This is a genomic window from Pseudomonas sp. yb_5, from assembly GCF_043103865.1.
Classification (GTDB): Bacteria; Pseudomonadota; Gammaproteobacteria; order Pseudomonadales; family Pseudomonadaceae; genus Aquipseudomonas; species Aquipseudomonas putida_Y.
Genome location: NZ_JBICKE010000084.1, coordinates 1 through 112,805 on the forward strand (window position 1 = coordinate 1; position 112,805 = coordinate 112,805).

Consider the following 112,805-nt stretch of genomic DNA (forward strand, 5'->3'; position numbering starts at 1 on the left):
GCAGCCATGGTAGGGGCGGGTTTACCCGCGAAGAGGCCGATACAGGTTTACATCATCGCGAGGCGAGCGCCGCGTAGCTGTTCATCAGGTTGCGGTAGTTGGGAATACGCTGCGACAGCAGGTTGCCCAGCCCTTCGATGTCGTTGCGCCAGTCGCGGTGCAGTTCGCAGGCCACCGAGAACCAGTTCATCATCTGCGCACCCGCCTGGGTCATGCGCACCCAAGCCGCTTGTTGCACGGTTTCGTTGAAGGTACCCGAGGCATCGGTCACCACGAACACTTCAAAACCTTCCGCCAGCGCCGACAGGGTCGGGAAAGCCACGCACACATCGGTCACCACACCGGCGATGATCAGTTGCTTGCGGCCCGTGGCCTTGATTGCCTTGACGAAGTCTTCGTTGTCCCAGGCGTTGATCTGGCCCGGACGGGCAATGTACGGCGCATCCGGGAACATTTCTTTCAGCTCGGGCACTAGCGGGCCATTCGGGCCTTGCTCGAAGCTGGTGGTGAGGATGGTCGGCAGGCCAAAGAACTTGGCCAGGTCGCCCAAGGCCAGCACGTTGTTCTTGAATTCGTTGGGCGAAAAATCCTGCACCAGCGAGATCAGACCGGTCTGGTGGTCGACCAGCAGCACCACGGCGTCGTCTTTGTTCAGGCGCTTGTAATCGGGTTGGCTCATGGGGTGACTCCTTGGGTTGGGATAACGGGCCGGCACTGCCCGCAGGGGTTATACCGGTGGATAGCATTGGCTTAAGAAAGTGTCTGCGCCTGCCGCCAGGCCTTGGGTGGCTGGCCGACCAGGCGGCTGAAAGCACGGGTGAAATGGGCCTGGTCACAAAAGCCGCATTCCAGGCTCACGTGGGTGATAGGCGCCTCGGTTGCAAGCAAGCGCTTGGCCTTTTCCATGCGCGCCAGCAGGCGCCAGGCCTGCGGCGAAAGGCCGGTGTTGACTTTGAACGCGCGGGAAAAATGGCTGCGGGTAAGGTTGCATACCGCGGCGATCTCGATGATCGACAACGGGCTATGCAACATCAGCTCCTTGGCCCGGCGCAGCCGCGCGGGCGTGAGTGCGCCGGGGGTTTGCAGCGGCGCTTCGGGCGTCCCAGGGTACATGGCGACTCTCCTGTTCAATGCAGAAAGTCTCGCCCCCGGCACATGACGAAGTCCTGAGCCAAACCTGAATTATTGTTAATTGTGCGCTGCTGGCCCTGAGCGTTTTGCCGATACCTTAAGATGCGTTTCGTATTCAGCTTCTGGCCGCTACCCGCGGCCGGCATTCAAGGCGAAAGAGGTATGCAGGAAAAACCCGCACACCGCACCGTGGCCATGGTGCTGTTCAACGATGTGCTACTGCTGGATGTCACCGGCCCCATGGATGCATTCGCCATCGCCAACCGGTTCTTGCCAGCAGAACGGCAATATCGGCTGCTGACCTTGGCCGAGGGACAAGCGGTGGTACGCGGCTCATGCGGCCTGAAGGTAGTGGCAGACCGGCGCCTGGAAGACTTGCCGGAGGCCGTCGACCTGTTGCTGGTCCCGGGCGGCCCAGGGGCTTATGCCGTCGCCTTGCCAGGGATCGAGCGCTGGCTACCCAAGGCCGTGCGCCAGGCCAAACGCTTCGGTGCCATCTGCACCGGGGTGTTCCTGCTGGGTCGGGCCGGGTTACTCAATGGCTATCGCTGCACCACCCACTGGAATTACGTGGAGCGCCTGGCACAGGCGTTTCCCGAGGCCAAGGTGGAGACCGAGCAGATTTATGTGATGGACCGCTGCCTGATCACCTCGGGCGGTATCACTGCAGGGATCGACCTGGCACTGGCGGTGGTTGCCGAGGACCATGGCAAGGCGCTGGCCCTGGAAGTGGCCAAGGTGCTGCTGGTTGCCCGTCATCGTCAGGGCGGGCAGACACCTTACGGACCGTTGCTGGCTGCGGTTCCACGCGATGACTCGCCGATTGCCCGGGTACAGGCCTATATAGTCGACCACATCGAGCAGGCATTCACCGTGCAGAAAATGGCCGAACTGGTGGCCATGAGCGGGCGCAACTTTGCCCGAACGTTTCTGCGCGAGGTGGGAATGACGCCGCTGCAGTACCTGCAGAATGCGCGCATCGACAGCGCGCGCAAGCTGCTCGAAGGCAGCGACCTGCCGTTAAAGGTTGTGGCAGCGCAGTGCGGGTTTGGCAGCGACCGGCATTTGCGCAAGGTATTCTGTGAGCGGATTGGCATGACGCCGGCGCAGTATCGGGCACAGTTTGGTGGGGGATGAGCGCGGGCCACTCCCACAACTGACCGCAGCCACCGTCTCTTTTTTCAGGACAATGTTTCTTCCCGACATCAGATTGTCTAATGCCAGCCCAGCCTCCAGAATCGTCGGCCAACCTGTAATAACGCTGCCCCGGCAGCTCATGGAGTAAGAGCCAATGCCACACGAAGGCAGCCTTCTGCAAACTGCAGTGATCTTCCTGCTTGCCGCCGTCCTCGCCGTCCCCCTGGCCAAGCGCTTGCAACTGGGTGCCATGCTCGGCTACCTGCTCGCCGGTGTGGTCATCGGCCCGCAAGCACTTGGCCTGGTCCACGACACAGAAAGGGTGGCGCACATTTCCGAACTGGGCGTGGTCTTGCTGCTGTTCATCATCGGCCTGGAGCTGTCGCCCAAACGCTTGTGGCTGATGCGCAAGTCGGTGTTCGGTGTTGGCACTGCCCAAGTGCTGCTGACCGGCGCGGTTATCGGCGCCATCGCCCTGTTCGGCTTCAGCCAGACGCTGCCCGCGGCCATCGTGCTCGGTCTGGGCCTGGCGCTTTCGTCAACCGCCCTTGGCCTGCAGAGCCTGGCAGAGAACAAACAGCTCAATGCCCCGCACGGCCGTCTGGCGTTCGCCATCCTGTTGTTCCAGGACATCGCCGCGATCCCGCTGATCGCCTTGGTACCACTGCTGGCCGCCACTGGCCCGGACACCAGCAGTGGCGACAGCCTGGAGAATGGGCTGAAGGTATTCGCCAGCATCGCCGTGGTCATCATCGGCGGCCGCTACCTGTTGCGCCCGCTGTTCCGCACCGTGGCTCGCACCGGCCTGCCGGAAGTGTCCACTGCCACCGCACTGCTGGTGGTGATCGGCACCGCCTGGCTCATGGAACAAGCCGGTATTTCCATGGCCCTGGGCGCCTTCCTCGCCGGCCTGCTGCTGGCAGACTCGGAATACCGCCACGAGCTGGAATCACAGATCGAACCCTTCAAGGGCCTGCTGCTGGGGCTGTTCTTCATCAGTGTCGGGATGGGTGCAAACCTGCACCTGCTGCTGGAGATGCCGCTGGTGGTGCTGGGCCTGACCCTGTTGCTGGTGGCCGTGAAGCTGGTGCTGCTGGTCGGCACCGGTCGCCTGGCCGGCGGCCTGAGCGGCGCCAGCGCGCTGCAACTGGGCATGGTGCTGGCCGCCGGCGGCGAGTTCGCCTTCGTGGTGTTCAAGCTGGGCAAGGACCAGGGCCTGTTCGATACCCAGACCTACGACCTGCTGCTGATGACCATTACCCTGTCGATGGCCATCACCCCACTGCTCATGATTGGCTGCGCCCACGCCCTCAAACGTGCGCAGCCAGTGCGTGAAGTGCCCGAACATTACAAGGCCATCGACGCCGGCACACCGCGGGTGGTAATCGCCGGCATGGGCCGCATGGGCCAGATCGTCGCGCGTATCCTGCGGGCACAGAAGATCCCGTTCGTTGCCCTGGAAACCTCGGTGGATGCCATCGAGATGACCCGTATGTTCGAGCAGGTGCCGGTGTTCTACGGTAACCCGCTGCGCCCCGAGGTACTGCATGCGGCCAAGGTGGGTGAGGCGGAGTACTTCATCATCACCATCGATGACCCGGAAGCCGCCATTCGTAGCGCTGAACGGGTAAAACGCCTGTACCCGCACCTGAAAGTGCTGGCCCGGGCGCGTAACCGCCAGCACGTGCACAAACTGGCGGATGTGGGCGCCGAACCGATTCGCGAGACATACCACTCCAGCCTGGAAATGGCCCGCCGGGCACTGGTGGGGTTGGGCCTGAGCGATGAACAGGCGGCGGACCGCATTGCACGGTTCACCCAGCATGACGAAGAGGTGCTGGAGGCCCAGGGGCAGGTACGTGATGACCGGGCCAAGGTGATGCAGACGGGCAAGGAGGCGCGGGTGGAGCTGGAACGGTTGTTTGAATCGGATGCGGATTGAGGCCTTTTGGCGCATGCCTTGAGGGTTGTAGTGCCTGTGAGATCGAGCGCCGCCCGCGCGGCGCTTCGCGGGTAAACCCGCTCCTACGTCTGTTTCGGGCCAGTTATTCCTGTGGGACGCGCACGCGAGCCCCCTGGCGCACGCCTCGATATCGCGTCGTACAAACAAGGCGGTCGCGCGCGCCTGGCACAGGAGGGACTGGCCAGAAACAAACGTAGGAGCGGGTTTACCCGCGAAGCGCCGCGCGGGCGGCGCTCGATCTCATGGGCGCCCAAAAACTATCGCCAGGCACCTGGAAGCCATCCTGCAATTTCCTGACGATCACCTCGCCGCCATGACGCGAACACACAAAAGCCATCACAAAATCGTCTAATTCTCAGCTGGGTCCTACTTCCCCGCGAACCATTTCCTACGTTCACGCCAATCCCAAGGAATTATCCTACGCATCGTGTCGACGCCCATCTGATTGTCCGGGGAAGGCCTGCTCTCTAGGCTGACCGGGTCGCTGTCGGTTCAGCGATCGGGTGTGGAAACCCGGATGTGATGAAGGGCTGCCGTTATGGCAGTTGTGCGCGTGAGGCCGTTTGGCCTACCGGCTTGCCTTCTCACCGGTTTTCCACCCCGCGCACAACTGCCGCCTTCTGCGTGGAAACGGGTGGTTGCAGTTCAATCCTGGAGAAGGAATTGCCATGAAAAGAATCGTCCCCGATCCACCCCTCCCCAACACCACACAACGCTCTTTCAGCCGCTGCGATGCCGGCCATCCCCCATTGTTCACCGTAAACCCCGGCGTTTCCGCCCACGATGCCCTGGTGCATGTCGCCCAATACCTGCGCGGTGCCTACGACTGTGGCTACAAAGCCTTGGAGCATCTGGATGACACAGGCAAGAGCCTGTTCTGGAGCAACCTGAACGCACTCGAAATGGCAGAAGGTTTGGTTGAGGCATTGCTGGATGGGATTGAGTCACAGCCAATAAGTTGAAGTGATTTACATCAGCCCTGAGCAGGCTGCAATGACTAGCCTGCTCTGCCCAAATGCCGGAAATACCCTACACGACGCGTCACCCTCCATCTGATTGTTAGGGGCCCCCCTTCGCCATAGGCTCACCTGGCCGCCGCCACATCAGCGACTGTTCCCAGTCAGGTATTTCATTGAGCCCCAACAGCCCAGCCGCAAAAAATGCCGAAAAGAAAGGCCAGAACTCCTGGCTGGACGAACAATTACCCGACCTCAGAACACTTGCGCGTGAACTACGCGCCCAGGCTATCGAAGAACTAGCGCCTGCTGATTCGCATGACGCTGCAGTCGAGGTTGCTGCACTGCATCTGGGCTTGGACAGCAAAAACGTTGAGGTAGTCAGCATCAGCAGCCCACTGGGCGACATCCGGATTCAGCGCAGCTGTATCTACCACATCGTCGAGAAGAGACAGGACGCCCGGGAACGCTATGTAAAGGTAGCGCTGGATACGTTAATCGGACCATTTGAGGTATGGCAGGTCGCTTACACCAATGACACTTTCAGGCTGGCCTTCATCGGCGTCTACGAAACCAGGCGCCAGATGCTGGTAATCGTGCCCCTCGACAACGGCAAAACGCTGTGGAATTTCATGCAGTGCGATGCAAAAGCACTGAACAAACATCGCCACGGGCTGCTGCTCTACAAGCGGTACAATTTTCTGCCAAGAAAAGAAAAGGGCCACTGTCACCAGTGGCCCTGTATTTGCGCTTGATATTCATATACACACCCTCAAGCAGGGGTGTGGAGGTCTCACCCGACGCTGATGATTCAGCCATCGACGGGGTTCCTACGCCAGCTTTTACCGCTGAATGGCAGCTGGTTTCGCGCTCAGTTCAAACGCTAACAACACTCTACGATCAAGTCAACGGTAGCCCCAAGGGGAGGCTACCCATCAGGTTACTTAGTGTTACTTACCCGCAGTCAGCGCGTTATAGCTGGTCATCAGGTTGCGATAATCCGGAATGTGGTTGGAGCATAGTGCAGCCAACCCTTCGACATCGTTGCGCCAATCGCGGTGCAGCTCGCAGGCCACGCCGAACCAGGTCATCAGTTGGGCGCCCGCCTGGCTCATGCGGTCATGGGCAGCATCGCGGGTCATTTCGTTGAAAGTGCCGGAAGCATCAGTCACCACGAACACGTCAAACTCTTCTTCCAGGGCAGACAGGGCCGGGAAAGCTACGCACACTTCAGTCACAACGCCGGCGATGATCAGTTGCTTCTTGCCAGTGGCTTTCACGGCCTTGACGAAGTCTTCGTTGTCCCAGGCGTTGATCTGGCCAGGGCGGGCAATGTACGGCGCATCCGGGAACAGGGCTTTCAGTTCCGGCACCAGCGGGCCGTTGGGGCCTTGCTCGAAGCTGGTGGTGAGGATGGTCGGCAGGTTGAAGAACTTGGCCAGGTCAGCCAGCGCCAGCACGTTGTTCTTGAACTTGTCCGGCTCGATATCGCGCACCAGGGACAGCAGGCCAGCCTGGTGGTCGACCAGCAGTACGGCAGCGTCGTCTTTGTTCAGGCGGTTGTAGGTGAATTTGCTCATGGTCTGTGCTCCTAAGGGTTATGAATTTTTCAGCAATCCGGGGTGTTTCGCGTTGATGGGCACAGATTAAAATCATCACCTTTGCGGCGGTAGTTAGCAGAATCTGGCTTTAGCGTTCTGATTTATGAACGATGGATTTGTCGGGGGCTGTGCCGGCCTCTTCGCGGCTAAAGCCGCTCCTACACGGACCGCATAACCCTGTAGGAGCGGCTTCAGCCGCGAAGAGGCCGGCAAAGGCAACCAAATACCCGGAGACCGATCATTGGAAGACCTCAACTCCCTCTACTACTTCACCCAGGTCGTCGAACATGGCGGCTTCGCCCCGGCCGGCCGGGCGCTGGACATGCCCAAGTCAAAACTCAGCCGGCGAATCGCCGACCTTGAAGACCGTCTGGGCGTGCGGCTGCTGAACCGCACCAGCCGCCACTGCTCGCTGACCGAGATCGGCCAGGCCTACTACAACCGTTGTCTGGCCATGCGTGTGGAGGCAGAGGGCGCGGCGGAAATCATCGAGCGCAACCGCAGCGAACCGCGCGGGCTGGTGCGCATCAGTTGCCCGACCACCCTGCTCAACTCCTGGGTCGGGCCGATGCTGACCCGCTACATGCTCAAGTACCCGCAGGTGGAGCTGTTCATCGAAAGTACCAACCGCCGTGTCGACCTGTTGCACGAGGGCTTCGATATTGCTCTGCGGGTGCGCTTTCCGCCGCTGGAGAACACTGACATGGTGATGAAGGTGCTGAGCAACAGCACCCAGTGCCTGGTCGGCCAGCCTCAATACCTGGCGCAACTGCCCAAAGGGTTTGACCCACAGCTGCTGGGCACACTACCCAGCGTGCATTGGGGCAGCGCACAGCGCGAGTACCAGTGGGAACTGTTCCAGGGTGAGGACAACAGCCGCAGCATCGTCATCCCGCATACGCCACGTATGGTGACTGATGACCTGTTTGCCTTGCGCCACTTCGTGGTAGCTGGAGTGGGGATTGCGCACTTGCCGCGGGTGGCGGTGCGTGAGGACCTGGCGGCGGGACGTCTGGTTGAGCTGATTCCGGACTGGCACCCGCGCTGCGGTATCGTGCATGCAATCTTCCCATCGCGGCGTGGGTTGCTGCCGTCGGTGCGGGCGCTGATCGACCATCTGGCTGAGGAATTTGCCATCAGCGACATGGCTTGAGGTCCCGACTGGCTGAGCCGGCCTCTTCGCGGGCATGCCCGCTCCCACTGGTATTTGCACAAGGCTCGGGGCCGGTGGTGGCCCTGTAGGAGCGGCTTTAGCCGCGAAAGGGCCGGTACAGGCAATGCAAATCCCCACCCAGCACACCCTTACAAGACCTTGGGTCTACTCTTCTTCCACACTCCCGGATCATCCCCCGGAGCCCCTCATGATCCGCGCCACTCACGGACCAGGCCGCGCCCTGCTCGCCACCCTCGCCCTCTGGCCGGCGCTCAGCCAGGCCGATGAACCCGGCTGGTCGCTGCTCAGCCGCAACTATTTCCTGCACAGTGACTTCCGCTCGCCCTCCGGCAGTGGCCAGAACTACCGCCAGGAATGGGCCCAAGGCTTCATCGGCGAGGTGCGTTCCGGTTTCACCGAAGGCACTGTCGGCGTCGGCATCGATGCCCATGGCTTTCTTGGCCTCAAGCTCGACGGCGGCCGCGGCCATGCCGGCACCGGCCTGCTGCCACGCAACAGCGATGGCCGCGCCGAATCCGAGTACTCCAGCGCCGGGGCCGCGCTCAAACTGCAGCTAGGCAACACCCGGTTGCGCTATGGCGAGATGATGGTGGAAACCCCGGTGTTCGACACCGGTGACAAACGCCTGCATCCGGAATACGCCACCGGCTGGCTGGTGGAAAACACCGACCTGCCCGACTGGCGCCTGCAGGCCGGGCGTTTCACTGCCTTCAACAACCAGGACAACAGTTCCACCCACGACGACTTCAGCGGCTACGGCGCCAGCACCCACAACCGGGCCATCAGCCTGGCCGGTGCCACCTTCGCGCCCAACGGGCCGTTCGGCGCCGCACTGTATGCCGGGCAGCTGGAAAACACCTGGCGCCAGGCCTACCTCAACCTGATCCTGGCCGAGGGCAACTGGCGCCTGGACGGCAACCTGTACAAAACCCGCGACACCGGCAACGCCAGCGCAGGGGCGATCGACACCCTCGCCTACAGCCTGCTGGCCAAGTACAGCTTCGGCGCCCAGGCGCTGAGCCTGGCCTACCAGAAGGTCGAGGGCAACACGCCTTTCGACTTTGTCGGCGGCGACTCGATCTACCTGGCCAACGCGATCAAGTACGCCGACTTCAACGGCCCTGGCGAGAACTCGTGGCAACTGCGCTACGACCTGAACTTCGCCACCCTCGGTGTACCTGGCCTGAGCCTGATGGGCCGCTATGTCATCGGCCGCGGCATCAACGGCAGCCATGCGCCTGCGGGCGGCATCTATGTGAACCAGTACGGCGACGGCGGCAAGCACTGGGAGCGCGACATCGACCTGAAATACGTGGTGCAGTCAGGGGCTGCCAAGGACCTGAGCCTGTCGTTCTCCCACGTCAGCCACCGCGCCAACCAGGCCCAGGCGGGCGGTGATATCGACCGCATCTACCTGATCATCGAATACCCACTCAAAGGCAGCTTCTGACATGAGTACATCCCCTTCAGGTGCCTGGAGCCCGTTGCGTAACACCACCTTCCGCATGCTGTGGGTCGCCACCATCGCCTCCAACATCGGCACCTGGATGCACGAGGTGGGCGCAGGCTGGCTGATGACCACGCTGTCGGCCAGCCCGCTGCACGTGGCGTTGATCCAGGTAGCCGGCTCGCTGCCGATGTTCTTCCTGGCCCTGCCGGCCGGCGCAGCGGCGGACATCGTCGACAAACGCCGCTACCTGTTGCTGGTGCAGCTGTGGATGTCTTGCGTAGCGGTGGTGCTGGCGGCCCTGACCTTGCTCGGGATGATGAACGTCACCTTGCTGCTGGTGCTGACCCTGGCACTGGGCATTGGAACAGCGCTGATGATGCCGGCGTGGAGCGCACTGACACCGGAACTGGTGGGCAAGGAGGACCTGGCCAACGCGGTGGCGCTCTCCAGTGTCGGCATCAACGTGTCACGGGCCATCGGCCCGGCACTGGCAGGGGTGGTGGTGAGCATGGTCGGCCCGTGGCTGACCTTTGCCCTGAATGCCATCTCGTTCGCTGGCGTGATCCTGGTGCTGTTCCTGTGGAAGCGCGAAGTGAAGGAACCACTGCTGCCGGCTGAGCGCTTCGTTGGCGCCATGCGCACCGGGTTGCGCTTTGCCCGCAGTGCCAAGCCTTTGCAGGCCGTGTTGCTACGCGCGTTGGCGTTCTTTTTCTGCGCCAGCGCCGGCACTTCGCTGCTGCCACTGATCGTGCGTGGCGAGATGCACGGCACTGCAGCGGACTTCGGCCTGCTGCTGGCGGCCATCGGTATTGGCGCAGTGGCGGGCGCCACCTTGCTGCCGCGCCTGCGTGAGCGCATCAGCCGTGACCGCCTGGTGTTACTGGCCAGCCTGCTGTATGCCCTGTTCCTGCTGGCCCTGGCGTTGGTGCGCAATTTCTATGCGCTGCTGCCCGCGATGCTGCTCAGCGGCGCGGCGTGGATCGCGGTGCTGTCCAACCTGCAAGTGGCTGCGCAGACTTCGGTGCCAGCCTGGGTAAGGGCGCGGGCTTTGTCGGTATACATTCTGATCTTCTTCGGCGCCATGGCCTGTGGCGGCCTGCTGTGGGGCACGCTGGCCAGCCATGCAACGATCACCTTCAGCCTGCTGCTGGCCGCAGGCGGCCTGGCGCTGGGTACCTTGCTGACCTGCAAGGTGACGCTGCCGGAAACCGAGGCAGAGGAGCTGACGCCGTCGCTGCATTGGCCGGTGCCGGTGCTGAGCGATGACATGGACAAGGAAGTCGGACCGGTGATGGTCACCGTCGAGTACCACATCGCCCCCACCAAAGCCGAGGCCTTCCAGCAGGCGGCGCGAGAGCTGGAAGCGATGCGCAAGCGCAATGGCGCATTGTCGTGGGGGTTGATGCGGGACAGTGCTGATCCGGCGCTGTGGCTGGAGTTCTTCTTCGAGGAATCATGGCTGGAGCATCTGCGGCATCACCATCGGGTGACCCGTGGCGAACTGAAGATCGAGGCGCGGGTCAGGATGCTGCAGACCGATGGGGTTGAGGTGCGGATTCGGCATCTATTGGCTGGTGGGGAGCATAAGGCACACCATTGATGCCGGCCCTTACGGCCCATTCGCGGGTGAACCCGCTCCTACACATGATCTGCGGTAAACACACACCGGACGTTGGAAACAGGCCGTTGTAGGAGCGGGTTTACCCGCGAAAGGGCCGGCACTGAAGACACAAGAAAGGGGCCAGTTATTGGCCCCCGTTCGTCACATCAGCTCAGCTTAGAAAGCGAAGCACGAACAGCCCAGCGCCCCCCAGAAGCCCTGGAAGTCATTTACCGGCACGCTCGAATGCCGCGCCTTTTCGTGGCTGTGCGCATGCACACCACAAGGCCCGCTGCACTGGTGCACGGTGGCTGCCAACGATGGCGTACCGACGCGCCAGTGCCCCGGCACCTTGGTCACCGGCGACCACTCGGGCAGCACCGGCACCTGCGGCGGGCCAAGCTTGTCGAACTCACCAGCACCGTACACCACCTTGCCATCAACGATGGTCAACACTGATTCGATACCCTTGATCGCTTCCTCATCGACACTGAAGAAGTCCAGCGACAACGCGGCCAGGTCAGCCAGCTGGCCCACCTTGATCTGGCCTTTCTTGCCTTGCTCGCTGGAAAACCAGGCGCTGCCCTGGGTGAACAGTTGCAGCGCGGTGTCACGGCTCAGACCTTCCGGGTACAGCTCCATGCCACCGACCGTCTTGCCACTGACCAGCCAGTACAGTGAAGTCCATGGGTTGTAGCTGGACACCCGAGTGGCGTCGGTACCCGCGCCCACCGGCACGCCCATCTCGAGCATGCGCTTGATCGGCGGGGTCTGCTCGGCGGCCTTGGCGCCGTAGCGGTCGACGAAGTATTCACCTTGGAAGGCCATGCGGTCCTGGATGGCAATACCACCGCCCAGCGCACGCACGCGTTCGATGTTATGCGGGGTGATGGTTTCGGCGTGGTCGAAGAACCAGGGCAGGCCGTTGAATGGAATGTCACGGTTGACCTTCTCGAACACGTCGAGCATGCGCGTGATCGATTCGTTGTAGGTGGCGTGCAGGCGAAATGGCCAGCGCTGCTCGACCAAGTGGCGCACCACCGGCTCCAGCTCTTCTTCCATGGTTTGCGGCAGGTCTGGGCGCGGCTCGAGGAAGTCTTCGAAGTCGGCGGCAGAGAACACCAGCATTTCGCCAGCGCCATTGTGGCGCAAGAAGTCGGTACCGCTGTGCAGCTTGACGCTGGAGGTCCACTTCTTGAAATCGTCGAGTTCTTCCTTGGGCTTCTGGGTGAACAGGTTGTAGGCGATGCGTACGGTCAATTGATCGTTGTCGGCCAGCTCCTGGATCACGGAGTAGTCGTCGGGGAAGTTCTGGTAGCCGCCGCCGGCGTCGATGGCGCTGGTCAGGCCCAGCCGGTTGAGCTCACGCATGAACTGGCGAGTGGAGTTGACCTGATACTCCAGCGGCAGCTTAGGCCCCTTGGCCAGCGTAGCGTAGAGAATCATCGCGTTCGGGCGGGCGATCAGCATGCCGGTCGGGTTGCCGAACTTGTCGCGCTGGATCTCGCCACCCGGCGGGTTCGGTGTGTCCTTGGTGTAGCCAACGGCCTTGAGTGCGGCGCGGTTGAGCAACGCGCGGTCGTACAGGTGCAGCAGGAACACCGGGGTGTCGGGTGCGGCCTGGTTGATTTCTTCAAGGGTGGGCATGCGCTTTTCGGCGAACTGGAATTCGTTCCAGCCACCGACCACGCGCACCCACTGCGGGGTGGGCGTGCGCGCCGCCTGGTCCTTGAGCATGCGCAGGGCATCGGCCACCGACGGTACCCCTTCCCAACGCAGCTCGAGGTTGTAGTTCAGACCGCCACGGATCAGGTGCAGGTGCGAGTCATTGAGACCCGGGATCACCGTGCGTTGCTTGAGGTCGATGATCTGCGTGGCGGCACCCTTGTGGGCCATGGCCTCGGCGTCGCTGCCCACGGCGATGAAACGGCCGTCCTTGATGGCGACAGCAGTCGCGGTGGGCTTTTCGCGGTCAACGGTGTGCAGTTTGCCGTTGAACAGAATCAGGTCGGCGGTCATGGAACCTCCTTGCGTGGATGCGTGAGCGGAACCGGCTTGGCCGGTAAAAGGCAATGCGGACCAGAGTGCGCCGGCGGCACCGAGCACAGTGCTGGTGGCGAGGAACTGGCGACGGGTCTTGTCGTTGCGATCCTGGGACATGGGCTTCTCCGACTAGGGGCCGGCAGGGGGACTGCGAAGCATGCCGGTTGATGCAAGGCCTGGGCTTGAATGGATGTGCGGTGGGTTGAAGAAGGTTAGCCCTGGTCAAGCTTTTTGCTGCCTGGGCCGGCCTCTTCGCGGGTAAACCCGCTCCTATGTCTGTAGGAGCGGGTTTACCCGCGAATGTTTCCCACAATTACCGCTGAAGGAACGCCAGCAAGTCCTCATTCAGCTGCTGCGCATGAGTGACTGCAAAACCGTGCGGCGCCCCGGCATACACCTTCAGCTCGGCGCCGCGAATCAGCTCCGCCGCCTGCTTGCCGGTGGTCTCGAACGGCACGATCTGGTCGTCATCGCCATGGATCACCAACGTCGGCACATCGACCTTGGCCATGTCCGGACGGAAATCGGTCTCCGAGAAGGCCGTCACACAGTCCAGGGTGCCTTTGATTGACGCCATCAGCGCAATGTTCAGGGTCTGCGTCTGCACACCCTGGGACACCTGCTGCCCATGGTTCAGGCCGTAGAACGGCGTGGCGAAATCGGCGATGAACTGCGCGCGGTCTGCACGCAGGCCGGCCTGGATGCCCTCGAACACCGACAGGTCGACACCGTCAGGATTATCGTCACGCTTGCCGAACACTGGCGTCACCGCGCCCAGCAACACCAGCCCGGCCACCCGCTCGCTGCCGTGGCGGGCGATGTAGCGGCTGACATCACCGCCCCCCATCGAGAAGCCCACCAGGGTGACGTCGCGCAGGTCGAGGTGTTCGATCAGCTGGGCAATGTCATCGGCGAAGGTGTCGTAGTCGTAACCGCTCCACGGCTGGCTCGAGCGCCCGAAACCCCGGCGGTCGAAGGCGATGGCGCGGTAACCGCGGCTGGCCAGGAACTCCATCTGCGAATCCCACATGTCGGCGTCCAGCGGCCAGCCGTGGCTGAACAGCACAGGCTTGCCGCTGCCCCAGTCCTTGAAGTAGATCGAAGTGCCATCGCGGGCAACGAACGTGCTCATAGCGGTATCTCCTTGAAAGTTTCCAGGTGAAGGCGTCGGCTCAGCCGCGCAGCCAGTTGGCGCAGCGGCGGGTTACCCAAGGCATGATGTAGAACACCACGGGCAGGATGACGAACAGGTTGACGATCAGGTTGCCGGTGATCACGCCGCCCAACTGCGGGAAGCGTGCAAACAGCGGCGCCAGCAGTTGCGGGATGACCATGGTCATCGGGCAGATCACCAGGTAGGTCAGCAGTGCCTGCTTCCAACGCGGCGGTTGCAACGCCGGGGTGCCCGGCGAGCTATCAAGCACCTTGTGTTGCAGGCATACGGTCACCACTTCGCGGTTGTCATGGAGTGCGGTGTTCATCGGCGTTCCTTGGGATGAGCTTGCCCGCATTCACTCTGCAACGGCGAACGGGCGGTGGATTGGATGGGTGTGCTGCCCTGCGCGGGCACCGACTCACGGCGCCCGGGGCGGGTCGGCTTACTTGCCGGCGTTGAACGCGTTGTAGCTGGTCATCAGGTTGCGGTAGTCCGGGATGTGGTTGGAGCACAGCGCGGCCAGGCCTTCGATGTCGTTGCGCCAGTCGCGGTGCAGCTCACAGGCCACGCCGAACCATGTCATCAGTTGCGCACCGGCACGACTCATGCGGTCATGGGCAGCGTCGCGGGTCATGGCGTTGAAGGTGCCGGAGGCATCGGTCACCACGAACACGTCGAACGCTTCTTCCAAGGCGGCCAGCGCCGGGAAGGCTACGCACACTTCGGTTACCACGCCGGCAATGATCAGCTGCTTCTTGCCGGTAGCCTTCACCGCCTTGACGAAGTCTTCGTTGTCCCAGGCGTTGATCTGGCCAGGGCGGGCAATGTACGGAGCGTCCGGGAACAGGGCTTTCAGCTCCGGTACCAGTGGGCCGTTGGGGCCTTGCTCGAAGCTGGTGGTGAGAATGGTCGGCAGGTTGAAGAACTTGGCCAGGTCGGCCAGGGCCAGCACGTTGTTCTTGAACGCGTCCGGCTCGATGTCGCGCACCAGCGACAACAGACCAGCCTGGTGATCGACCAGCAGCACAGCGGCGTCGTCTTTGTTCAGGCGGTTGTATTTGAAGTTGGTCATGGTCGTTGCTCCTAAGGTTTTGATGTTCAGTCAGCTGGGTGTTTCGCGTTGATGGGAGAAGATTAAAACCATCACCTTTGGAGCGGTAGATAGCGGTTTTTGGCTTTAGCGTTCTGTTTTAGGAACGATGAAGAACGTAATGGGTTGACTGGCCGAATTCCACACGCTGACCCACTGCGTGCTGTAACGGATCGACAAGGAGCAGATGAAGAGTTGTTTGCAGCAGCGTGAAGAGCTGCCGACGGCGTGAGCAAGTTGCAGCGGTTCGGCGACAGAGCCGGGAGTCGTTGTCGCTGCAGAAGCCGGCTTCAATCAAGATGGGCGGCTTCCATGATTGGTCGCACACGTGAGCCTGTGCTGGCTTCTTCGCGGGTAACCCCGCTCACATGTTCACCACAGACCTCTCAGGCGGTAAACAGGCGCAACTGTCTTGCTCAAAATTTGAACAACCTGCGCAGTCGCCTGTAGGAGCGGGTTTACCCGCGAAGACGGTAGCGGCGGCAACGGTGATCGGCCTTTGGAAATTGGCCAGCAGGTCCGGCCCTTTCGCGGGTGAACCCGCTTCTACACAATGGCCTGCGCCGGGCCACCGATGTGTGCCCCCCGCTCCGCGCGTAGGAGCGGGTTCACCCACGAAGAGGCCAGCAGCTACAACACAACCCTCAGGCACTGACCCGCGTGGTACAGCGAGAACCCGGACTCATAGAACGCCGTACGCAGCGAAGGCGCGCTCACGCCGCTCATCGGCGAGAACGGAATGGGCAGGCTGTCCGCCTCGCCCTTGAGCAGGAACTCAGCAAACGCACGCCCGATCACGGTGCCGGTTGTGTTACCCCGCCCGTTGTACCCGGTTACCGCCACCAGCCCCGGCGCCGGCTCGAACAGGCGCATCAGGTGGTCGGGGGTGAAGTCGATGCAGCCGGTCCAGTGCATTTCCCACTCGACCTTGCCCAGCTCCGGGTAATAGTGGCTCTGGATGCGGTCAGCCCAGCTACGCACGAACCAGGCTGGCTTGTTGTCTACCCGGCCCAGGCTGCCGAGCAGCAGGCGGCCCTGGTCGTCGCGGCGGATGCTGCTGAGTACGGTGCGGGTGTCCCACGAACCTTGGCCATGTGGCAGCACCTTGTAGGCTGCAGCGCCCTGCAGCGGTTTGGAGGCTACCTGATAGTAGTAACCACGGAAAAACTGCTTCTGCAGGTTGCTCCAGTCGCCTTCGGTGTAGGCGCCGGTGGAAATCACCACCTTTTCGGCGCGCACAGCGCCACGCGCAGTCTTCACCCGCCAGCCATCCCCCTCACGCTCCAGGCCTTCGACCGAAGACTGCTGGAAAATCCTGCCGCCCAGGCGCGCCACGGCGGCCGCCAGGCCCTGGGTGTAGCCCATGGGGTTGATAGTGCCGGCGCGGCGATCAAGCAGCGCAGCGGAAATCTTGTCGGTACCGCAGTATTCCTGGCACTGGGCGCCAGTCAGCAGCTCGACGTCGGCACCTCGGCGGCGCCATTGTTCGTGACGCGCTTCGAGGTCGGCGATGCCGGTGGCGTTGTGCGCCATGTGCAGCGTGCCTTTGTGCTGGGCCTGGCAATCGATGCCGAGGCGCTCGATCATGGCGAACACTTCAGCCGGGGCTTCGCCAAGCACCTTGTTCAGGCGGCTGCCCTGCTTCTGGCCAAGGGTGGCCTCGACGTCGTCGGGGCGGATCCAGGTGCCGGCGTTGACCAGGCCGACGTTGCGCCCGGAGCCACCGTGGCCGATCTGCCAGGCCTCCAGCACGATCACCGACTTGCCCTGTTCGAGCAGGTGGATGGCCGCCGACAGGCCGGTAATACCGCCGCCGATCACGCAGACATCGGCCTTGTGCTCACCGGCCAGGGCCTGGGCGGCGACGGTCGGTTTGCTGACGTGTTCCCACAAGCATTGTTGACGCAGTTCGGACATGGCCGGCTCCAGCAATTTGTTCTTGTTGGGGCCGCAAGGCGGCCCATTCGCGGGTAAACCCGCTCCTACAGGGGTCGGTGTCGCTTGGACGAACCCTGTAGGAGCGGGTCTACCCGCGAACCGGGGGCCAGGCCCCCGGCCATGCAGCATCAATACATCAGTCGAACACGATACCCTGCGCCAGCGGCAGCTCACGCGAGTAGTTCACGGTGTTGGTCTGGCGACGCATGTAGCCTTTCCAGGCATCCGAGCCCGACTCACGGCCACCGCCCGTTTCCTTCTCGCCACCAAACGCACCGCCGATCTCGGCGCCGCTGGTGCCGATGTTGACGTTGGCGATACCACAGTCGCTGCCCGAGGCGCTCTGGAAGCGCTCGGCCTCACGGATGTCGGTGGTGAAGATGCAGGACGACAGGCCTTGTGGCACTTCGTTGTTCAGGCGCAGGGCCTCTTCGAAGTCGTCATAGGCCAGCACATACAGGATCGGGGCGAAGGTTTCGTGGCGCACCACGTCACTCTGCGCCGGCATTTCAGCAATGGCTGGCGAAACGTAGTAGGCGTTCGGGTACTGGTCGGCCAACTGACGCTCGCCACCAAATACCTGGCCACCTTCGTCGCGGGCCTTGGCCAGTGCACCTTGCATGGCGTCGAACGACTGCTTGTCGATCAGCGGGCCTACCAGGTTGTCTTTACGTGGGTCGCCGATGCGCACTTTGCCGTAGGCGGCTTTGACGCGGGCAACCACTTCGTCCTTGATCGAGCGGTGCACGATCAGGCGGCGCAGGGTGGTGCAACGCTGGCCGGCAGTGCCGACAGCCGAGAACAGGATGCCACGCACGGCCAGGTCCAGGTCGGCGCTCGGGGCCAGGATCATGGCGTTGTTGCCACCCAGCTCCAGGATGCTGCGGCCGAAGCGGGCAGCCACGCGTGGGCCGACTTCGCGACCCATGCGGGTGCTGCCGGTGGCGCTGACCAGCGGTACGCGCGGGTCGTCGACCATGGCTTCGCCAGCTTCACGGCCGCCGATAACCAGTTGTGCCAAGCCAGCCGGAGCATCGCCGAAGGCTTTCAGGGCTTTTTCGAACAGCGCCTGGCAGGCCAGGGCGGTCAGCGGAGTTTTCTCGGACGGCTTCCATACCACCGAGTTGCCGGCCACCAGCGCCAGCGCGGTGTTCCAGGCCCACACGGCAACCGGGAAGTTGAAGGCGCTGATGACGCCGACCACGCCCAGCGGGTGCCAGGTTTCACGCATGTGGTGGCCAGGGCGCTCGGAAGCGATGGTCAGGCCGTACAGCTGGCGCGACAGGCCTACGGCGAAGTCGCAGATGTCGATCATTTCCTGCACTTCGCCCAGGCCTTCCTGGGTGATCTTGCCGGCTTCGATCGAGACCAGCTCGCCGAGGTCGGCCTTGTGCTCACGCAGCACTTCGCCGAACAGGCGCACCAGTTCGCCACGGCGCGGAGCCGGCACACTGCGCCAGGCTTCGAAGGCGCTTTGGGCCTGATCGATGCGGGCGATGGTCTCGGCCTTGCCGAGCAGTTTCACCGAGGCGATCTGGCTGCCGTCGATCGGCGTGTGAACAGGGTAGTCGCCCTGGGTGTAAGCCTCGGCGGCAACGCCAAGGCGCTCGAGCAATCCAGCAACCATTTGTGCATCTCCTACATCGGTGATGGGGTGGAAAAATGATGTGGATCAGTATTAATCCGATCACATAGGTACAACAAACGACCTTTATTCCGCATATCATTCCGTCAGGTAATGATTTGAGCCGCAGAGACCGCTATGTCAAAACGCCTGGTACCCTCCATGACCGCCCTGCAGTGCTTTGAAGCTGCAGCCCGCCATCTGAGTTTTACCCGTGCCGCTGAAGAACTGCACCTGACCCAGAGCGCGGTCAGCAAGCAGGTGGCACAGCTGGAAGACATGCTGCGCCACCACCTGTTCCTGCGCATTCGCCGGCGCTTGCAGCTGACCCCGGCCGGCAGCCTGTACCTGGCCGAGGTCAACAAAATCCTCACCCAGGTGGACATGTCCAGCCGCTACGTACTCACCTACGGCGAGCAGACCGAGATATTGAAGGTAGCCACTCAACCGAGTTTTGGCGTGCGCTGGTTGATCCCGCACCTCAAGGGGTTTGGCAAACGGCACAGTAATATCCACCTGGACATTCGCAACGAAATGGAGCCGTTCGCCCTGCTGCAAGGCTCGGCTGACGTGGTGTTCTTCTATGGCCAGGGCACCTGGCCGGGGGCCACTTGCGTGGAGTTGTTCCGCGAAGAGGTGGTGCCGGTGTGTGCGCCAGAGCTGCTGGCCGGGCGCAAGCTGGCCGGTGCCGAGGAGCTGGCCGAGCTGGTGCTGCTGCAAAGCACCTCGCGCCCGGAGGCCTGGCATGAGTGGTTCCTGGAGCAGGGCCTGCAAAGCGTCAGCGCCTACCACGGGCCGCGCTTCGATACGTTCTATATGGCGTTGAGCGCGGCGCAGGCCGGCTGCGGGGTGGCGCTGGTGCCACGCTATCTGGCGGCGAAGGAACTGGCGGAAGGTAGCCTGGTGGTGCCGTGGAATCATGCGATGCGCAGCGCCGGGGCGCATTACCTGGCGTATGCCGAGCATGCGGCGGAGGTGCCCAAGGTGCGGGCGCTGGTGGAGTGGATCCACGAACAGCTACAGGCTTGAGGGCCTCTTCGCGGCTAAAGCCGCTCCTACGGGGACCGCGTAAGCGCGGCTTTAGCCGTGAAAGTGCCGTCGAGGTCGATCAAAAAAGGAATGACACACTCACTTTTTTTCGCTTGTGAGCAAAGTGCATTCCCAGCTTTCATGTAAGCGTCCGAACCCAACCAGGAAGCTAGCGATGCCAGCCCACGATTTCGTCAGCCCAGACAGCATCCGCGCGCAGTTCTCTGCCGCCATGTCGCTCATGTACAAACAGGAAGTGCCGCTGTACGGCACGCTGCTGGAGCTGGTGAGCGAAATCAACCAGCAGGTGATGGCCCGGCAACCCGAAGTGGCCGAGGCCCTGCGCTGGACCGGCGAAATCGAGCGCCTTGACCAGGAACGCCACGGCGCCATCCGCGTCGGCACCGCCGAAGAACTGGCCACCATCGCCCGCCTGTTCGCCGTCATGGGCATGCAGCCGGTCGGCTACTATGACCTCAGCTCCGCTGGCGTACCGGTGCATTCCACTGCCTTCCGCGCGGTGCACGAGCAATCGCTGCATGTCAGCCCGTTCCGGGTGTTCACCTCGCTGCTGCGCCTGGAGCTGATCGACAACCCGCAGTTGCGCGAGCTGGCACAGGGCATCCTGGCCAAGCGCCAGATCTTCACCGCCCGCGCCCTCGAACTGATCGCCCAGTGTGAGCGCGAGGGTGGCCTTGACGCCGCGGATGCAGAGACGTTCGTGCAGGAAGCGCTGCACACCTTCCGCTGGCACCAGGACGCTACCGTCACTGCCGAGCAATACCAGCAGTTGCACGACCAACACCGCCTGATCGCCGATGTGGTGGCCTTCAAGGGCCCGCACATCAACCACCTGACCCCACGTACCCTGGATATCGATGCAATCCAGCGCGGCATGCCGGCCAAGGGTATCCCGCCGAAGGCCGTGGTTGAAGGCCCGCCCACCCGCCGCCACCCAATCCTGCTGCGCCAGACCAGCTTCAAGGCTCTGCAGGAAACGGTCGCCTTCAGCGACCAGCAAGGCAGCAAAGGCAGCCACACCGCACGCTTTGGCGAAATCGAGCAACGCGGTGCAGCGTTGACGCCGAAAGGTCGCCAGCTCTACGACAAGTTGCTCGACGCTACCCGCGCTGCGCTGGGTGGCGCTCCAGCCGAAGCCAATGCCGAGCGTTACATGGCGCTGCTGAAGGCAAACTTTGCCGAATTCCCGGATGACCTGGCGCAGATGCGCGAACAAGGCCTTGCATATTTCCGCTACTTCGCCACCGAGAAAGGCCTGGCCGCACGCGACCAGGAAGGCCGCCCGACTACCCTGCAAGGCTTGATCGACGCGGGCCACGTGCACTTCGAGGCGCTGGTGTACGAGGACTTCCTGCCAGTGAGCGCAGCGGGGATCTTCCAGTCCAACCTGGGCGACGATGCGCAGGCCGAATACGGCAGCAACGCCAACCGCGAAGCGTTCGAAGCGGCGCTGGGGTTGCAGGTACAGGATGAGCTGGCGCTGTATGCGCAAAGCGAGCGCCGGTCGCTGCAGGCCTGTGCACAGGCGTTGAATCTGGGCTCGATGTAAATCTGTACCAGCCTCTTCGCGGGCTTGCCCGCTCCCACAGGTAACAGGGCATATGACCTGTGGGAGCGGGCGAGCCCGCGAAGAGGCCGGTGCAGGTGATCAAAGACGCGGCAAGATTTCCACATCCGGCAAATCCATCGCCGCCACCTCGTCTTCCAGAAACGCACTCAACCGCCGCAAACGCTCGCCACCCGGGCGGGTACGCGGCCACACCAGGTAGTAATCCATGCCGCTGGGCACCGCCGTCGGCCATGGCAGGCTCAAGCGCTTCTGCGCCACATCTTCGGCCACCATCAGCAAGTCGCCCATGGATATCCCGTAGCCACGCGCTGCGGCAATCATGCCCAGCTCCAGGGTGTCGAACACCTGGCCGCCCTTGAGCGATACCTTGTCGCCAAGCCCCATACGCTCCAGCCACTCCCGCCAGTCACGCTTATCCACCGTGGGGTGCAGCAGTTCGACAGAGGCCAGCCTGCACACATTCCAGGGTTCCTCGTCGAGCAGGTCCGGCGCGCCGACCGGGATCAACAACTCAGGGAACAGCTTGCGCACCTCCCACTCCGGCGGGAATACCCCGTCGCTGAGCAACACCGCGCAATCGAACGGCTCCTGGTGGAAGTCCACATGGTCGACATCCATCCAGGCACTGGTCAGCTGCACCTCATTGCCCGGTTGCAGGTGGCGAAAGCGACTGAGGCACGCCAGCAACCAGCGCATGGTCAGGGTCGAGGGGGCTTTCATGCGCAGTATGTCGTCTTCACCACTCAAGGTTTCGCAGGCCCGCTCAAACGCCGCAAAGCCCTCGCGCACGCCCGGTAGCAGTACCCGCCCCGCTTCGGTAAGTTGCAGGCTGCGGCCACTGCGCACGAAGAGGCGGCAGGCAAAATGCTCTTCCAACGTACGGATATGCCGGCTGATGGCGCTTTGGGTAATAGAAAGCTCTTCGCCCGCACGGGTGAAGGAGCTTAGCCGCGCGGCAGCTTCGAATGCGCGCAGTGCATACAGCGGTGGTAGCTGGCGTGGCATGAGGCACCTGCAATATAGGCGTGTGAGGCAAATCACCGAGAAACCTATATACATGAGTTCAACTCATGCCAACTATCGCTTTTATCCTTTTGTGCAAAGTTGACCGAAGCCTCAGAATCGCCGTTCGTTGATCACTCCAGAATGAAGGACCGCCCCATGCACGTCGCGCCCACCACAGAACTCAAGGCTTTGCTGCGCCTGGCCGGGCCGCTGATTGCCTCGCAGTTGGCGCACATGCTAATGGTGCTGACCGACACCCTGATGATGGCCCGCATCAGCCCTCAGGCTCTGGCGGGTGGTGGTCTGGGGGCAGCCAGCTATTCGTTCGTATCGATCTTCTGCCTGGGCGTGATCGCCGCAGTCGGCACGCTGGTGGCCATTCGCAAGGGTGCCAACGACATCGAGGGCGCTACCCGCCTGGCGCAGAACGGTCTGTGGCTGGCCTGGGGCCTTGCACTGTTCGCCGCGCTGGTGCTGTGGAACCTTGAACCGGTGCTGCTGCTGTTCGGGCAAAAGCCCGAGAACGTGGCCTCGGCTGCGCAATTCCTTACCCTGCTACCGCTGGCCCTGCCCGGCTACCTGACCTTCATGGCCTTGCGCGGCTTCACCAGCGCGCTGGGCCGCTCGACCCCGGTGATGGTCATCAGCCTGGTAGGCACGGTGCTCAACTACCTGTTCAACGTGGCGCTGATCGAGGGCATGTTCGGCCTGCCCAAGCTGGGGCTGATGGGCATCGGCCTGGTCACTGCAGTGGTGTCGATGGGCATGGCCATCGCCCTGGCGCTGTACATTCGCTGGCACCCGGCCTACGCCGCCTACCCGCTGCGCAAGGGCCTGTCACGCCCATCACTGGCGGCCTTGCGCGAACTGTGGCGGCTGGGCCTGCCGATTGGCGGCACGTACATGGTGGAAGTGGGCCTGTTCGCCTTCGCAGCGCTGTGCATGGGCGTGCTGGGCAGCACCGAACTGGCGGCGCACCAGATTGCCCTGCAGATCGTGTCCACGGCATTCATGGTGCCGACAGGCTTGTCCTATGCGGTGACCATGCGCGTAGGCCTTTACTACGGCGCCGGTAACCTGCTGGCAGCACGCAGCGCCGGGCGGGTGGGCATCGGCTTCGGGGCAATGATCATGTTTGCCTTCGCCGCCCTGTTCCTGCTGCTGCCCGAAGCGCTGGTAGGGCTGTTTATCGACCGCAATGACCCGGCCTTTGCCGCGATCTTCCAGGTGGCCGTGCAGTTGTTGATGGTAGCGGCGTGGTTCGAACTGTTCGACGGCATGCAGACGATTGCCATGGGCTCTATCCGAGGGCTGAAAGATGCCAAGACCACCTTCCTGATCGGGCTGGTGTGCTACTGGCTGGTGGGGGCGCCGAGCGCCTGGTTGTTCACCTTTACCCTGGGCGGTGGTGCAGTAGGGATCTGGTGGGGGCTGGCGCTGGGGCTGGCATGTGCGGCGGTGGCGCTGACCTTTGGCTTTGAATGGCGGATGAAGCGGTTGCTGGGTAAGGGTTGGGCTTCCGGAAAGGCGACGGCTTCGGCCTGACTTGCGGGCCTCTTCGCGGGTAAACCCGCTCCTACAACGGCCTGTGCCCAACCCCCGGTGTGTGTCCACCGCAGATCAGTGTGTAGGAGCGGGTTTACCCGCGAATACGATGGTGGCGGCAACGGTGAACGCCTGGTGGAGATTGGCCAGCAGGCCCGGCCCATTCGCGGGTAAACCCGCTCCTACAGGATTGCGCAGGCTCAAAATTGCGCGGTCCCTGTGGGAGCGGGCGTGCCCGCGAAGAGGCCCTAAAGGACAGCCTCCAACTGGCGGCCAGGCGCCTGCAGCAAATACGCCATCAATTCCTCTATCGGCAGCGGCTTGCTGACCAGGAAACCCTGCACCTGGTCGCAGCCAAACCCACGCAACAACGCCAGCTGCTCTTCACTCTCCACCCCCTCGGCCACCACCTCGAGGTTGAGGTTGTGCGCCAGGTTGATCATGGCGTGCACCAGCTTGCGGTTTTCTTCACGCATTTCCATTTCCGCAACAAAGCTGCGATCCACCTTGAGCAAGGTGATCGGCAGGCTGTTGAGGTGCACGAACGAAGAAAACCCGGTGCCAAAATCATCGAGCGAGAAGCGCACGCCCAGGCGACCCAGCGCGTCCATGGTCTGGCGCACCACCTCGTTGCGGCGCATCACCGCCGTCTCGGTCAGCTCGAACTCAAGCCAGCGGGCATCCACACCGTGCTCGAGGATCAGGCGACTCAAGGTGGCCAGTAGCTGGCTGTCCTGGAACTGGCGGAAACTCAAATTGACCGCCATGTGCAGCGGTTCCAGGCCGCGCTCGCACAGTGCCTGCATGTCACTCAAGGCACGGGAAATAACCCAATAGCCCAAGGGCACGATCAGGCCGCTCTGCTCGGCCAGTGGCACGAACTCGCTGGGCGGCAGCAGCCCGCGCTCGGCATGGCGCCAGCGCACCAGCGCCTCCAGCCCGACAATGCGCCCGTCGGCCAGGTTAAGGCGGGGCTGATAGTGCAGCTCCAGCTCGTCGCGGCGCAGGGCGCGGCGCAATTCGCTTTCCAGGTCGGCAAGGCTGCGGGCGTTGCGGTTGATGCGTTCGTTGAACACATGGAAGGTGCAGCCTTGGCTGCCCTTGGCCTGACGCATGGCGATGTGCGCGTGCCACATCAGCGGATCGGCGCCGCTCTGTGCGCGAGCATGGGCCAGGCCCAGGCTGCAGCCCAACAACAGGCTTTCGCCGTCGATCCAATAAGGTTCGGCCAAGGCCTCGACGATGCGGTCGGCCATCCATTCGGCGCGGTTGGCATCGCGGCGGGTGTCGATCAGCAGGGCAAACTCGTCGCTGCCCAGTCGTGCCAACTGGTCGCCCGCTTCCAACTGATGCTTCAGCCGTGCCACGACCTGCAGGATCAACCGGTCACCGCACTGGTGGCCGAGGGCATCGTTGACGTGGCGGAAGTTGTCCAGGTCCAGGTGGCCAAGCGCAACACCACGGCCGTCGTTTTCGGCCAGGCGCGCATTGAGCAAAGCCTGGAAGCCCTGGCGGTTGGCGATGCCGGTCAGCGGGTCCTGCTCGGCCAGGCGCTGCAAGGTGGCGACCAGCACACCGCGCTCTCGCACATGGCGCAGTGAGCGGCGCAGGGTATCGGCGTTGAGCTGGTCGCGTACCAGCCAGTCGCTGACAGCGCTGGGCGCCGCCTCAGGCTCGTGGTCAAGCAGCAGGATGGTCGGCAGCTCGCAACGCCCGGCGGCGGGCTGCAAGCCTGGCGTTGCCAGTACGACGGCCTGGCGATCATGACTGAACAGGCTGTCGACCGCCTCCCAGTTTGGCGCAGTCAGTAGCACGGCGCTGCCACCCAGTGCAGGCATGCAGGCGTGCAACAAGGCGGCCCATTCCGGCTCATCGGCCAACAGCAGCAAACGCAAAGGTTCGACAGGCGTGGACAAGCGGGCTCCTTAGGGCTTCACGGTGCAACGAGACTGGCGGATATGCCACTGCATTCAATGAAAATGATTTTCAATTTTATACATGTTTCTCGGGCGTAGCATCCCGACGTATTTTGTCGTGCATCCTGCGCGAAACGGCACAAACCGGCAAATATGATTTTTTCAGCTACTAGCATTAGTAGCACTAATAATGAGACGGACAAAAGTCTGACTCAGACGTCAGACGGTCGCGCCACAACGGCCCCATGCCTGTTAGAATGCGCGGCTATTTTCTGGCGACCCCCGGTTTCTAGCATGTCCCGACTCAATCCCCGGCAGCAGGAAGCCCGTGACTATGTCGGCGGCCCTCTTTTGGTGCTCGCCGGTGCAGGTTCGGGCAAGACCAGCGTGATCACGCGCAAGATTGCCCACCTCATCCAGAACTGCGGCATCCGCGCCCAGTACATCGTGGCGATGACCTTTACCAACAAGGCCGCGCGCGAGATGAAGGAGCGGGTTGCCACCTTGCTGCGCCCGGGAGAAGGCCGTGGCCTGACCGTGTGTACGTTCCACAACCTGGGCCTGAACATCATCCGCAAGGAACACGAGCGCCTGGGTTACAAGCCGGGGTTCTCGATCTTCGACGAGTCCGACATCAAAGCGTTGCTGTCGGACATCATGCAGAAGGAATACTCCGGCGACGACGGCATCGACGAGATCAAGAACATGATCGGTGCCTGGAAAAACGACCTTATCCTGCCACCAGAGGCCCTGGAAAAAGCGCGCAACCCACGCGAGCAGACCGCAGCCATCGTCTACACCCACTATCAGCGTACGCTCAAGGCGTTCAACGCAGTGGACTTCGATGACCTGATCCTGCTGCCAGTCAAACTGTTCCAGGAGCACCCCGAGGTGCTGGAACGCTGGCAAAACCGTGTGCGCTACCTGCTGGTAGACGAATATCAGGACACCAACGCCAGCCAGTACCTGCTGGTGAAGATGCTGATCGGCATGCGCAACCAGTTCACCGTGGTAGGCGACGACGACCAGTCGATCTACGCCTGGCGTGGTGCACGCCCTGAGAACCTGATGCTGCTCAAGGAGGACTACCCCTCCCTGAAGATCGTCATGCTCGAGCAGAACTACCGCTCCACCAGCCGCATCCTGCGCTGTGCCAACGTGTTGATCGCCAACAACCCGCATGCGTTCGAGAAACAGCTATGGAGCGAAATGGGCGTGGGCGACGAGATCCGCGTGATCCGTTGCAAGAACGAGGAAGCCGAGGCCGAACGCGTGGCCATGGAAATCCTCACCTTGCACCTGCGCACCAACCGCCCGTACAGCGACTTCGCCATCCTCTACCGCGGCAACTACCAGGCCAAGCTGATCGAACTGAAGCTGCAGCACCACCAGGTGCCGTATCGCCTGTCGGGTGGCAACAGTTTCTTCGGCCGCCAGGAGGTCAAGGACCTGATGGCCTACCTGCGCTTGCTGGTGAACCCGGACGACGACAACGCCTACCTGCGTGTGATCAACGTACCGCGCCGGGAAATCGGCTCCACCACCCTGGAAAAGCTCGGCAACTACGCCACCGAGCGCGGTATATCGATGTACGCCGCCAGCGAGGAACTGGGCCTGGGCGAGCACCTGGACGCGCGCTACACCGAGCGTTTGCAGCGCTTCAAGCATTGGCTGGATGGGGTGCGCCACAAGGTCGCCCTGGAAGACCCGATTGCCGCGCTGCACGAGATGATCCGCGACATCGACTACGAGAACTGGATCCGCCAGCAGACCGCCAGCGACAAGGCCGCAGAGTTCCGCATCAGCAACGTCTGGTTCCTGGTGGAAGCGCTGAAAAACACCCTCGAGAAGGACGAAGAGGGTGACATGACCATCGAAGACGCCATCGGCAAGCTGGTGCTGCGCGACATGCTCGAGCGCCAGCAGGAAGAAGAAGAGAACGCCGAAGGTGTGCAGATGATGACCCTGCATGCCTCCAAGGGCCTGGAGTTCCCGTACGTGTTCATCATGGGCATGGAAGAGGAAATCCTCCCGCACCGCTCCAGCATCGAGGCCGACACCATCGAAGAGGAACGCCGCCTGGCCTACGTGGGCATCACCCGCGCGCGCCAGACCCTGGCCTTCACCTTCGCCGCCAAGCGCAAGCAGTACGGTGAAATCATCGACTGCACGCCCAGCCGGTTCCTCGACGAACTGCCTCCGGACGACCTGGCCTGGGAGGGCCTGGACGATGCGCCGGTCGAGGTGAAGGCCGCACGCGGCAACAACGCCCTGGCCGATATCCGGGCAATGCTCAAACGCTGATCAACCATTACTCTTTAACTTTGCCGCTGTTAGCGGCCACGGTGGTTTGTATGGCCGATTTGAGCTCACAGATCGGCCATACAGACCACTATCTACATCGAGGAAATCACAGTGGAAGCACTGCATCAGAAGATTCGCGAAGAAGGCATCGTGCTTTCCGATCAGGTTCTCAAAGTCGACGCGTTTCTCAACCACCAGATCGATCCGGCGCTGATGCAGCTGATCGGTGACGAGTTCGCTCGCCTGTTCGCCGACGCCGGTGTGACCAAGATCGTCACCATCGAAGCCTCAGGCATTGCCCCGGCGGTGATGACCGGTCTGAAACTGGGTGTGCCGGTCATCTTCGCTCGCAAGCACCAGTCGCTGACCCTGACCGAAAACCTGCTGACCGCCTCGGTGTATTCCTTCACCAAGCAGACCGAGAACACCGTGGCCATCTCGCCGCGTCACCTCAACAGCAGCGACCGTGTGCTGGTGATCGACGACTTCCTGGCCAACGGCAAGGCCTCGCAGGCGCTGATCTCGATCATCAAGCAGGCAGGTGCCACCGTGGCGGGCCTGGGCATCGTGATCGAGAAGTCGTTCCAGGGCGGCCGTGCCGAACTGGACAGCCAGGGCTACCGCGTTGAATCGCTGGCCCGGGTGAAGTCGCTGGAAGGTGGTGTAGTCAGCTTCATCGAATAAACGCGACACCTGCTTCGCGGGCACGCCCGCTCCCACAGGGACAGCACAGGTCTCGAACGCTGTGCCGTACCTGTGGGAGCGGGCGTGCCCGCGAATGGCCGCAACCCTTTTATCTGGTTGCCGCCAGCCCCGCCAACAACAAGCGCTGGTAAAGTTCTTCTTTAAGCCCCTGCGGCTGCCCCAACTGCATCCGCTCCAGGTGGCTTTCATACCCCTCCGGGCCCGGTGCATCCAACGCTGCCTTGCCCAGCTCCAGCACCTCGCTCAGCTTGAACTTGCTCTTCAACCAGTTCAGCGCCCGCAACAGATCCCGCTCCTCGGCCGTAAAGTCGGTGCCCATCGGATACTCCGGGAACAGCCGCGCATGCTGTGCCCTGATCGCCTCCAGGCGTTGCGGGGTATTGTCGGTAAAGCGCGCCTCCAGCTGAAAGTCGTCGGCAAGCTTGCCAGCTTCTTTGGCCTGCTTGATCAGGCCCGGCTGGAACCGCGAATCGCTCACCGCCAACAACCGCGCTATCACCTCGCTGTCAGTCTGCCCACGCAAGTCCGCAATGCCGTACTCGGTCACCACGATATCGCGCAGGTGCCGGGGGATGGTGCAGTGGCCATAGGTCCAGAACAGGTTTGAGGTCACCTCCCCGCCTGCCTCGCGCCAGCTGCGCAATAGCAGGATCGAACGCCCGCCCTCCAGCGCATGGCCCTGTGCAACGAAGTTGTACTGCCCGCCCACGCCACTGAGCACGCGGCCGTCTTCAAGCTGGTCGGCCACCCCGGCGCCGAGCAGGGTCATGCCGAACGCGGTGTTGATGAAGCGCGCATCACGACGTTGTCGGCGCTTGATTTCCTCCTGCCCATAGAGCTCGTTGATGAAGCTGATACGGGTCATGGCAAACTGCGCGCGCTGCTCCAGCGGCATCTCGCGCAAGCGCTGGTAGAACGCCTGCGGGCCGAGGAAAAAGCCGCCATGCAGTATTGTGCCCTGCTCGTCCGCCGGGCGTCGTAGCAGCCCTGCTTCAGCCAGCACCAGCAGGCCGTTGACGAACATCTCGCTGCAGCCGTACAAGCCGTGGGCAAAGGTGCCCAGACCCCCTTCTCGCTCGATCAATGCCTGCCACGGTCCGACATCCAGCGCCTTGAGCACCGCACGGTAACCGGCGTTGTCGCCCTGACGCGCCAGCAATGCCGCGGCAACCGCATCGCCCATGGCACCAATGCCGATCTGCAGCGTACCGCCATCGCGTACCAGGCTGCTGGCGTGCAGACCGATGCAGTGGTCCTGGATGCCGACCGGCATATTTGGCGTGGAAAACAACCGGCGTTGCTCGGCTTCGTCGAGCAGCAGGTCGAAGGAATCGATGGGCAGCTCGGCATCGCCTGGCATGTAGGGCAGCTCGGCATGCACCTGCCCCAGCATAAGGATGGTTTCGCCAGCCGCGCGGCGCTTGGCGATCATCGGCAGCAGGTCGAGGGTGATGTCTGGGTTGCAGGCCAGGCTCAAGTGCACGGGCTTTTCGGGGGTGGCGGCCACCAACTGGGCGATCAGGTTCAGGCCTTTGGCGTTGATATCCCGTGCGGCATGGCTGTAGTTGCTGCTGACGTAGTCCTGCTGGGCCGATTCGCTGTGCAGCAGGCTACCGGGCTGCATGAAGAACTGTTCGACCCGAATATTGGGTGGCAACGTGTCGTTGCGCAGGTCTGCGAGGTAACTGAGCTCTTCGTAGTCAGCGAACACTCGCTCGACGAAGGGTTCGAGAAAGCGCCGCTGCAGGCCATCGCCCAGTGGCGGGCGGCCGAGGGAAAGTGCGGTGTAGATGGTCAGGCGCCGTTCGGGCAGCTCGCGTACGCGGGCGTAAAGTGCGTTGACGAAGGCGTTGGGTTTCCCCAGGCCCAAAGGCAGGCCCATATGGATATGGGCTGGCAGCCGGGACAAGACCTGCTCGACAGCCTGGTCGATGGAGCAGAGGTGCATGGGGCCTCCTGAAACATCCGTGGGTTCAGGGGTTGGACATGAGCTCAAGCGGGTTGGTTGCCTAGGGCATACTCCGGTCAACCCCATCTTACTTTAAGCGTCTTACTAATTAAAAATGGAAATACCACTTCTTCGTTCACATGAACCTTGTGATACGCGCTCTTATCGATCGCTATCGCATTTTTATGAACATACCAATAGTCCTTACCGCGAACCCAGGACTCAGACTCATGCACGTAAAACCCTACTATAGATCCGTCCTGGCCTGTGTAGTTGCTGGCCGCATCAATATTCGTTGTGCCATAAACGTACGCGCCGTAGGATCCATTCTTTTTATAGCCAGGATCGAGCCCGCTCAACAATGATTGAACATGCTCTTCCTGAGTACCATGCACCATCCTCAATACATAGCCATTCGGCACACTTTTCGGCGATTTGACCACCTTGATCTTGGTATCGGAAGGTATATCACTGTAGGTCTTGGTAATTACTTCGGTTTCAACAACAATCGCCCGGTGCAACTTACCAGACGTCGTAGGCTTTTTCTTTGGAAAAAAATACCTGAACAATCGCGAGATAGGTTTGATTAAAGAGAAATAACCGCTCGGGTCTTCCCGGTTAACCGGGTCTCCTAGGCAGTAGACATAAGAGTTCAGACCACCCGCTGCGAACGGGCTCATGCTGTCCGGGCTAATAAAGCGCATCAATGATGGGTTAAATGCTCGACGACCGTTACCCAGTAGATAACAGCCGGTAACAGGGTCCTGTCGGCCACCATTAAAGCCGAGCACGGCCTGGAAAATCGAGAGATAGCCATAAGGCGAATAGGCCAGATGCCGAGGGGCGCTGCCGGGGATCAGCTTTTGCGGCTGTGTTCGACCGGCTGCATGTTGCTCGGGACAGTTATCGCCCAGATCCATTGTTAGCCACCACTGCAATCAGAAGCGTCAGTGTTCTTCAGAACCCTGAAAAATAGAACTGGTAAAAATGCTAGTTCTCATGGAATCAGGCTCAGCCCGATCGGGGCTTCTGGAGACATCCATGGACATGGCTCTAGCGGGTTGGTTGCCTGTACTGGACCTTTCGCGGGCACGCCCGCTCCCAAAGGTTAACCATAATCCTCAGGTTCTGAGGGGGGCTTGTGGGAGCGAGTGTGCCCGCGAAAGGGCCAGCACAGGCACCACAAAAACAAAGCCCGCCATCAACGGCGGGCCTCATGCAATTCAGCTGTAAATCACAGCCCGGACATTTTCTTGATCGCTTCTTTCAGGTCTTCATCCGAGCAGTCTGCACAGGTCCCCTTCGGCGGCATGGCGTTGATGCCGGTAATGGCCTTGGCCAGGATGCCGTCCAGGCCGCCCTGATGGTCGGCGCGTTCTTTCCACGCGGCGGTGTCACCAATTTTAGGCGCGCCGAGCAAGCCGCTGCCATGGCAGGCATTGCAGTGCTTGGCGATGATTTCATCCGGCGTCTTGGCTCCCCCGCCACCTGCTGCAGCGGCCACTTCCATGCCTTTGCATTCCTGACCCTGGACGCAGACCTGGCCAACCGGCTCCAGGCGTTTGGCGATGTCGTCATCGGTCGCAGCGGTTGCGCTCATTGCCCAGAGGGCGAATACGGCTGCTGGTACGGCCAGCATCTTCTTGATTTGATTCACGCGAACACCCTCATGGTGGCTAATCACGCTCGCGGCCACGGATCGGCGAGCGTTGAAAAGTATAGCGGGAACCCAGAAGCCGTGAAACGACCCCACACAGGAAAGGGGTATTGCCGAATCAATGCACTGCGCTGGATCAAAAGTTTGAAGGCGTCGCCGCACTGATCAACCGCGCCGGCTGGTCGAATGGGTTGCGAAAGCGGTGCGGGCGGGTGCTTTCGAAGTAGTAGCTGTCGCCCTCTTCGAGAACGAAAATCTCGTTGCCGACCACCAGTTCCAGGCGGCCTTCAAGCAGGATACCGGTCTCCTCGCCGTCGTGGGTCAGCATTTCGGCACCGGTGTCGGCGCCTGGCGGGTACACCTCGGTCAGAAAAGCGATGGCACGGTTGGGGTGCGACTTGCCAACCAGCTTCATGGTTACCGCACCGTCCGAGATATCAATCAGCTCGTGGGCCTTGTAGACGATCTGAGTGGGGCTTTCGGGCTCCAGCTCGACCGAAAAGAATTCGACCATGGACATGGGAATGCCGCTCAGCACTTTGCGCAGCGAGCTGATAGAGGGGCTTACGCTGTTCTTCTCGATCATCGAGATGGTGCTGTTGGTCACGCCTGCACGCTTGGCGAGTTCGCGCTGGGACAGGCCCTTGAGCTTGCGGATGGCTTGCAGTCGTTCGCCGACGTCCAAAGCTGGAGCCTCCTGAAACAGTGGGAAAGGGGTGGTTGTGAACGATATCATGGCAATGCCGTTCAGTATTTACAACACACCGCCCCCAACCTGTCCGCTTCAGCGTGTCATTCGCCGATGTAGTCCCGTGGTACTCGCTTCAGGTTGCAGAAGATCTGGTAGGGAATAGTGCCCGCATGCGCGGCCACCTCACTGGCCAGCACCTGTTTGCCCCATAGTTCTACCGGGCTGCCGACAGCGGCTTCTGGTACGTCGGTGAGGTCGATGCTGAGCATGTCCATCGACACCCGGCCGATCAGTTGGGTGCGCTTGCCGGCGACCAGCACCGGAGTGCCGTTGGGCGCCTGGCGCGGGTAGCCATCGGCATAGCCCATGGCAACCACACCCACGCGGGTCGGCCGAGGGCTGACGAACTTGGCACCATAGCCCACCGGCTCGCCGGCAGGCAGTTCGCGCACGCTGATCACCCGCGATTGCAGGGTCATCACCGGTTGCAGGCGTGCGGCCTCGGCCTGCGCCACTCCGAACGGCGTGGCACCGTACAGCATCAGGCCTGGGCGCACCCAGTCGCTGGGCGCTTGCGGCCAACCCAGCACGCCGGGCGAGTTACGCAGGCTGCATTCGGCGGCCAGGCCCTGTCGGGCAGCTTCGAACACGGCGATCTGCTGGGAGGTGGCGTCAGCGTCCAGTTCATCGGCGCGAGCGAAGTGGCTCATCAACACGATGCGCGAAACCTTGCCACTGGCCAGCAGTCGCTGGTAGGCGTCGTGGTAGTCCTTGGGGTGCAGGCCAACGCGGTGCATGCCACTGTCCAGCTTCAGCCAGGCGGTGAGCGGCTTGTGCAGCGGTGTTTTCTCGATGGCTTCCAGTTGCCACAGCGAGTGCACCACGCACCACAGGTCGTGCTCGGCGATCAGCACCAGTTCGCTGGCTTCGAAAAAACCTTCCAGCAGCAGCACCGGGGCTTTGATACCGGCAGCGCGCAGTTCCAGCGCCTCTTCGATGCAGGCCACGGCAAAGCCGTCGGCTTCGGCCTCCAGGGCCAGGGCGCAGCGCACGGCGCCGTGGCCATAGGCGTCGGCCTTGATCACGGCGAGGGCTTTGGCACCCGTCAGTTCACGGGCCAGACGGTAGTTGTGGCGCAGGGCCTGGAGGTCGATCAGGGCGCGGGCGGGACGCATGGCGGCTGCCTTATGGTGTTCGGGTTGAAATCGGTGGTGGATTCTTCGCGGGCCTGCCCCTCCCACAGATAGCGCACAGCGTTGAAAAGCTGTGGTGCTCCTGTGGGAGCGGGCAAGCCCGCGAATGGGCCGGCACAGGCTATTACTGCTGGTGAGCCGGCGCGCTTTGCCTGTGCTTGGCCACTTCCCCGCTATTGCCATAACGAGAGATATCCAGGCCTTCGGCACTGATCTGCGGCTTCTTGCGCGCAATCAGGTCGGCCAGCAAGCGACCGGAACCGCACGCCATGGTCCAGCCCAAGGTACCGTGACCGGTGTTCAGGAACAGGTTGCGGAACGCCGTGGCACCCACGATAGGCGTGCCGTCCGGGGTCGCCGGGCGCAAGCCGGTCCAGAAGCTGGCCTGGCTCAGGTCACCGCCGCGAGGATAAAGGTCGTTGACGATCATCTCCAGCGTTTCGCGCCGACGCGGGTTCAGCGACAGGTCAAAACCAGCGATCTCAGCCATGCCCCCAACGCGGATGCGGTTGTCGAAACGGGTGATGGCAACCTTGTAGGTCTCGTCGAGAATGGTCGAAGTCGGGGCCATGTCGCTGTTGGTGATCGGCACGGTCAGCGAATAACCTTTCAGCGGGTATACCGGGGCCTTGATGCCCAGCGGCTTGAGCATCTGTGGCGAGTAGCTGCCCAGTGCCAGCACGTAGCGGTCTGCCGTCTCCAGCTTGCCGTCGATCCACACGCCATTGATGCGGTCACCCGCAACGTCCAGGCGCTGGATGTCCTGGCCGAAGCGGAACTCCACGCCCAGCTTCAACGCCATGTCGGCAAGCTTGCTGGTGAACAGCTGGCAGTCGCCAGTCTGGTCGTTCGGCAGGCGCAGGGCGCCGGCCAGGATGTCTTTCACGCCAGCCAGGGCAGGTTCGACGCGGGCAATGCCGTCGCGGTCGAGCAGCTCGTAGGGCACGCCGGACTGTTCAAGCACGGCAATGTCCTTGGCCGCAGCATCGACCTGGGCCTGGGTGCGGAACAGCTGGGTGGTGCCCAGGCTGCGGTTTTCGTAGTTGATGCCGGTTTCAGCGCGCAGTTCGTCGAGGCAGTCACGGCTGTACTCGGACAGGCGCACCATGCGTTCCTTGTTCACCGCGTAACGGCTGGCGGTACAGTTGCGCAGCATCTGTGCCATCCACAGGTACTGGTCAACGTCGCCCGTGAGCTTGATGGCCAGGGGTGCGTGCCGCTCCAGCAGCCACTTGATGGCCTTCAGCGGCACACCTGGGGCAGCCCAGGGCGAGGCATAACCAGGCGAGATCTGGCCGGCGTTGGCAAAGCTGGTTTCCATGGCCACCGCCGGCTGGCGGTCGACCACCGTGACTTCGAAACCTTGCCGGGCCAGGTAGTAGGCACTGGCGGTTCCGATTACACCGCTACCAAGTACCAGAACTCGCATCGTTTTATCCCTCACACGCGGCGCGCCGCACACTTTTATTGAAATGGCATGAATGAGCGCAGTATAGGAATTTGAGACCAGTGCAATTCACTATATAAAAGCCTATTATTGGCGAGAATTCTCGGCAAAAACGCCTTTCACGGAGGGGCATCCCCTATGAGAACCCAGCACCAGACCAAGCGTGAACTGGACAAGATCGACCGCAACATCCTGCGTATCCTGCAGAATGACGGGCGTATTTCCTTCACCGAACTGGGCGAGAAAGTTGGGCTGTCCACCACCCCTTGCACCGAGCGGGTTCGCCGCCTGGAGCGCGAGGGCATCATCATGGGCTACAACGCACGCCTGAACCCGCAGCACCTCAAGGGCAGCCTGCTGGTGTTCGTGGAAATCAGCCTGGACTACAAGTCGGGCGACACCTTCGAGGAGTTCCGCCGAGCGGTCTTGAAGCTGCCCCACGTGCTGGAATGCCACCTGGTGTCGGGCGACTTCGACTACCTGGTGAAAGCGCGTATTTCGGAAATGGCCTCGTACCGCAAGCTGCTCGGGGACATCCTGCTGAAACTGCCGCACGTGCGCGAATCGAAGAGCTACATCGTGATGGAAGAGGTGAAGGAGAGCCTCTGCCTGCCGATCCCGGACTGAGGCTAGACCAGCACCTGGCGGGTGGTGGCAATGAACTGGTGGACCAACTGTTCAGCGGCGGGGTCGATCATCGGGTCAGGGCCACGACCACGCGGGCAGGCCATACGCGGGGTGGTACCGAACAGCCGGCAGATCATCGGCCGCTCTTCATACACCGTGCAGCCGTTGGGGCCCAGGTGCACGCAGTCCAGGCGCTCCAGAGCAGCGTCCTGCTCCGCCTGGGACTTGCGCGGCAGGCGGGCCATTTCCTCCGCTGAGGTGGTGACCGGGCCGCAGCAGTCATGGCAGCCGGGCTCGCACTCGAATGAAGGGATGAGTTCGCGCAGGAAGTGGATCTTGTGGCGGTTGCAGGACATGGCTGTAATATTTGCGTAACGCTTGTGCTGGATGGAAGCAGTGGACCTGATAATTTTGGCAGTTGTGGGAAAGCCTACTCATTCTACAAACTGACGAGACATCCCCCTTCAGCTAAGCGAGCCCCAGCTGATGAAGAACCACATTCTGTTCTTTTACAGCGGACTGAAGCTTATCGTGCTGAAAAGCACTCGGGAAACACAACGCATCTTCCGGGCATCAGATTTCTCCCTCGCCGAAATTAAGCCCACAGTCACCAATCTGCAAGCTATTGATCATCGGAAAACACCTTTGATGGGAAACTCGGATGGTGCGGGTCGACCATTAACCTTTACTCCTTTTGGCCATATTTTCGCTAACTGCTCAACAAACATTGGCTTCACCGGGGAACGTTTGGATCTTGCCAGTGGATGCTATCCGCTCGGCGCCGGTCGCCGCAGCTATAGCCCTGTGTTGATGCGCTTCCTTAGCGGTGACTCACAGAGCCCGTTCTTCAAAGGTGGGACCAATGCTTATGCCTATTGTTTGAACGACCCCATCAACTACACCGACCCGTCGGGGTGCGCTGGAGAGTTCGGGAACTGGATCAGTTCAAAAGTCCTGCGCCGCCATCACCGGGCCCCGGCTACTCCGCCTCCCTACTCACCAACCCCTCCCGGCGTGCCAGCTCAACCGCTTGGGGCCGCAAACAATGAACAAGCTCCTCCTTCCTACTTTGGCTGGGGGGAAGCTCCCCCCCTGTACGATCAAGATGCGCCGCCCATCAACAGCAGCAATCGATCACGGCCATACAGCAGTACACCGCAGCCAAGGGAGTCGGTTCTGGGACTGCGTGAAGGCAAACTGATAATGGTCAACTCACTCGCCGAGATTACTCAGGCGAAGTCGCAAGCCAATGACCCAGCGCTTTCAGCGACTATCCGCCTCAGTGCATCAAACACGCTGATACGCATGAGTCGCAACAATCTGCCCACACAAACCGACAGCGGAATACTTGCCGCAATCCGTACCGCTCATCAGCTATACGACATTCGTGGTGCCGGCACTATGGATGCGCCTGAGCCAACGCAGGCCTTTGCCTTGCCGGTTGAGAGAGCCAGACGCCCCTGAATGGGCCGTTTGGTTGCCCCCTTCTTGATCCCGAGCTTATCCTCCATTTTTGGCCGATAACAACTCAGGACCTACCCAATGATCCACAGCGCGCAGCACGCCGCCTCCTATTACGCCGCCAGCAGCGCGCCACACCCCGACCACGCCTTCCTGCAAGGCGAACACAACGCCGACGTGTGCATCATCGGCGGCGGCTACTCGGGCCTGAACACCGCCATCGAGCTGGCCGAGCGTGGTTTCTCGGTCATCCTGCTGGAAGCGCGCAAACTTGGCTGGGGTGCCAGTGGGCGCAATGGCGGTCAACTGATCCGTGGAGTCGGTCATGGTCTGGAGCAGTTCCTCCCGGTCATCGGCGAGGAAGGCGTGCGCACCCTGAAGCTGATGGGCCTGGAGGCCGTACAGATCGTGCGCGAGCGGGTAGAAAAGCATGCCATCGCCTGTGACCTGGCCTGGGGCTACTGCGACCTGGCCAACAAACCCGCCGAGCTGCTGGGCTTCGCCGAAGACGCCGAGGAGCTGCGCAGCCTGGGCTATGCACATGAGTTGCGGCTGGTCGGCAAGGACGATATCCACAGCGTGGTCGGTGCCGACTGCTATGTGGGGGGGCTGGTCGACATGGGCTCCGGGCATCTGCATCCGCTCAATCTGGCATTGGGTGAAGCCGCCGCAGCCGCCCGCCTGGGCGTGAAGTTGTTCGAGCAATCCGAAGTCACCCGCATCGACTACGGCACTGAAGTGCAGGTGCATACAGCCCAAGGCCTGGTACGCGCAAAGACCTTGGTACTGTGCTGCAACGCCTACCACAACGACCTCAACCGCGAACTGGGCGGCAAGGTGCTGCCGGCCGGCAGCTACATCATCGCCACCGAGCCGCTGGGCGAAGAACGCGCACGCGCCTTGCTGCCGCAGAATATGGCGGTGTGTGACCAGCGCGTGGCGCTGGACTACTACCGCCTGTCCGCCGACCACCGCCTGCTGTTTGGCGGTGCCTGCCACTATTCAGGCCGCGACCCGAAGGACATCGCCGCCTACATGCAGCCGAAGATGCTCAAGGTGTTCCCGCAGCTTGCCAACGTGCGCATCGACTACCAGTGGGGCGGCATGATCGGCATTGGTGCCAATCGCCTGCCGCAGGTTGGCCGCCTGGCCAGCCAGCCGAACGTGTATTACGCCCAGGCCTACTCGGGCCATGGGCTCAACGCCACCCACTTGGCCGCGCGCCTGCTGGGTGAAGCCATCAGTGGCCAGGAAAGCGGGCGCTTCGACCTTTTCAACAAGGTGCCGCACATCACCTTCCCTGGCGGCAAGCACCTGCGCTCGCCACTGCTGGCGCTGGGGATGCTGTGGCATCGCCTGAAAGAGCTGGCCTGAAAGTCCCCATCCTTGTGGCAGCAACTGTCTTGCTTAAAATCTAAAAGCTGACTAGCCCCCTGTGGGAGCGGGCGTGCCCGCGAACACGGGCGAAGCCCGTGCCATCCTCCGCGACGCCTGCTTCGCGGGCATGCCCGCTCCCACAGGGTCGGTGCAAGTTTCAAGTCTGGGGCACAACAGGCCCTCCAGCGACCACTGTGTCAGTCCTTCCAGAAGGCTTTCCGCCCTTCGATCCGGGCCTGCTCCCAGCTCAGCCCGACATCGCGCAACTCGTCATCGGTCAGTTGCAGCAACGCCCTGCGGGTATGCCAGCGATGCAACATCAGCCCCCAACGCCCCAAACCCTCTGGCGCGTTGAACACCTTGGCCTGCTGCCCGGCTTCCAGTTCCTTGGCCAACAGTTGCAAGCGCACATCGCTCATGCCTCCCATCACCGCATCCTCCCGTTCAGTTGTTACCGTGGAGAAAGCATGCGCGTCGGCACCCTCGACAATACAGATCCAATACAGCCTTATTATTCCCATACAGAATTGGCCGCTGGCCGACTGAATGCTGTATTTTCAGCCCAACTGTACCGGTCGCTATGCCAATGCAGCGCAGGAGTATGCCGTGACCCTCTACCTGAATCTCGCCGAAATACTCGGCGCCCGCATCGAGCAGGGCCTCTATCGCCCCGGCCAGCGCCTGCCGTCTGTGCGCGCACTGAGTGAGGAGCACGGGGTCAGCCTGAGCACCGTGCAGCAGGCCTATCGCATGCTCGAAGACAGCGGCATGGTCTTGCCGCGGCCCAAGTCCGGCTACTTCGTCAGCGACCAACGGCAGTTGCCGGCACTACCCGCAATCAGCCGCCCGGCCCAGCGCCCGGTGGACATCTCCCAGTGGGAGCAGGTGCTGGAACTGGTACGAAGCAACCCGCGCCAGGACGTGGTGCAGCTCGGTCGCGGCATGCCCGACATCGACAGCCCTACCCTGAAGCCGCTGCTGCGCAGCCTCGCCCAGTTGAGCCGGCGCCAGGACATGCCTGGCCTGTACTACGACAACATCCACGGTAACCTGGCCCTGCGCGAACAGGTGGCCCGGCTGATGCTCGACTCCGGCTGCCGCCTGGGGCCCGCCGACCTGGTGATCACCACCGGCTGCCATGAGGCGCTGTCATGCAGCATCCGCGCGGTCTGCGAGCCAGGCGACATCGTCGCAGTCGACTCGCCCAGCTTCCACGGCGCCATGCAAACCCTCAAAGGCTTGGGCATGAAAGCGCTGGAAATCCCCACCGACCCGGTCACCGGCATCAGCCTGGAGGCGCTGGAGCTGGCCTTGGAGCAGTGGCCGATCAAGCTCATACAGATCACCCCCAGCTGCAACAACCCGCTGGGCTACATCATGCCCGAAGCACGCAAGAAGGCCCTGCTGAGCCTTGCCCAGCGCTATGACGTGGCGATTCTGGAAGACGATGTGTACGGCGACCTGGCCTATACCTACCCACGCCCACGCACCCTGAAGTCGTTCGACGACGATGGCCGCGTGCTGCTCTGCAGTTCGTTCTCCAAAACCCTCGCACCCGGCCTGCGGATCGGCTGGGTGGCACCCGGGCGCTACCTGGAGCGAGTGCTGCACATGAAGTACATCAGCACAGGCAGCACCGCCAGCCAGCCTCAGCTGGCCATTGCCGACTTCATCGCAGGCGGGCACTACCAGCCCCATGTGCGGCGCATGCGCAGCCAGTACCAACGTGGCCGCGACCTGATGAGCGACTGGGTGACCCGCTACTTCCCGGCGGGGACCCGGATCAGCCGGCCCCAGGGTGGCTTCATGCTCTGGGTGGAGCTACCCGAACATCTCGACACGCTTCGGCTGAACCGCGCGTTACTGGAGCAGGGCGTGCAGGTTGCCGTGGGCAGCATCTTTTCGGCCTCGGGCAAGTTCCGCCACTGCCTGCGCATGAACTTCGCCGCCAGGCCAACGCCACAAATCGAAGCCTCCGTGCGCAAGGTCGGTGAAACCGCCCTTCGTCTACTGGATGAAGAAAGCGTCGACGCGTAACTTTGCGCCGCCCGTCACGGTCAAATCCCTAAAGCCCTTGCTGTACAGGACGGTTCACCTTTGAGACTCCAGCGAGCGTTGCCTCTGCTGCTGGTGTTGTTGCTCGGCCTTGCCGGTTGCACAAGCATCAGCGTGCCCCGCGAAACCAGTCAGGCGTTGCCTGCCAACGACTCGGCCTTTGGCCGCTCGGTGCTGCGCCAGGCCGCGCCCTATGGCGGCCGCTCGGGCTTTCGCTTGCTGCCCAACAGCAACGAGGCCTTTCGCGCCCGTGCTGAACTGATCCGCAACGCCCAGGCGAGCATCGACCTGCAGTACTACATCGTCCACGACGGCCTCAGTACCCGCGCCCTTGTGCATGAACTGCTACGCGCTGCCGACCGTGGCGTGCGCGTACGCATCCTGCTCGACGACACCACCAGCGATGGCCTGGACACCGTCATGGGCACCCTCGATGCCCACCCGAACATCCATATCCGTGTGTTCAACCCACTGCACCTGGGGCGCAGTACCGGCGTCACGCGCGCCGTGGGCCGGCTGTTCAACTTGTCGCGCCAGCACCGGCGCATGCACAACAAGCTGTTCCTGGTGGACAACAGCATGGCCATCGTCGGCGGGCGCAACCTGGGCGACGAGTATTTCGATGCCGAGCCCAACCTCAACTTCACCGACATCGACCTGCTGGGCGTGGGCCCGGTGGCCGAGCAACTGGGGCACAGCTTCGACCAGTACTGGAACAGCGCCCTCAGCCGGCCGATCACCGACTTCCTCTGGCATGACCCGGATGCCAACGACCTGCGTGCCAGCCGCCATCGTCTGGAAGTGTCGCTGGCCGAAGCAAGGACCCAGCGCAAGGCCCTGTACGACCGGTTGATGGCCTATCAGTCGCAGCCGCACCTGGATGTGTGGCGCAACGAGCTGATCTGGGCTCACGCTCAGGCGCTATGGGATGCGCCCAGCAAGGTGTTGGCCGAAGACGAGCCGGACCCGCAATTACTGCTGAGCCAGCAACTGGCACCGGACTTGGCTAACGTGCACCGCGAACTGGTCCTGGCATCGGCCTACTTTGTACCGGGTGAGCCGGGGCTGCTGTACCTGACCGGCCGCGCCGATGCAGGGGTTTCGGTAAAGCTGCTGACCAACTCGCTGGAAGCCACCGACGTGCCGGCAGTGCATGGAGGCTACGCACCCTACCGTCGTGCCTTGCTTGAACACGGTGTGCAGCTTTACGAGCTTCGCCGCCAGCCAGGCGACCCCAGCGCGGGACGATTGAGTTTCCGTGGCAGCTCGGATTCAAGCCTGCACACCAAAGCGATCGTGTTCGACCGACGCAAGACCTTCATCGGCTCGTTCAACTTCGACCCGCGCTCCGTGTTGTGGAACACCGAGGTCGGGGTACTGGTGGACAGCCCGGAACTGGCCGAATACACCCGCGAGCTGGCCCAGCAGGGTATGGCGCCTGCGCTGAGCTATCAGGTGAAACTGATAGGTGACAAGCTAGTGTGGGCGACCGAGGACAATGGCCAACGGCACGTGCTGACGTCTGAGCCGGGTGGGATCTGGCGGCGGCTCAATGCCTGGATCAGCAAGGCGGTTGGCTTGGAGAAGATGCTGTAACTGCGACTTCCGGGGGCCTTGCGCTCCAAAAACCATCAGGCAGAGACCGGCTCGAAGGCTCCGCGCCGCCGGGTCAATACCACCAGCCCTGCAGCCCCGGCCGCCATCAGGAACAGCAACGCATGCCCGCTGATCCACTGGCTCCCCGCACCCGCCAACAACGGCCCGAGCAAACAGCCGATACCCCACAGCTGTGCCACGTGGGCATTGGCACGCACCAACTCATCATCGCGGTAGCGCTCACCGATCAGCACCAGCGACAAGGTGAACAAGCCGCCGGCACTGGCGCCGAACAACACCCACAATGGCCAGATAACCGGCGTGTGCAACAGCAGCGGGATTGCCAGGCTGGACACCAGCAGGGTCACCGCACAGCCGGTGAACAGGGTGCGTCGCGACATATGGTCGGCCAGCGCGCCGATGGGCAACTGCAGCACCGCATCACCCACCACCACGGTACTTACCATGAACAAGGCGATTTCGGTGGTGAAGCCCTGCTGCAGGCAGTACACCGGCAGTAAAGTGAGGATCATCGCCTCGAACGAGGCGAACAGGGCAATGGCCCAGGCAATTACCGGCAAGCGTCGGCAGAAGGCGAACAGGTCGCCAAAGGTGACACTACAGGCCTCCGTGCTCGGTGCTCCACCACGCCCCAGCAGAACCAGCGGCGCGGCCAGCAGCAGACCGGTCGCTGCCCAGAAGCCGAAGTCGTCATCAGAGCCGAGAAAGCCCAGCACCAACGGCCCTGCCAGCTGGCTCAGGGCGTAGCTGCTGCCATACAGCGCCACCAACCGGCCACGCCACTGTTCGACCACCAGTTGGTTGATCCAGCTTTCGCCGAGGATGAACACCACGGTCAGGGACATGCCGATCATCAGCCGCAGCAGCAGCCACAACGGGTAACTAGGCAGCAGCGCGAGCAGACCAATCGACATCGCCCCGCCCCACAGGCACAGGCGCATCGCCGAGGGCACGCCAACCCAGCCTGCCAGGCGGCTGGCCAGGCTGGCCCCGGCCAATACACCCAACGCCGGCATTGCCGCCATCACGCCGATGGCGAAGCTGCCGTAGCCCCAGGCCTCCAGGCGCAGGGACACCAGCGGCATGCTCACGCCGAGCGCCAGCCCGACACTGAGCACCGATGCCAGTACGGCGAAGTAGGTACCCCAACGCATTGCAGCCTCCCAGCCAATATTTCTAGAGGCCCATTCGCGGGCAAGCCCGCTCCTGCACGGTCGCGAAGACCTGCAGGAGCGGGCTTGCCCGCGAAAAGGACCTACTGGATTACAGCTTGATCCAGGTCGCCTTCAACTCAGTGTATTTCTCCAGCGCGTGCAGCGACTTGTCACGGCCGTTGCCCGACTGTTTGAAACCACCGAACGGCGCGGTCATGTCGCCACCGTCGTACTGGTTGACCCAGACGCTGCCCGCACGCACGGCACGGGCGGTCTTGTGGGCCTTGGAGATGTCCGAAGTCCAGATGCCCGCCGCCAGACCATACGGCGTGTCGTTGGCAATGGCCACAGCTTCTTCGGCAGTGTCGAAGGCAATCACCGACAGCACCGGGCCGAAGATTTCTTCCTGAGCAATGCGCATGGCGTTGGTCACGCCGTCGAAGATGGTCGGCTCGACGTAGGTGCCGCCGGTCTCTTCCAGGGTGCGCTTGCCGCCGGCCAACAGCTTGGCGCCGTCCTTGTGGCCAGCCTCGATGTACGACAGCACGGTGTTCATCTGCTGAGTATCGACCAGAGCACCGACAGTGGTCTGTGGGTCCAGCGGGTTACCTGGTTTCCAGCCTTTCAGGGCCTCTACAACCATCGGCAGGAACTTGTCCTTGATCGAACGCTCGACCAGCAGGCGGGAGCCTGCGGTGCACACTTCGCCCTGGTTGAAGGCGATGGCGCTGGCGGCGGCTTCGGCGGCAGCTTGCAGGTCCGGGGCGTCGGCAAAGACAATGTTCGGGCTCTTGCCGCCGGCTTCCAGCCAGATGCGTTTCATGTTCGACTCGCCCGCGTAAACCATCAGCTGCTTGGCGATCTTGGTCGAACCGGTGAACACCAGGGTGTCGACGTCCATGTGCAGGGCCAGCGCCTTGCCCACAGTGTGGCCGTAGCCTGGCAGCACGTTCAGCACGCCAGCCGGGATACCGGCTTCGATCGCCAGCTGGGCGATGCGGATGGCGGTCAGCGGCGATTTTTCGGACGGTTTGAGCACGACCGAGTTACCGGTGGCCAACGCTGGGCCAAGCTTCCAGCAGGCCATCAGCAGCGGGAAGTTCCACGGTACGATCGCACCGACCACACCCACTGCTTCGCGGGTAACCAGGCCAAGCTGGTCGTGCGGGGTCGGGGCGACTTCGTCGTAGACCTTGTCGATGGCTTCGGCAGTCCAGTGAATGGCATTGGCCGCGCCCGGGATATCGATACTGGAGGAGTCGCCGATCGGCTTGCCCATATCCAGCGTTTCCAGCAGTGCCAGCTCTTCGACGTTCTTGCGCAGCAGGTCGGCAAAGCGGATCAGCTTGGCCTTGCGCTTGGCGGGGGCCAGCTGCGACCACACGCCGGAGTTGAAGGTGGCGCGGGCGTTTTCCACAGCGCGGTTGGCATCGGCCAGGTCGCAGCTGGCAACCTTGGCCAGGAAGCGTCCGTCGACCGGGCTCAGGCACTCGAAGGTTTCACCGGATGCGGCATCGGTGTATTCGCCGTTGATGAAGGCACGCCCTTCGATCTTCAGTTGCTGGGCACGTTGTTCCCAGTCCGCACGGGTCAGGGTGGTCATACGAAACTCCTCCTCTTGTTTAGGTGCAACGCCGCACTGAGGACTCACAGGCGTTGTCAGAATTCTGGCCGGGCGCCGAGCGCACACTGGCAAGCGATACCCTAAACCAGCCGGTGTAAACTATCAATATATTTGACACGGAAGGCTCAAAAGCCTACTGATGTTCATTTTATTAAACAACAACAGGAGCCGAACCATGAGTATTGATAGCATCATCGACTTCGCGCAGGTCATCACCGAAGCTGAACGCTACCGCCCGGCAGCGGAGAAAATTCTCAAGGGCGAGCCGGACCAGGCGGTCTACAACCACTATTCCAGCCCGTGCGGGCAGTTTGCCGCTGGCGTATGGGAAGGTGAGGTGGGCCAGTGGACAGTGAACTACACCGAGCACGAATACTGCGAGATCGTCCAGGGCGTTTCGGTGCTGCGCGACGAGGATGGCGGGGCGAAAACCCTGCGTGCCGGCGATCGCTTTGTAATCCCCGCCGGCTTCAAAGGCACTTGGGAGGTGCTGGAGCCTTGCCGCAAGATCTATGTGATGTTCGAGCAGAAGTAACCACAGCAGTATCTATGTAGCGCAGGCAATTCGCAGGCATGCGTGAGGATGGCCCTGCCCATGTCGGGCCATCCAACTTCAACAGGAAGAACACCATGACCAACGAAGAAGTGCTGCGAACCCTCGCCCACCTGGTCGGCACCCCTTACGCGCCAGCGCTCAAAGACACCATCCGCACCCTTACCGGCCGCACCCGGGTGGTCGGCCCCAACGAAATGTGCACCCGCGAGTACGACGTCGAGCGCATCCAGATCAAGGCCGGTGCCGACCTGCTGATCCAGGGCTTCGACTTCAACTGACCCGGCAGCAGGCATAAAAAAACCCGCCTCCTTTCGGAAGCGGGTTTTTTCAGGTCGCCGATCAATTACTTGATCTTGGCTTCCTTGTACACCACGTGCTTGCGAACAACCGGATCATATTTCTTGATCTCGATTTTGTCCGGGGTGGTGCGCTTGTTCTTGTCGGTGGTGTAGAAGTGGCCGGTACCGGCACTCGAAACCAGACGGATCAATTCACGCATGATGCTCTCCCTTAAACCTTGGCGCCAGCTTTACGGATGTCAACCAGAACGGCGTCGATGCCGCGCTTGTCGATGATACGCATGCCTTTGGCGGAAACGCGCAGACGCACGAAACGCTTCTCGGATTCAACCCAGAAACGGTGGTGCTGCAGGTTCGGCAGGAAACGACGACGGGTTTTGTTGTTTGCGTGGGAAATGTTGTTCCCGGTTACTGGACCCTTACCAGTAACTTGACAGACTCTCGACATGACTCAGCCCTCTAAAACCACATGCCCAACCCGGCATGGGTTGGCCGCTTAATCTCTCAGTCTTTGGCGCCTGGGCGCCGTGATTCTGGAGGCCTTATCGACCGGATCCGCTTATGCGACAGGCCGAGCCCCTAGAAAAGAGCGCTGCTTTATACCAGAAAGACTTGGCTGCAACAACAGTAGATGCACATTGCCGCAAGCCAGAACGCGCCGGGCCAGCATAGCGGCAGGCCCCGCCAGTCGTCGACCGCTCGTCGCAACATTTGCAAAAAAGGGTGTGGTCATTTACCGGCGGGCGCACTAGGGTAGGCCTTTTCCAGACTGCACTGGCAGATGGGCCACTGACAGCCAAGGAGCCACCATGCGTGCCGCCGCACTTTCCTTATTGTTCACTTCCCTGTTCGCCGCCGGCGTTGCCCAGGCCGCTCCGCTGAGCGTTTGCAGCGAGGCCAGCCCCGAAGGCTTCGACGTGGTGCAGTACAATTCGCTCACCACCACCAACGCCACCGCCGACGTACTGATGAATCGCCTGGTGGAGTTCGACGCGGCGCAAGGCAAGGTGGTGCCGAGCCTGGCGACCAGCTGGACGGTATCGGCCGACGGCCTGGTGTATGACTTCACCCTGCGCGATGACGTGAAGTTTCACAGCACCGCCTATTTCAAGCCAAGCCGCAAGCTGAATGCCGACGATGTGCTGTTCAGCTTCCAGCGTATGCTCTACCCGGCCCATGCCTGGCACAAGACTGCGCCGGGCGGCTACCCGCATGCCCAATCGCTGCAGTTGGGCAGCCTGATCAAAGCGATCGATGCACCCGCGCCGAACACCGTGCGCTTCACCCTCAGCCACCCGGACGCCACCTTCCTGGCCACCCTGAGCATGGGCTTCGCCTCGATCTACTCCGCCGAATATGCCGACAAGCTGCTGAAGGCCGGCACGCCGGAGAAGCTGAACAGCCGACCGATCGGCACCGGGCCGTTCGTGTTCCAGCGTTTCCAGAAAGACGCCGTGGTACGCTACCGCGCCAACCCGGACTACTTCGCCGGCAAGCCGGCGGTCGACCCGCTGATCTTCGCCATCACAACCGATGCCAACGTTCGCCTGCAGAAGCTCAAGCGTGGCGAGTGCCAGGTTGCCCTGTCGCCCAAGCCGTTGGACATTGCCGAAGCGGGCAAGGACGGCAACCTCAAGGTGGCCGCTACACCGGCATTCATGACGGCCTTCGTCGCCATCAACAGCCAGCACCCACCCCTGAACAAGCCGGAAGTGCGCCAGGCCATCAACCTGGCCTTCGACAAGCAGGCCTACCTCAAGGCCGTGTTCGAAGACTCTGCAGTGGCAGCCAACGGCCCCTATCCGCCCAACACCTGGAGCTACGCCAAGGACCTGCCCGGCTACCCGCTGGATGTGAAGAAAGCCAAGGCCCTACTGGCCAAGGCCGGCCTGGCAGAAGGCTTCAGCACCACCATCTGGACCCGGCCCTCGGGTAGCCTGCTCAACCCCAACCCCAGCCTTGGCGCGCAGATGCTGCAAGCCGACCTGGCCAAGATTGGTATCAAGGCGGAAATCCGCGTGATCGAATGGGGCGAGCTTATCCGCCGCGCCAAGGCTGGCGAGCATGACTTGCTGTTCATGGGCTGGGCAGGCGACAACGGCGATCCGGACAACTTCCTCAGCCCGCAGTTTTCCTGTGCGGCGGTCGAGTCAGGGACCAACTTCGCACGCTTCTGCGACAGCCGCCTCGACCAGTTGATCAGCGCCGGGCGCACCACCAACGACCAGAGCGTGCGCAGCCGGCTGTACCAGCAGGCGCAGACGCTGATCCAGCAGCAGGCGCTGTGGGTGCCACTGGCGCACCCGACGGCGGCGACCTTGCTGCGCCAAGGCGTCGAGGGGTACCAGGTGAGCCCGTTCGGGCGGCTGGATTTCAGCAAGGTGTCGGTCACCAGGTAAGCCTGTACCGGCCTCTTCGCGGGTAAACCCGCTCCTACAGGACAGCGCCAGCCTGGCAGTTGACGCTACCCCTGTAGGAGCGGGTTCACCCGCGAAAGGGCCCGTACTGACCCTACAAGGCGCTCAGTACTCCCTCAGGCCACAATCCACCCATGCTCGACCATCGACAACGGCTCCCCGTCACCAATGATGATGTGATCCAGCACCCGCACGTCGATCAACGCCAACCCCCGCTTCAACGACAGGGTCAAATGCACATCGTCCTGACTCGGTTCACTGATCCCTGAAGGATGGTTGTGGCACAGGATCAATGCCGCAGCGTTGTGCACCAACGCCCGCCGCACCACCTCTCGCGGATAGACACTCGCCCGATCTATCGTGCCCCTGAACAGGATCTCAAATGCCAGTGGTCGGTGCTTGGTATCGAGAAACAGACACCCGAACACCTCGCTGGCCTCATGCCTGAGCATGGCTTTCAAGTAGCGTCGCACCGCTGCCGGGTTGTCCATGGCAGACTCCCGCTCAATCGACGTTGCAAGGTGCCTGCGGCCGATCTCAAGCAGTGCCTGCAGCTGGCTGTACCTCACCGGGCCCAACCCAAGCTCGCCGACGAAGGCCTCGCGGTCAGCCTCCAGCAACCGGCGCAAGCTGCCGAACTTCACCAACAAGCCTCGCGAAAGCTCCACGACATTACGCCCACGTACGCCTGAGCCGAGAAAAACGGCCAGCAGCTCCGTATCTGTCAGGCTCCCTGCCCCTCGCTGCAACAACTTCTCCCTAGGCCGTTCTTCCGCCGGCCACTCCCTGATGTTCATTCCACCCCTGCCTTTGCTGCGGCCCATTTCGGCCCTGTGTTAATCTATTTCGCCTCGTACATGCGACGTTCCGCCGCAGGCATTTCAAACGTCGTCGCCCGCTCTCACTGGAAAAAGGCAAGCCTATGCAGCGGCTGTATCGCAAGCGCATCGTTCTCGGCGTGGGTGGCGGCATTGCCGCCTACAAAAGCGCCGAGCTGATTCGCCGTCTCCTGGAGCACGGCGCGCAGGTGCGCGTCGTCATGACCCGGGGTGGTGCAGAATTCATCACCCCGCTGACCCTGCAGGCACTGTCGGGCCACCCGGTACACATGGACCTGCTCGACCCGGCCGCCGAAGCTGCCATGGGCCATATCGAACTGGCCAAGTGGGCAGACCTGGTGCTGATCGCCCCAGCCACCGCCGACCTCATGGCACGCATGGCCCAGGGCATGGCAGACGACCTGCTGACCACGCTGGTGCTGGCCACTGACGCCACCGTCGCCGTGGCGCCGGCGATGAACCAGGCCATGTGGCGTGACCCGGCCACCCAGGCCAACCTCGAGCAGCTCAAGAGCCGTGGCATTCAGGTGTTCGGCCCGGCATCCGGCAGCCAGGCCTGTGGTGACGTCGGCCTGGGGCGCATGCTCGAAGCCACCGACCTGGCCTGGTGCGCCGCAGAAAGCTTCAAACGCCAGGCTCTGACCGGCAAGCACGTGCTGATCACCGCCGGGCCGACCCAGGAAAACATCGACCCGGTGCGCTACATCACCAATCATAGCTCCGGCAAGATGGGCTTCGCCTTGGCCGAAGCGGCCGCCGAAGCAGGAGCTCGGGTTACCCTCGTCACGGGCCCTGTGCACTTGCCAACCCCTGACCGGGTCAGCCGTATCGACGTCGTCAGCGCGCGAGACATGCTCGCGGCCTGTGAAGCGGCCATGCCGTGCGACCTGTTCATCGCCTCGGCAGCGGTTGCGGACTACCGCCCCGAAGTGGTTGCCACACAAAAACTGAAGAAAGATCCTACGACCGGCGACGGCATGCTGCTGCAGATGGTGCGTAATCCCGATATCCTTGCCACCATTGCTGGCCGCGCCGACCGCCCGTTCAGCGTCGGCTTTGCCGCCGAAACCGAACACTTGCTCGATTACGCCACGCGCAAGCTCAAGGACAAGAACCTCGACTTGATCGTCGCCAATGATGTGGCCAACCCCAGCATCGGCTTCAACAGCGAAGAAAACGCCTTGACCGTGATCGACCGCCAGCAGCACCAGACCCTCTTCGCGCAGACCAGCAAGGGCAAGATCGCCCGGCAACTGGTCGCCTTCATCGCCGAACGGCTCAACCAGGTTCAATAAGTTACATGCACGCTCTTCAAGCCAAGATCCTCGACCCACGCCTGGGTAGCGAATTCCCGCTACCCGCGTACGCCACCCCCGGCTCCGCCGGCCTCGACCTGCGCGCCCTGCTCAAGGAAGACACCGTCCTCGAGCCAGGCCAGACCATTCTGATTCCTACCGGCCTGTCGATCTACATCGGCGACCCAGGCCTGGCGGCAGTCATCCTGCCACGCTCGGGCTTGGGCCATAAGCACGGCATCGTGCTGGGCAACCTGGTCGGCCTGATCGACTCGGACTACCAGGGCGAGCTGATGGTGTCGTGCTGGAACCGCGGAAACACGCCGTTCACCATCGCGGTTGGCGAGCGCATCGCCCAGCTGGTGCTGGTACCGGTGGTGCAGGCTCACTTCGACATCGTCGAAGCGTTCGACGAAAGCCAGCGTGGCGCTGGCGGCTTCGGTCACTCCGGCAGCCACTGAGCCGGCAGATGACCGTTCAGGCCAAGGATGGCGAACTCTCTGGCGAAACCACCGTCCAAGCGTTCAGTTTGCGCCTGCCCAGAAAGCCTTTGACTAATGGAGCTTCCAGAGATGAACGACATGGCCCACCTGGTCCCCGCCGCATTGCCCGACAGCATTTTCCGCGCCTATGACATACGTGGTGTGGTCGGCAAGACCCTTCACGCCGAAACCGCCTACTGGATCGGCCGTGCCATCGGCGCGCAAAGCCTGGCCCAGGGCGAACCGCAGGTATCGGTAGGGCGCGATGGCCGCCTGTCGGGCCCGATGCTGGTGGAACAACTGATCAAAGGCCTGGTCGATGCGGGCTGCCATGTCAGCGACGTCGGCCTGGTGCCCACCCCGGCACTGTACTACGCCGCCAACGTGCTGGCCGGCAAGTCTGGTGTGATGCTGACCGGCAGCCACAACCCGTCGGACTACAACGGTTTCAAGATCGTCATCGCCGGTGACACCCTGGCCAACGAACAGATCCAGGCCCTGCTGACCCGCCTGAAAACCAACGACCTGACGCTGGCCCCGGGCCGCGTGGAGAAGGTCGAGATCCTCGACCGCTACTTCCAGCAGATCGTCGGCGACGTGAAGCTGGCGAAAAAGCTCAAGGTGGTGGTGGACTGCGGCAACGGCGCCGCCGGTGTGATTGCACCGCAATTGATCGAAGCCCTGGGCTGCGAAGTGATCCCGCTGTTCTGCGAGGTCGACGGCAACTTCCCCAACCACCACCCGGACCCGGGCAAGCCAGAGAACCTCGAAGACCTGATCGCCAAGGTCAAGGAAACCGGTGCCGATATCGGCCTGGCCTTTGACGGTGACGGCGACCGCGTCGGCGTGGTGACCAACACCGGCAGCATCGTCTACCCCGACCGCCTGCTGATGCTGTTTGCCCAGGACGTGCTGGCGCGCAACCCGGGCGCCGAGATCATCTTCGACGTCAAATGCACCCGCCGCCTGACCCCGCTGATCGAACAGCACGGTGGCCGCGCCTTGATGTGGAAAACCGGCCATTCGCTGATCAAGAAAAAGATGAAGCAGACCGGTTCGCTGCTGGCAGGCGAGATGAGCGGTCACATCTTCATCAAGGAACGCTGGTACGGTTTTGACGACGGCATCTACAGCGCCGCGCGCCTGCTAGAGATCCTCAGCAAGACCGAGCAGAGCGCCGAAAACCTGTTCGCCGCCTTCCCGAACGATATTTCCACGCCGGAAATCAATATTGATGTGACCGACGAGGGTAAATTCAGCATCATTGATGCACTGCAACGCGACGCCGACTGGGGCGAAGCCAGCCTGACCACCATCGACGGTGTGCGGGTCGACTACGCCAATGGTTGGGGCCTGGTTCGCGCCTCCAACACCACCCCGGTGCTGGTGCTGCGTTTCGAGGCCGACAGCGACGCCGAATTGCAACGTATCAAGGATGTTTTCCGCACCCAGTTGCTGCGGGTAGAGCCTGAGCTGCAACTGCCGTTCTGACCGACTATCTGTTCCTTACAGGAGCCCTGCATGACCCTCGATCGCGATGCCGCTTCCCATGTAGCCGAGGTATTGTCCGAAGCACTGCCTTACATCCGCCGCTTTGTCGGCAAGACCCTGGTGATCAAGTACGGCGGCAACGCGATGGAGAGCGAGGAGCTCAAGACGGGCTTCGCCCGTGACATCGTGCTGATGAAGGCTGTGGGCATCAACCCGGTGGTGGTCCACGGCGGTGGCCCGCAGATCGGTGACCTGCTCAAGCGCCTGTCGATCGAAAGCCACTTCATCGACGGCATGCGCGTCACCGATTCGGCGACCATGGACGTTGTCGAGATGGTGCTGGGCGGCCAGGTCAACAAGGACATCGTCAACCTGATCAACCGCCACGGCGGCAGCGCCATCGGCCTGACCGGCAAGGACGCGGAGCTGATTCGCGCCCGCAAGCTGACTGTCAGCCGCCAGACGCCTGAGATGACCACTCCGGAAATCATCGACATCGGCCACGTGGGCGAAGTGGTAAGCGTGAACACCGACCTGCTGAGCATGCTGGTGAAGGGCGATTTCATTCCGGTGATCGCGCCGATCGGCGTGGGCGCCAACGGTGAGTCGTACAACATCAACGCCGACCTGGTGGCGGGCAAGGTGGCCGAGGCGCTGCAAGCCGAGAAGCTGATGCTGCTGACCAACATCGCCGGCCTGATGGACAAGCAGGGCCAGGTGCTGACTGGCCTGACCACCGAGCAGGTCAACGAACTGATCGCTGACGGCACCATCTATGGCGGCATGCTGCCGAAGATCAAGTGCGCGCTGGATGCGGTGCAGGGCGGCGTGAACAGCTCGCACATCATCGATGGCCGCGTGCCGAATGCGGTGCTGCTGGAGATTTTCACCGACAGCGGTGTGGGCACCCTGATTACCAATCGCAAGCCGCGCTGATTGATCGGTTAGCCTGCACTGGCCTCTTCACGGGTAAACCCGCTCCTACATGGGGAATCGCCGACCTCGAGCCTGGCGCTGCCCCATGTAGGAGCGGGTTTACCCGCGAAGAGGCCAGTGCAGGCGGCACAAAAAAAGGCGACCCTCTGAAGAAGGTCGCCTTTTTCATTCCCAGGCCAGGATCAGATCCCGTACTGCGCCCGATAGGCCTCGACAGCCGGCAGGTGCTGCTTCAACTGTGGATCGTCAGCCAGGAACTCCAGCACCTGGGTCAGCGAAACAATGCTGACCACCGGGATACCGAAGTCGCGTTCCACTTCCTGGATCGCCGACAGTTCGCCATTGCCGCGCTCTTCACGGTTCAGCGCGATCAGTACACCAGCGGCCTTGGCCTGCTGGGCGTTGATAATCTGCATGACCTCACGAATGGCGGTACCGGCAGTAATCACGTCGTCGATGATCAGCACGTCACCGGCCAGCGGGGCGCCGACCAGGCTGCCACCTTCGCCATGGTCCTTGGCTTCCTTGCGGTTGAAGCACCATGGCACGTCCAGCTGATGCTGGTCGGCAAGGGCCACGGCGGTAGTCGCCGCCAAAGGGATACCCTTGTAGGCCGGGCCGAACAGCACATCGAACGGGATCTTGCTGTCGACGATGGCGGCGGCGTAGCAACGCCCCAGCTCAGCCAGTGCGGAGCCGGTGTTGAACAAGCCGGCATTGAAGAAATACGGGCTGGTACGCCCCGATTTCAGGGTGAATTCACCGAAACGCAGTACCCCGCGATCGATGGCAAAACGGATAAAGTCGCGCTGATACGGCTGCATGAATAGTCCCGGACACCACGGATTTAGCTAAATGGGTTGAGCTCGGGTATCATACACGCACGAGATTTTTGGGGCCATTTATGCGGATCATCAGTGTGAACGTAAATGGCATTCAGGCTGCGGCCGAGCGTGGTTTGCTCAGCTGGCTGCAAGCCCAGAATGCCGACGTCATCTGCCTTCAGGATACCCGCGCCTCGGCCTTTGAACTCGACGACCCAGCTTTCCAGCTCGATGGCTATTTCCTTTATGCCTGCGACGCGGAAGTGCCTGCCCAAGGTGGTGTGGCCCTTTACTCGCGCATGCAGCCCAAGGCAGTCATCACCGGCCTGGGCTTCGAGACAGCCGACCGCTACGGGCGTTACCTGCAAGCAGATTTCGACAAAGTCAGTATTGCCAGCCTGCTGCTGCCTTCGGGCATGAACGGCGACGAAGACTTGAACCAGAAATTCAAGTTGATGGACGACTTCGCCAAGTACCTGGACAAGCAGCGTCGCAAGCGTCGCGAATACATCTATTGCGGCTCGTTCTACGTGGCGCAGCAGAAGCTCGACATCAAGAACTGGCGTGACAGCCAGCAGTCGCCGGGCTTCCTGGCGCCAGAACGCGCCTGGATGGATGCGATCACTGGCGAGATGGGGTATGTCGATGCCTTGCGCGAAGTCAGCCGTGAAGGCGACCAGTACAGCTGGTGGCCGGACAACGAGCAGGCCGAGATGCTCAACCTGGGGTATCGGTTCGACTACCAGATCCTCACCCCGGGCCTGCGCCGCTTCGTGCGCAACGCCCGCCTGCCGCGTCAGCCACGCTTCTCCCAGCATGCGCCGCTGATCGTCGACTATGACTGGACGCTGACCATCTAAAAGGCCATTGGGGCTGCATTGCAGCCCCAATGGTTATTTGATCGGCCGCCAGATCATCGGGTAGCGATAAGGCTTGCCCTCATTCGCCCGCACCGCCGCAATGATGATCAGGATCATCACGGCCACTGCGAGCATGGCAAACAGCACCAGCCCGATGACCACGAACATCAGCAGGAAGCAGATGAGCCCGGCAATGGTCACGCTGATCTGAAAGTTCAGCGCCTCTTTGCCCTGGGCGTCGATAAAAGGGTCTTGCTCGCGCTTGAGGTGCCATAGCACCAGCGGGCCCAGCAGGTGGCCAAGCGGCACTACCAGGCCCAGAAGCGCGGAGAGGTGGCAGAGCATCGCCCATTGCCGCACTTCGGCATTGGGCGGGGTGACCGACAGGTTCGAATCGCTCATGCCCCGCACCTCCTGGGCTGGCTTCAGTCAGCCAGTGCCGCCTGCTGCAGCTCGAAAATCTCGTCCATGCCCTTCTGCGCCAGAGCGAGCATGGCGTTGAAATCTTCCGGCTGGAACGGTGCACCTTCGGCAGTACCCTGCACTTCGATGAAGCCACCGGCGCTGGTCATGACCACATTCAGGTCGGTTTCGGCTGCGGAGTCTTCCAGGTAGTCGAGGTCCAGCACCGCTTCGCCCTGGTACATGCCGACAGATACGGCTGCGATCATGTGCTTGAGCGGGTTGCCGCCCTTGAGGCCGCCGCGCTTCTTGATCACTGCCAAAGCGTCGCACAAGGCGACCATGGCGCCGGTAATGGACGCGGTGCGGGTACCGCCATCGGCCTGGATCACGTCGCAATCGACGTACAGGGTGATGTCACCGAGCTTGCTCATGTCCAGCGCGGCGCGCAGCGAACGGCCGATCAGGCGCTGGATTTCCAGGGTGCGGCCACCCTGCTTGCCACGGCTGGCTTCGCGTTGGTTACGTTCGCCGGTGGAGCGCGGCAGCATGCCATACTCGGCGGTCAGCCAGCCTTGGCCCTGGCCTTTGAGGAAGCGCGGTACACCGTTTTCAACGCTGACCGTGCAGATGACCTTGGTGTCACCGAACTCGACCAGTACCGACCCTTCGGCGTGCTTGGTGTAGTTGCGGGTGATGCGGATCGAGCGGAGCTGATCGGCGGCGCGACCACTTGGACGTTTCATCTGGGATACCTGTACTGGGACTTTGAATCTGCCGAGCATTATAGAGCCCGTAGCCCAGGGAAGACATGCCTATTGTCGCGCCCGGCACAGCCCGTCGCCTTTTCCTACCCCAGTAGCCACCCGTCGGTAACATAGGTGGATTGGGCGCCACGGCGACACTGCGCTACAATCCTGCGCCTTGCAGCCGAGAGGCTCCCACCGTTCATTCATCTACGCGAGGTACTCCCATGGTGCACAGCATGACCGCTTTTGCTCGTGTCGAGCGCGCCGGCAGCCAAGGCACCCTGGTCTGGGAGCTGCGTTCGGTCAACCACCGTTACCTGGAGCCGCATTTGCGTCTGCCTGAGGCCCTGCGCGACCTCGAAGGCGGCGTACGTGAAGGCCTGCGCCAGGGCCTGTCACGCGGCAAGGTGGAATGCACCTTGCGCCTCAACGAAGACAGCAACGGCAAACCGCTGAAGGTGGACCATGAGCGCGCCGCGCAACTGGTTGCCGCCGCCGAGGAAGTGGCCGGCCTGATCAAGCAGCCGGCCCCCCTGAACCCGCTGGAAGTGTTGTCATGGCCAGGCGTACTGGTGGCCGACACCAGCGACCCACAGGCACTGAATGCCGAAGCCATGGCGCTGTTCGACGAAGCGCTGGCCGAACTCAAGGCCGGGCGCCAGCGCGAAGGCCTGGAGCTGGCCCGGCTGATCAACGAACGCCTGGACAACATGGCCAGCGAAGTCACTACCCTGCGCGCCCTGGTGCCGCAGATGCTGGCGGCGCAGCGGCAGAAGATTCTCGACCGCTTCGGCGACATGCAAGCCGAGCTCGACCCGCAGCGCCTGGAGCAGGAGATGGTCCTGCTGGCCCAGAAAAGCGACGTGGCAGAGGAGCTCGACCGCCTCAGCACCCACGTCACTGAAGTACGCCGAGTGCTCAAGGGTGGTGGGGCCGCTGGCCGGCGCCTGGACTTCCTGATGCAGGAACTCAACCGCGAGGCCAACACCCTCGGCTCCAAGGCCTTCGACCCGCGCAGCACGCAAGCGGCGGTCAACCTGAAGGTATTGATCGAACAGATGCGTGAACAAGTACAGAACATCGAGTAAGGCCACCCCGACCATGAACCACAGCAGCGGCACCCTCTACATCGTTTCGGCCCCTTCGGGCGCCGGCAAGACCAGCCTGGTCACCGCCCTGACCAAGGACGACCAGCAGATCCGCGTCTCGGTCTCGCACACCACCCGCGCCATGCGCCCGGGCGAACAGCACGGGGTGAACTATCACTTCGTCGTCCACGAGGAATTCAAGGCGCTGATCGCGCAAGGTGACTTTCTGGAGCATGCCGAAGTGTTCGGCAACTTCTACGGTACTTCGCGCAGCGCGCTGCAGCAGACCCTGGACCAGGGCTACGACCTGATCCTGGAAATCGACTGGCAAGGTGCCCAGCAAGTGCGCAAGCTGATGCCACAGGCGCTGTCGGTGTTCATCCTGCCGCCAAGCCAGGAGGCGCTTCGCCAGCGCCTGGACGGACGCGGGCAGGACAGCGAAGAGATCATCGCCGGGCGCATGAAGGAAGCGGTCAGCGAGATGGTGCACTATGACGAGTATGACTACGTGATCATCAACAATGATTTCGACGTGGCGCTGGAAGATTTGAAAGCAGTGTTCCGCTCGAATCGGCTGCTGCTGAAGAAGCAACAGCAGCGCCATGCGGCGCTGCTGAAGCAAATGATCGGCTAAAGATCGATGGGGCTGCATTGCAGCCCTTCGCGGGCACGCCCGCTCCCACGGGTTAATCACTGCCTTGAGGCTTGTGCCGTACCTGTGGGAGCGGGCGTGCCCGCGAAGGGCCGCAAAGCGGCCCCAATGATTTATTCCTGCAGAGGCAAGGTAGCCTGCTGGCGCAGGGTAGCCCCGAGGAAGTACGCCGGCGCACGCATGCGCGACAGGATCATCAGCCCGATACCCAGCACCGAGATGATCGCAGCAATCACGAACACCAGCCCCACCCCACCCACATGCGAGCCGCTGCCGAAGTCCGGAGAGGCACTGTCGATGGCGGTACGCACGAAGATCACCGACAAGATCACCCCGCCCACCAGCGGGCACAGGCCGCGCATGATGAAGTGGCGCAGGCTGTCGAACAGGCTGTCGCGGAAATACCAGACGCAGGCAAACGCGGTCAGCGAATAGTAGAAGCAGATCATCATGCCCAGTGCAGTGATGGTATCTGCCAGTACGTTCTCGCTCAGCGTACGCATGGTCACGTAGAACAGGCCTGCGGCCACGCCGGCGCAGATGGTGGCATAGCGTGGCGTTTGCGAGCGCGGGCAGACGCTGGCGAACTTCTGTGGTACCGCACCGTAATAACCCATGGCCAACAAGGTGCGCGCCGGCGCCACGAAGGTGGACTGCAGCGACGCCGCCGTACTGGCCAGCACGGCGATGGACATCAGGATCGCCAGCGGCCCCATGACCGGGCCGGCCAGGTGGGCAAAGACGTTCTCCTGGATGCGCGGGTTGTTCAGGCCCAGGCCCGTTTCGCTGATACCGGCAAACTGCAGGGTGGCGATGGCGGTGAACAGGTACAGGCCGAGGATCAACATCACTGTCCAGGTGGCGGCCTTGCCCGGCACCTCTTCACTGCCCACCGACTCTTCACTGACGGTCAGGCATGTGTCCCAGCCCCAGAAGATGAAGATCGACAGTGACAGGCCAGCGGCAAAGGCCGAGAACGACTCGACACCGAACGGGTTGAACCAGGCGAAATCGAACGCCAGCGGTGGAGGCGCGGTCGTGCCGCCGAAAGCGGCGAAAGCAAAGCCGACCAACACCAGCAACTGCAGTGCCACCAAGCCGTACTGCACAGTCATGGTGGTGGCGATACCCCGACAACAGATCCACACTGCCAGGCCAATGAACACGCAACAGGTAATGATGTTGATCAACAGGTTGTCGGCCAATGCTGCCAATTCGTGCTTGCCGGTGATCTGCCCAAGGAACAGGTAGAAGAAGTCCACCGCGACCCCTGCCAGGTTCGACAACACGATCGTGGTGGCAACCACCAGTCCCCAGCCGCCGATCCAGCCGATCATCGGGCCGAATGCACGCGCCGACCAGGTAAACGAAGTACCGCTGTCCGGCTCCGCCGAGTTCAGCTCGCGATAGCCCAGGGCCACCAGCAGCATCGGCAGGAAGCCTACGATGAACACGGCAGGCAGGTGGGCACCCACCTCACGCACGGTAGGGCCAAGGGCGCCGGTCAGGGTATAGACCGGGGCGATGGTGGAAATGCCCAGCACCACGCTGGCCAACAGGCCCAAGCGGCCCTTGGCCAGGCCTTTGCTGCGCTGAGTGTTGCCCGCGTCGGCCGCCACATCGGGTGGGCGACCGGCTTCTGTGTAATTGCTCATGAGTATTTGCCGTAGATTTTGGAATTGTTTTCACAAGCCTTGAGTGCAAGGCTCGCTTTCACTCATTGAAATTTTGCTATCGGGGACGAGTCATCCGAGACCTTCGGCTGACGTCAGAATCATTCCTGCCGTAAGCCCTCCCGTACTGCGTAGGCAATGCAGGCCTCGCGAAACGCCTGAAACAGACGCAGCGAGACCGGGTTTTCGTTGAAGCGCCATTCCGGATGCCACTGCACGCCGAGCACAAAGCCCGGCGCCGCCGGCATGGACACCGCCTCGATCAGGCCATCCGGGGCCCGCGCCTCAACGCGCAGGCCAGGGGCCAGACGGTCGATGCCCTGACTGTGCAGCGAATTGACCTCGAACTGCGCCGCCAGGCCCAAGCGCTCGAACAACCCGCCAGGCTCGATACTGACCGAGTGGCGAGGGCTGTATTGCACCTCCAGGGGGGCGTCCTCAGGTTCGCGGTGGTCAAGGTAGCCAGGCAGTTCCTGCACACGCTGGTGCAGGCTGCCGCCAAGGGCTACGTTCAGTTCCTGGTAGCCACGGCAGATGCAGAATACGGGCACACCGGCGGCAATGGCTGCCTGCAGCAGCGGCAGGGTCAGGCGATCACGCGCCAGATCATGCCGGGTACCCGACACACTGGGGGCGCCATTGTAATGATGCGGCTCGATATTTGAAGGCGAGCCGGTAAAAACAATGCCGTGCAGGCTGGCCAGCAGCGCATGCGAGTCGCTGCCACCATCACGGGCCGGCAAGATCAGCGGCAAGCCGGCAAAGCCGGCCGCCTCGACATATTTGTCGCCGACCGTGTGCGATGAGTTCTTCCCTACCTGCTGGCGGCAGGCGCTGACACCGATCAAAGGGACCGCATTTGCGCTCATGGGCTTACACCGTGTGCAGGTACCAGTTGTACTCGAGGTCGGAAATCGACACTTCGAACTCGGCCAGTTCGCTTTCCTTGCAGGCCACGAAGATATCGATGTAGTCCGGGCTGATGTATTGGTTGAGGACTTCGCTGTCATCCAGCGCGCGCAGGGCATCGCGCAGATTGTTCGGCAGGCTTTGCTCCAACTGTTCGTAGGAGTTGCCTTCGATCGGCGCCTCGGGCTCGACCTTGTTGGTCAGGCCGTGGTGAACCCCGGCAAGAATCGCTGCGAGCATCAGATACGGGTTGGCATCGGCGCCAGCTACACGGTGTTCAAGGCGCACATTGTCGCTGCTGTCGGTGGGCACACGTACGGCCACGGTGCGGTTGTCCAGCCCCCAGCTCGGCGCATTGGGCACATAGAACTGCGCACCGAAGCGGCGGTACGAGTTGATGTTAGGGCAAAGGAAGGCCATCGACGCCGGCATGGTTTCCAGCACGCCACCGATGGCGTGGCGCAGCGTATCGCTTTGCAGCGGATCGTCACTGGCGAAGATGTTCTTGCCGGTTTTCTTGTCCAGCAATGAAATGTGCACATGCAGGCCGTTGCCTGCCTGGCCCGGGTAGGGCTTGGCCATGAAGGTGGTGTCCATTTCATGGTCGTAGGCGATGTTCTTGATCAGGCGCTTGAGCAGGATCGCATAGTCGCAGGCCTTCAGCGGATCGGCCACATGGTGCAAGTTGACCTCGAACTGCGCTGGTGCGCTTTCCTTGACGATGGCGTCGGCGGGCAGGCCCTGTTCCTTGGCCGCTTCGAGCATGTCCTGCAAGCAGTCGGCGTACTCGTCGAGGTCATCGATCAGGTACACCTGGGTCGAATGCGGGCGCTTGCCGGAGATCGGCGAGCGCGGTGGCTGCGGGCGGCCGTTGAGGTTGTCCTGGTCGATCAGGTAGAACTCCAGCTCGAACGCGGCGCAGATAGTCAGGCCCAGTTCGTCGAACTTGCTCACCACCTGACGCAGCACTTCACGCGGGTCGGCGAAGAACGGCTGGCCATCCAGTTCGTGCATGGTCATCAGCAGCTGGGCGGTGGGGCGCTTCTGCCACGGCTCGTCCGACAACGTGCCGGGGATCGGGAAGCAGATGCGGTCGGCGTCGCCGATGTCCAGGCCAAGGCCGGTGCTTTCGACAGTGGAACCGTTGATATCAAGGGCGAACAGCGATGCGGGCAGGTTGATGCCCTTCTCGTACACCTTGTGCAGGCTGGCCCGCTCGATGCGCTTGCCACGCACCACGCCGTTCATGTCGGAGATCAGCAGGTCTACGTACTGCGTGTCCGGATGGGCCTGGAGGAAGTCATTCATCTCGCTGGAAGAACTGGCGCACGGGGTTACCGACGTCATGGTGTACATCCTTTGATGTGCTGCGGCGATGTGGGATACGGCTGGCGCCTCACGGGCGACGATGGTTGCAGCTGTTGTTGTTTTCACTTTCCCATCGTGGGGACTGGTTACCCGACCGGGCGCATTGATTCCGGGGGGCCGTTTCACTATAAAATGGCTCAGACGCAACAGACATTGGCAATTTGGCAAGCAGAGCGTGCATCAATGCAATATCAGATTACCCACGCCGACCTCTCTCTGGTCCTGGCACTGGAACGTGGCCGCTCGCTGGCCAAAGCCGCCGAACTGCTCAAAGTCGACGTTTCGACCGTGTTCCGCTCGATCCGCCGATTGGAGTCGGCGCTGGGCACCGCCTTGTTCGTCAAGAGCCGAAAGGGCTATCTGCCGACTGACACCGCCCAGGCCTTGGCAGAGCAGGCCGAACGTGCCGAGCAGGCGCTGGAAGCGGCGCGCATTGCCATGACCAGTGGCGAGCAGGTGGTCAGCGGCACGGTGCGCCTGACCTGCACCGAGGCGGTGATGCACAGCCTGTTGCTGCCGGCACTGGCCGAGTTCATGCCCAACTACCCGGCCTTGTCGCTGGAAATGGGTACCTCCAACACCTTCGCCAACCTCAGCCGGCGCGACGCCGACATTGCCCTGCGCCTGACCAACACGCCACCGGAGCACCTGGTGGGCCGCAACCTGGGCTCTACCTCCTATGTACTCTGCGGTCAGCCACAGTGGCGCGAGCGCCTGAGCGAGTCGCCTGCCAGCGTGCCATGGATCGCACCTGACGACTCGATGCAGGACCACCCTACGGTGGTCTGGCGCAACCAGCAGCACCCGGGCCTGAGCCCGCGCTACCAGTGCAGCAGCATGTCGACCATTGCCCAGTTGGTCACGGCCGGCCTGGGCGTGGCAGCACTGCCAGACTACATGGTGCATGCGCTGCCCGGGGTGGATGCACTGAGCGGCCCCCTGCCCGGCTGCGACACCCAGTTGTGGCTGCTGACCCGGCCGGATTGTCGGGCGTTGCGCTCGGTGCAGACCTTGTTCGAAGAGCTGACCCCGCGGTTGCGTGACGCGATGCTCTGAGGTTATCGTCGGGACAAAGCGTCGAGGGTGTCTGTTGCGACCCTTTCGCGGGTAAACCCGCTCCTACGAGGTAAGTGGTACCTGTAGGAGCGGGTTTACCCGCGAAGAAGCCGACGCGGGCCTGAAGGTACCACCCGGCAAAACAGCGCTTCCCTATTGGCTGGTGAATTTTTATACTATCGAGTCCGCCTGCCCACTAATGGGCTGCACGCCCACCGCAATTGCTACTGAGGAAGACCATGGCCCGCGTAACTGTTGAAGACTGCCTGGAACACGTGGATAACCGCTTTGAGCTGGTCATGCTCTCGACCAAGCGCGCTCGCCAACTGGCGACCGGCGGCAAAGAGCCACGCGTTGCGTGGGAAAACGACAAGCCAACCGTTGTTGCCCTGCGTGAAATTGCCGAAGGCATCGTCACCAACGAGTTCATCGCCGCTGAAGAGATCGTCACCGAGGATCCGGTGTTCGCCGCGTTCGAGGACGAGAACAACGAGGCTGTCTGATTGATGCCAGGTCGACGTCGTACGGCGCAAGGCCCTCTTCCTCGGCAGGAGGTGAACCCATGCCGGGTATAGAAGCCTTGGCCGAACGGCTTTCGACCTATCTTGGCCCCGAACAGGTCAACCTGGTCCGGCGTGCCTATTTCTACGCCGAACAGGCCCACGATGGGCAACGCCGCCGCAGCGGCGAGCCCTACGTGACCCACCCGCTGGCCGTGGCCAGCATCCTCGCCGACATGCACATGGACCATCAGAGCCTGATGGCGGCCATGTTGCACGATGTGATCGAAGACACCGGCATCGCCAAGGAAGCCCTCAGCCAGCAGTTTGGCGAGACCGTGGCCGAACTGGTCGATGGGGTCAGCAAGCTGACCCAGATGAATTTCGAGACCAAGGCCGAGGCGCAGGCGGAAAACTTCCAGAAAATGGCCATGGCCATGGCCCGCGATATCCGCGTGATCCTGGTCAAGCTGGCGGACCGCCTGCACAACATGCGCACACTGGAAGTGCTGTCTGGCGAAAAACGCCGGCGCATCGCCAAGGAAACCCTCGAAATCTACGCCCCCATCGCCAACCGCCTGGGGATGCACAATGTGCGGGTGGAGTTCGAAGACCTTGGCTTCAAGGCCATGCACCCGATGCGCTCGTCGCTGATTCACCGTGCAGTGAAGAGCGCACGCGGCAACCGCAAAGAGATCGTCGCCAAGATCGAACACTCGCTGGCCAACTGCCTGGCCGCCGACGGCATCGAGGGCGAGGTCAGCGGTCGACAGAAACACCTCTATGGCATCTACAAGAAGATGCGCGGCAAGCGCCGTGCCTTCAACGAGATCATGGACGTGTATGCCTTCCGCATCATCGTCGACAAGGTGGACACCTGCTACCGCGTGCTCGGCGCCGTGCACAACCTCTACAAGCCGCTGCCCGGGCGCTTCAAGGATTACATCGCGATCCCCAAGGCCAACGGCTACCAGTCGTTGCACACTACCCTGTTCGGCATGCACGGCGTGCCCATCGAAATCCAGATCCGCACCCGCGAAATGGAAGAGATGGCCAACAACGGCATCGCTGCACACTGGCTGTACAAGTCCAACGACGACGAGCAGCCCAAGGGCAGCCACGCGCGTGCCCGCCAGTGGGTCAAGGGCATCCTCGAACTGCAGCAACGTGCCGGCAACTCGCTGGAATTCATCGAGAGCGTGAAGATCGACCTGTTCCCGGACGAGGTCTACGTATTCACCCCCAAAGGCCGGATCATGGAGTTGCCCAAAGGCTCCACGGCCGTCGATTTCGCCTATGCGGTGCACACCGACGTTGGTAACAGCTGTATCGCGTGCCGCATCAACCGCCGCCTGGCGCCACTGTCCGAACCGCTACAAAGCGGCTCGACAGTAGAAATCGTCAGCGCCCCGGGCGCTCGGCCAAACCCGGCCTGGCTCAACTTTGTGGTCTCCGGCAAGGCGCGCACGAATATCCGCCACGCGCTCAAGCAACAGCGCCGCTCGGAGTCCATCAGCCTGGGCGAGCGCCTGCTGAACAAGGTGCTCACAGGCTTCGACAGCAGCCTGGAGAAAATCCCTCAGGAACGTGTCCAGTCTATTCTCGCCGAATACCGCCTGGAGCTGATAGAAGACCTGCTCGAAGACATCGGCCTGGGCAACCGCATGGCCTACGTGGTCGCGCGCCGCCTGCTGTCGGCCGAAGGCGAACAGCTGCCGGCGCCAGAAGGCCCGCTGGCGATCCGCGGTACCGAAGGCCTGGTGCTGAGCTACGCCAAGTGCTGCACGCCGATCCCGGGTGACCCGATTGTCGGCCACCTGTCGGCCGGCAAGGGCATGGTCGTGCACCTGGAGAACTGCCGCAACATCAGTGAAATCCGCCACAACCCCGAAAAGTGCGTGCAGCTCTCCTGGGCCAAGGACATCACTGGCGAGTTCAATGTCGAACTGCGTGTTGAACTGGAACACCAGCGCGGGCTGATCGCCCTGCTGGCCAGCAGCGTCAACGCCGCCGACGGCAACATCGAAAAGATCAGCATGGACGAACGCGACGGCCGTATCAGCGTGGTCCAACTGGTGGTCAGCGTGCACGACCGCGTGCACCTGGCGCGTGTGATCAAGAAGCTGCGTACCCTGACCGGTGTGGTCCGCATCACCCGCATGCGTACGTAGTCCGCCAACCGCAAGGAGTCATCATGAGCAAAACCGTCATCAACAGCGACAAGGCCCCTGCCGCCATCGGCACCTACTCGCAGGCGATCAAGGCCGGCAACACCGTGTACATGTCGGGCCAAATCCCTCTGGACCCGAAGACCATGGAACTGGTCGAAGGCTTCGAAGCCCAGACCGTGCAGGTGTTCGAGAACCTCAAGGCCGTGGCTGAAGCCGCTGGCGGTTCGTTCAAGGACATCGTGAAACTGAACATCTTCCTCACCGACCTGAGCCACTTCGCCAAGGTAAACGAGGTGATGGGCCGCTACTTCGAACAGCCCTACCCAGCCCGCGCTGCCATCGGCGTTGCCGCGCTGCCGAAAGGCTCTCAGGTCGAAATGGACGCCATCCTGGTCATCGAATGATGCCCGGGTGACGGGCCCTGCCCGTCACCCTTCTTACTCCGCAAGGTTACCCCGTCATGCGTCAAGCACTGCCCTTCGCGCTGGCAGCCCTGCTACTGGGCGGCTGCACCAGCCACAAACCCGAAGACTTCAACGGCATCTGGATCAACCAGGAAGCCATCACTGCGGCGGTCAAAGCCGGTAGCCTGCGCCAGGCCCTGAATGAGCATGGCCCAGTGTTCGAGTGGAAGCTCGACGTGGCCAATCAGCAAGCCAGCTATAGCAATGGTTTCGAGGCCGCTGACGGCCAGCTGAGCGCCAGTGACAAGCAATGGCAGGCCCGCTTCCAAGGCGGCCAGACCGAGCAGCTTTCGCTCGATGGCGACGAGCTGCTGGCCGTCGACCAGAACGGCGCCAAGCAAACCTTCGTGCGCGCCAAGGCGTCGGTGTCAGCCAATGCACCACTTGGCAGCAGCTTCGAGAAGGCGCTGTACCAGGCCTACCTGGGTGGTAACTGGAAGATCGTCGAAGGCCAAGGCAAAGGTGCCAGCGTGCGCTTCAGCGACACCGGCAACGTCACCGGCCTACCCGGGCCGGACCGCTTCGCCCTGTGCCTGGCGGGTGATTGTGCGACCATGGGTGGCAGCAATGACAGCCTTTGGCTGGAGCGCAACCAGCGCGGTGCACCGTTCATCATCAAGCGCGATGGCGACAAGCTGGAGATTTTCCAGGCAGTGAACCGTGCGCAGCCGGATGAAATGCCGGAGCTGGCAGCCGGCAAGCGTCAGTGGACGCTGGAGCGCACCTGAGATGATGCGCGCCCCCTGTAGGAGCGGGTTTACCCGCGAAGAAGACACCGCGGTGGATGGCACGGGCTTCGCCCGTGTTCGCGGGCAAGCCCGCTCCCACAGGGATCGCGCCAGCTTTTAGAAATTGAGCAAGACAGTTGCTCCCACAAGGCATCGCGCCAGTTGCCAGCTAGGCTTTTCCTGCCAGGATCGCGGCGTAGCCTTCCTTGTAGCTCGGATATACCGGCGCCCAACCCAGCGCCCGCGCCCGGGCATTACTGCAGCGCTTGCTGCCGGTACGCCGTACCCGTTGCTCATCGGACCACTCGGTAACCCCCATATACGCCCGCAGCCAGGCCACCACATCGGCCAGCGGCGCCGGGTCATCGTCGACACCGATGTAGCAATCATCCACTGCCTTGCCATCAGCATCGGCCTGCAGCAGAAACGCCAGCAGGCTGGCGGCATCTTCGGCATGAATGCGGTTGCCATACAGCGGCGGCTCCTCGGCCACGCGGTAACCCTGACGCACCTGGCTCAGCAACCACTCGCGCCCCGGGCCATAGATACCGGTCAGGCGGACCACGCTCGCCGGGATGCCGCTGCCCAATGCCAACCGTTCAGCCTCCAGCATCACCCGCCCGGAATAGCCCTCAGGCTCGGTGGCAGCGCCCTCCTCTATCCACTCGCCGCCCTTCTGCGCATACACGCTGCTGCTGGAGACGAACAACAGCCGGCGCGGGCGTTGGCCACGTTCGGCCAACCAGGCCAACACATGGCGCAAACCATCGACATAGGCTGCCTGGTAACCCGCCTCATCGTGCTGGCTGGCTGCCACGCAGTACACCAGGTAGTCCAGCGCGCCCTGTGGCCAGGCCTGCGGTATCGACGGTTCGGCCAAGTCTGCAGCAACCGGCTGAACCCCAGAGGGCAGCTGATCAACAGAACGGCGCAGGCCGCTCACCTTCCAACCTTTAGCCAACATCTGCCTGGCCAGACGCCCACCCACATCACCACAACCCACCACCATCACGGAAAGGTCTGACATCTCTAAACTCCCCTAGACCAATTGATCAGCCTGGCCACGCTACACGATGGGCGGCTAGACCATAGGCGAAAAAAGCTACAATATTACTTTTGTTAACAAGAATTACTTGCAATAATGGCCGCCAATTTGTTCTCGGCCTGCATCGAGGCCTTGGAGAACGTTCACTTTTTCTTCATCAGGTCCGGCCAGCATGACACGTACTCAATCTTCCGCTTCGCCAACCCCGTCGCGCGCCTGGCGCGCCATCGCCGCGCTGACACTTAGCCTGGTGCTGGCCCCGGTGGCCATGGCCGATGAGCCAACCACCAACGCCGCCACACCTGCTGCTGCCACTGCTCCGGCCGCACCCGCTGCTGCCCCAGCCGATGCGCCGGCGCCTGATGCCACTGCCACCAACCCGGCAGATGCACCGGCCGCGGCAGACCCGAGCGTTCAAGCCCTGGTCGAAGACACCTCGCTGGGCATGGCCCATGACCTGTCGCCATGGGGCATGTACAAGAACGCCGACATCGTGGTGAAGATCGTCATGATCGGCCTGGCCATCGCCTCCATCATCACCTGGACCATCTGGATTGCCAAAGGCTTCGAGCTGATGGGCGCCAAGCGCCGCCTGCGTGGCGAAATCGCCCAGCTGAAGAAGTCCACCACCCTCAAAGAAGCCAGCGAAGTCTCCAACAAGGCAGGCACCCTGGCCCATACCCTGGTCCATGATGCCCTCGAAGAGATGCGTCTTTCGGCGAACGCTCGCGAAAAAGAAGGCATCAAGGAACGCGTCAGTTTCCGTCTGGAGCGCCTGGTGCATGCCAGCGGCCGTACCATGAGCAGCGGCACCGGCGTCCTCGCCACCATCGGCTCCACCGCGCCGTTCGTCGGTCTGTTCGGTACCGTATGGGGCATCATGAACAGCTTCATCGGCATCGCCAAGACCCAGACCACCAACCTGGCCGTAGTTGCCCCAGGTATCGCCGAAGCGCTGCTGGCCACTGCTCTGGGCCTGGTCGCGGCAATCCCGGCCGTGGTCATCTACAACGTCTTCGCCCGCTCCATTGCCGGTTACAAGGCGCAGGTGTCCGATGCCTCCGCCCAGGTACTGCTGCTGGTCAGCCGTGATCTGGACCACCAGGGCAGCGAGCGCGCCGCCCCGCACATGGTGAAAGTGGGGTAAGCCATGGGCCTGCATCTCAACGAAGGTGGCGACGACCTCGCCGAAAACCACGAAATCAACGTTACGCCGTTCATCGACGTGATGCTGGTGCTGCTGATCATCTTCATGGTCGCCGCCCCCTTGGCAACGGTCGACATCAAGGTCGACCTGCCGGCCTCAACCGCCAAACCAGCGCCAAGGCCCGAGAAACCGGTGTTCGTCAGCGTCAAGGCCGACCAGAAGTTGTATGTCGGCGACGATCTGGTTGCTGCACCCGACCAGCTTGGCCCGATGCTCGACGCCAAGACCAAGGGTGACAAGGAAACCACCATCTTCTTCCAGGCTGACAAAGGCGTGGATTACGGCGACCTGATGGAAGTGATGAACAACATGCGCGCGGCCGGCTACCTGAAAGTCGGTCTGGTAGGTCTCGAGACGGCAGCCAAGAAATGATGAAAACGCGCTCTAACATGGCGCGCTACGGTGGCAGCCTGGCGATCGTGCTGGGCGTGCACGTGGTCGCCGTGCTGCTGACGCTCAACTGGTCGGTGCCCCAGGCCATCGAGCTGCCCCCGGCAGCGATGATGGTCGAACTGGCACCGTTGCCGGAGCCTGCGCCACCACCACCCCCAAAGGCAGCTCCGCAGCCACCGGCCCCGGTCGAGGAACCGCCGATGCCGAAGCTGGCAGAAGCGCCCAAGCCCAAGATTGCCATCCCCAAGCCGCCCAAGCCGAAGGCCAAGCCCCAGCCGCCCAAGCCCGAGAAAAAGCCTGAGCCGCCGAAGGAAGCACCCCCCACCGAGCAAACGGTGGATGCGCCGCCCAGCAACACGCCACCGCAGAAGTCCGCGGCACCGGCACCGAGCATTGCGTCCAACAGCAACGCCCTGCCAACCTGGCAGAGCGACCTGCTGCGCCACCTGGCCAAGTACAAGCGCTACCCGGAAGACGCGCGCCGTCGCGGCTTGCAAGGTATGAACCGCCTGCGCTTCGTGGTCGACGCCGAAGGCAAGGTCGTGTCGTACTCCATGGCCGGTGGTTCAGGCAGTGCTTCACTGGATCGGGCGACCTTGGAAATGATCCGTCGGGCCGGCACGGTACCCAAGCCGCCACCCGAGTTGCTGAACAATGGCACGATTGAAGTCGTGGCACCGTTCGTCTACTCACTGGACCGCCGCTGAGACTTTTGTTTCTGTCACAATTCGGCAAGTCTGATAACGTGCGTCTATCGATTGCAGCCGCTATGCTGGGCCCGCAACTTCATGGACGCACGTTATGACCCTCACAGAATTACGCTACATCGTCACACTCGCCCAGGAACAGCACTTCGGCCATGCCGCCGAGCGTTGCCACGTGAGCCAACCAACCCTGTCGGTCGGTGTGAAGAAGCTCGAGGACGAGCTTGGCGTTCTGATCTTCGAGCGCAGCAAAAGCGCAGTACGTCTGACCCCGGTCGGCGAAAGCATCGTCGCCCAGGCGCAGAAGGTACTGGAGCAGGCCCAGGGCATTCGCGAGCTGGCCCAGGCCGGCAAGAATCAGCTGACCGCCCCGCTCAAGGTCGGCGCCATCTACACCGTCGGCCCCTATCTGTTCCCGCACCTGATCCCGCAGCTGCACCGCGTGGCGCCGCAAATGCCGCTGTACATCGAAGAAAACTTCACCCACGTACTGCGCGAAAAGCTGCGCAACGGCGAACTGGACGCGGTGATCATCGCCCTGCCGTTCAACGAAGCCGACGTGCTGACGCTACCGCTATACGACGAACCGTTCTGCGCCCTGATGCCTGCCGACCACCCATGGACGGCGAAGAAGACCATCGACACCGCCATGCTCAACGACAAGAGCCTGTTACTGCTCGGTGAAGGCCACTGTTTCCGCGACCAGGTACTGGAAGCCTGCCCGACCCTGAACAAGGGGGGTGAAGGCTCAAGGCATACCACGGTAGAGTCCAGCTCGCTGGAAACCATCCGTCACATGGTGGCTTCGGGCCTTGGCGTTTCGATCCTGCCGCTGTCGGCAGTGCACAGCCATCACTACGCCCCCGGCGTCATCGAAGTGCGCCCGCTGACGGCACCGGCACCGTTCCGCACGGTAGCCATCGCCTGGCGCGCCAGCTTCCCGCGGCCAAAGGCGATCGAGATCCTCGCCGATTCGATCCGCCTGTGCTCGGTCGCCAAAAACCCTGCGGAACAACCGGCCTGAGTCATGAGTGAGCTGTCGAAGGTCCCGGTCACAGTACTGAAAGGTGTGGGCGAGGCAATGGCGGAGAAACTCGCCAAGGTTGGCCTGGAAAACCTGCAGGACGTGTTGTTCCACCTGCCCCTGCGCTACCAGGACCGCACGCGCGTGGTGCCAATCGGCCAGCTGCGTCCGGGCCAGGATGCGGTTATCGAGGGAGTGGTCAGTGGTACCGATGTGACCATGGGCAAGCGCCGCAGCCTGGTGGTGCGCCTGGGCGACGGCAGCGGTGTGCTGACATTGCGTTTCTACCACTTCAGCAACGCGCAGAAGGAGGGCCTGAAGCGGGGCACCCACCTGCGCTGCTACGGAGAAGCCCGCCCCGGCGCTTCGGGCCTGGAAATCTACCACCCGGAGTACCGCGCGCTGAACGGCAGCGAGCCGCCGCCACCGGTGGAGCAGACTCTGACGCCGATCTACCCGTCCACCGAAGGCCTTACCCAGCAACGCCTGCGCCTGTTGTGCCAGCAGAGCCTTGCCCTGCTTGGCCCGCGCAGCCTGCCCGACTGGCTGCCTGACGAACTTGCCCGGGACTACCAGCTGGCACCCTTGGACGAAGCCATCCGCTACCTTCACAATCCGCCGGCCGATGCCGACCTCGACGAACTCGCCGAAGGCCAGCACTGGGCCCAGCACCGCCTGGCCTTCGAAGAGTTGCTGACCCATCAACTGTCGCAACAACGCCTGCGCGAAAGCCTGCGCAGCCTGCGTGCGCCGGTACTGCCCAAGGCCACGCACCTGCAGGCGCAGTACCTGGCTAACCTGGGCTTCCAGCCGACCGGCGCGCAGCAACGGGTAGCCAACGAAATTGCCTACGACCTTAGCCAGCACGAACCGATGATGCGCCTGGTGCAGGGCGACGTGGGTGCCGGCAAGACCGTGGTCGCTGCACTGGCAGCGTTGCAGGCGCTGGAAGCTGGCTACCAGGTGGCATTGATGGCACCCACCGAGATCCTCGCCGAGCAGCACTACATTACCTTCAAGCGCTGGCTGGAACCGCTGGGCATCGAAGTCGCCTGGCTAGCCGGTAAACTCAAGGGCAAGGCCCGGGCCGCTTCCCTGGAGCAGATCGCCAACGGCGCCCCCATGGTGGTCGGCACCCACGCGCTGTTCCAGGAAGAGGTAAGGTTCAAGCACCTGGCCCTTGCGATCATCGACGAACAGCACAGGTTTGGCGTGCAGCAACGCCTGGCCCTGCGCAAGAAGGGCGTGGCCGGCGAGCTGTGCCCACACCAGCTGATCATGACCGCCACGCCTATTCCGCGCACCCTGGCCATGAGCGCCTACGCCGACCTGGACACTTCGGTGCTCGACGAATTGCCGCCAGGGCGTACGCCTGTGAACACCGTGCTGGTGGCCGACAGCCGCCGCTTCGAAGTGGTCGAGCGGGTACGTGCCGCCTGCGCCGAGGGGCGCCAGGCCTATTGGGTATGCACGCTGATCGAAGAGTCCGAAGAACTCACCTGCCAGGCCGCCGAAAGCACCTACGAGGAGCTTGGCAGCGCGCTTGGCGAGCTGAGGGTAGGGTTGATCCACGGGCGCATGAAACCGGCAGAAAAAGCCGAGATCATGGCCGAGTTCAAGGCTGGCAACCTGCAGCTTCTGGTCGCCACCACGGTCATCGAGGTGGGCGTGGACGTGCCCAACGCCAGCCTGATGATCATCGAGAACCCCGAGCGCCTGGGCCTTGCACAGTTGCACCAGCTGCGTGGCCGGGTTGGTCGGGGCAGCGCCGTTAGCCATTGCGTACTGCTGTACCACCCACCGCTGTCGCAGATCGGCCGCGAGCGCTTGGGGATCATGCGCGAGACCAACGATGGCTTCATCATCGCCGAAAAAGACCTTGAACTGCGTGGCCCGGGCGAGATGCTTGGTACCCGCCAGACCGGTCTGCTGCAGTTCAAGGTCGCCGACCTGATGCGCGACGCCGACCTGCTGCCAGCCGTGCGCGACGCGGCCCAGGCCCTGGTATCACGCTGGCCGGAACACGTCAGCCCGCTGCTGGACCGCTGGCTGCGCCATGGCCAACAATATGGCCAAGTGTGACGGCAGTCCCAGAATGGATCCAGATTTGCTCGCAGGCTGGTTATACTTCGCGTTTAAAAGAAACAGTGGATACGGACCATGACTGAAGTTGCCCTGGACACCGCAACCCCACACGCCCCCTCTGTCATCAGGCTGCTGCTCGACAAGCTCGGCGTGCCCTACCGCCAGGTGGTCGAACACCCGTACCTGCCAGCGGCTTCGCGGGTGCAGGCTGTCCTTCTCGACGACGAGGTCGGCGCCCTCATGGTGCTGTTCCCGCAGAGCCACCTGCTGGACCTCAACCGCCTGGCCGAGCTGACCGGGCGCAAGCTGACCGCCGTGTCGGTACCGCGCCTGAAGCAGATGCTCGACAAGCACCACCTCAAGGCGCTGCCGGGCATCCCGGCGCTGACCAGCTCGCCATGTCAGTACGAAAAGGCCCTGCTCGACACCGAAACGGTCTTTATCCAGTCCGGCGAAGCCGGCCTGTTGCTGGAAATCGAACGCGCACACTTCAAGCGCATGCTGGCCAAGGCCAGCGCCAGCAGCTTCGGCCAGCAAGTCGAAGCCATCAGCCCCAACCTCGACCGCCCCGATGACGACACCCGGGAAATCACCAATGCGGTCCAGGCCTTCACTGCCCGACGCATTCAGAAGCGCCTGGAAGAAACCATCGAAATCCCACCGCTCGCCGACAGCGCGCAGAAGATCATCAAGCTGCGGGTAGATCCCAACGCCAGCATCGACGACATCACCGGCGTGGTCGAAACCGACCCGGCGCTGGCGGCACAGGTGGTGAGCTGGGCTGCATCGCCCTACTATGGTTCGCCGGGCAAGATCCGCTCGGTTGAAGACGCCATCGTGCGTGTGCTGGGTTTCGACCTTGTGATCAACCTGGCCTTGGGCCTGGCGCTAGGCAAGACCTTGAGCCTGCCCAAGGACCACCCGCAGCAGGCCACGCCCTACTGGCAACAGTCGATCTACACCGCTGCGATCATCGAAGGCCTGACCCGCGCCATGCCTCGCGCAGAACGCCCCGAGGCCGGGCTGACCTACCTGGCCGGGCTACTGCACAACTTCGGCTACCTGCTGCTGGCGCACGTGTTCCCGCCGCACTTCTCGCTGATTTGCCGCCACCTTGAGGTCAACCCGCATTTGAACCACACCTATGTGGAGCAACACTTGCTGGGCATCAGCCGTGAACAGATCGGTGCCTGGCTGATGAAGCTGTGGGACATGCCGGAAGAGCTGTCGACTGCCTTGCGCTTTCAGCACGATCCGGCCTACGACGGCGAATATTTCGCGTTCCCCAACCTGGTATGCCTGGCCACCCGCCTGCTGCGCTTGCGAGGTATAGGCTCAGGGCCGCAGGAAGAGATTCCTGACGAGCTGCTGGAACGCCTGAGCATTACCCGGGACAAGGCCGAGGATGTGGTGAACAAGGTGCTCGAAGCCGAGAACCTGTTGCGTGAGCTGGCTTCGCAGTTCCACGCACCGCATTAAGCATTAACGCATACCCTGTGGGAGCAACTGTCTTGCTCAATTTCTAAAAGCTGGCGCGATTTGACTGTGGGAGCGGGCTTGCCCGCGAACACCGGCGAAGCCGGTGCCATGCACCGCGTCGCTTGTTTCGCGGGCACGCCCGCTCCCACAGGTAAAGCATCGGCATCCCCGTCGGGCTTCAGCCTTTCTTCTTCGGTTTCAGGTATTTCATCAACCCTTGGAACCACATCACCAACGCCGGGTTGCCCTTGATCTGGATGTGCTTGTCCTGAATCCCCTGCATGAACGCCAGCTGCTTGTTACCCGCCTGCATGGTGGCGAAGCCATAGGCGGCGTCCTTGAAGGCAATGGCGAACGCCGGCTGTGGGTGTGCGCCGCCCTTGCTGCTGATGCGCTCATTCTCGACGATGAAGTGCCGGGCGACCTTGCCGTCCAGGGTCTGCATCTGGAACACCAGGTCCTTGCCCTTGAGCTGCTGCTGGAATGCGGGGTTATTACGACTGGCCCTGGCCATCAACAGCCCCATGGCCCAGAGAAGAAAGCGAAACTTCATCAACGCGCCTCGAATGAAAAGTGACTAAGGCGCGCAGTTTATCCTTTTCCAGAACTATTTATGCAAGTTCGAAACATTTTGCCTGCAGAAAGCACAACGGGCGCCCCGAGGCGCCCGCTTGGCTGACACTGGAATTGTCAGGGAGCGATCACTTGCCTTTCTTGGCTGGCTTGGCGGGAGCGTTAACGCTGTCGCGCAGGTTCTTGCCAGGCTTGAAGGCCACGGTATTGCTGGCCTTGATCTTGACCGGCTCACCCGTTTGCGGGTTCTTGCCGGTACGCGCGCCGCGATGACGTTTTTCGAAGGTGCCGAAACCGACCAGGGTAACTGTGTCCTTGTCCAGGGCACCGGTGATGCTGTCGAGAATCGCGTTCAAAACCTGATTGGCCTTTTCCTTGGTCAGATCAGCCTTATCGGCGATGACGGCGGCGAGTTCTGGTTTGCGCATAGTGAAGCCTCTTTGACGGAATTCTTGTTGTTATGCCGTGCTGCCTCTGGGAGCAGCGCTCAAGGCACCGCAGGCTCTAATCTGCGGCAGACGGGAGTGAGAATGGCACGAGCTCAGGGGCCGCGCCAGTATCTGGGCGGCCATTGTGCAGGCAACAACAGGATAAATCCGACAGAACGCGCGCTATTTACGCCATAACCGGTGGCAACTGACGATTCAGCGCCAGCTTCTCCATCACCGCCGTCCCGGTAAGGGCGTAGCCCAGCAGCTTGCCGTCGGCATCAAGGCAGAGCACCTTGAGGTCACTGCCCTGCCCCTCTACCTGCCAGATGCCTTCGCAGCCCTGTGGCGCTGGCGAGACCACCAGCGGACACGCCGGGGTTTTCACGGTGATAGGCATCGGCCCGTAGGAAACTGCCGTCGGCTTGCCGGCCAAGGTTTGCGCCAGCGCCCGGGCACAGCTCATCAGCGGCATCACGTACAGCAGGTTGATGCCATCGACTTCGGCACAGTCGCCAAGGGCGAAGATGTTTGCGTGTGAAGTACGTAGCTCGCGGTCTACGCTTACGCCACGGTTGGTCTGCAGGCCGGCCGCGGCAGCCAGGTCGGTACGTGGGCGCAGGCCGATGGCCGAAACCACCAGGTCGCAGGCAATCACGCTGCCGTCCGACAGGTGCGCCTCGAGGCCTTGGGTTACCTGCTGCAGGCGAGTCAGCACCGGCCCCAAGTGGAAGCGCACACCCAGGCCCTCCAGCCCACCCTGCACTGCCGCCGCAGCGGCCGGGTGCAGCAGGGTCGGCATGACCTGTTCACACGGCGCCACGACGTCAACCTTGAAGCCGCCCAGGCTCATGTCGTTTGCGAATTCGCAGCCGATAAGGCCGGCACCGAGGATCAGTACACGCTGCTTGCCAGCGGCGGCAGCACGGAAGCGCGCGTAGTCTTCCAGGTCGTTGATCGGGAACACCAGATGGCCGCCATCACCCTCGATCGGCACCTGCACGGTCTGCGCCCCCCAGGCCAGCACCAGGTCGCGGTACTCCACGGTCTCTTCGCCGATCCACAGCCGCTTGTGGCCCGGGTCGATGCCGCTGATGCGGGTATGAGTACGGATCTCGGCGTTCAGTTGCTCGGCCATGGCGCCCGGCTCAGCCATGCACAGGCCGTCGGCGTCCTTCTGCTTGGCAAAGCCCATGGAAAGCATCGGCTTGGAGTAAGAGCGACCATCGTCGGCGGTGATCAGCAACAACGGCGTCTGCGCATCGAGCTTGCGAAATTCACGGGCCAGGTTGTAGCCCGCAAGGCCGGTACCGATGATTACCACAGGGGACGTCATGTCGTGCTTTCCTCGATTAACCGATGGAGATCATTTCAAAGTCGCTTTTGCCGACGCCGCAGTCGGGGCACAGCCAGTCTTCAGGTACATCCTCCCAACGGGTCCCGGGGGCGATGCCGTCGTCGGGCCAGCCTTCGGCTTCGTCGTAGATCAGGCCACAGACAATACATTGCCACTTTTTCATCAGGTCTATTTCCTCGGTTCAGGCTGGGGCTTGTGCTGCTGATGGTCTCTTCGCGGGTAAGCCCGCTCCTGCAGCGACCGCGAATGGGGCCAGTGCTCAATTCGTGGGGGCTTTGTAGCGGCCCTGCCGGCAGTATGCAAGCAGTTGGGGCAATCATGCTAAGCTCGCCGCCTCTCTGGCTGTAACAAAGCATACCGACGTGTCGTACGAATCCCCGCAAGCAGCCGCTGTCGCGTGGCTGCCGTATTCACAACTGGCGACCGACATCGACCAGCCCACCCTTGACTGGCTGTTCGACGAGGGCTCGCTGACCCGCCGCCTGACCCGTCTGTCCATCGATCACTTTTCCGTCACCCCGCTGTTCGAAGGCTGGCAGCCGCTGCGCGATGACGAATGCCAGGCGCTGGGCATCGCTGCCGGCGCCGAAGGCTGGGTGCGCGAAGTGTATCTGCGCGGCCATGGCCAACCTTGGGTATTCGCCCGCAGCGTGGCCAGCCGCAGCGCCCTGGAACGCGGAGGACTGGACCTGGAAACCTTGGGCAGCCGCTCGCTGGGCGAGCTGCTGTTCTGCGACCAGGCGTTCATCCGTCATCCACTCGAAGTGTGCAGTTATCCACAGGCCTGGCTACCGTCCGAAGCTGCACATGCGGCGCTGTGGGGCCGCCGCTCGCGCTTCGAGCGCAACGGCCTGGACCTGCTGGTGGCAGAAGTGTTTCTGCCGGCATTGTGGCAAGCGGCCAAGGAGGAAAACCGCTGATGTACCTGCAACTGCTCAAGTCGCTCAACCGCCTGCACCCGCGGGCCTGGGACTTCGTCCAGCTCAGCCGCATGGACCGGCCGATAGGCATCTACCTGCTGCTGTGGCCGACCCTGTCGGCAGTGTGGATTGCCGGCAACGGGTCACCAACACTGGCCAATGTGCTCATCTTCGGCCTTGGTGTGGTGCTGATGCGCGCGGCCGGCTGCTGTATCAACGACTTTGCCGACCGCAAGGTTGACGGCCACGTCAAGCGTACCGCCGACCGGCCCCTGGCCAGTGGCCGAGTGCGGCCACGCGAGGCGCTGACACTGTTCGCGATTCTGGTAGGAGTGAGTTTCCTGCTGGTGCTGTGCACCAACAGCCGAACCGTCTGGCTGTCATTCGGGGCGGTGGCGTTGGCGTTCTGCTACCCGTTCATGAAGCGCTACACCTACTACCCGCAGGTGGTGCTGGGAGCGGCGTATTCGTGGGGCATTCCGATGGCGTTCACGGCGGCCGGTGGTGACCTGCCGGCCAGTGCCTGGCTGCTGTATATCGCCAACCTGCTGTGGACGGTGGGTTATGACACCTACTACGCCATGGTCGACCGCGATGACGACCTGAAGATTGGCGTGAAATCGACCGCGATCCTGTTCGGCGACGCCGATCGCAGCATCATCCTGACCCTGCAGTTGCTGTCGCTGGGCTGCCTGTTGCTGGCCGGTAGCCGCTTCGATCTGGGTGGCTGGTTCCACCTCGGGTTGCTGGGTGCGGCGGCGTGCTTTGCCTGGGAATACTGGTCGACGCGCAAGCTGGACCGGGAATCGTGCTTCAAGGCGTTTCTGCACAATCACTGGGCTGGGTTGCTGGTGTTTATCGGGGTGGTGCTGGATTACGCGTTGCGCTGAGTGTTTTGGGGCCGCTGTGCGGCCCCGGCTATCTCAAGGCTTGGCAACGTGCCAGACGTCTTTCACGCCGTCACCGGTCATGTCGCCGGCCTTCTTGTCCTTGATGAAGGTATACAGCGGCTTGCCGTCGTAAGCCCACTGCATCGAACCGTCGTCACGCGTTACATGGGTCCATTTATCCTTCGGTGCTTCGTCTTCTTTCTTGACCATCAACGGTGGCCAGTTCTTGGCGCAATCGCCATTGCACATCGACTTGCCACCCGCATCCTTGTCAAAGGTGTACAGGGTCATGCCGGCATGATCGACCCACATGCCGTCCTTCTCCATGGCATGGTGGGCCAACGCCACCCCCGGGAGCGCCAGCGCAGTGAAAAGGGCCATCCAGCTCAGCGTATGTCGTGTCATTGGATTCACCATTGTTTCGGGGGAAATGAGTTCGGGTTGCCATTACGGCGGCCCTCTGTAGCCTAGTTCAGTCACGGAATGTCGCCAGAACGGCCAACACCCTGTCACACAGCTGCAATAATTCCGTTATCTAATGCGGGCCAAGACACCGAATCCAGGAGAGGTTTTGAGCATGGTAGGCAGGAACATTCTGATCGTCGACGACGAAGCGCCCATTCGCGAGATGATCGCCGTTGCCCTGGAAATGGCCGGCTATGACTGCCTGGAAGCGGAAAACTCGCAACAGGCCCATGCGATCATCGTCGACCGCAAACCGGACCTGATCCTGCTCGACTGGATGTTGCCGGGCACCTCCGGCATCGAGCTGGCCCGTCGCCTGAAGCGCGACGAGCTGACCGGTGATATCCCGATCATCATGCTCACCGCCAAGGGTGAAGAGGACAACAAGATCCAGGGCCTGGAAGTGGGCGCCGACGACTACATCACCAAGCCGTTCTCGCCGCGTGAACTGGTGGCGCGACTGAAAGCCGTGCTGCGCCGCACTGGCCCGAGCGACAGCGAGGCGCCGATCGAGGTCGGCGGCCTGCTGCTCGATCCGATCAGCCACCGCGTGACCATCGACGGCAAGCCGGCCGAGATGGGCCCTACCGAATACCGCCTGCTGCAGTTTTTCATGACCCACCAGGAGCGCGCCTATACCCGAGGCCAACTGCTGGACCAGGTGTGGGGCGGCAACGTCTATGTCGAGGAACGTACCGTCGACGTGCACATCCGTCGCTTGCGCAAGGCACTGGGTGAAGCTTACGAGAATCTGGTACAAACCGTCCGGGGCACTGGCTACCGCTTCTCGACCAAGAGCTGATCGAGTTCCAGAGCGCCAAGCTGCACGTCGTTGTACAAGGACCGTCAATTGAACCAGAACTGGCACGCAACCCTGATTCGCCATCTGCTGTTGCTGATTACCGTCTGCCTGATCGGCGGGCTGGTCAGCGGCTACTACGGCTGGAGCCTGGCCATTGGCCTGGCGCTCTATCTGGGCTGGACCCTCAAGCAATTGCTGCGCTTGCACGACTGGCTGCGCAATCACCAACCTGACGAAGCACCGCCCGATGGCTACGGCCTGTGGGGCGAGGTGTTCGATAGCATCTACCACCTGCAACGCCGCGACCAGCGTGTGCGCGGCCGCCTGCAGGCAGTGATCGACCGGGTGCAGGAGTCCACCGCCGCGCTGCGTGACGCGGTGATCATGCTCGACAGCGACGGCAACCTGGAATGGTGGAACCGCGCCGCCGAGACCCTGCTGGGCTTCAAGACCCCACAGGACGGCGGCCAGCAGGTGACCAATCTGGTGCGCCACCCGCTCTTCAAAGAGTACTTCGAGGCAGAAAACTACCTCGAACCGCTGGAAATCCCTTCGCCGATCAATGACCGCATGCGCGTGCAGTTGCACATCACCCGCTACGGCAACAATGAACACCTGATGCTGGTGCGCGATGTCACCCGCATCCACCAGCTGGAACAGATGCGCAAGGACTTCGTCGCCAACGTGTCCCACGAGCTGCGCACGCCGCTGACGGTAATCACCGGCTACCTGGAAACCCTGCTGGACAACGTCGAAGACGTGAACCCACGGTGGAGCCGCGCCCTGCAGCAGATGAGCCAGCAAGGCTCGCGCATGCAAACCCTGCTCAACGACTTGTTGCTGTTGGCCAAACTGGAAGCTACCGATTACCCATCGGACAACCAGCCGGTGGCAGTCGATGCCCTGCTCGCCGCCATCAAGAACGACGCCCAGGCCCTGTCCGGGCCGCGCAACCAGCGCATCAGCCTGGAAGCTGCGCCCGGCCTGAAGCTGAAGGGCAGCGAGTCGGAACTGCGCAGTGCCTTTTCCAATCTGGTGTTCAATGCAGTCAAGTACACCCAGGACGAAGGCAACATCCGTATCCGCTGGTGGGTCGATGCCCAGGGCGCTCACCTGTCGGTGCAGGACTCGGGGGTGGGCATCGATGCCAAGCACTTGCCACGCCTGACCGAGCGTTTCTACCGGGTAGACTCCAGCCGTGCATCGAATACCGGCGGTACCGGGTTGGGGCTCGCAATCGTCAAGCATGTGCTGATGCGGCACCGCGGCAAGCTGGAAATCAGCAGTGTACCGGGGCATGGCAGCACCTTCACCTGCCACTTTCCGCCAGCACAATTGGCCAACGAAAAGGCTTGAGATTGGGGCTGCGGCGCAGCCCTTCGCGGGCATGCCTGCTGCCACTTGGACCGCAATGAGTCCGCTGCCCTTTGCTTTTACGGCCCCAGCCGCTACATTGGATTCCCCGTGCCAGCAAAAGCTGGCACTTTTTTTCTCTCTATCTCAAAGACGGACCCCGTAAAAACTCCATCATGGACCCTTCTTCTGGTATCAGCCTCACCTCGTTATTCGCCGATTTCGGCATGATCATTTTTGCCTTCCTGCTGGTGCTGCTCAACGGCTTCTTCGTTGCTGCGGAGTTCGCCATGGTCAAGCTGCGCGCCACACGCGTAGAGGCCATCGCCGAAAAGCACGGCTGGCGCGGCAACATCCTGCGCAAGGTTCACAACCAGCTCGACGCCTACCTGTCGGCCTGCCAGTTGGGCATCACCCTCGCCTCGCTGGGCCTGGGCTGGGTGGGTGAGCCCGCCTTCGCCCACCTGCTGGAGCCATTGCTGGCCTATTTCGGCGTGGACAGCGCCGAGCTGATCAAGGGCATCTCGTTCTTCGTCGCCTTCTTCGTCATCTCGTACCTGCACATCGTGGTCGGCGAGCTGGCACCCAAGTCCTGGGCTATCCGCAAGCCAGAGCTGCTGTCGCTGTGGACTGCCGTGCCGCTGTACCTGTTCTACTGGGCGATGTACCCGGCCATCTACCTGCTCAATGCCAGTGCCAACACCATCCTGCGCATTGCGGGCCAGGGCGAGCCTGGCCCGCACCACGAACACCACTACAGCCGCGAAGAGCTCAAGCTGATCCTGCACTCCAGCCGTGGCCAGGACCCAAGCGACCAAGGCATGCGCGTGCTGGCCTCGGCCGTGGAAATGGGCGAGCTGGAAGTGGTCGACTGGGCCAACTCGCGTGAGGACATGATCAGCATCGACGCTCATGCGCCTCTGAAGCAGATCCTGGCCCTGGTGCGCCGCCACAAGTTCAGCCGCTACCCGGTGTACGACGCCGAGCGCGAAGAATTCACCGGTCTGTTGCACATCAAGGACCTGCTGCTGGAGCTGGCTGAGCTGGAGCACTTGCCAGAGACCATCGACCTGGAGGACCTTGCCCGGCCACTCGAACGCGTGTCGCGGCACATGCCGCTGGCCCAGTTGCTGGAGCAGTTCCGTAAGGGCGGAGCGCACTTCGTGCTGGTCGAGGAAGCCGATGGCAAGGTGATCGGCTACCTGACCATGGAAGACGTGCTGGAAGTGCTGGTAGGCGACATCCAGGACGAACACCGCAAGACCGAGCGTGGCATTCTCGCCTACCAGCCGGGCAAGCTGCTGGTGCGCGGCGACACCCCCCTGTTCAAGGTCGAGCGCTTGCTGGGTATCGACCTTGACCACATCGAGGCAGAAACCTTGGCCGGGCTGATTTACGAAACGCTCAAGCGCGTGCCTGAAGAAGAGGAGTCGCTGGAGGTCGAAGGGCTGCGCATCATCATCAAGAAGATGAAAGGGCCCAAGATCGTACTGGCCAAGGTGCTGAAGCTGGATTGATGGCCAAATCGCTCAGGGGTTGCCGGCAGTGAAATCCGGCATCCCGCTGATCGGCCTGTCGAAGCGGTAAGGTATCGACTCCAGCGCCAACCCCACATTGCGCTGCACCACAAAATGCAGGTGCGGCCCAGTGCTGTTGCCGGTATTGCCCGACTTGGCCAGCATCTGGCCCTGCCGTACCCGTTGCCCCTCCGCCACCACCACCGAACCGCGCATCAGGTGAAGGTATACGCCCATGGTGCCATCGGGGTGCAAAATCCTGACAAAGTTACCCGAGGGGTTGGGGCCGCGCCCGCTCTGGCTGTTCTCCGTCTTCACCACCACCCCTTCCCGCGCCGCGATGATGGTGGTGCCTTCGGGCATGGCGATATCCATGGCGTAGCGCCCTTTGGGTCCAAAATGACTGACGCGACCATTGGGGCCCTGAGTGACACGGAACGGCCCGCCAATCCACGGGAACGCATAGCGGAAGCCCTGGGGCCGTTTGCCCGGGTCACCCATGGCCTGCAGCAGGGTCGAACGGTAGTTCAGCAGCAGCCCGGGCCGCCCCCTGAGCACACTGAGCATCTGCGTGCTGCGCGGCGGCAGCAGCCGGCGCACGATACGCGGGGCATCGCCGCCTTGTGCGTTGACCAGGTTGTCCAGCCGCAACTCTACCTCTACCGGCACATGCAGCTCGTTACGTGCGGAAAAGCTCACGCCACCGTCGAAGGTTTTCGCATTCAGCCGCACTTGGCCTTCGAGCGTTTCGACCATGGGCTCGCGCAGCACCAAGGGCTTGGCGCCGGGGCCAGGCCGGTCGGAATAGGAGATGACACCGGAATCGTCGGTGATCTTGTAGAGCGTCACGCCCTGGCTCGACGCTGAGGCCATGAGCAATGCACAGAACAGCAGCAGGCGGGCGGGCATGATAGTGGCTTTTTGACAGTTATGATCTGTCGAAGCCTAGCAGCGGGTTTTACGGTCGGTATTGCAGCTGGTCGGATGGGCGACGCGAGCTTTTGCCAGGAGCACCTTGTGCTGCTCCTGCCAAAAGCATGGCGCGGGGCCGGGGTCAGCCACCAGGTGTGAAGTGCTTCTGCGCAGTGCCGCGGGCGATCAACCGAGAAAGGTAGTCGAGCTTCTGGGCATCCTGGTCGACAAACTTGAACGTCAACTGCAACCAGTCACTGTCTGGTTTTGGCTCCAGCGCCGCGACAGCATGCAGGTAGCCGTTCAGGCGAGCGACTTCGGCACTTTCGCCCTGCTCCAGGTCCAGCACCGCACCTTCCAGCACCTGTGGCAGCGCTTCGCTGCGGCGTACCACCAGCAGTGCCTCTTTCAGGCTCAACGCCTTGATCACACATGGCTGCGTACCACTGGCCAGGCGCAGCTGGCCCTGGCCACGACCGCTCGGCGCGGGGGCAGCAGGTGCAGGAGCCGCGACCAAAGGCTTGGCCGACGCCGGCGCTGGCGCCGCAACCTTGACCGCTTCCGGCTTGCCCGCAGTCAGCGCGTTCAACGAATCGTTGGCAAACGCCGAATTGGCTCGTGCCGGGCCGATGGCCATCAGGCTGTCGAGCTTGCCGATCTTGGTCAGGGCTTTCTTTACCTTGGTCAGCAGTTGCTCGTTGGTGAACGGCTTGCCTACAAAATCGGAAACGCCCGCCTGGATCGCCTGAATGACGTTTTCCTTGTCACCACGGCTGGTCACCATGATGAACTGCAGATTTTTCAGTGCAGGCTGCTGACGGCACCAGGTAAGCAGTTCCAGGCCTGACATTTCCGGCATTTCCCAGTCGCACAGGACCAGGTCGAACGCTTCCTTGCCGAGCATGGCCATGGCCTTGCGACCGTTGACCGCGTCGTCGATGGCCATACCCGGGAAGGCATTGCGCAGACACTTGCGGACCAGATCACGGATAAACGGGGCGTCATCCACGACCAGCACATTCACTTTACTCATCGATACTCCTTACGAATCCCGTCTAGCCTACTGCCAATGATGGCCACTTGCTACAACCTGGTCACGCCGGGACCTCTTCACATCGTTCGCGGGTGCCTGCCGGCTCTCGACCGCAAACGAAAACGCCCGGCCAAGGCCGGGCGTCGATGCTCGGGAGCAACCTTACTTATCGTCAGATTCGCCCGGAACATTAGCCTTTTCGCCGTTGGCGACAGCAGTGCCCTGCACCTCTGCCGTCATGCGCTTGAGCCCCATGTGGCGCACATCGGTGCCGCGCACCAGGTAGATCACCAGTTCGGAGATGTTGCGCGCATGGTCGCCAATACGCTCCAGTGAACGCAGCACCCAGATCACGCTCAGCACCCGCGAGATAGAGCGCGGGTCTTCCATCATGTAGGTCACCAGCTCACGCAGCGCGGTCTTGTACTCGCGGTCGATGGTCTTGTCGTACTGGGCCACCGACAGCGCCAGGTCGGCGTCGAAGCGGGCAAAGGCGTCCAGCGCATCACGGACCATGTTGCGCACCTGGTCGCCGATGTGGCGCACCTCGACATAACCTCGCGGCGACTCGCCCTCTTCGCACAGCTGGATGGCGCGGCGGGCGATCTTGGTCGACTCGTCACCGATGCGTTCCAGGTCGATCACCGACTTGGAAATGCTGATGATCAGGCGCAGGTCGGAGGCCGCCGGCTGTCGGCGAGCGAGGATGCGCAAGCACTCCTCGTCGATGTTGCGCTCCATCTGGTTGATCTGCTCATCGACTTCGCGCACCTGCTGGGCCAGACCAGAGTCGGCTTCGATCAGCGCGGTAACCGCGTCGTTGACCTGCTTTTCCACCAGCCCGCCCATGGCCAGCAGGTGGCTACGCACCTCTTCGAGCTCGGCGTTGAACTGCTGGGAAATGTGATGGGTAAGGCTATCTTTGTTGATCATCTTTTTGTCCTTTGGTAGCGCGGCCCTGTAGGAGCGGGTTCACCCGCGAACACCGGCAACCCCGGTGCCAGACACCGAGGTGCCTGTTTCGCGAGCGGCGCTTAGCCGTAGCGACCGGTGATGTAGTCTTCGGTCTGCTTCTTCGCCGGGTTGGTGAACAGGGTATCGGTATCCCCGAATTCGACCAGCTTGCCCATGTACATGAACGCGGTGTAGTCCGAAACACGCGCCGCCTGCTGCATGTTGTGGGTCACGATGACGATGGTGTACTTGGATTTCAATTCGTAGATCAGTTCTTCGACCTTCAAGGTCGAGATCGGGTCCAGCGCCGAGCACGGCTCGTCAAGCAGCAACACCTCCGGCTCCACGGCAATGGTACGGGCGATGACCAGACGCTGCTGCTGGCCACCGGACAGGCCCAGCGCCGACTCGTGCAGGCGATCCTTGACCTCGTCCCACAAGGCGGCGCCCTTCAACGCCCACTCGACGGCTTCATCGAGCACGCGCTTCTTGTTGATGCCCTGGATGCGCAGGCCGTAGACCACGTTCTCGTAGATGGTCTTGGGGAACGGGTTCGGCTTCTGGAACACCATGCCCACACGCCGGCGCAGTTCGGCAACGTCTTCGCCTTTGCGGTAAATATTGTTGCCGTACAGGTTGATGGCACCTTCCACACGGCAACCGTCAACCAGATCGTTCATCCGGTTGAAGGTACGCAGCAGGGTCGACTTGCCGCAGCCGGACGGGCCGATGAAGGCGGTCACACGCTGCTTTGGGATGTTCATCTGTACGTCGAACAGCGCTTGCTTGTCGCCATAGAACAGGCTCAGGCCCGGCACTTCGATGGCCACGGTTTCTTCAGCCAGGCGCAGGCTCTGCTTGTTGCGGCCCAAGGCAGACATGTCGATGCCATGGGTGTGGGAATCTTGCTGCATGGTCAACTCCATACGCTATCAATTCGTTTCAAAGGCCCGCCCGGCTTACGGGCGGCACGCTTGCTATCAGGGTCAGCTGTCCAGCGCCTTGTACTTCTCGCGCAGGTGGTTGCGGATCCACACGGCAGAGAGGTTGAGGGTCGCGATTACCAGCACCAGCAGCAGCGCAGTGGCGTATACCAGCGGCCGAGCGGCTTCGACGTTCGGGCTCTGGAAGCCGACGTCATAGATGTGGAAGCCCAGGTGCATGATCTTCTGGTCCAGATGCAGATACGGGTAGTTACCATCCACCGGCAGCGATGGCGCCAGCTTCACCACACCCACCAGCATCAGCGGCGCCACTTCGCCGGCGGCACGGGCCACGGCAAGGATCATGCCGGTCATCATGGCCGGACTGGCCATGGGCAGGACGATTTTCCACAGGGTCTCGGCCTTGGTTGCACCCAACGCCAACGAGCCTTCACGCACGGTGCGCGGGATACGCGCCAGGCCTTCTTCGGTGGCCACGATCACCACCGGCACCGCCAGCAATGCCAGGGTCAGCGATGCCCACAGCAGCCCCGGAGTACCCAGCGTCGGCGCCGGCAGTGCTTCCGGGAAGAACAGGCGGTCGATCGAACCACCCAGTACGTAGACGAAGAAGCCCAGACCGAACACACCGTAGACGATCGCAGGAACACCGGCCAGGTTGTTCACCGCAATGCGGATAAGCCGGGTGACCGGACCCTGCCTGGCGTATTCACGCAGGTAAACGGCAGCCAGCACGCCGAACGGGGTGACGATCACGGCCATGATCAAGGTCATCATCACAGTACCGAAGATGGCAGGGAAGATACCGCCCTCGGTGTTGGCTTCACGCGGGTCGTCGCTGAGGAACTCCCAGACCTTGCCGAAATAAGTACCCAACTTGGTGAGCGCCGACATGCCGTTCGGCTGAATGGCATGCACCACCTTGCTCAGGTTGATTTCCACTTCACGGCCATTGGCATCGCGGGCCACCAGGCTGTCACGGGCAAAGGCCTGGTGCAGGCCAGTCAGGCGGTCTTCGATAGCCTTGTAGCGGCTGTTCAGTTCGGCACGGTCGGCGTCCATGTCGGCTTGCGCGGCGGCGTCCAGCTTGCCGTCCAGCTCCAGCTTGCGCGCCTGCAAACGCAGGCGCTCGAGGCCATGGTTGATGGCCCCGATATCCTTCTTCTCGAGGCTTTGCAGCTCGTTGTTGAGCTGGTTGGCGCGTTTGAGACGGGCCTGCAGTTCGTTCCAGGCGGCAGGCCCCTCAGCGACTACGCGGCCTTCTTCCTTGACGCTGACCAGGTAGCCGTAAAAATTGCCCCACTCACGGCGTTCCACGGCAATCAGGTCGGCTGGGTGTTGCTCATCGACCAGCCAGTCGCCGACCACCCAGGTGAAGTCGCTACCATTGAGGTCGCGGTTACCCACCTTGATCAGCTCTCGGGTCATGAACTCCGGCCCCTGGTCAGGCACCGGCAGGCCAGCCCCCTTCAGACGAGCTCGGGGTACTTCCTCCTTCTGCACCACTTCACCAATGACGACGTGATCGGCCTGACCCGGCACCTTGTAGGTGGCCTGGACAAGATCGGCTGGCCAGAAGTGGCCCAGGCCACGCACGGCGATCACCGCCAGCAGGCCGACGGTCATGATCACGGCCATGGCCACCGCACCGCCGCTCATCCAGACGCCTGGGGCGCCGCTCTTGAACCAGCCTTTGAGGGAATCCTTTTTCACGGATCGCTACCTTTCTATCAAAGCGACGAGTATTTCTTGCGCAGACGCTGGCGAATCAGCTCGGCCAAGGTGTTCATGACGAAGGTGAACATCAGCAGCACCAGGGCGGCCAGGAACAGCACGCGATAGTGGCTGCCACCGACTTCCGATTCCGGCATTTCCACAGCCACGTTGGCGGCCAGGGTGCGCATGCCCTCGAACAGGTTCATCTCCATCACCGGTGTGTTGCCGGTCGCCATCAGCACGATCATGGTCTCGCCTACCGCACGGCCCATGCCGATCATCAACGCCGAGAAGATGCCCGGGCTGGCAGTGAGGATGACCACGCGGGTCAGCGTCTGCCAAGGCGTCGCGCCCAGTGCCAGCGAGCCCAGGGTCAGACTGCGCGGCACACTGAACACGGCGTCTTCGGCAATCGAGTAGATGTTCGGGATGACCGCGAAGCCCATGGCGATACCGACTACAAGGGCGTTGCGCTGGTCGTAGGTGATACCCAAGTCGTTGGTGATCCACAGGCGCATGTCGCCGCCGAAGAACCAGCTTTCCAGATGCGGGCTCATGGTCAGGGCGAACCAGCCGGTGAACAGGATGACCGGAATCAGGATCGCCGCTTCCCAACCATCCGGTACACGCAGGCGGATCGACTCCGGCAGTCGGCTCCAGAAAAAGCCGGCCAGCAGGATACCGATCGGCATCAGCAGGAACAGGCTGAACACACCGGGCAGGTGGCCTTCCAGGTACGGGGCCAAAAACAGGCCGGCGAAGAAGCCAAGGATCACCGTCGGCATCGCTTCCATCAACTCGATCACTGGCTTGACCTTGCGGCGCATGCGCGGGGCCATGAAGTAGGCGGTATAGATGGCTGCGGCAATGGCCAGCGGGGCAGCCAGGATCATGGCGTAGAACGCGGCCTTCAAGGTACCGAAGGTCAGCGGCGACAGGCTCAGTTTGGGCTCGAAGTCAGTGTTCGAAGCGGTCGATTGCCAGACGTATTTCGGCTCGTCATAGTTCTCGTACCACACCTTGCCCCACAGCGCGCTGAACGAAACTTCCGGGTGCGGGTTACGCAGGCTCAACGGCAACAGCTTGCCGCCTTCTTCGATGATGATGCGGTTGGCGCGTGGCGACAGGGCCAGCGTGCCAGGGCCTTCGGCAGCCGGCTCAACCAGCAGGGTTCGGTGTGCAGTGCTGTGGAACACGCCCAGTTTGCCTTCGGCGTCCAGGGCGATGAAGCCCTTGCGGCGCTCTTCGGCGTCGATCTGCACGATTGGCGCCTTGCCCATCTGGAAGGTACGGATCTGCTTGAAGCGCGATTCGCCATCCGGGTCACGGGCCATGAACCATTGGGCCAGCCCCCCCTTGGAGTCACCGATGATCAGCGAAATGCCACCAACCAGCTGGGCGGTGGCGGTAATTTCGGTGTCAGCGCTTTCAGACAGCTTATAACGGCCGTTGAGGCTCTTGTCGCGCAGGCTGAACACATCGGCCGTGGCGCGACCGTTGATCACATACAGCCAGTGCTGGCGTGGGTCGATGAAGATATTCTTCACCGTTTCGGTCATTTGCGGCAGGTCGATGCGGTTCTGCTCGGTGGTGACCTCTTCGGTCATCATGTTTTCCGTGCGGGTCAGTTCGACCACCTGCAGCTGAGCACCAGTAGAGCCGGCCAGCAGCAGGGTGTCCCCATTGACGTTGACGCTGACATGGTCCAGCGCACGCCCCTGCTCGTCGAGCACGAACGATTGCTCGCCGTACGGGTAATCGATGCCAGGGGTGATGGTTTTCTTGTTGTCCGGGTAGGTGATCTTGTAGGTGTGGTGGAACACCAGGGCCTGACCATTGGACAAGCCCAGTACCACCAGCGCGCTGCCCGGCTGGTCAGTACTGATGGAAGTAACCTGGGTGTCCGCCGGCACTGCCAGATCGACACGCTTGAGTTCGTTACCGGTCTTGGTATCGAAGAACAGTGCCTGGCCCTTGTCCGAAACACGCATCCCCACCTGATTCTGCTCTTCAAGCGCGATCATCAGTGGCTTACCGGCATCCTGCTGCAGCCATGTCGGCTCCAGGGCCTTCTTGCTGGTCAGCTCGGCGCCCTGGAACAGTGGCAACACCACATAAGCCAGGTAGAAGAAGATCAGCGTGATGGCCGCCAATACGGCAAGCCCGCCTACCAGTACGTACCAGCGGGTCAGGCGGTCCTTGAGCGCGCGCATGCGCCGCTTGCGTTGCAACTCGGGCGTATTGAAATCAATGCGCACGGGCTGGGAGTTTTGGGTCATGTTGGAATTGGCCAGATCATTCATGCGCACACCCTAGCGGTCCCGTGTGACAAAAGCATTACAAAGTGGTGACGCGCGAAAGCCCGCCGCACAGGGAGCCTGGCTTCGGACTGAAAATGCGTGGAAGAGGCCGGGCAGTGGCACCGGCCTCTTCTTAATTACTTACTTCTTTGCAACGTTACCGGTGTGCGACAGGCCCAGGTCAGCCAGGGTCTTGTCGACGACTTTTGCCGGCAGCGGGATGTAGCCGTCCTTCACCACCACCTGCTGGCCCGCTTGCGACAGCACCAGCTTGACGAACTCGGCTTCCAGCGGGGCCAGAGGCTTGTTCGGCGCCTTGTTTACGTAGACGTACAGGAAGCGCGACAGCGGGTAGGTGCCGTTCAGGGCGTTGGCTTCGTTGTCTTCAACAAACTCGCCGCCTTCTTTCTTGGCCAGGGCTACGGTCTTGACGCTGGCGGTCTTGTAGCCAATACCCGAGTAGCCGATGCCGTTCAGCGAGGAGCTGATCGACTGCACGACCGAAGCCGAGCCAGGCTGTTCGTTGACGTTAGGCTTGAAGTCGCCTTTGCACAGGGCTTCTTCCTTGAAGTAGCCGTAGGTGCCGGATACCGAGTTGCGGCCGAACAACTGAATTGGCTTGTTGGCCAGGTCACCGGTCACACCGACGTCGCCCCAGGTCTTGATGTCGGCCTTGCCACCGCACAGGCGAGTGGAGGAGAAGATGGCGTCGACCTGAGCCATGGTCAGGCCCTTGATTGGGTTGTCCTTGTGCACGAACACGGCCAGGGCGTCGACGGCAACCGGGATGGCGGTCGGCTTGTAGCCGTACTTCTGCTCGAAGGCTTGCAGCTCGACGTCCTTCATCTTGCGGCTCATCGGGCCGAGGTTGGCGGTGCCTTCGGTCAGCGCGGGTGGCGCGGTAGAGGAGCCGGCAGCCTGGATCTGGATGTTTACGTTCGGATATTCCTTCTTGTAGGCCTCGGCCCACAGAGTCATGAGGTTCGCGAGGGTGTCGGAACCGACGCTGGAGAGGTTGCCCGATACACCAGTGGTCTTGGTGTAGGTCGGGATCGCAGGATCGACAGCGGCTACCGCGTTGGCGGTTGCAACGCCAGCGGCGGCAAAGGTAAGGGCCGCCATCAAACGCTTCAGTTTCATGCCTTGCTCCTAGCAGGAATATTGGGGTGTTGGATGGAACGGGCCCAAGTATCGGCAGGCCGCATGAATACGATATGACTTCATTATGACAATTGGATGAAAGGCCATCACTGGAAGCAGGTCTGGCCACTTCGCGGCTAAAGCCGCTCCTACAGGTTTGGTGTCGGCCTTGAGGCTTGTGCAAAACCCTGTAGGAGCGGCTTTAGCCGCGAAGAGGCCAGTAGCCGTAGCGCAGATCAGCGCTTGTTGGCGAGCAGGTACAGGCCCACGGCCAGACCAACGGCGCACAGGCCTGCCACGTAGTAGGCAGGCGCCATCGGGCTCACCTTCAGCAGCGCGGTCACCACCATCGGCGTCAGCCCGCCAAAGATGGCGTAGGCCACGTTGTACGAGAACGACAGCCCGCTGAAACGCACCACCGCCGGGAACGCCTTGACCATGACATAAGGCACTGCGCCAATCACGCCCACGCACAGGCCGGTCACGGCATACAGGGGGAACAGCAACTCGGGCCGGGTCGGCAGGCTGTGGTAGAAGACCCAGGAACTGGCCAGCAAAAGCAGGCTGCCGATCACGAACACCCGACCCGCCCCATACCGGTCAGCCAGGCTGCCGGCACCAATACAGCCGAAGCTGAGCAACACGATGGCCAGGCTGTTGGCCTTGAGCGAGTCGGTCGGGCTGATGTGGTAGATGCTCTGCAGCAGCGCCGGGGTCATCAGGATGACCACCACGATGCCGGCCGAAAGCATCCAGGTCAGCAGCATCGACAGGATGATCGGACCACGATGGTCACGCAGCACGGCGCGCAGTGGCAACTCCTCCGCCAGTGCCTTGCGTTGCTGCATTTCGGCGAACACCGGGGTTTCGTGCAGCCAACGGCGCAGATAAACCGAGAACAGGCCGAACACACCGCCAAGCAGGAACGGGATACGCCAGGCGTAGTCAGCCACCTCTTCCGCGCTGTACACGCTGTTGATCAAGGTCGCTACCAGCGAGCCCAGCAGAATGCCGGCGGTCAGGCCGGCGGTCAGGGTGCCGCAGGCGTAGCCGGTGTTGCGAGCCGGCACGTGTTCAGAGACGAACACCCATGCGCCCGGTACTTCGCCGCCGATTGCCGCGCCCTGGATCACGCGCATCAGCAACAGCAGGATCGGTGCCCACATGCCGATCTGCGCATACGTCGGCAGCAGGCCCATGATCAGGGTCGGCAGGGCCATCATGAAGATGCTCAGGGTGAACATCTTCTTGCGCCCGAGCAAGTCGCCGAAGTGAGCCATGATGATGCCGCCCAGCGGCCGCGCCAGGTAGCCGGCGGCGAAGATGCCGAATGTTTGCATCAGCCGCAGCCACTCGGGCATGTCGGCCGGGAAGAACAACTTGCCCACCACCGTGGCGAAGAACACGAAGATGATGAAATCGTAGAACTCCAGCGCGCCGCCCAGGGCGGACAGTGAGAGGGTCTTGTAGTCGCTGCGGGTCAGCGGCCGCGAGGGCTGCTCGATACTGCTCGGCACGGAAGTCATCGCTCGTTGTTCTCTTTGTAGGGCATGCAGGCCGCTTGGCGCGCGGCTTCTGGATTGGAGACAGGCGAAGATAGCAAATTGCCGAGCTACGCCGAAAGCGATACAAAATCCACACAGATATTCATGAATGCGCGGTCGTCGCTGGCCGTTATGCCCTATATACTGGCAGTTCGTAGGATTATGTTGCTCCTGACGTGGGATGTTGTGCGAAAACGCCGGTCACTATTGTCGGGCGGTTTCGCAGAGTTTCCCTACGGCCGCCCAGTGAAACGAAATCGGCGTAGTATGTTTCAAGCTGAATCGTTTACCCGGCCTTTGCGCCACACCAACGAAAAGCGTCACGGGTCAGAGGCCCCATCGCATGATTGAGCTCGAACAAGAAGATCCAATCCCGCAAGGCGACCTGGCCTTGCAGATCACCGCACTGCCGCGAGAAACCAACGGTTTCGGCGATATCTTCGGCGGTTGGCTGGTTGCCCAGATGGACCTGGCAGGCACGGCCATGGCCAGCCGTGTCGCCGGCGGCCGCGTAGCCACCGTAGCCATCGACCGCATGGCCTTCCTGGTGCCCGTCGCGGTCGGCGCACAGCTGTCTTTCTATACCCAGACCCTGGAGATCGGCCGCAGCTCGATCCAGATGATGGTCGAGGTGTGGAGCGACGACCCGCTGTCCAGCGAATGGCGCAAGGTCACCGAAGCGGTATTCGTCTTCGTCGCCATCGACGGCAGTGGTCGTACCCGCTCGGTGCCTCGTCGCTGAGCCACGCTGGCGGTAAACTCATTGCATCTGCCCGGGTCCAAGGCCCACTGGCAATCAATGAGAAGAACGCAATGGCTACCTTTCAGGTCGTAACCGAGCAACATGGCGAACTCAACTGCTGGCGTATCAGCAGTGACCGCGCCGAACTCCTGATCGCCCAGCAAGGCGCACAGGTCCTCAGCTACCAGCAGGTAGGCGAACCGCCACTGCTGTGGCTGAGCGACCAGGCCCTCTTCCGCCAGGGCAAGTCGGTACGCGCCGGGGTACCGGTGTGCTGGCCATGGTTTGGCAACCTGCAGCGTAACCCTCAGGCCGTCCAGGCCATGTACCACGGAGCACAGGCGCCTGCCCACGGGCTTGCGCGCACGCGTGACTGGCAATTGCTGGGTATCGAGGACGTGGGGGAGACCCTGCGGATCGAGTTCGAACTGCCTGAAGCACAGGGCGACCTGCCCGGTTGGCCCCATGATGTCGAGCTGAAACTGGTGGTGGAGATGGGCGCAGACCTGAAACTGAGCCTGACCAGCCGCAACATGGGCAATACCCCCGTGACCATCAGCCAAGCCCTGCATAGCTACTTCGCAGTGAGCGATGTGCGCCAGGCACGAGTCGAGGGTGTCGACGGGCTGGGTTACATCGAGACCCTGGCGGACTGGGAACAGCGCCAGCAGCAAGGGGCCCTGATGTTTGCCGGGGAAACTGACCGGATCTACCTGAACACCCCGCAGACCCTGAGCATCGTCGACCCGCATTGGAATCGGCGGATTACCTTGACCAGCAGCGGCTCGCGCTCGGCGGTGATCTGGAACCCTTGGACCGAGCGGGCCAAGGAGCTGGCAGACATGGCTGACGATGGCTGGCAGCGGATGTTGTGCATCGAGACGGCCAATGTGTGGGATGACCTGGTGGAGTTGGAGCCTGGGCGCAGCAGTTCGCTGGGGGTCAGGATTGTCAGCGAAATGATCTGAGTTTTACAGTGCCTGTGCCGGCCTCTTCGCGGGTAAACCCGCTCCTACAGATACCCCGCGGCATGCAAGGCCTGTGGAGGTTCCGTAGGAGCGGGTTTACCCGCGAAGAGGCCGGCACAGCCGTTCAGAGATCAGCATCCTCCACCACCCTCACCTTCCCCGCATCCAGTGCATAGGCCGCATCGGCCAGGTCATTGCTGACCTTTTCCACCTTCAGCTTGCCGCTGACCCACAGCGGTGTGTAGATGTCATCGATCTTCAACCCTTTCGGGTAGCGCACCAGCACCAGCTGGTTCGGCGGCGGTGGTGGCACATGGATGCACGCGCCTGGGTACGGCACCAGGAAGAACAGCGTGCTGTTCCCCTTGGCATCGCTTTCCAGCGGTACCGGGTACCCGCCCAGGCGGATATCCCTGTTGTTCATGGCCGCCACGGTCTTGGTCGAGTACATCACCGCCGGCAAACCCTTGCCCTGCTTGAGGCCGCCCTTGTCGGTAAAGGTGCCCATGGCTTCCGGCGAGTTGTGGTCGATTTCAGGCATTTGTTCGAGTGCCTTCTGGTCCGACTTGGGCATCAGCTCCAGCCAGTCGGTTTCGGGCAGTTCGGCATGGGCCAGGGTACTGGCCAACAGCAAGGGGATGAGGAAAAAGGCACGCATGAAAATGCTCGGCAACTCGAATGAATTGCCGAGCATTCTAACCAGTAATCAGCGCTTCTTGATGAATCCGTAGATCACCAGCAGCACCACGGCACCGACCAGCGCGCCAAGGAAGCCCGCCGCTTGCCCAGCCTGGTATATACCCAGCGCCTGGCCGCCATAGGTAGCCACCAAGGAGCCGGCAATACCCAGCAGGATGGTCATGATCCAGCCCATGCTGTCATCGCCCGGCTTGATGAAGCGGGCCAGCAGGCCGACGATGAGGCCGATGAAGATGGTTCCAATGATACCCATGGCAATCCCTCTGCAGTGAAGTTGGAACAAGCCAAAGCCTAGACGGGCTTCGACTTGTTGCCATATTCAGAGGGCATGCCGCTTGCAGAAGTTCGATTCGAAGCCCGATCAGTTGCTGATCAGCGCCTCTACTTCAGCAATCTTGCGCTCGAGGGTAGCCATGTCAGCGCAGCGCAGGGTGGCGTGCCCTACCTTGCGGCCAACCTTGAAGGCTTTGCCGTAGTGGTGCAGGTGGCAGTCCCCGATGGCGACAACCTTGTCCACGGCCGGCACTTCACCGATGAAGTTGAGCATCGCGCTCTCACCCACCTTGGCGGTCGAGCCAAGTGGCAGGCCGGCAACGGCACGCAGATGGTTCTCGAACTGGCTGCACTCGGCGCCTTCGATAGTCCAGTGCCCGGAGTTGTGCACGCGCGGGGCGATTTCGTTGGCCTTAAGGCCACCGTCAACCTCGAAGAACTCGAAGGCCATCACGCCAACGTAATCCAGCTTCTGCAACACGCGGCCGACGTAATCTTCGGCCAAAGCCTGCAGCGGGTGTGCCTGGCTGGCTACCGACAAGCGCAGGATGCCGCTCTCGTGGGTGTTGTGCACCAGCGGATAGAAGCGGGTTTCGCCATCGCGGCCACGCACGGCCACCAGCGACACTTCGCCGGTGAACGGCACGAAGCCTTCCAGCAGGCATGGCACGCTGCCCAGCTCGGCGAACGTACCAACCACGTCTTCTGGCGTGCGCAGCACCTTCTGGCCCTTGCCGTCGTAACCCAGGGTGCGGGTTTTCAGCACGGCCGGCAGGCCGATGCTGGCCACTGCGGCGTCCAGATCTGCCTGCGAGAGGATGTCGGCAAAGGCCGGGGTGGGAATGCCCAGGTCGCGGAACATGCTCTTTTCGAACAGGCGGTCACGGGCGATGCGCAGCGATTCGGCGCTGGGGTACACCGGCACGAACTGCGAGAGGAAGGCCACGGTCTCGGCCGGGACGCTTTCGAACTCGAAGGTGACCAGGTCGACTTCGTCGGCCAGCTGGCGCAGGTGATCCTGGTCGCCGTAGTCGGCACGCAGGTGCTCGCCCAAGGGGGCAGCGCAGGCGTCCGGGGCCGGGTCGAGGAAGGCGAAGTTCATGCCCAGCGGGGTACCCGCCAAGGCCAGCATGCGGCCGAGCTGGCCGCCACCGATTACACCGATCTTCATGGGTTGAGCCTCAAGCCTGGCGCGGGTCTGGGTTGTCCAGCACGGTGTCGGTCTGTTCCGTGCGGAACTGCTTCAACGCCGCGTGGTACTGCGGGTACTTGGCGCCCAGGATGCTGGCCGACAACAAGGCAGCGTTGACCGCACCGGCACGGCCGATGGCCAGGGTGGCAACCGGCACGCCGGCTGGCATCTGCACGATCGACAGCAGCGAATCGACGCCCGACAGCATCGACGACTGCACCGGCACGCCCAGCACCGGCAGGTGGGTCTTGGCGGCGCACATGCCTGGCAGGTGGGCTGCGCCACCGGCACCGGCGATGATCACCTCGATGCCACGGCCCTCAGCCTCCTCGGCATACTGGAACAGCAGATCCGGGGTGCGGTGGGCGGAGACCACCTTCACTTCGTAGGGAATGCCGAGTTTTTCCAGCATTTCGGCGGTGTGGCTAAGGGTGGACCAATCGGACTTGGAGCCCATGATCACGCCAACCAGTGCACTCATCGTCGAGCCTCTCCTGCAAGCGCCTTCTGGCGCGCTAAAAGCAACAAGCCACGCAGGTGGGCCGGCGTGGCTTGTCATACGGATTCTGAATCGACCAGGTCGGCCGAAGGCGCGGGATTGTAACGTATTTAAAGGCTGGCCGCCCACCCCTACAAGCACATGTCGGATCAAAGGGCAAGCTGTCTCGTGGGACAACTTTTTCCCGCCGCCTCGGGGTCGACGAGTGCTGTAAGCCTGCATCCTTACTCGAGCATTTTGGTACGTCTACATGAACGCTCCATGCTTCTTCGCACTTTCGTTTGGCCTGGTACTCGGCATGCAATTGCCAAGCGCTTCCGCAGCCCGCTCGCTCACCGTGCCCAGCTCATGAAATTAGCCATCTGCCAGGTGCCACGCATGAAGACGCCGAACTGAAGTTCAATGGCTGGGTGTGTGAAACGTACACGCCCCCGTGTACCGACACGATCCAACTGCTACCGCTACAGCGGCAGGAATCGTGCAAATATCACTGATTACCTGAAAGGCAACTCAACGTGACGCTTCACCTTGTGCTCCAGACGACTCCAGCTTGCGCCATAGCAAGCGGACGTTAGCCTTACGCACCAAAGCGCAGCGATACAGGCGGATTTCCAGCGGCACATGCCATTGGCTACCACCGCAGATCGCCAACTCACCGCGTTCGAGCTCGCCACGCATCGACAGACGCGGCACCCAAGCGATGCCCATCCCTTCCAGGGCCATGCTCTTGAGGCTGTCGGCCATGGCGGTTTCATAGACGGTGGTATAACGCAGGTTGCGCTGGCGCAGCAGTAAATTGACCGAGCGGCCGAGGAACGCGCCGGCGGTATAGGCTAGCAATGGCACGCTGCCCTCGCCTTCCAGGTCGAACAATGGCTTGCCATCGGCATCCACGGCGCATACCGGCAGCATTTCAGTGGTGCCCATGTGCAGCGACGGGAAGATTTCGGCATCCATCTGCAAGGCCGCGTCCGGGTCGTAGAAAGCCAGCATCAGGTCGCAACCGCCTTCGCGCAGTGCGTGTACGGCATCTCCGACGTTAGTCGCAACCAGGCGGGTGGCGATGTTCAAACCGTCGTTGCGCAACTGGGCCACCCAACGGGGGAAGAAGCCCGACGCCAAGGAGTGTGCCGCAGCTACCTGCACCACTTCGCCCTGCCCGCCTTCAAGATGATGCAAATGGCGGAGAATTTCGCTCAACTGGTCGACAACAGTACGCGCCGTGACGAGAAATAGCTGCCCGGCCTCGGTCAGCTCGATGGGTGTGCGAGAGCGGTTAACCAGTTGCAAGCCCAACGCCGCCTCAAGGCTGCGAATGCGCCGGCTGAAGGCCGGTTGAGTAACGAAACGCCGCTCTGCCGCCTGGGAAAAACTGCGGGTAGCGGCCAGAGCGCTGAAGTCTTCCAGCCATTTGCTTTCAAGGTTCACAAAGCACATCTCCCGGCGTGCACCAAAATGGAACACGCTCGAATATCAATTGGCGTCACATGAAACACTATGCCGTTTGTGCATAGGTTAGCGTGCAATAGCATTGGCCGCAAAAACACCTTCAGGCCTAGGATTGGCGCCATTCCGGCAGGTGCCGGGTCAAAATCGAGATGATATACATCATGTCCTCTGCTGCATCGTTCCGCGTCGAAAAAGACTTGTTGGGTACCCTTGAAGTTCCTGCAGATGCCTACTACGGCATCCAGACCCTGCGCGCTGCCAACAACTTCCACCTCTCTGGTGTTCCGCTGTCGCATTACCCGAAGCTGGTCGTGGCCCTGGCCATGGTCAAGCAGGCCGCTGCCGACGCCAACCGTGAGCTGGGTCACCTGAGCGATGCCAAGCACGCTGCCATTTCCGCAGCCTGCGCCCGCCTGATCAAAGGCGATTACCACGACCAGTTCGTGGTTGACATGATCCAGGGCGGCGCTGGTACTTCTACCAACATGAACGCCAACGAAGTCATTGCCAACGTTGCGCTGGAGGCCATGGGCCACCAGAAGGGTGAGTACCAGTACCTGCACCCCAACAACGACGTGAACATGGCGCAGTCGACCAACGACGCCTACCCGACCGCAATTCGCCTGGGCCTGCTGCTGGGTCACGACGCGCTGCTGGCCAGCCTTGATAGCCTGATCCAGGCCTTCGCTGCCAAGGGTAAAGAATTCGACCACGTACTGAAGATGGGCCGTACCCAGCTGCAGGACGCCGTACCGATGACCCTGGGCCAGGAATTCCGAGCCTTCGCCACCACCATGAACGAAGACCTGCAGCGCCTGCGCTCGCTGGCTCCGGAACTGCTGACCGAAATCAACCTGGGCGGTACCGCCATCGGTACTGGCATCAACGCCGACCCTGGCTACCAGGCCTTGGCCGTACAGCGCCTGGCCACCATCAGCGGCCATCCGCTGGTACCGGCTGCCGACCTGATCGAAGCCACCTCCGACATGGGCGCCTTCGTGCTGTTCTCCGGCATGCTCAAGCGCACTGCGGTCAAGCTGTCGAAGATCTGTAACGACCTGCGCCTGCTGTCCAGCGGCCCGCGCACCGGCATCAACGAGATCAACCTGCCAGCGCGTCAGCCAGGCAGCTCGATCATGCCAGGCAAGGTCAACCCGGTTATTCCAGAAGCTGTAAACCAGGTGGCCTTCGCCATCATGGGCAACGACCTGGCCCTGACCGTCGCCGCCGAAGGTGGCCAGCTGCAGTTGAACGTGATGGAACCGCTGATCGCCTACAAGATCTTCGACTCGATCCGCCTGCTGCAACGTGCCATGGACATGCTGCGCGAGCACTGCATCGTCGGCATCACCGCCAACGAACAGCGCTGCCGTGAACTGGTCGAGCACTCGATCGGCCTGGTTACCGCACTGAACCCGTACATCGGCTACGAGAACGCCACCCGTATCGCCCGCGTTGCCCTGGAAAGCGGCCGCGGTGTACTGGAACTGGTGCGCGAAGAGAAGCTGCTGGACGACGCAATGCTCAACGACATCCTGCGTCCGGAAAACATGATCGCTCCACGTCTGGTTCCGCTGAAGGCGTAATCAGGCCGCTGTAAACAGTCTCACCAGGTCGAGGGACTAGACACCTCTCAACCTTTCCAAGGCCCGAGCGCTTGCTTCGGGCCTTTTTTTTGCCTGAAGGTTTTGGGGGCCGCTTTTGCGGGCCTTCGCGACACCAGACCGCGCCTGCAGAGTATGTGGTTTACCTGCAGCCCCGATATCGGCACACAACTTGCTCCATAATGCGTCCCAGCCCCACGGGATTACCCAGCATGCTGCACAGCCACCTGACCACCCTCAACGCAGTTTCGCTGATTCTCAACGTCTTCCAGGCAGACGGTTGCGAGGCTTCAGCGCTGCTGGCCGGCAGCGGCATTGGCCCGGCAGACCTGGGGCATGCCGATGCGCGCATCACCACCCAGCAGGAGTTGCAGGTTTGCGCCAATGCCGTGGCCCGACGCGAGGACATTGGCCTGGAGCTGGGCCAGCGCATGCATGTGTCGTGCTACGGCATGCTCGGTTACGCACTGCTCTCCAGTGCCACTTTGGGTGACGCATTACGCCTGGCGCTGCAGTATCCGGCACTGCTGGGAACAGTCTTCAAGCTGCGCTTGCTCGACGACGGCCAACGTGTCTGGTTCAGCGCCAGCGATTACCAGGACAGCCCGGCGCTGAGCACTTTCAACGCCGAGTTCTGCCTGGTGTCGCTGAAAGTCATCTGCGACGACCTGCTTGGCCGACCGTTGCCGCTGCTTGGCGCCCGCTTCGAACACCCTCGCCCTGGCTACCACGGGCTCTATGCCGGAGCGTTTCAATGCCCGATCGGTTTCGCCGCCGAGGACAATGCCTTTGCCTTCGAACGGCGATGGCTGGATATGCCGCTGCCGCTGGCCGACCCGATTACTCACAAAGCCATGAGCGAGCGCTGCCGGCGCCTGAACCTTGAATTCACCGGTCGCCAGGCATGGCTGGGACGGATTCGCCAGCTGCTGGCGCAGCAACTGGACGCAGCCCCCGGGCTGGAAGGGCTTGCACGGCAGATGAACTGCTCGTCGCGCACCCTGCGCCGGCATTTGCAGGCGCTGGGCTGCAGTTATCAACAACTGCTGGACGAGCTGAGGTTCGAGCGGGCCAAGCAGTTGCTGGCCGATGAACAGATGCCGATCTACCGGATTGCAGAGACTTTGGGGTTCAGTGAGACGGCCAGTTTTCGGCATGCCTTCCAGCGCTGGAGCGGCGTGGCGCCCAGCCATTTTCGTGGTTGACCTGTCCTGGCCTCTTCGCGGGTAAACCCGCTCCTACAGGGGCGTCACAACCTCTGACGCCCTGGTGGCCATTGTAGGAGCGGGTTCACCCGCGAAAGGGCCGGGCCTGCCGGCCAATGTCCAAAGGCCGTTCACCGTTGCCGCCGCTGCCTTACCCGCGACGAGGCTGGGATAGGTCACCACCCATACGGCCAAAGACCTTGGCCATATCGATCCCCTTTTGGCCGTTTGCGTCGTTCTCCCCTGCCGATCAGCCCATGACAATGGACCCACGCCAGTCCCACCGGAGAACAACAATGCTGACGATCTATTCCGATGACCACCGCCTGCACCACGGCCGCTGCGAGCTGATCGATGGCAAGCTGATGCCCTGTTTCGAAATGCCTTCGCGCGCCGACCATGTGCTCGACCAGGTGAAAAAACGCAACCTCGGCGACATCCAGGGCCCGACCGACTTCGGCCGTGCGCCATTACTGCGCGTCCACAGCGCCGACTACCTGAATTTCTTCGAAGGCGCCTGGGCCCGCTGGGCTGCACTGGGCCACGAGGGTGACCTGCTGCCCTTCACCTGGCCGGCCCGCACACTGCGCCAGGTCAAACCGACCGGCCTACATGGCGAACTGGGTTACTACAGCTTCGATGCCGGCGCCCCCATCACCGCGGGTACTTGGCAGGCTGCCTATAGTGCTGCACAAGTTGCCCTGACCGCCCAGGCAGCGATTCAGCAAGGCGCCCATGCGGCGTTCGCCCTGTGCCGTCCGCCAGGGCACCACGCTGCCGGTGAAGTGATGGGCGGCTACTGCTACCTGAATAACGCCGCCATCGCCGCCCAGGCCTTCCTCGATCAAGGCCGAAGCAAGGTCGCCATCCTTGACGTCGACTACCACCACGGCAACGGCACCCAAGACATCTTCTACAGCCGCGACGACGTGTTCTTCGCTTCGATCCACGGCGACCCGCAGGACGAATTCCCGTTCTTCCTCGGCTATGCCGATGAAACCGGCGAAGGCGCAGGCCAGGGCTACAACATCAACTACCCCTTGCCCGCCGGTAGCGACTGGGCCGCCTGGAGCGCAGCCCTGGAGGATGCCTGCAAGCGCATCGCCAGCTATGACGCCGACGTGCTGGTCATCTCCCTGGGTGTGGACACCTTCAAGGACGACCCCATCTCACAGTTCAAGCTGGACAGCCCGGACTACCTGGAAATGGGCAAGCGCATCGGCCAACTCGGCAAGCCGACCCTGTTCGTGATGGAAGGCGGCTACGCTGTGGAAGAAATCGGCATCAACGCGGTCAATGTGCTGGAAGGTTTCCAGCGCGCCCAGCCAGGAGCCCGATAATGGTCCGACTCAAGCGTCTGCTCGCCCCGTTCATCGCTGCCACCCTGTTCGCGGGCGCCCTGCATGCGCAAGCTGAGCAGCGTACCCTGCGTGTATATAACTGGTTCGATTACATCACCCCGCAGACCTTGACTGCCTTCCAGAAGGAAAGCGGCGTGAAGCTGGTGTACGACATCTTCGACACCAACGAGGCGCTGGAGGCCAAGCTGCTAACCGGCAACTCCGGTTATGACGTGGTAGTACCGTCCAACGTGTTCCTCGCCAAGCAGATCGAAGCCGGGGTGTTCCAGCCGCTGGATCGCAGCAAGCTGCCGAACTGGCAACACCTGGACCCGGCGCTGATGAAGCTGATCGAAGCCAATGACCCGGGCAACAAGTTTGCCGTGCCGTATATGTACGGCACCGTGCTGATCGGCTTCAACCCGGCCAAGGTCAAGGCTGCACTCGGCGACAACGCGCCGGTGGACAGCTGGGACCTGATTTTCAAGGAAGAGAACATCGCCAAGCTCAAGCAGTGCGGCGTAGCCCTGCTCGACTCGCCGTCGGAGATTCTACCGGTGGCCCTGCAGTACCTGGGCTTGCCGCCGAACAGCGACAAGCCGGCCGACTACAAGAAGGCCGAGGCGCTGATGCTGAAGATTCGTCCGCATATCACCTACTTCCACTCCTCGAAGTACATGGCAGACATCGCCAATGGCGACATCTGCGTGGCGGTGGGCTACAGCGGCAGCTTCTCGCAGGCTGCCAACCGCGCCCGTGAGGCGAACAACGGCGTGGTGGTGGACATGCGCCTGCCCAAGGAAGGCGCGCCGATCTGGTTCGACATGCTGGCGATTCCAAAGGGCGCAGCCAACCCGGAGGATGCGCATACGTTCATCAACTACCTGCTGCGGCCAGAAGTGATTGCGCCGATCAGCGACTTCGTCGGGTATCCGAACCCGAACAAGGATGCGACCGACAAGGTGAATCCGACGATTCGCAACAACCCCAACCTGTATCCGACGGCAGAGGCGATGGCCAAACTCTATACGCTCAAGCCCTTGACGCGAAATGCCGAACGGGCCAGGACCCGCGCCTGGACGCGGATAAAGTCCGGTACCTGATGTTGAACCGGGGGCTGCTTTGCAGCCCCCTTCATTTTCTCCAGACTTTGCGTAGTTTCATCAAGGCCTCGGCTATCTCGCCCTCTGGCACCGCCGCAAAGCCCAGCACCAGTCCTGCCCGTTTATCCACAGACGCCTCACTGTCCGTCAACCAGAAACTGCTCAGTGGCGTCACCTCCACCCCCACCGCCTCGGCCTTGGCCACCAGCTCCTGTTCCCGAGTAAAGTTATCCACACCCACCTTCACATGCAGCCCAGCGGCCACTTCCGGCATTGCGCCCAAGCCCGGAATATCCACAGGCCAACCGGCCTTGAGCACATCGCGCCGCTTCAACGCCGCCTTGCGCATACGGCGGATATGCCGCTGAAAATGCCCGCGCGCCATGAACTCGGCCATCACGCACTGGCTGCTGACTTCCGAATGCCGCACTGCCAACGCTCTACCCTGGCTGAACGCCTGCACCAGCTTCGACGGAAGCACCAGGTAGCCCAGACGCAAGGCCGGGAAGGCTATCTTGCCGAAGGTACCGACATACAACACTCGCCCGTGCCGGTCGAGCGCTGCCAGCGGGGCCAGCGGCGCACCGCTGTAGCGGTACTCACCGTCATAGTCGTCCTCGATGATCCAGCCGTCAGTGCGTTCAGCCCAGGCCAGCAATGCCAGGCGACGTGCAAGGCTCATGGTCACCCCGGTCGGGTATTGGTGCGCAGGCGTGACATAGGTCAGTCGGCAATTCGTCAACTGTTCCAGCCGGCTGCAGTCCAGTCCGTCTTCATCCACAGGCACGCCAACCACCCGGCCACCCGCGAGCGTGAAGGCATGAGCGGCCGCCCGATAGCCTGGGTTTTCCACAGCCACACCGTCGCCCGGTTGCAGCAGTAACTGTGCACAAAGGCTGATGGCCTGCTGCGCACCGCTAGTGATCACAATTTGTTCAGCCGTGCAGTTCAGGCCCCGCGAGCGTCGTAGGTAGGCCGCAATCAGATCGCGCAAAGCCGGCTCGCCTGCCGGATCACCATAGCCCAGTTGCGCAGGGCACGGGTTGCGCCAGAAACCCGCCTGTAGCTTGGCCCAGACGTCAAACGGGAACAGGTCGAATGCCGGAATACCAACACGAAAAGCACGCGGCGCACCGCTTCTGGGCGGTGGCAAATGGTTGCTTTTCAGGCGCTGCAGAGGCTCACTAAGAAGTCTTCCGCTGGATAAATCCTCAGTACTCTCTTCGCAAAATGTGGATAAACCTGTTGATAAACCCCGGGATAACCCTGTGAATACTTGTGTGGACAGTTTTGGCAGTCGGCTGACGTAAGTGCCATCCCCGACGCGGCTTTCGATGAAGCCCTCGGCATACAGTTGATCGTAGGCGCGCACCACGCTGTTGCGTGAAAGCGCCAACATGGCAGCCAGGTCGCGCGTGGCCGGCAGCCGCGTACCACTGCTCAGGCGTCCATCCAGTACCCGCGCTCGCAACGCCTGATATAGCTGCTGGCTAAGCCCGCGGCGGCGATCGAGGGCGATCCCGGCAGGGTCGAAAGGCAGTATGAGGGGGGACTCGCTCATGGTATTGGACCTATCAAAACAGGCAGTAATGGCTCTTACCCAGAACCAATAGCCTGCCTAGGATGGAGCCATTCGACAAGGATCCCGCCATGTACAACAGTAAGCCTCACCAGGAACACGACCTCACCCGCCTGCACCAGCACATGCTAGACACCCGCCTGGCCGTTCTGGTCAGTCAGGGCGAACAGGGCCTTCTGGCCACACACCTGCCGGTGCTGGTCGATACCGCCGAGGGTGATTTCGGCACTGTGTATGCTCACCTGGCCCGGGCCAACCGCCAATGGCAAGACCTGCAGCAAGGCGGCGAAGCGCTGCTGGTATTCCCCGGCGCCGATGCCTATGTCAGCCCCAGCTATTACCCAAGCAAGGCCGATAACCCCAAGGTGGTGCCGACCTGGAACTACCTGGCGGTGCACGCTTACGGCTCGGCCGAAGTCATCCATGAGGCCGAGCCGCTACTGGCTATCGTTAGCCGCCTGACCGACCGTCACGAACAGGGTCGCAGCGAACCATGGAAAGTCACCGACGCCCCTGCCGACTACATCGACGGCATGCTCCGCGCCATCGTCGGCATTCGCCTACCCATTGCGCGCCTGCAAGGTGCGCGCAAGCTCAGCCAGAACCGCTCCGGGCACGACATCGAAGGCGTGCGCGAAGGCCTGAGCGCCAGTCCCGATCAACTGGACAATCAACTCGCGGCGCACATGCGCCAACTCTGAAGGAATAGCCCATGCCCAACCTTACCCTGCGCCCTGTCACGGCCCAAGATCACGCAGCCTGGCACGCCCTGTGGCAGGCCTACCTGCACTTCTACGAGACCGAGCTGGCCGATGCCGTCAGCCTGAGCACCTGGCAACGCCTGCTCGACCCCAGCGAGCCAACCCATTCGGCACTGGCCTGGGTCGACGGCAAGGCGGTGGGGATGGTCAACTTCATCTACCATCGCTCCAACTGGAGCATCGAGAATTCCTGCTACCTGCAGGACCTATATGTGGACAGCACGCAACGTGGCCTGGGCATTGGTCGACAGTTGATCGAGCACGTCTACACCACCGCCAAGGCCGACAACTGCATCAAGGTGCACTGGCTGACCCACGAAACCAACGCCACCGCCATCAGCCTGTACCAGCAGGTTGCCGAGCGCTCGGGTTTCATCCAATTCCGCAAAGGCTTGTAGGTCGAACATGACAGACGTATTGAACTGGAAACCCGCCGCAACCCCCAAGGCTGAGCCCATTGAAGGCCGCTTTATTCGCCTGGAAAAGCTCGATCCAGGGCACCATGGCGAAGACCTCTGGGAGGTGCTGCAGGGGCCGGCCTCCGATCCGGTGCTGTGGGACTACCTGCCCTACGGTCCGTTCGCCGAACGTGCCGCCTTTGACCGCTGGCTGGAAGGCAACGCAGCTGGCCGCGACCCGCTTTTCTACACCGTCATCGACCGCGCCAGTGGCCAGGCCCAAGGCATTCTCAGCCTGATGTCGATCGTGCCTGACCACGGCCGAATCGAGATCGGCCACATCGCCTTCGGCGCCGCCATGCAGCGCACGCCCAAGGGTACCGAGGCGGTGTACCTGCTGGGCAAGCTGGGCTTCGAGCTGGGTAATCGACGGCTGGAGTGGAAGTGCAATAACGCCAATGCCCGTTCCAAACGCGCGGCAGAACGATTCGGCTTCGTCTACGAAGGGGTGTTCCGCAAGCACCTGGTGGTCAAGGACCATAACCGCGACACGGCTTGGTACTCGATTACCGATGATGAATGGCCGGCGGTGGCTGCCGGGTTTGAGCGGTGGCTGAGTGAAGAGAACCAGCAACCGGGTGGCCAGGTGGAAAGCCTTGAGGTGTGCCGTAAAGGTTGAACGGTGTGCTGAATCAGAGGCTAGTGAATCCAGCACAAAAAAGGGGAGCATCCGCTCCCCAGAGGTTAACCACTTGTAGATGAGGGCTTAAATCAGCCCTCGATCTCGATCAGGATCTCACCTGGCGTCACGCGATCACCCTTGGCCACATGGATGGCCACGACCTTACCGGCGATGGCCGCCTGCACTTCGGTTTCCATCTTCATGGCTTCGGTTATCAAGACGGCCTGGCCGGCCTTGACCATGTCACCTTCCTTGACCAGCACATCAACGATGTTCCCTGGCATGGTGGTGCTTACGTGGCCAGGGTCAGTCGCTTGCTTGCGCTTGCTGCCGCCACCGCTGACGAACTCGTTGAGTGGCTCGAAGACCACTTCTTCCGGCATGCCGTCGATCGACAGGTAGAAGTGACGCTTGCCTTCGGCTTTCACGCCCACACCGGTGATGTCAACGCGGTAGGTTTCGCCGTGAACGTCGATGACGAACTCGGTCGGCACGCCTTCACCACCGGGCGCAGCCACGGCACCGGCTTCCGGAATCGGCAGCAGAACTTCAGGCGTCAGCGTGCCAGCTTCGCGTTCTTCGAGGAACTTGCGGCCAATGTCAGGGAACATGGCGAAGGTCAGCACGTCTTCTTCGCAACGGGCCAAGGTACCGATGTCGCTACGCAGCTTGGCCATTTCCGGCTTCAGCAGATCAGCCGGGCGCACATCGATCACGTCTTCGCTGCCGATAGCCTGGCGACGCAGTTGCTCGTTGACCACACCCGGTGCCTTGCCATAACCACCTTGCAGGTACAACTTCACCTCGTTGGTGATGGTCTTGTAGCGCTCACCAGCCAGCACGTTGAAGAACGCCTGGGTGCCGACGATCTGCGAGGTCGGGGTGACCAGCGGTGGGAAGCCGAGGTCTTCACGCACACGCGGGATCTCGGCCAGCACTTCGTTCATGCGGTTGAGGGCGCCCTGCTCCTTGAGCTGGTTGGCCAGGTTGGAAATCATGCCGCCCGGTACCTGGTTGACCTGCACGCGGGTGTCCACCGTTGTGAACTCGCTTTCGAACTGGTGGTACTTCTTGCGCACGGCGTAGAAGTACAAGCCGATTTCCTGCAGAAGCTCCAGGTCCAGGCCGGTGTCGAACTCGCTGCCCTTGAGTGCAGCAACCATCGACTCGGTACCTGGATGGCTGGTGCCCCAGGCGAAGCTGGAGATGGCAGTGTCGATGTGGTCGGCGCCATTTTCCACTGCCTTGAGCTGGCACATGGCAGCCAGGCCGGCGGTATCGTGGGAGTGGATGAACACCGGCAGCGACTGTTCAGCCTTCAGCGCCTTGACCAGTTCGCCAGTGGCGAACGGGGTCAGCAGGCCAGCCATGTCCTTGATCGCCACCGAGTCGCAACCCATGGCTTCCATCTGCTTGGCCTGCTTCACGAAGGCTTCGATGGTGTGTACCGGGCTGGTGGTGTAAGCGATGGTGCCCTGGGCGTGCTTGCCGGCGGCCTTGACCGCTTCGATGGCCACGCGCAGGTTACGCACGTCGTTCATGGCGTCGAAAATGCGGAACACATCGATGCCGTTGACCGCAGCCTTGGCGACGAAGGCCTTGACCACGTCGTCGCTGTAGTGGCGGTAGCCCAGCAGGTTCTGACCGCGAAGCAGCATTTGCAGGCGGGTGTTGGGCAGCGCCGCGCGCAGCTTGCGCAGGCGCTCCCACGGGTCTTCCTTGAGGAAGCGCACGCAGGCGTCGAAGGTGGCACCACCCCAGACTTCCAGCGACCAGTAGCCGACCTTGTCGAGCTTGTCACAGATCGGCAGCATGTCTTCGGTACGCATGCGGGTGGCCAGCAGGGACTGGTGGGCGTCGCGCAGGATCGTGTCGGTTACGTGAATTTTCTTGGACATTATGGGGTTCCTCACAGGCCTGCGTGGGCGGCGATGGCGGCAGCGATGGCCAGGGCCAGCTCTTCGGGTTTGCGCTTGATCGAGTAGTTGGTCAATTCAGGGTGGCTTTCGACGAAGCTGGTATTGAACTGGCCGCTACGGAATTCCGGATTGCGCAGGATTTCCTGGTAGTACGCGGCGGTGGTCTTCACCCCTTGCACGCGCATGTCGTCCAGGGCCCGCAGGCCGCGGTCCATGGCTTCTTCCCAGGTCAACGCCCACACCACCAGTTTCAGGCACATGGAGTCGTAGAACGGCGGAATGGTATAGCCGGTGTAGATCGCCGTGTCGGTACGCACGCCCGGGCCGCCGGGGGCGTAGTAACGGGTGATCTTGCCGAAGCTGGGCAGGAAGTTGTTTTTCGGGTCTTCAGCATTGATACGGAACTGCAAGGCGTAGCCACGGTGCTGAATATCTTCCTGCTTGACCGACAGTGGCAGCCCCGAGGCAATGCGGATCTGCTCACGAACGATGTCGATCCCGGTGATTTCCTCGGTGATGGTGTGTTCCACCTGCACCCGGGTGTTCATTTCCATGAAGTACACTTCGCCATCGGCGAGCAGGAACTCCACGGTACCGGCGTTCTCGTAATTCACCGCTTTGGCCGCACGTACCGCCAGGTCACCGATGTAGGCACGCTGTTCGGGAGTGAGCTGTGGGCTGGGGGCAATTTCGATGAGCTTCTGGTTACGGCGCTGGATAGAGCAGTCGCGCTCGAACAGGTGCACTACGTTGCCGAAGCTGTCACCGAGAATTTGCGCCTCGATGTGCTTCGGGTTGACGATGCACTTCTCCAGGAACACTTCGGCCGAACCAAAGGCCTTGGTCGCCTCGGAAATGACCCGCGGGAAATTCTGTTCCAGTTCTTCACGGCTATTGCAACGGCGAATACCGCGACCGCCACCACCGGAGGTGGCCTTGAGCATCACCGGATAACCGATGCGGTCACCTTCGCTCAGGGCTTCATGAATATCGGCAACGTTGCCTTCGGTGCCCGGGGTTACCGGCACACCGGCGGCGATCATGGTGCGGCGCGCTTCGGTCTTGTCGCCCATACGGCGGATCACGTCGGCGGCCGGGCCAATGAACTTGATCCCGCGCTCGGCGCAAATCTCTGCCAGTTCGGCGTTTTCCGAAAGGAAACCATAGCCCGGGTGCAAGGCATCACAGCCGGTTTCCACAGCCAGGTTCACCAGCTTGCGCGGGTTCAGGTAACCGGCCAGCGGCTCGGCACCGATGCTGTGGGCTTCGTCAGCGCGCTTGACGTGCAAGGCATGCCGGTCGGCGTCGGAAAAGATCGCTACCGAGCGAATGCCCATCTCGGCGCAAGCACGCACGATCCGAACTGCGATTTCACCTCGGTTGGCGATCAGGATTTTTTTTATCACTGGAGTCTTCCCAAAGCCGTAGGAACAGTCGAGCCGGTTCTACCGGTCGGCGCGTGACCAGACGTTGCTGGCCAGTCGCGTAATCACCCTAGCGCTGTAGGTCGATAAACAAAAATCAATATTTGTTAGAGGCTGTATTAGTAAAAGCTTATAGTTGGGTAACAGGGTGTTGCCGAGGAGCCGATTAAAATGCGTAAGTCATTGATGCGTATGACATTGCGTCAACTCCAGATCTTCAATGAGGTGTGCGATTTGCGCTCGTACAGCCGTGCTGCGGAGGAGATGGCGCTGACGCAACCCGCCGTTAGTCTACAGATCCGCCAGCTTGAAGAGCTGATCGGCCAGCCGCTGTTCGAGTACGTGGGCAAGAAGCTCTACCTGACTGAGGCGGCCGAGGCCCTTCAGCGCGCCAGCCACGATATCTTCGGGCGCCTGGAAAGCCTGGACATGCAGCTTTCGGACATGCAGGGCTCATTGCAGGGCCAGTTGAAACTGGCGATCGAGTCCAGTGCCAAGTACTTCGTGCCACACCTGTTCGCCGCCTTCAAGCAGCGTCACCCGGAGGTCAACCTGACCCTGACGGTAGTCAACCGCGCCCAAGCCATCCGCCGCCTTTCCGATAACCGCGACGAC

General features: G+C 62.1%; 104 protein-coding genes and 2 pseudogenes (1 of these 106 running past the window's edge). 54 read left to right on the forward strand and 52 right to left on the reverse strand.

All coding sequences use genetic code 11. The annotated features are described in order from the left end of the window. Nucleotides 1-52 precede the first annotated feature (52 nt). Nucleotides 53-679 carry an isochorismate family cysteine hydrolase YcaC gene (ycaC, locus tag ACF8GF_RS13790; RefSeq protein WP_003253573.1) on the reverse strand — a complete coding sequence of 209 codons (627 nt, stop codon included), beginning with the start codon at nt 677-679 and terminating at the stop codon, nt 53-55. Between the two features lie 71 nt (nt 680-750). Beyond that, nucleotides 751-1,113, reverse strand: a complete 363-nt coding sequence (locus tag ACF8GF_RS13795) for an AraC family transcriptional regulator (RefSeq protein WP_020192890.1) — start codon at nt 1,111-1,113, stop codon at nt 751-753. A 180-nt stretch (nt 1,114-1,293) separates the two neighbouring features. Here ACF8GF_RS13795 and ACF8GF_RS13800 point away from each other — a divergent pair, with 180 nt between their 5' ends. The 4 genes from ACF8GF_RS13800 to ACF8GF_RS13815 all read left to right on the forward strand — a co-directional run bounded on the left by ACF8GF_RS13800 (nt 1,294) and on the right by ACF8GF_RS13815 (nt 5,942). Further along, nucleotides 1,294-2,268 (forward strand): GlxA family transcriptional regulator, encoded by a 975-nt coding sequence (locus tag ACF8GF_RS13800; RefSeq protein WP_176682851.1) that lies wholly within the window; start codon nt 1,294-1,296, stop codon nt 2,266-2,268. 154 nt (nt 2,269-2,422) lie between these two features. Further along, a complete protein-coding gene (locus ACF8GF_RS13805; protein ID WP_339442837.1) occupies nt 2,423-4,210 on the forward strand; it encodes a monovalent cation:proton antiporter-2 (CPA2) family protein in 1,788 nt (595 codons plus the stop codon). 689 nt (nt 4,211-4,899) lie between these two features. Continuing rightward, a complete protein-coding gene (locus tag ACF8GF_RS13810; protein ID WP_209969199.1) occupies nt 4,900-5,193 on the forward strand; it encodes a hypothetical protein in 294 nt (97 codons plus the stop codon). A 170-nt stretch (nt 5,194-5,363) separates the two neighbouring features. After that, nucleotides 5,364-5,942, forward strand: coding sequence for a PBECR2 nuclease fold domain-containing protein (locus ACF8GF_RS13815; protein WP_392487779.1), 579 nt, complete (start codon nt 5,364-5,366; stop codon nt 5,940-5,942). Nucleotides 5,943-6,137: 195 nt separating this feature from the next. Here the strand turns inward: ACF8GF_RS13815 and ycaC (ACF8GF_RS13820) are convergent, their stop codons facing one another. Next, nucleotides 6,138-6,767 (reverse strand): isochorismate family cysteine hydrolase YcaC, encoded by a 630-nt coding sequence (ycaC, locus tag ACF8GF_RS13820; protein ID WP_012274792.1) that lies wholly within the window; start codon nt 6,765-6,767, stop codon nt 6,138-6,140. Between the two features lie 262 nt (nt 6,768-7,029). Between ycaC (ACF8GF_RS13820) and ACF8GF_RS13825 the strand changes: the two genes are divergently transcribed. The 3 genes from ACF8GF_RS13825 (at nt 7,030) to ACF8GF_RS13835 (ending at nt 11,012) form a co-directional block, all read left to right on the forward strand. Beyond that, a complete protein-coding gene (locus tag ACF8GF_RS13825; RefSeq protein WP_010955764.1) occupies nt 7,030-7,941 on the forward strand; it encodes a LysR substrate-binding domain-containing protein in 912 nt (303 codons plus the stop codon). Nucleotides 7,942-8,149: 208 nt separating this feature from the next. Beyond that, complete coding sequence (locus ACF8GF_RS13830; RefSeq protein ID WP_392487780.1) at nt 8,150-9,412, forward strand: OprD family porin; 1,263 nt, start codon at nt 8,150-8,152, stop codon at nt 9,410-9,412. A gap of 1 nt (nt 9,413) precedes the next feature. Beyond that, nucleotides 9,414-11,012: an MFS transporter gene (locus tag ACF8GF_RS13835; RefSeq protein ID WP_176682855.1), complete on the forward strand. Its 1,599-nt coding sequence runs from the start codon at nt 9,414-9,416 to the stop codon at nt 11,010-11,012. Nucleotides 11,013-11,189: 177 nt separating this feature from the next. Here the strand turns inward: ACF8GF_RS13835 and ACF8GF_RS13840 are convergent, their stop codons facing one another. The 4 genes from ACF8GF_RS13840 to ycaC (ACF8GF_RS13855) form a co-directional block, all read right to left on the reverse strand. Then, nucleotides 11,190-13,031 carry an amidohydrolase gene (locus ACF8GF_RS13840; RefSeq protein WP_392461524.1) on the reverse strand — a complete coding sequence of 614 codons (1,842 nt, stop codon included), beginning with the start codon at nt 13,029-13,031 and terminating at the stop codon, nt 11,190-11,192. Between the two features lie 337 nt (nt 13,032-13,368). Continuing rightward, nucleotides 13,369-14,187, reverse strand: a complete 819-nt coding sequence (locus ACF8GF_RS13845) for an alpha/beta fold hydrolase (protein WP_392487781.1) — start codon at nt 14,185-14,187, stop codon at nt 13,369-13,371. 40 nt (nt 14,188-14,227) lie between these two features. Beyond that, entirely contained in the window at nt 14,228-14,536 is a 309-nt protein-coding gene (locus tag ACF8GF_RS13850) for a hypothetical protein (RefSeq protein WP_176682857.1), read from the reverse strand. 117 nt (nt 14,537-14,653) lie between these two features. Continuing rightward, on the reverse strand, nt 14,654-15,283 hold the full coding sequence (ycaC, locus tag ACF8GF_RS13855; RefSeq protein ID WP_392487782.1) for an isochorismate family cysteine hydrolase YcaC: 630 nt from the start codon (nt 15,281-15,283) through the stop codon (nt 14,654-14,656). 148 nt (nt 15,284-15,431) lie between these two features. Here ycaC (ACF8GF_RS13855) and ACF8GF_RS13860 point away from each other — a divergent pair. Further along, a pseudogene (locus ACF8GF_RS13860) lies at nt 15,432-15,633 on the forward strand (mechanosensitive ion channel protein MscS); the annotation flags it as partial. A gap of 298 nt (nt 15,634-15,931) precedes the next feature. Here the strand turns inward: ACF8GF_RS13860 and ACF8GF_RS13865 are convergent. Continuing rightward, on the reverse strand, nt 15,932-17,218 hold the full coding sequence (locus ACF8GF_RS13865; RefSeq protein ID WP_392487783.1) for an NAD(P)/FAD-dependent oxidoreductase: 1,287 nt from the start codon (nt 17,216-17,218) through the stop codon (nt 15,932-15,934). Nucleotides 17,219-17,375: 157 nt separating this feature from the next. After that, nucleotides 17,376-18,866, reverse strand: a complete 1,491-nt coding sequence (locus ACF8GF_RS13870) for an aldehyde dehydrogenase family protein (protein WP_003253547.1) — start codon at nt 18,864-18,866, stop codon at nt 17,376-17,378. 135 nt (nt 18,867-19,001) lie between these two features. Between ACF8GF_RS13870 and ACF8GF_RS13875 the strand changes: the two genes are divergently transcribed. Together ACF8GF_RS13875 and ACF8GF_RS13880 are read left to right on the forward strand one after the other, a co-directional pair. After that, entirely contained in the window at nt 19,002-19,892 is an 891-nt protein-coding gene (locus ACF8GF_RS13875) for a LysR family transcriptional regulator (RefSeq protein WP_209969177.1), read from the forward strand. Nucleotides 19,893-20,067: 175 nt separating this feature from the next. Further along, nucleotides 20,068-21,462, forward strand: a complete 1,395-nt coding sequence (locus ACF8GF_RS13880; protein ID WP_209969175.1) for a VOC family protein — start codon at nt 20,068-20,070, stop codon at nt 21,460-21,462. 99 nt (nt 21,463-21,561) lie between these two features. On the opposite strand, the gene ACF8GF_RS13885 is transcribed toward ACF8GF_RS13880, so the two are convergent. Continuing rightward, nucleotides 21,562-22,488, reverse strand: a complete 927-nt coding sequence (locus tag ACF8GF_RS13885) for a LysR substrate-binding domain-containing protein (RefSeq protein ID WP_176682861.1) — start codon at nt 22,486-22,488, stop codon at nt 21,562-21,564. Nucleotides 22,489-22,644: 156 nt separating this feature from the next. On the opposite strand from ACF8GF_RS13885, the gene ACF8GF_RS13890 reads away from it, so the two are divergent. Further along, nucleotides 22,645-24,033 carry a NorM family multidrug efflux MATE transporter gene (locus ACF8GF_RS13890; protein WP_176682862.1) on the forward strand — a complete coding sequence of 463 codons (1,389 nt, stop codon included), beginning with the start codon at nt 22,645-22,647 and terminating at the stop codon, nt 24,031-24,033. 248 nt (nt 24,034-24,281) lie between these two features. Here ACF8GF_RS13890 and ACF8GF_RS13895 read toward each other — a convergent pair whose 3' ends face one another. Beyond that, the gene (locus tag ACF8GF_RS13895) at nt 24,282-25,949 is read right to left on the reverse strand and encodes a bifunctional diguanylate cyclase/phosphodiesterase (RefSeq protein ID WP_176682863.1); all 1,668 of its coding nucleotides are present in this window, start codon (nt 25,947-25,949) and stop codon (nt 24,282-24,284) included. A 294-nt stretch (nt 25,950-26,243) separates the two neighbouring features. Here ACF8GF_RS13895 and rep point away from each other — a divergent pair, with 294 nt between their 5' ends. Next, entirely contained in the window at nt 26,244-28,253 is a 2,010-nt protein-coding gene (rep, locus tag ACF8GF_RS13900; protein WP_021785228.1) for a DNA helicase Rep, read from the forward strand. Between the two features lie 111 nt (nt 28,254-28,364). Next, nucleotides 28,365-28,937 (forward strand): xanthine phosphoribosyltransferase, encoded by a 573-nt coding sequence (locus ACF8GF_RS13905; RefSeq protein ID WP_003253535.1) that lies wholly within the window; start codon nt 28,365-28,367, stop codon nt 28,935-28,937. Between the two features lie 109 nt (nt 28,938-29,046). Here ACF8GF_RS13905 and ACF8GF_RS13910 read toward each other — a convergent pair whose 3' ends face one another. From ACF8GF_RS13910 to dadA, 6 genes are all read right to left on the reverse strand, one after another. Beyond that, nucleotides 29,047-30,906: an acetyl-CoA hydrolase/transferase C-terminal domain-containing protein gene (locus ACF8GF_RS13910; protein WP_392487784.1), complete on the reverse strand. Its 1,860-nt coding sequence runs from the start codon at nt 30,904-30,906 to the stop codon at nt 29,047-29,049. A 77-nt stretch (nt 30,907-30,983) separates the two neighbouring features. Beyond that, on the reverse strand, nt 30,984-31,826 hold the full coding sequence (locus ACF8GF_RS13915) for an RHS repeat-associated core domain-containing protein (protein WP_392461500.1): 843 nt from the start codon (nt 31,824-31,826) through the stop codon (nt 30,984-30,986). Nucleotides 31,827-32,140: 314 nt separating this feature from the next. Beyond that, the gene (locus ACF8GF_RS13920; protein ID WP_176683050.1) at nt 32,141-32,545 is read right to left on the reverse strand and encodes a cytochrome c5 family protein; all 405 of its coding nucleotides are present in this window, start codon (nt 32,543-32,545) and stop codon (nt 32,141-32,143) included. Nucleotides 32,546-32,699: 154 nt separating this feature from the next. Further along, nucleotides 32,700-33,248 carry a cupin domain-containing protein gene (locus tag ACF8GF_RS13925; protein WP_021785230.1) on the reverse strand — a complete coding sequence of 183 codons (549 nt, stop codon included), beginning with the start codon at nt 33,246-33,248 and terminating at the stop codon, nt 32,700-32,702. Between the two features lie 107 nt (nt 33,249-33,355). After that, on the reverse strand, nt 33,356-34,429 hold the full coding sequence (alr, locus tag ACF8GF_RS13930; protein WP_392487785.1) for an alanine racemase: 1,074 nt from the start codon (nt 34,427-34,429) through the stop codon (nt 33,356-33,358). A 142-nt stretch (nt 34,430-34,571) separates the two neighbouring features. Then, nucleotides 34,572-35,876 (reverse strand): D-amino acid dehydrogenase, encoded by a 1,305-nt coding sequence (gene dadA / locus ACF8GF_RS13935; RefSeq protein WP_392461498.1) that lies wholly within the window; start codon nt 35,874-35,876, stop codon nt 34,572-34,574. A 156-nt stretch (nt 35,877-36,032) separates the two neighbouring features. Between dadA and ACF8GF_RS13940 the strand changes: the two genes are divergently transcribed. Next, nucleotides 36,033-36,521, forward strand: coding sequence for an Lrp/AsnC ligand binding domain-containing protein (locus tag ACF8GF_RS13940; protein ID WP_003253520.1), 489 nt, complete (start codon nt 36,033-36,035; stop codon nt 36,519-36,521). Nucleotides 36,522-36,523: 2 nt separating this feature from the next. Here ACF8GF_RS13940 and ACF8GF_RS13945 read toward each other — a convergent pair whose 3' ends face one another. Further along, nucleotides 36,524-36,877: a YkgJ family cysteine cluster protein gene (locus ACF8GF_RS13945; RefSeq protein WP_176682868.1), complete on the reverse strand. Its 354-nt coding sequence runs from the start codon at nt 36,875-36,877 to the stop codon at nt 36,524-36,526. A gap of 130 nt (nt 36,878-37,007) precedes the next feature. Between ACF8GF_RS13945 and ACF8GF_RS13950 the strand changes: the two genes are divergently transcribed. Next, nucleotides 37,008-37,985, forward strand: coding sequence for an RHS repeat-associated core domain-containing protein (locus ACF8GF_RS13950; RefSeq protein ID WP_392487786.1), 978 nt, complete (start codon nt 37,008-37,010; stop codon nt 37,983-37,985). A 78-nt stretch (nt 37,986-38,063) separates the two neighbouring features. Then, entirely contained in the window at nt 38,064-39,356 is a 1,293-nt protein-coding gene (locus ACF8GF_RS13955) for an NAD(P)/FAD-dependent oxidoreductase (RefSeq protein ID WP_392487787.1), read from the forward strand. Between the two features lie 200 nt (nt 39,357-39,556). On the opposite strand, the gene ACF8GF_RS13960 is transcribed toward ACF8GF_RS13955, so the two are convergent. Then, complete coding sequence (locus ACF8GF_RS13960; RefSeq protein ID WP_176682871.1) at nt 39,557-39,787, reverse strand: DUF1127 domain-containing protein; 231 nt, start codon at nt 39,785-39,787, stop codon at nt 39,557-39,559. Between the two features lie 178 nt (nt 39,788-39,965). Here ACF8GF_RS13960 and ACF8GF_RS13965 point away from each other — a divergent pair, with 178 nt between their 5' ends. Then, nucleotides 39,966-41,396 carry a PLP-dependent aminotransferase family protein gene (locus ACF8GF_RS13965; RefSeq protein WP_176682872.1) on the forward strand — a complete coding sequence of 477 codons (1,431 nt, stop codon included), beginning with the start codon at nt 39,966-39,968 and terminating at the stop codon, nt 41,394-41,396. A 60-nt stretch (nt 41,397-41,456) separates the two neighbouring features. Next, nucleotides 41,457-43,010, forward strand: a complete 1,554-nt coding sequence (locus ACF8GF_RS13970; RefSeq protein WP_209969152.1) for a phospholipase D family protein — start codon at nt 41,457-41,459, stop codon at nt 43,008-43,010. A gap of 35 nt (nt 43,011-43,045) precedes the next feature. Here ACF8GF_RS13970 and ACF8GF_RS13975 read toward each other — a convergent pair whose 3' ends face one another. Then, entirely contained in the window at nt 43,046-44,185 is a 1,140-nt protein-coding gene (locus tag ACF8GF_RS13975; RefSeq protein ID WP_392461493.1) for an MFS transporter, read from the reverse strand. A 109-nt stretch (nt 44,186-44,294) separates the two neighbouring features. Then, nucleotides 44,295-45,788 (reverse strand): aldehyde dehydrogenase, encoded by a 1,494-nt coding sequence (locus tag ACF8GF_RS13980; RefSeq protein WP_021785237.1) that lies wholly within the window; start codon nt 45,786-45,788, stop codon nt 44,295-44,297. Between the two features lie 196 nt (nt 45,789-45,984). Between ACF8GF_RS13980 and ACF8GF_RS13985 the strand changes: the two genes are divergently transcribed. After that, nucleotides 45,985-46,344: a cupin domain-containing protein gene (locus ACF8GF_RS13985; protein WP_010955786.1), complete on the forward strand. Its 360-nt coding sequence runs from the start codon at nt 45,985-45,987 to the stop codon at nt 46,342-46,344. A 95-nt stretch (nt 46,345-46,439) separates the two neighbouring features. Then, nucleotides 46,440-46,643, forward strand: a complete 204-nt coding sequence (locus tag ACF8GF_RS13990; protein ID WP_020190325.1) for a hypothetical protein — start codon at nt 46,440-46,442, stop codon at nt 46,641-46,643. 65 nt (nt 46,644-46,708) lie between these two features. Here the strand turns inward: ACF8GF_RS13990 and rpmG are convergent, their stop codons facing one another. Both rpmG and rpmB read right to left on the reverse strand, forming a co-directional pair. Continuing rightward, the gene (rpmG, locus tag ACF8GF_RS13995) at nt 46,709-46,864 is read right to left on the reverse strand and encodes a 50S ribosomal protein L33 (protein ID WP_003253507.1); all 156 of its coding nucleotides are present in this window, start codon (nt 46,862-46,864) and stop codon (nt 46,709-46,711) included. Between the two features lie 11 nt (nt 46,865-46,875). Beyond that, entirely contained in the window at nt 46,876-47,112 is a 237-nt protein-coding gene (rpmB, locus tag ACF8GF_RS14000; RefSeq protein ID WP_003253504.1) for a 50S ribosomal protein L28, read from the reverse strand. A 361-nt stretch (nt 47,113-47,473) separates the two neighbouring features. On the opposite strand from rpmB, the gene ACF8GF_RS14005 reads away from it, so the two are divergent. Beyond that, nucleotides 47,474-49,063, forward strand: coding sequence for an ABC transporter substrate-binding protein (locus ACF8GF_RS14005; RefSeq protein ID WP_176682876.1), 1,590 nt, complete (start codon nt 47,474-47,476; stop codon nt 49,061-49,063). Between the two features lie 134 nt (nt 49,064-49,197). Here the strand turns inward: ACF8GF_RS14005 and radC are convergent, their stop codons facing one another. Then, a complete protein-coding gene (gene radC / locus ACF8GF_RS14010; RefSeq protein WP_176682877.1) occupies nt 49,198-49,878 on the reverse strand; it encodes a DNA repair protein RadC in 681 nt (226 codons plus the stop codon). A 125-nt stretch (nt 49,879-50,003) separates the two neighbouring features. Here radC and coaBC point away from each other — a divergent pair, with 125 nt between their 5' ends. The 4 genes and pseudogenes from coaBC to argB all read left to right on the forward strand — a co-directional run bounded on the left by coaBC (nt 50,004) and on the right by argB (nt 54,124). Then, nucleotides 50,004-51,215 carry a bifunctional phosphopantothenoylcysteine decarboxylase/phosphopantothenate--cysteine ligase CoaBC gene (gene coaBC, locus ACF8GF_RS14015; RefSeq protein WP_176682878.1) on the forward strand — a complete coding sequence of 404 codons (1,212 nt, stop codon included), beginning with the start codon at nt 50,004-50,006 and terminating at the stop codon, nt 51,213-51,215. A gap of 5 nt (nt 51,216-51,220) precedes the next feature. Beyond that, entirely contained in the window at nt 51,221-51,676 is a 456-nt protein-coding gene (gene dut / locus ACF8GF_RS14020; protein WP_176682879.1) for a dUTP diphosphatase, read from the forward strand. Between the two features lie 144 nt (nt 51,677-51,820). Further along, nucleotides 51,821-53,188, forward strand: a pseudogene (locus ACF8GF_RS14025) (phosphomannomutase/phosphoglucomutase); the annotation flags it as partial. A gap of 30 nt (nt 53,189-53,218) precedes the next feature. After that, on the forward strand, nt 53,219-54,124 hold the full coding sequence (gene argB / locus ACF8GF_RS14030; RefSeq protein WP_176682881.1) for an acetylglutamate kinase: 906 nt from the start codon (nt 53,219-53,221) through the stop codon (nt 54,122-54,124). Between the two features lie 182 nt (nt 54,125-54,306). On the opposite strand, the gene pyrE is transcribed toward argB, so the two are convergent. Then, the gene (pyrE, locus tag ACF8GF_RS14035; RefSeq protein ID WP_003253405.1) at nt 54,307-54,948 is read right to left on the reverse strand and encodes an orotate phosphoribosyltransferase; all 642 of its coding nucleotides are present in this window, start codon (nt 54,946-54,948) and stop codon (nt 54,307-54,309) included. Between the two features lie 80 nt (nt 54,949-55,028). Between pyrE and ACF8GF_RS14040 the strand changes: the two genes are divergently transcribed. Continuing rightward, on the forward strand, nt 55,029-55,808 hold the full coding sequence (locus tag ACF8GF_RS14040) for an exodeoxyribonuclease III (RefSeq protein WP_003253401.1): 780 nt from the start codon (nt 55,029-55,031) through the stop codon (nt 55,806-55,808). Between the two features lie 33 nt (nt 55,809-55,841). Here ACF8GF_RS14040 and ACF8GF_RS14045 read toward each other — a convergent pair whose 3' ends face one another. Both ACF8GF_RS14045 and rph read right to left on the reverse strand, forming a co-directional pair. Further along, the gene (locus ACF8GF_RS14045; protein WP_176682882.1) at nt 55,842-56,210 is read right to left on the reverse strand and encodes a DUF4870 domain-containing protein; all 369 of its coding nucleotides are present in this window, start codon (nt 56,208-56,210) and stop codon (nt 55,842-55,844) included. A 23-nt stretch (nt 56,211-56,233) separates the two neighbouring features. Continuing rightward, nucleotides 56,234-56,956 carry a ribonuclease PH gene (gene rph, locus ACF8GF_RS14050; RefSeq protein WP_176682883.1) on the reverse strand — a complete coding sequence of 241 codons (723 nt, stop codon included), beginning with the start codon at nt 56,954-56,956 and terminating at the stop codon, nt 56,234-56,236. A gap of 227 nt (nt 56,957-57,183) precedes the next feature. Here rph and ACF8GF_RS14055 point away from each other — a divergent pair, with 227 nt between their 5' ends. Both ACF8GF_RS14055 and gmk read left to right on the forward strand, forming a co-directional pair. Further along, entirely contained in the window at nt 57,184-58,047 is an 864-nt protein-coding gene (locus tag ACF8GF_RS14055; protein ID WP_176682884.1) for a YicC/YloC family endoribonuclease, read from the forward strand. A 13-nt stretch (nt 58,048-58,060) separates the two neighbouring features. After that, nucleotides 58,061-58,681 carry a guanylate kinase gene (gene gmk / locus ACF8GF_RS14060; protein WP_176682885.1) on the forward strand — a complete coding sequence of 207 codons (621 nt, stop codon included), beginning with the start codon at nt 58,061-58,063 and terminating at the stop codon, nt 58,679-58,681. Between the two features lie 131 nt (nt 58,682-58,812). Here gmk and ACF8GF_RS14065 read toward each other — a convergent pair whose 3' ends face one another. The 3 genes from ACF8GF_RS14065 to ACF8GF_RS14075 form a co-directional block, all read right to left on the reverse strand. Further along, a complete protein-coding gene (locus tag ACF8GF_RS14065) occupies nt 58,813-60,354 on the reverse strand; it encodes an APC family permease (RefSeq protein ID WP_392461489.1) in 1,542 nt (513 codons plus the stop codon). Between the two features lie 119 nt (nt 60,355-60,473). Further along, complete coding sequence (locus ACF8GF_RS14070; protein WP_176682887.1) at nt 60,474-61,241, reverse strand: gamma-glutamyl-gamma-aminobutyrate hydrolase family protein; 768 nt, start codon at nt 61,239-61,241, stop codon at nt 60,474-60,476. Nucleotides 61,242-61,245: 4 nt separating this feature from the next. Further along, nucleotides 61,246-62,628 carry a glutamine synthetase family protein gene (locus tag ACF8GF_RS14075; RefSeq protein ID WP_176682888.1) on the reverse strand — a complete coding sequence of 461 codons (1,383 nt, stop codon included), beginning with the start codon at nt 62,626-62,628 and terminating at the stop codon, nt 61,246-61,248. 204 nt (nt 62,629-62,832) lie between these two features. Between ACF8GF_RS14075 and ACF8GF_RS14080 the strand changes: the two genes are divergently transcribed. From ACF8GF_RS14080 to ACF8GF_RS14100, 5 genes are all read left to right on the forward strand, one after another. Further along, nucleotides 62,833-63,705 carry a LysR family transcriptional regulator gene (locus ACF8GF_RS14080; RefSeq protein WP_176682889.1) on the forward strand — a complete coding sequence of 291 codons (873 nt, stop codon included), beginning with the start codon at nt 62,833-62,835 and terminating at the stop codon, nt 63,703-63,705. A 239-nt stretch (nt 63,706-63,944) separates the two neighbouring features. Then, nucleotides 63,945-64,208, forward strand: coding sequence for a DNA-directed RNA polymerase subunit omega (gene rpoZ, locus ACF8GF_RS14085; RefSeq protein ID WP_003253383.1), 264 nt, complete (start codon nt 63,945-63,947; stop codon nt 64,206-64,208). Between the two features lie 59 nt (nt 64,209-64,267). Then, nucleotides 64,268-66,376 (forward strand): bifunctional GTP diphosphokinase/guanosine-3',5'-bis pyrophosphate 3'-pyrophosphohydrolase, encoded by a 2,109-nt coding sequence (spoT, locus tag ACF8GF_RS14090; RefSeq protein WP_392461488.1) that lies wholly within the window; start codon nt 64,268-64,270, stop codon nt 66,374-66,376. 23 nt (nt 66,377-66,399) lie between these two features. Next, nucleotides 66,400-66,780: a RidA family protein gene (locus tag ACF8GF_RS14095; protein ID WP_003253379.1), complete on the forward strand. Its 381-nt coding sequence runs from the start codon at nt 66,400-66,402 to the stop codon at nt 66,778-66,780. A 56-nt stretch (nt 66,781-66,836) separates the two neighbouring features. Beyond that, on the forward strand, nt 66,837-67,568 hold the full coding sequence (locus ACF8GF_RS14100; RefSeq protein WP_176682891.1) for a hypothetical protein: 732 nt from the start codon (nt 66,837-66,839) through the stop codon (nt 67,566-67,568). A gap of 169 nt (nt 67,569-67,737) precedes the next feature. Here ACF8GF_RS14100 and ACF8GF_RS14105 read toward each other — a convergent pair whose 3' ends face one another. After that, nucleotides 67,738-68,595 carry an SDR family oxidoreductase gene (locus tag ACF8GF_RS14105; protein WP_392461486.1) on the reverse strand — a complete coding sequence of 286 codons (858 nt, stop codon included), beginning with the start codon at nt 68,593-68,595 and terminating at the stop codon, nt 67,738-67,740. A gap of 190 nt (nt 68,596-68,785) precedes the next feature. Between ACF8GF_RS14105 and exbB the strand changes: the two genes are divergently transcribed. The 6 genes from exbB to ACF8GF_RS14135 all read left to right on the forward strand — a co-directional run bounded on the left by exbB (nt 68,786) and on the right by ACF8GF_RS14135 (nt 75,505). Then, on the forward strand, nt 68,786-69,760 hold the full coding sequence (exbB, locus tag ACF8GF_RS14110) for a tonB-system energizer ExbB (RefSeq protein ID WP_209969130.1): 975 nt from the start codon (nt 68,786-68,788) through the stop codon (nt 69,758-69,760). 3 nt (nt 69,761-69,763) lie between these two features. After that, entirely contained in the window at nt 69,764-70,192 is a 429-nt protein-coding gene (gene exbD / locus ACF8GF_RS14115; protein WP_176682894.1) for a TonB system transport protein ExbD, read from the forward strand. After that, on the forward strand, nt 70,189-70,920 hold the full coding sequence (locus tag ACF8GF_RS14120; protein ID WP_176682895.1) for an energy transducer TonB: 732 nt from the start codon (nt 70,189-70,191) through the stop codon (nt 70,918-70,920). Before exbD ends, ACF8GF_RS14120 begins: the two co-directional genes overlap by 4 nt. Nucleotides 70,921-71,014: 94 nt before the next feature. Continuing rightward, nucleotides 71,015-71,941: a hydrogen peroxide-inducible genes activator gene (locus tag ACF8GF_RS14125; protein WP_012274839.1), complete on the forward strand. Its 927-nt coding sequence runs from the start codon at nt 71,015-71,017 to the stop codon at nt 71,939-71,941. 3 nt (nt 71,942-71,944) lie between these two features. After that, a complete protein-coding gene (gene recG / locus ACF8GF_RS14130; RefSeq protein WP_176682896.1) occupies nt 71,945-74,023 on the forward strand; it encodes an ATP-dependent DNA helicase RecG in 2,079 nt (692 codons plus the stop codon). A 78-nt stretch (nt 74,024-74,101) separates the two neighbouring features. Next, nucleotides 74,102-75,505 (forward strand): aminoacyl-tRNA deacylase and HDOD domain-containing protein, encoded by a 1,404-nt coding sequence (locus tag ACF8GF_RS14135; protein WP_176682897.1) that lies wholly within the window; start codon nt 74,102-74,104, stop codon nt 75,503-75,505. 178 nt (nt 75,506-75,683) lie between these two features. Here the strand turns inward: ACF8GF_RS14135 and ACF8GF_RS14140 are convergent, their stop codons facing one another. The 4 genes from ACF8GF_RS14140 to ACF8GF_RS14155 all read right to left on the reverse strand — a co-directional run bounded on the left by ACF8GF_RS14140 (nt 75,684) and on the right by ACF8GF_RS14155 (nt 78,026). Beyond that, nucleotides 75,684-76,058 carry a helicase gene (locus tag ACF8GF_RS14140; RefSeq protein ID WP_176682898.1) on the reverse strand — a complete coding sequence of 125 codons (375 nt, stop codon included), beginning with the start codon at nt 76,056-76,058 and terminating at the stop codon, nt 75,684-75,686. Nucleotides 76,059-76,206: 148 nt separating this feature from the next. After that, nucleotides 76,207-76,506, reverse strand: a complete 300-nt coding sequence (locus ACF8GF_RS14145; protein WP_003253355.1) for an HU family DNA-binding protein — start codon at nt 76,504-76,506, stop codon at nt 76,207-76,209. 187 nt (nt 76,507-76,693) lie between these two features. After that, on the reverse strand, nt 76,694-77,842 hold the full coding sequence (locus ACF8GF_RS14150; RefSeq protein ID WP_176682899.1) for an NAD(P)/FAD-dependent oxidoreductase: 1,149 nt from the start codon (nt 77,840-77,842) through the stop codon (nt 76,694-76,696). A 16-nt stretch (nt 77,843-77,858) separates the two neighbouring features. Then, entirely contained in the window at nt 77,859-78,026 is a 168-nt protein-coding gene (locus ACF8GF_RS14155; RefSeq protein WP_003253349.1) for a rubredoxin, read from the reverse strand. Between the two features lie 199 nt (nt 78,027-78,225). On the opposite strand from ACF8GF_RS14155, the gene ACF8GF_RS14160 reads away from it, so the two are divergent. Continuing rightward, on the forward strand, nt 78,226-78,783 hold the full coding sequence (locus ACF8GF_RS14160) for a chorismate lyase (RefSeq protein WP_176682900.1): 558 nt from the start codon (nt 78,226-78,228) through the stop codon (nt 78,781-78,783). After that, nucleotides 78,783-79,673 carry a 4-hydroxybenzoate octaprenyltransferase gene (gene ubiA, locus ACF8GF_RS14165; RefSeq protein ID WP_176682901.1) on the forward strand — a complete coding sequence of 297 codons (891 nt, stop codon included), beginning with the start codon at nt 78,783-78,785 and terminating at the stop codon, nt 79,671-79,673. Before ACF8GF_RS14160 ends, ubiA begins: the two co-directional genes overlap by 1 nt. Before the next feature lie 33 nt (nt 79,674-79,706). On the opposite strand, the gene ACF8GF_RS14170 is transcribed toward ubiA, so the two are convergent. Beyond that, nucleotides 79,707-80,078, reverse strand: coding sequence for a hypothetical protein (locus tag ACF8GF_RS14170; protein ID WP_176682902.1), 372 nt, complete (start codon nt 80,076-80,078; stop codon nt 79,707-79,709). A 172-nt stretch (nt 80,079-80,250) separates the two neighbouring features. On the opposite strand from ACF8GF_RS14170, the gene phoB reads away from it, so the two are divergent. From phoB to ACF8GF_RS14185, 3 genes are all read left to right on the forward strand, one after another. Continuing rightward, complete coding sequence (gene phoB / locus ACF8GF_RS14175) at nt 80,251-80,940, forward strand: phosphate regulon transcriptional regulator PhoB (RefSeq protein WP_003253341.1); 690 nt, start codon at nt 80,251-80,253, stop codon at nt 80,938-80,940. 48 nt (nt 80,941-80,988) lie between these two features. Next, a complete protein-coding gene (phoR, locus tag ACF8GF_RS14180) occupies nt 80,989-82,296 on the forward strand; it encodes a phosphate regulon sensor histidine kinase PhoR (protein ID WP_176682903.1) in 1,308 nt (435 codons plus the stop codon). A 173-nt stretch (nt 82,297-82,469) separates the two neighbouring features. Then, nucleotides 82,470-83,810 carry a hemolysin family protein gene (locus ACF8GF_RS14185; RefSeq protein WP_176682904.1) on the forward strand — a complete coding sequence of 447 codons (1,341 nt, stop codon included), beginning with the start codon at nt 82,470-82,472 and terminating at the stop codon, nt 83,808-83,810. A gap of 12 nt (nt 83,811-83,822) precedes the next feature. Here the strand turns inward: ACF8GF_RS14185 and ACF8GF_RS14190 are convergent, their stop codons facing one another. The 8 genes from ACF8GF_RS14190 to ACF8GF_RS14225 all read right to left on the reverse strand — a co-directional run bounded on the left by ACF8GF_RS14190 (nt 83,823) and on the right by ACF8GF_RS14225 (nt 94,335). Then, nucleotides 83,823-84,719 carry a peptidoglycan DD-metalloendopeptidase family protein gene (locus tag ACF8GF_RS14190; RefSeq protein WP_176682905.1) on the reverse strand — a complete coding sequence of 299 codons (897 nt, stop codon included), beginning with the start codon at nt 84,717-84,719 and terminating at the stop codon, nt 83,823-83,825. Nucleotides 84,720-84,864: 145 nt separating this feature from the next. Further along, the gene (locus ACF8GF_RS14195; RefSeq protein ID WP_176682906.1) at nt 84,865-85,755 is read right to left on the reverse strand and encodes a response regulator; all 891 of its coding nucleotides are present in this window, start codon (nt 85,753-85,755) and stop codon (nt 84,865-84,867) included. 162 nt (nt 85,756-85,917) lie between these two features. Further along, a complete protein-coding gene (gene phoU / locus ACF8GF_RS14200) occupies nt 85,918-86,688 on the reverse strand; it encodes a phosphate signaling complex protein PhoU (RefSeq protein WP_021785269.1) in 771 nt (256 codons plus the stop codon). Nucleotides 86,689-86,789: 101 nt separating this feature from the next. Then, nucleotides 86,790-87,623, reverse strand: coding sequence for a phosphate ABC transporter ATP-binding protein PstB (pstB, locus tag ACF8GF_RS14205; protein WP_021785270.1), 834 nt, complete (start codon nt 87,621-87,623; stop codon nt 86,790-86,792). Between the two features lie 72 nt (nt 87,624-87,695). Then, complete coding sequence (gene pstA, locus ACF8GF_RS14210) at nt 87,696-89,312, reverse strand: phosphate ABC transporter permease PstA (RefSeq protein ID WP_176683051.1); 1,617 nt, start codon at nt 89,310-89,312, stop codon at nt 87,696-87,698. A gap of 71 nt (nt 89,313-89,383) precedes the next feature. Beyond that, a complete protein-coding gene (locus ACF8GF_RS14215; RefSeq protein WP_176682908.1) occupies nt 89,384-91,672 on the reverse strand; it encodes an ABC transporter permease subunit in 2,289 nt (762 codons plus the stop codon). Between the two features lie 138 nt (nt 91,673-91,810). Beyond that, nucleotides 91,811-92,809, reverse strand: coding sequence for a phosphate ABC transporter substrate-binding protein PstS (locus tag ACF8GF_RS14220; protein ID WP_176682909.1), 999 nt, complete (start codon nt 92,807-92,809; stop codon nt 91,811-91,813). A gap of 236 nt (nt 92,810-93,045) precedes the next feature. After that, nucleotides 93,046-94,335 (reverse strand): MFS transporter, encoded by a 1,290-nt coding sequence (locus ACF8GF_RS14225; protein ID WP_014592874.1) that lies wholly within the window; start codon nt 94,333-94,335, stop codon nt 93,046-93,048. A gap of 361 nt (nt 94,336-94,696) precedes the next feature. On the opposite strand from ACF8GF_RS14225, the gene ACF8GF_RS14230 reads away from it, so the two are divergent. Continuing rightward, entirely contained in the window at nt 94,697-95,095 is a 399-nt protein-coding gene (locus tag ACF8GF_RS14230) for an acyl-CoA thioesterase (protein WP_003253317.1), read from the forward strand. Between the two features lie 71 nt (nt 95,096-95,166). Then, a complete protein-coding gene (locus ACF8GF_RS14235) occupies nt 95,167-96,063 on the forward strand; it encodes a D-hexose-6-phosphate mutarotase (protein WP_209969108.1) in 897 nt (298 codons plus the stop codon). Nucleotides 96,064-96,187: 124 nt separating this feature from the next. Here ACF8GF_RS14235 and ACF8GF_RS14240 read toward each other — a convergent pair whose 3' ends face one another. The 5 genes from ACF8GF_RS14240 to ACF8GF_RS14260 all read right to left on the reverse strand — a co-directional run bounded on the left by ACF8GF_RS14240 (nt 96,188) and on the right by ACF8GF_RS14260 (nt 100,154). After that, nucleotides 96,188-96,757 carry a DUF3299 domain-containing protein gene (locus ACF8GF_RS14240; protein ID WP_339442824.1) on the reverse strand — a complete coding sequence of 190 codons (570 nt, stop codon included), beginning with the start codon at nt 96,755-96,757 and terminating at the stop codon, nt 96,188-96,190. Nucleotides 96,758-96,769: 12 nt separating this feature from the next. Further along, entirely contained in the window at nt 96,770-97,015 is a 246-nt protein-coding gene (locus tag ACF8GF_RS14245; protein WP_176682912.1) for a GlsB/YeaQ/YmgE family stress response membrane protein, read from the reverse strand. 108 nt (nt 97,016-97,123) lie between these two features. Further along, entirely contained in the window at nt 97,124-98,206 is a 1,083-nt protein-coding gene (locus tag ACF8GF_RS14250) for a 5-(carboxyamino)imidazole ribonucleotide synthase (RefSeq protein WP_176682913.1), read from the reverse strand. Between the two features lie 10 nt (nt 98,207-98,216). After that, nucleotides 98,217-98,708 (reverse strand): 5-(carboxyamino)imidazole ribonucleotide mutase, encoded by a 492-nt coding sequence (gene purE / locus ACF8GF_RS14255; RefSeq protein ID WP_176682914.1) that lies wholly within the window; start codon nt 98,706-98,708, stop codon nt 98,217-98,219. A gap of 528 nt (nt 98,709-99,236) precedes the next feature. After that, complete coding sequence (locus tag ACF8GF_RS14260) at nt 99,237-100,154, reverse strand: LysR substrate-binding domain-containing protein (RefSeq protein ID WP_176682915.1); 918 nt, start codon at nt 100,152-100,154, stop codon at nt 99,237-99,239. 182 nt (nt 100,155-100,336) lie between these two features. Between ACF8GF_RS14260 and aspA the strand changes: the two genes are divergently transcribed. From aspA to ACF8GF_RS14280, 4 genes are all read left to right on the forward strand, one after another. Beyond that, nucleotides 100,337-101,761 (forward strand): aspartate ammonia-lyase, encoded by a 1,425-nt coding sequence (gene aspA, locus ACF8GF_RS14265; RefSeq protein ID WP_176682916.1) that lies wholly within the window; start codon nt 100,337-100,339, stop codon nt 101,759-101,761. A gap of 230 nt (nt 101,762-101,991) precedes the next feature. Further along, the gene (locus ACF8GF_RS14270; RefSeq protein WP_392487788.1) at nt 101,992-102,984 is read left to right on the forward strand and encodes an AraC family transcriptional regulator; all 993 of its coding nucleotides are present in this window, start codon (nt 101,992-101,994) and stop codon (nt 102,982-102,984) included. Between the two features lie 296 nt (nt 102,985-103,280). Beyond that, nucleotides 103,281-104,324 carry a histone deacetylase family protein gene (locus ACF8GF_RS14275; RefSeq protein WP_176682918.1) on the forward strand — a complete coding sequence of 348 codons (1,044 nt, stop codon included), beginning with the start codon at nt 103,281-103,283 and terminating at the stop codon, nt 104,322-104,324. Continuing rightward, nucleotides 104,324-105,427: a polyamine ABC transporter substrate-binding protein gene (locus tag ACF8GF_RS14280; protein WP_392487789.1), complete on the forward strand. Its 1,104-nt coding sequence runs from the start codon at nt 104,324-104,326 to the stop codon at nt 105,425-105,427. Before ACF8GF_RS14275 ends, ACF8GF_RS14280 begins: the two co-directional genes overlap by 1 nt. Before the next feature lie 31 nt (nt 105,428-105,458). On the opposite strand, the gene ACF8GF_RS14285 is transcribed toward ACF8GF_RS14280, so the two are convergent. Beyond that, nucleotides 105,459-106,988 (reverse strand): PLP-dependent aminotransferase family protein, encoded by a 1,530-nt coding sequence (locus ACF8GF_RS14285; RefSeq protein ID WP_392487790.1) that lies wholly within the window; start codon nt 106,986-106,988, stop codon nt 105,459-105,461. Nucleotides 106,989-107,077: 89 nt separating this feature from the next. Between ACF8GF_RS14285 and ACF8GF_RS14290 the strand changes: the two genes are divergently transcribed. Genes ACF8GF_RS14290 through ACF8GF_RS14300 form a run of 3 tightly spaced genes read left to right on the forward strand, consistent with a single transcriptional unit; the run spans nt 107,078 to nt 108,844 of the window. Then, nucleotides 107,078-107,707 (forward strand): FMN-binding negative transcriptional regulator, encoded by a 630-nt coding sequence (locus ACF8GF_RS14290; protein WP_176682921.1) that lies wholly within the window; start codon nt 107,078-107,080, stop codon nt 107,705-107,707. An 11-nt stretch (nt 107,708-107,718) separates the two neighbouring features. Further along, complete coding sequence (locus ACF8GF_RS14295) at nt 107,719-108,165, forward strand: GNAT family N-acetyltransferase (RefSeq protein WP_003253286.1); 447 nt, start codon at nt 107,719-107,721, stop codon at nt 108,163-108,165. Nucleotides 108,166-108,172: 7 nt separating this feature from the next. After that, entirely contained in the window at nt 108,173-108,844 is a 672-nt protein-coding gene (locus tag ACF8GF_RS14300; RefSeq protein ID WP_176682922.1) for a GNAT family N-acetyltransferase, read from the forward strand. 92 nt (nt 108,845-108,936) lie between these two features. Here the strand turns inward: ACF8GF_RS14300 and oadA are convergent, their stop codons facing one another. Beyond that, nucleotides 108,937-110,745, reverse strand: coding sequence for a sodium-extruding oxaloacetate decarboxylase subunit alpha (oadA, locus tag ACF8GF_RS14305; RefSeq protein ID WP_209969087.1), 1,809 nt, complete (start codon nt 110,743-110,745; stop codon nt 108,937-108,939). 11 nt (nt 110,746-110,756) lie between these two features. Continuing rightward, nucleotides 110,757-112,172 (reverse strand): acetyl-CoA carboxylase biotin carboxylase subunit, encoded by a 1,416-nt coding sequence (locus ACF8GF_RS14310; protein ID WP_003253279.1) that lies wholly within the window; start codon nt 112,170-112,172, stop codon nt 110,757-110,759. A gap of 189 nt (nt 112,173-112,361) precedes the next feature. On the opposite strand from ACF8GF_RS14310, the gene ACF8GF_RS14315 reads away from it, so the two are divergent. Next, a protein-coding gene (locus tag ACF8GF_RS14315) for a LysR family transcriptional regulator (protein ID WP_392461478.1) crosses the window boundary here: on the forward strand, nt 112,362-112,805 show its 5' end (the start). The gene runs 519 nt beyond the window's last position; only the first 444 of its 963 coding nucleotides appear in the window; its start codon is at nt 112,362-112,364; its stop codon lies off the right edge, out of view.

What these genes read in the sequence shown, in the direction of transcription:
- ACF8GF_RS14120 (WP_176682895.1), top strand. Translation starts at nt 70,189, where the DNA reads ATGATGAAAACGCGCTCTAACATGGCGCGCTACGGTGGCAGCCTGGCG.
- ACF8GF_RS13870 (WP_003253547.1), bottom strand. Translation starts at nt 18,866, where the DNA reads ATGGTTGCTGGATTGCTCGAGCGCCTTGGCGTTGCCGCCGAGGCTTAC.
- ACF8GF_RS14070 (WP_176682887.1), bottom strand. Translation starts at nt 61,241, where the DNA reads ATGAGCGCAAATGCGGTCCCTTTGATCGGTGTCAGCGCCTGCCGCCAG.
- ACF8GF_RS13850 (WP_176682857.1), bottom strand. Translation starts at nt 14,536, where the DNA reads ATGAACACCGCACTCCATGACAACCGCGAAGTGGTGACCGTATGCCTG.
- ACF8GF_RS14065 (WP_392461489.1), bottom strand. Translation starts at nt 60,354, where the DNA reads ATGAGCAATTACACAGAAGCCGGTCGCCCACCCGATGTGGCGGCCGAC.
- oadA (WP_209969087.1), bottom strand. Translation starts at nt 110,745, where the DNA reads ATGTCCAAGAAAATTCACGTAACCGACACGATCCTGCGCGACGCCCAC.
- phoB (WP_003253341.1), top strand. Translation starts at nt 80,251, where the DNA reads ATGGTAGGCAGGAACATTCTGATCGTCGACGACGAAGCGCCCATTCGC.
- exbD (WP_176682894.1), top strand. Translation starts at nt 69,764, where the DNA reads ATGGGCCTGCATCTCAACGAAGGTGGCGACGACCTCGCCGAAAACCAC.
- ACF8GF_RS14170 (WP_176682902.1), bottom strand. Translation starts at nt 80,078, where the DNA reads ATGACACGACATACGCTGAGCTGGATGGCCCTTTTCACTGCGCTGGCG.
- rpmG (WP_003253507.1), bottom strand. Translation starts at nt 46,864, where the DNA reads ATGCGTGAATTGATCCGTCTGGTTTCGAGTGCCGGTACCGGCCACTTC.
- ACF8GF_RS13950 (WP_392487786.1), top strand. Translation starts at nt 37,008, where the DNA reads ATGAAGAACCACATTCTGTTCTTTTACAGCGGACTGAAGCTTATCGTG.
- ACF8GF_RS14100 (WP_176682891.1), top strand. Translation starts at nt 66,837, where the DNA reads ATGCGTCAAGCACTGCCCTTCGCGCTGGCAGCCCTGCTACTGGGCGGC.
- ACF8GF_RS14105 (WP_392461486.1), bottom strand. Translation starts at nt 68,595, where the DNA reads ATGTCAGACCTTTCCGTGATGGTGGTGGGTTGTGGTGATGTGGGTGGG.
- ACF8GF_RS13945 (WP_176682868.1), bottom strand. Translation starts at nt 36,877, where the DNA reads ATGTCCTGCAACCGCCACAAGATCCACTTCCTGCGCGAACTCATCCCT.
- dadA (WP_392461498.1), bottom strand. Translation starts at nt 35,876, where the DNA reads ATGCGAGTTCTGGTACTTGGTAGCGGTGTAATCGGAACCGCCAGTGCC.
- ycaC (WP_012274792.1), bottom strand. Translation starts at nt 6,767, where the DNA reads ATGAGCAAATTCACCTACAACCGCCTGAACAAAGACGACGCTGCCGTA.
- dut (WP_176682879.1), top strand. Translation starts at nt 51,221, where the DNA reads ATGCACGCTCTTCAAGCCAAGATCCTCGACCCACGCCTGGGTAGCGAA.
- phoU (WP_021785269.1), bottom strand. Translation starts at nt 86,688, where the DNA reads ATGATCAACAAAGATAGCCTTACCCATCACATTTCCCAGCAGTTCAAC.
- ACF8GF_RS13865 (WP_392487783.1), bottom strand. Translation starts at nt 17,218, where the DNA reads ATGTCCGAACTGCGTCAACAATGCTTGTGGGAACACGTCAGCAAACCG.
- ACF8GF_RS13890 (WP_176682862.1), top strand. Translation starts at nt 22,645, where the DNA reads ATGCACGTCGCGCCCACCACAGAACTCAAGGCTTTGCTGCGCCTGGCC.
- rph (WP_176682883.1), bottom strand. Translation starts at nt 56,956, where the DNA reads ATGAAACGTCCAAGTGGTCGCGCCGCCGATCAGCTCCGCTCGATCCGC.
- ACF8GF_RS14150 (WP_176682899.1), bottom strand. Translation starts at nt 77,842, where the DNA reads ATGACGTCCCCTGTGGTAATCATCGGTACCGGCCTTGCGGGCTACAAC.
- exbB (WP_209969130.1), top strand. Translation starts at nt 68,786, where the DNA reads ATGACACGTACTCAATCTTCCGCTTCGCCAACCCCGTCGCGCGCCTGG.
- ACF8GF_RS14005 (WP_176682876.1), top strand. Translation starts at nt 47,474, where the DNA reads ATGCGTGCCGCCGCACTTTCCTTATTGTTCACTTCCCTGTTCGCCGCC.
- ACF8GF_RS14220 (WP_176682909.1), bottom strand. Translation starts at nt 92,809, where the DNA reads ATGAAACTGAAGCGTTTGATGGCGGCCCTTACCTTTGCCGCCGCTGGC.
- ACF8GF_RS13985 (WP_010955786.1), top strand. Translation starts at nt 45,985, where the DNA reads ATGAGTATTGATAGCATCATCGACTTCGCGCAGGTCATCACCGAAGCT.
- ycaC (WP_003253573.1), bottom strand. Translation starts at nt 679, where the DNA reads ATGAGCCAACCCGATTACAAGCGCCTGAACAAAGACGACGCCGTGGTG.
- argB (WP_176682881.1), top strand. Translation starts at nt 53,219, where the DNA reads ATGACCCTCGATCGCGATGCCGCTTCCCATGTAGCCGAGGTATTGTCC.
- ACF8GF_RS14290 (WP_176682921.1), top strand. Translation starts at nt 107,078, where the DNA reads ATGTACAACAGTAAGCCTCACCAGGAACACGACCTCACCCGCCTGCAC.
- ACF8GF_RS14190 (WP_176682905.1), bottom strand. Translation starts at nt 84,719, where the DNA reads ATGCCCGCCCGCCTGCTGCTGTTCTGTGCATTGCTCATGGCCTCAGCG.
- ACF8GF_RS13980 (WP_021785237.1), bottom strand. Translation starts at nt 45,788, where the DNA reads ATGACCACCCTGACCCGTGCGGACTGGGAACAACGTGCCCAGCAACTG.
- ACF8GF_RS14300 (WP_176682922.1), top strand. Translation starts at nt 108,173, where the DNA reads ATGACAGACGTATTGAACTGGAAACCCGCCGCAACCCCCAAGGCTGAG.
- ACF8GF_RS14295 (WP_003253286.1), top strand. Translation starts at nt 107,719, where the DNA reads ATGCCCAACCTTACCCTGCGCCCTGTCACGGCCCAAGATCACGCAGCC.
- ACF8GF_RS14055 (WP_176682884.1), top strand. Translation starts at nt 57,184, where the DNA reads ATGGTGCACAGCATGACCGCTTTTGCTCGTGTCGAGCGCGCCGGCAGC.
- ACF8GF_RS13940 (WP_003253520.1), top strand. Translation starts at nt 36,033, where the DNA reads ATGAGAACCCAGCACCAGACCAAGCGTGAACTGGACAAGATCGACCGC.
- ACF8GF_RS13875 (WP_209969177.1), top strand. Translation starts at nt 19,002, where the DNA reads ATGTCAAAACGCCTGGTACCCTCCATGACCGCCCTGCAGTGCTTTGAA.
- gmk (WP_176682885.1), top strand. Translation starts at nt 58,061, where the DNA reads ATGAACCACAGCAGCGGCACCCTCTACATCGTTTCGGCCCCTTCGGGC.
- ACF8GF_RS13920 (WP_176683050.1), bottom strand. Translation starts at nt 32,545, where the DNA reads ATGCTGGCCGTACCAGCAGCCGTATTCGCCCTCTGGGCAATGAGCGCA.
- rpmB (WP_003253504.1), bottom strand. Translation starts at nt 47,112, where the DNA reads ATGTCGAGAGTCTGTCAAGTTACTGGTAAGGGTCCAGTAACCGGGAAC.
- ACF8GF_RS13800 (WP_176682851.1), top strand. Translation starts at nt 1,294, where the DNA reads ATGCAGGAAAAACCCGCACACCGCACCGTGGCCATGGTGCTGTTCAAC.
- ACF8GF_RS13810 (WP_209969199.1), top strand. Translation starts at nt 4,900, where the DNA reads ATGAAAAGAATCGTCCCCGATCCACCCCTCCCCAACACCACACAACGC.
- aspA (WP_176682916.1), top strand. Translation starts at nt 100,337, where the DNA reads ATGTCCTCTGCTGCATCGTTCCGCGTCGAAAAAGACTTGTTGGGTACC.
- spoT (WP_392461488.1), top strand. Translation starts at nt 64,268, where the DNA reads ATGCCGGGTATAGAAGCCTTGGCCGAACGGCTTTCGACCTATCTTGGC.
- ACF8GF_RS14230 (WP_003253317.1), top strand. Translation starts at nt 94,697, where the DNA reads ATGATTGAGCTCGAACAAGAAGATCCAATCCCGCAAGGCGACCTGGCC.
- ACF8GF_RS14095 (WP_003253379.1), top strand. Translation starts at nt 66,400, where the DNA reads ATGAGCAAAACCGTCATCAACAGCGACAAGGCCCCTGCCGCCATCGGC.
- ACF8GF_RS14155 (WP_003253349.1), bottom strand. Translation starts at nt 78,026, where the DNA reads ATGAAAAAGTGGCAATGTATTGTCTGTGGCCTGATCTACGACGAAGCC.
- radC (WP_176682877.1), bottom strand. Translation starts at nt 49,878, where the DNA reads ATGAACATCAGGGAGTGGCCGGCGGAAGAACGGCCTAGGGAGAAGTTG.
- ACF8GF_RS14045 (WP_176682882.1), bottom strand. Translation starts at nt 56,210, where the DNA reads ATGAGCGATTCGAACCTGTCGGTCACCCCGCCCAATGCCGAAGTGCGG.
- ACF8GF_RS14285 (WP_392487790.1), bottom strand. Translation starts at nt 106,988, where the DNA reads ATGAGCGAGTCCCCCCTCATACTGCCTTTCGACCCTGCCGGGATCGCC.
- ACF8GF_RS14185 (WP_176682904.1), top strand. Translation starts at nt 82,470, where the DNA reads ATGGACCCTTCTTCTGGTATCAGCCTCACCTCGTTATTCGCCGATTTC.
- ACF8GF_RS13840 (WP_392461524.1), bottom strand. Translation starts at nt 13,031, where the DNA reads ATGACCGCCGACCTGATTCTGTTCAACGGCAAACTGCACACCGTTGAC.
- ACF8GF_RS14135 (WP_176682897.1), top strand. Translation starts at nt 74,102, where the DNA reads ATGACTGAAGTTGCCCTGGACACCGCAACCCCACACGCCCCCTCTGTC.
- ACF8GF_RS14225 (WP_014592874.1), bottom strand. Translation starts at nt 94,335, where the DNA reads ATGACTTCCGTGCCGAGCAGTATCGAGCAGCCCTCGCGGCCGCTGACC.
- ACF8GF_RS13955 (WP_392487787.1), top strand. Translation starts at nt 38,064, where the DNA reads ATGATCCACAGCGCGCAGCACGCCGCCTCCTATTACGCCGCCAGCAGC.
- ACF8GF_RS13975 (WP_392461493.1), bottom strand. Translation starts at nt 44,185, where the DNA reads ATGCGTTGGGGTACCTACTTCGCCGTACTGGCATCGGTGCTCAGTGTC.
- rpoZ (WP_003253383.1), top strand. Translation starts at nt 63,945, where the DNA reads ATGGCCCGCGTAACTGTTGAAGACTGCCTGGAACACGTGGATAACCGC.
- ACF8GF_RS14280 (WP_392487789.1), top strand. Translation starts at nt 104,324, where the DNA reads ATGGTCCGACTCAAGCGTCTGCTCGCCCCGTTCATCGCTGCCACCCTG.
- ACF8GF_RS13880 (WP_209969175.1), top strand. Translation starts at nt 20,068, where the DNA reads ATGCCAGCCCACGATTTCGTCAGCCCAGACAGCATCCGCGCGCAGTTC.
- ACF8GF_RS14140 (WP_176682898.1), bottom strand. Translation starts at nt 76,058, where the DNA reads ATGAAGTTTCGCTTTCTTCTCTGGGCCATGGGGCTGTTGATGGCCAGG.
- ACF8GF_RS13845 (WP_392487781.1), bottom strand. Translation starts at nt 14,187, where the DNA reads ATGAGCACGTTCGTTGCCCGCGATGGCACTTCGATCTACTTCAAGGAC.
- ACF8GF_RS14195 (WP_176682906.1), bottom strand. Translation starts at nt 85,755, where the DNA reads ATGAGTAAAGTGAATGTGCTGGTCGTGGATGACGCCCCGTTTATCCGT.
- alr (WP_392487785.1), bottom strand. Translation starts at nt 34,429, where the DNA reads ATGCGTCCCGCCCGCGCCCTGATCGACCTCCAGGCCCTGCGCCACAAC.
- ACF8GF_RS14250 (WP_176682913.1), bottom strand. Translation starts at nt 98,206, where the DNA reads ATGAAGATCGGTGTAATCGGTGGCGGCCAGCTCGGCCGCATGCTGGCC.
- ACF8GF_RS14080 (WP_176682889.1), top strand. Translation starts at nt 62,833, where the DNA reads ATGCAATATCAGATTACCCACGCCGACCTCTCTCTGGTCCTGGCACTG.
- ACF8GF_RS13805 (WP_339442837.1), top strand. Translation starts at nt 2,423, where the DNA reads ATGCCACACGAAGGCAGCCTTCTGCAAACTGCAGTGATCTTCCTGCTT.
- ACF8GF_RS14275 (WP_176682918.1), top strand. Translation starts at nt 103,281, where the DNA reads ATGCTGACGATCTATTCCGATGACCACCGCCTGCACCACGGCCGCTGC.
- ubiA (WP_176682901.1), top strand. Translation starts at nt 78,783, where the DNA reads ATGTACCTGCAACTGCTCAAGTCGCTCAACCGCCTGCACCCGCGGGCC.
- ACF8GF_RS13990 (WP_020190325.1), top strand. Translation starts at nt 46,440, where the DNA reads ATGACCAACGAAGAAGTGCTGCGAACCCTCGCCCACCTGGTCGGCACC.
- ACF8GF_RS14270 (WP_392487788.1), top strand. Translation starts at nt 101,992, where the DNA reads ATGCTGCACAGCCACCTGACCACCCTCAACGCAGTTTCGCTGATTCTC.
- recG (WP_176682896.1), top strand. Translation starts at nt 71,945, where the DNA reads ATGAGTGAGCTGTCGAAGGTCCCGGTCACAGTACTGAAAGGTGTGGGC.
- ACF8GF_RS13915 (WP_392461500.1), bottom strand. Translation starts at nt 31,826, where the DNA reads ATGGATCTGGGCGATAACTGTCCCGAGCAACATGCAGCCGGTCGAACA.
- pstB (WP_021785270.1), bottom strand. Translation starts at nt 87,623, where the DNA reads ATGCAGCAAGATTCCCACACCCATGGCATCGACATGTCTGCCTTGGGC.
- ACF8GF_RS14235 (WP_209969108.1), top strand. Translation starts at nt 95,167, where the DNA reads ATGGCTACCTTTCAGGTCGTAACCGAGCAACATGGCGAACTCAACTGC.
- ACF8GF_RS14125 (WP_012274839.1), top strand. Translation starts at nt 71,015, where the DNA reads ATGACCCTCACAGAATTACGCTACATCGTCACACTCGCCCAGGAACAG.
- ACF8GF_RS13885 (WP_176682861.1), bottom strand. Translation starts at nt 22,488, where the DNA reads ATGCCACGCCAGCTACCACCGCTGTATGCACTGCGCGCATTCGAAGCT.
- ACF8GF_RS13830 (WP_392487780.1), top strand. Translation starts at nt 8,150, where the DNA reads ATGATCCGCGCCACTCACGGACCAGGCCGCGCCCTGCTCGCCACCCTC.
- pstA (WP_176683051.1), bottom strand. Translation starts at nt 89,312, where the DNA reads ATGAGCGGCGGTGCGGTGGCCATGGCCGTGATCATGACCGTCGGCCTG.
- coaBC (WP_176682878.1), top strand. Translation starts at nt 50,004, where the DNA reads ATGCAGCGGCTGTATCGCAAGCGCATCGTTCTCGGCGTGGGTGGCGGC.
- ACF8GF_RS14145 (WP_003253355.1), bottom strand. Translation starts at nt 76,506, where the DNA reads ATGCGCAAACCAGAACTCGCCGCCGTCATCGCCGATAAGGCTGATCTG.
- ACF8GF_RS14240 (WP_339442824.1), bottom strand. Translation starts at nt 96,757, where the DNA reads ATGCTCGGCAATTCATTCGAGTTGCCGAGCATTTTCATGCGTGCCTTT.
- ACF8GF_RS13910 (WP_392487784.1), bottom strand. Translation starts at nt 30,906, where the DNA reads ATGCACCTCTGCTCCATCGACCAGGCTGTCGAGCAGGTCTTGTCCCGG.
- ACF8GF_RS14040 (WP_003253401.1), top strand. Translation starts at nt 55,029, where the DNA reads ATGCGGATCATCAGTGTGAACGTAAATGGCATTCAGGCTGCGGCCGAG.
- ycaC (WP_392487782.1), bottom strand. Translation starts at nt 15,283, where the DNA reads ATGACCAACTTCAAATACAACCGCCTGAACAAAGACGACGCCGCTGTG.
- pyrE (WP_003253405.1), bottom strand. Translation starts at nt 54,948, where the DNA reads ATGCAGCCGTATCAGCGCGACTTTATCCGTTTTGCCATCGATCGCGGG.
- ACF8GF_RS14245 (WP_176682912.1), bottom strand. Translation starts at nt 97,015, where the DNA reads ATGGGTATCATTGGAACCATCTTCATCGGCCTCATCGTCGGCCTGCTG.
- ACF8GF_RS14075 (WP_176682888.1), bottom strand. Translation starts at nt 62,628, where the DNA reads ATGACGTCGGTAACCCCGTGCGCCAGTTCTTCCAGCGAGATGAATGAC.
- ACF8GF_RS14215 (WP_176682908.1), bottom strand. Translation starts at nt 91,672, where the DNA reads ATGAATGATCTGGCCAATTCCAACATGACCCAAAACTCCCAGCCCGTG.
- purE (WP_176682914.1), bottom strand. Translation starts at nt 98,708, where the DNA reads ATGAGTGCACTGGTTGGCGTGATCATGGGCTCCAAGTCCGATTGGTCC.
- ACF8GF_RS13960 (WP_176682871.1), bottom strand. Translation starts at nt 39,787, where the DNA reads ATGGGAGGCATGAGCGATGTGCGCTTGCAACTGTTGGCCAAGGAACTG.
- ACF8GF_RS13795 (WP_020192890.1), bottom strand. Translation starts at nt 1,113, where the DNA reads ATGTACCCTGGGACGCCCGAAGCGCCGCTGCAAACCCCCGGCGCACTC.
- rep (WP_021785228.1), top strand. Translation starts at nt 26,244, where the DNA reads ATGTCCCGACTCAATCCCCGGCAGCAGGAAGCCCGTGACTATGTCGGC.
- ACF8GF_RS13835 (WP_176682855.1), top strand. Translation starts at nt 9,414, where the DNA reads ATGAGTACATCCCCTTCAGGTGCCTGGAGCCCGTTGCGTAACACCACC.